Source organism: Ditibartonella apis, from assembly GCF_001952075.1.
Lineage (GTDB): Bacteria > Pseudomonadota > Alphaproteobacteria > Rhizobiales > Rhizobiaceae > Bartonella > Bartonella apis.
In genome coordinates this window covers 1-115,343 of sequence record NZ_LXYU01000004.1, presented here as the reverse complement: position 1 = coordinate 115,343, position 115,343 = coordinate 1, and the positions used below count along the sequence as shown (strand labels likewise).

Annotated in this window: 101 protein-coding genes and 3 tRNA genes (1 of these 104 running past the window's edge); 35 read left to right on the top strand and 69 right to left on the bottom strand. The window is 45.5% G+C overall.

What is annotated here, in order from left to right:
* A protein-coding gene (locus tag PEB0122_RS09670) for an apolipoprotein A-IV repeat region-like domain-containing protein (protein ID WP_075916995.1) crosses the window boundary here: on the top strand, positions 1 to 192 show its final stretch. It extends 4,848 nt beyond the left edge of the window; 192 of the gene's 5,040 nt are visible here — the last part of the coding sequence; its start codon lies beyond the left edge, outside the window; it ends in the stop codon at positions 190 to 192.
* A 627-nt stretch (positions 193 to 819) separates the two neighbouring features.
* Here the strand turns inward: PEB0122_RS09670 and PEB0122_RS09665 are convergent.
* Genes PEB0122_RS09665 through PEB0122_RS09650 form a run of 4 tightly spaced genes read right to left on the bottom strand, consistent with a single transcriptional unit; the run spans position 820 to position 4,416 of the window.
* A complete protein-coding gene (locus PEB0122_RS09665; protein WP_075870767.1) occupies positions 820 to 1,431 on the bottom strand; it encodes an ABC-type transport auxiliary lipoprotein family protein in 612 nt (203 codons plus the stop codon).
* A complete protein-coding gene (locus tag PEB0122_RS09660) occupies positions 1,428 to 2,393 on the bottom strand; it encodes an MlaD family protein (RefSeq protein ID WP_075870768.1) in 966 nt (321 codons plus the stop codon). The genes PEB0122_RS09665 and PEB0122_RS09660 overlap by 4 nt, the downstream gene beginning before the upstream one ends.
* A 1-nt stretch (position 2,394) precedes the next feature.
* On the bottom strand, positions 2,395 to 3,234 hold the full coding sequence (locus PEB0122_RS09655; protein WP_075870769.1) for an ABC transporter ATP-binding protein: 840 nt from the start codon (positions 3,232 to 3,234) through the stop codon (positions 2,395 to 2,397).
* A gap of 12 nt (positions 3,235 to 3,246) precedes the next feature.
* Positions 3,247 to 4,416: an ABC transporter permease gene (locus tag PEB0122_RS09650; RefSeq protein ID WP_075916994.1), complete on the bottom strand. Its 1,170-nt coding sequence runs from the start codon at positions 4,414 to 4,416 to the stop codon at positions 3,247 to 3,249.
* Positions 4,417 to 4,692: 276 nt separating this feature from the next.
* On the opposite strand from PEB0122_RS09650, the gene PEB0122_RS09645 reads away from it, so the two are divergent.
* The 7 genes from PEB0122_RS09645 (at position 4,693) to PEB0122_RS09615 (ending at position 12,854) form a co-directional block, all read left to right on the top strand.
* Positions 4,693 to 5,472, top strand: coding sequence for an SDR family oxidoreductase (locus tag PEB0122_RS09645; RefSeq protein ID WP_075870771.1), 780 nt, complete (start codon positions 4,693 to 4,695; stop codon positions 5,470 to 5,472).
* A 16-nt stretch (positions 5,473 to 5,488) separates the two neighbouring features.
* Positions 5,489 to 7,810: an NADP-dependent malic enzyme gene (locus PEB0122_RS09640; protein ID WP_075916992.1), complete on the top strand. Its 2,322-nt coding sequence runs from the start codon at positions 5,489 to 5,491 to the stop codon at positions 7,808 to 7,810.
* A 245-nt stretch (positions 7,811 to 8,055) separates the two neighbouring features.
* The gene (locus tag PEB0122_RS09635) at positions 8,056 to 8,343 is read left to right on the top strand and encodes an acyl carrier protein (protein ID WP_075870773.1); all 288 of its coding nucleotides are present in this window, start codon (positions 8,056 to 8,058) and stop codon (positions 8,341 to 8,343) included.
* A 9-nt stretch (positions 8,344 to 8,352) separates the two neighbouring features.
* Positions 8,353 to 9,555, top strand: a complete 1,203-nt coding sequence (locus tag PEB0122_RS09630; protein WP_075916990.1) for a beta-ketoacyl-ACP synthase — start codon at positions 8,353 to 8,355, stop codon at positions 9,553 to 9,555.
* 10 nt (positions 9,556 to 9,565) lie between these two features.
* Positions 9,566 to 10,843, top strand: a complete 1,278-nt coding sequence (locus tag PEB0122_RS09625) for a beta-ketoacyl-ACP synthase (RefSeq protein ID WP_075914378.1) — start codon at positions 9,566 to 9,568, stop codon at positions 10,841 to 10,843.
* A 50-nt stretch (positions 10,844 to 10,893) separates the two neighbouring features.
* On the top strand, positions 10,894 to 11,922 hold the full coding sequence (locus PEB0122_RS09620) for a zinc-binding dehydrogenase (RefSeq protein ID WP_075916988.1): 1,029 nt from the start codon (positions 10,894 to 10,896) through the stop codon (positions 11,920 to 11,922).
* Positions 11,922 to 12,854 carry a lipid A biosynthesis lauroyl acyltransferase gene (locus PEB0122_RS09615; RefSeq protein WP_075916986.1) on the top strand — a complete coding sequence of 311 codons (933 nt, stop codon included), beginning with the start codon at positions 11,922 to 11,924 and terminating at the stop codon, positions 12,852 to 12,854. The genes PEB0122_RS09620 and PEB0122_RS09615 overlap by 1 nt, the downstream gene beginning before the upstream one ends.
* A gap of 719 nt (positions 12,855 to 13,573) precedes the next feature.
* Here the strand turns inward: PEB0122_RS09615 and PEB0122_RS09610 are convergent.
* Both PEB0122_RS09610 and galE read right to left on the bottom strand, forming a co-directional pair.
* Positions 13,574 to 13,783: a TOBE domain-containing protein gene (locus PEB0122_RS09610; protein ID WP_075870891.1), complete on the bottom strand. Its 210-nt coding sequence runs from the start codon at positions 13,781 to 13,783 to the stop codon at positions 13,574 to 13,576.
* Between the two features lie 25 nt (positions 13,784 to 13,808).
* On the bottom strand, positions 13,809 to 14,816 hold the full coding sequence (galE, locus tag PEB0122_RS09605; RefSeq protein ID WP_075916984.1) for a UDP-glucose 4-epimerase GalE: 1,008 nt from the start codon (positions 14,814 to 14,816) through the stop codon (positions 13,809 to 13,811).
* Positions 14,817 to 14,931: 115 nt separating this feature from the next.
* Here galE and mazG point away from each other — a divergent pair, with 115 nt between their 5' ends.
* A complete protein-coding gene (mazG, locus tag PEB0122_RS09600) occupies positions 14,932 to 15,783 on the top strand; it encodes a nucleoside triphosphate pyrophosphohydrolase (protein WP_075916982.1) in 852 nt (283 codons plus the stop codon).
* A 141-nt stretch (positions 15,784 to 15,924) separates the two neighbouring features.
* Here mazG and PEB0122_RS09595 read toward each other — a convergent pair whose 3' ends face one another.
* The gene (locus tag PEB0122_RS09595; RefSeq protein WP_075916980.1) at positions 15,925 to 16,296 is read right to left on the bottom strand and encodes a HesB/IscA family protein; all 372 of its coding nucleotides are present in this window, start codon (positions 16,294 to 16,296) and stop codon (positions 15,925 to 15,927) included.
* Positions 16,297 to 16,524: 228 nt separating this feature from the next.
* On the opposite strand from PEB0122_RS09595, the gene PEB0122_RS09590 reads away from it, so the two are divergent.
* Both PEB0122_RS09590 and PEB0122_RS09585 read left to right on the top strand, forming a co-directional pair.
* Positions 16,525 to 16,872, top strand: a complete 348-nt coding sequence (locus PEB0122_RS09590; RefSeq protein ID WP_143238542.1) for a c-type cytochrome — start codon at positions 16,525 to 16,527, stop codon at positions 16,870 to 16,872.
* Between the two features lie 451 nt (positions 16,873 to 17,323).
* A tRNA-Pro gene (locus PEB0122_RS09585) sits at positions 17,324 to 17,400 on the top strand.
* Between the two features lie 254 nt (positions 17,401 to 17,654).
* Here PEB0122_RS09585 and PEB0122_RS09580 read toward each other — a convergent pair.
* The 3 genes from PEB0122_RS09580 to PEB0122_RS09570 all read right to left on the bottom strand — a co-directional run bounded on the left by PEB0122_RS09580 (position 17,655) and on the right by PEB0122_RS09570 (position 24,918).
* Positions 17,655 to 19,109: a glutamate synthase subunit beta gene (locus PEB0122_RS09580; RefSeq protein ID WP_075870782.1), complete on the bottom strand. Its 1,455-nt coding sequence runs from the start codon at positions 19,107 to 19,109 to the stop codon at positions 17,655 to 17,657.
* A 49-nt stretch (positions 19,110 to 19,158) separates the two neighbouring features.
* The gene (gene gltB / locus PEB0122_RS09575; protein ID WP_455550081.1) at positions 19,159 to 23,838 is read right to left on the bottom strand and encodes a glutamate synthase large subunit; all 4,680 of its coding nucleotides are present in this window, start codon (positions 23,836 to 23,838) and stop codon (positions 19,159 to 19,161) included.
* A 561-nt stretch (positions 23,839 to 24,399) separates the two neighbouring features.
* Positions 24,400 to 24,918 (bottom strand): Hsp20 family protein, encoded by a 519-nt coding sequence (locus PEB0122_RS09570; RefSeq protein WP_075870892.1) that lies wholly within the window; start codon positions 24,916 to 24,918, stop codon positions 24,400 to 24,402.
* A 415-nt stretch (positions 24,919 to 25,333) separates the two neighbouring features.
* Between PEB0122_RS09570 and PEB0122_RS09565 the strand changes: the two genes are divergently transcribed.
* Complete coding sequence (locus tag PEB0122_RS09565) at positions 25,334 to 26,254, top strand: alpha/beta fold hydrolase (RefSeq protein WP_143238834.1); 921 nt, start codon at positions 25,334 to 25,336, stop codon at positions 26,252 to 26,254.
* On the opposite strand, the gene PEB0122_RS09560 is transcribed toward PEB0122_RS09565, so the two are convergent.
* A complete protein-coding gene (locus tag PEB0122_RS09560; protein WP_075916974.1) occupies positions 26,244 to 27,029 on the bottom strand; it encodes an inositol monophosphatase family protein in 786 nt (261 codons plus the stop codon). The genes PEB0122_RS09565 and PEB0122_RS09560 overlap by 11 nt on opposite strands.
* A 231-nt stretch (positions 27,030 to 27,260) precedes the next feature.
* On the bottom strand, positions 27,261 to 28,139 hold the full coding sequence (locus tag PEB0122_RS09555; RefSeq protein WP_075870786.1) for an N-formylglutamate amidohydrolase: 879 nt from the start codon (positions 28,137 to 28,139) through the stop codon (positions 27,261 to 27,263).
* Positions 28,140 to 28,356: 217 nt separating this feature from the next.
* Here PEB0122_RS09555 and cpdR point away from each other — a divergent pair, with 217 nt between their 5' ends.
* Positions 28,357 to 28,719 (top strand): cell cycle two-component system response regulator CpdR, encoded by a 363-nt coding sequence (gene cpdR, locus PEB0122_RS09550; protein WP_075870787.1) that lies wholly within the window; start codon positions 28,357 to 28,359, stop codon positions 28,717 to 28,719.
* A gap of 104 nt (positions 28,720 to 28,823) precedes the next feature.
* Positions 28,824 to 28,898 (top strand) — tRNA-Val (locus PEB0122_RS09545).
* A 1,074-nt stretch (positions 28,899 to 29,972) separates the two neighbouring features.
* Here PEB0122_RS09545 and PEB0122_RS09535 read toward each other — a convergent pair.
* From PEB0122_RS09535 to PEB0122_RS09515, 5 genes are all read right to left on the bottom strand, one after another.
* On the bottom strand, positions 29,973 to 30,479 hold the full coding sequence (locus PEB0122_RS09535) for a MerR family transcriptional regulator (RefSeq protein WP_075870788.1): 507 nt from the start codon (positions 30,477 to 30,479) through the stop codon (positions 29,973 to 29,975).
* A gap of 179 nt (positions 30,480 to 30,658) precedes the next feature.
* On the bottom strand, positions 30,659 to 30,970 hold the full coding sequence (locus PEB0122_RS09530; protein WP_075870789.1) for an integration host factor subunit alpha: 312 nt from the start codon (positions 30,968 to 30,970) through the stop codon (positions 30,659 to 30,661).
* 73 nt (positions 30,971 to 31,043) lie between these two features.
* Positions 31,044 to 32,018, bottom strand: a complete 975-nt coding sequence (locus PEB0122_RS09525; RefSeq protein ID WP_075914366.1) for a beta-ketoacyl-ACP synthase III — start codon at positions 32,016 to 32,018, stop codon at positions 31,044 to 31,046.
* 59 nt (positions 32,019 to 32,077) lie between these two features.
* Positions 32,078 to 33,136 (bottom strand): phosphate acyltransferase PlsX, encoded by a 1,059-nt coding sequence (gene plsX / locus PEB0122_RS09520; protein ID WP_075914365.1) that lies wholly within the window; start codon positions 33,134 to 33,136, stop codon positions 32,078 to 32,080.
* A gap of 136 nt (positions 33,137 to 33,272) precedes the next feature.
* On the bottom strand, positions 33,273 to 33,848 hold the full coding sequence (locus PEB0122_RS09515) for a YceD family protein (protein ID WP_075914364.1): 576 nt from the start codon (positions 33,846 to 33,848) through the stop codon (positions 33,273 to 33,275).
* A 225-nt stretch (positions 33,849 to 34,073) separates the two neighbouring features.
* Between PEB0122_RS09515 and PEB0122_RS09510 the strand changes: the two genes are divergently transcribed.
* The gene (locus PEB0122_RS09510; RefSeq protein ID WP_075916970.1) at positions 34,074 to 34,586 is read left to right on the top strand and encodes an outer membrane protein assembly factor BamE; all 513 of its coding nucleotides are present in this window, start codon (positions 34,074 to 34,076) and stop codon (positions 34,584 to 34,586) included.
* Between the two features lie 151 nt (positions 34,587 to 34,737).
* On the opposite strand, the gene nusB is transcribed toward PEB0122_RS09510, so the two are convergent.
* From nusB to glyA, 6 genes are all read right to left on the bottom strand, one after another.
* Positions 34,738 to 35,214, bottom strand: a complete 477-nt coding sequence (gene nusB / locus PEB0122_RS09505; RefSeq protein ID WP_075870794.1) for a transcription antitermination factor NusB — start codon at positions 35,212 to 35,214, stop codon at positions 34,738 to 34,740.
* Positions 35,211 to 35,666 (bottom strand): 6,7-dimethyl-8-ribityllumazine synthase, encoded by a 456-nt coding sequence (locus tag PEB0122_RS09500; protein ID WP_075916968.1) that lies wholly within the window; start codon positions 35,664 to 35,666, stop codon positions 35,211 to 35,213. The genes nusB and PEB0122_RS09500 overlap by 4 nt, the downstream gene beginning before the upstream one ends.
* A 196-nt stretch (positions 35,667 to 35,862) precedes the next feature.
* Complete coding sequence (locus PEB0122_RS09495) at positions 35,863 to 36,471, bottom strand: riboflavin synthase (protein WP_075916966.1); 609 nt, start codon at positions 36,469 to 36,471, stop codon at positions 35,863 to 35,865.
* Entirely contained in the window at positions 36,456 to 37,568 is a 1,113-nt protein-coding gene (gene ribD, locus PEB0122_RS09490; RefSeq protein ID WP_075917212.1) for a bifunctional diaminohydroxyphosphoribosylaminopyrimidine deaminase/5-amino-6-(5-phosphoribosylamino)uracil reductase RibD, read from the bottom strand. Before ribD ends, PEB0122_RS09495 begins: the two co-directional genes overlap by 16 nt.
* A complete protein-coding gene (gene nrdR, locus PEB0122_RS09485) occupies positions 37,561 to 38,043 on the bottom strand; it encodes a transcriptional regulator NrdR (RefSeq protein ID WP_075870797.1) in 483 nt (160 codons plus the stop codon). Before nrdR ends, ribD begins: the two co-directional genes overlap by 8 nt.
* A 20-nt stretch (positions 38,044 to 38,063) precedes the next feature.
* Positions 38,064 to 39,371 carry a serine hydroxymethyltransferase gene (gene glyA / locus PEB0122_RS09480; RefSeq protein WP_075870798.1) on the bottom strand — a complete coding sequence of 436 codons (1,308 nt, stop codon included), beginning with the start codon at positions 39,369 to 39,371 and terminating at the stop codon, positions 38,064 to 38,066.
* A gap of 360 nt (positions 39,372 to 39,731) precedes the next feature.
* Here glyA and argC point away from each other — a divergent pair, with 360 nt between their 5' ends.
* Entirely contained in the window at positions 39,732 to 40,676 is a 945-nt protein-coding gene (argC, locus tag PEB0122_RS09475) for an N-acetyl-gamma-glutamyl-phosphate reductase (RefSeq protein WP_075916963.1), read from the top strand.
* 88 nt (positions 40,677 to 40,764) lie between these two features.
* On the opposite strand, the gene PEB0122_RS09470 is transcribed toward argC, so the two are convergent.
* The 6 genes from PEB0122_RS09470 to pcsA all read right to left on the bottom strand — a co-directional run bounded on the left by PEB0122_RS09470 (position 40,765) and on the right by pcsA (position 47,720).
* Positions 40,765 to 41,868, bottom strand: a complete 1,104-nt coding sequence (locus PEB0122_RS09470) for a COX15/CtaA family protein (protein ID WP_143238832.1) — start codon at positions 41,866 to 41,868, stop codon at positions 40,765 to 40,767.
* 124 nt (positions 41,869 to 41,992) lie between these two features.
* Positions 41,993 to 43,528, bottom strand: a complete 1,536-nt coding sequence (locus PEB0122_RS09465) for a hypothetical protein (protein WP_143238831.1) — start codon at positions 43,526 to 43,528, stop codon at positions 41,993 to 41,995.
* Positions 43,529 to 43,885: 357 nt separating this feature from the next.
* Positions 43,886 to 45,175, bottom strand: a complete 1,290-nt coding sequence (locus PEB0122_RS09460; protein WP_083639864.1) for a L,D-transpeptidase family protein — start codon at positions 45,173 to 45,175, stop codon at positions 43,886 to 43,888.
* 181 nt (positions 45,176 to 45,356) lie between these two features.
* Positions 45,357 to 45,773 (bottom strand): DUF6163 family protein, encoded by a 417-nt coding sequence (locus tag PEB0122_RS09455; RefSeq protein ID WP_075870801.1) that lies wholly within the window; start codon positions 45,771 to 45,773, stop codon positions 45,357 to 45,359.
* Positions 45,773 to 46,822: an enoyl-CoA hydratase/isomerase family protein gene (locus tag PEB0122_RS09450; protein WP_075916959.1), complete on the bottom strand. Its 1,050-nt coding sequence runs from the start codon at positions 46,820 to 46,822 to the stop codon at positions 45,773 to 45,775. The genes PEB0122_RS09455 and PEB0122_RS09450 overlap by 1 nt, the downstream gene beginning before the upstream one ends.
* Positions 46,823 to 46,946: 124 nt before the next feature.
* Positions 46,947 to 47,720 carry a phosphatidylcholine synthase gene (gene pcsA / locus PEB0122_RS09445; protein ID WP_075916957.1) on the bottom strand — a complete coding sequence of 258 codons (774 nt, stop codon included), beginning with the start codon at positions 47,718 to 47,720 and terminating at the stop codon, positions 46,947 to 46,949.
* A gap of 178 nt (positions 47,721 to 47,898) precedes the next feature.
* Between pcsA and PEB0122_RS09440 the strand changes: the two genes are divergently transcribed.
* From PEB0122_RS09440 to PEB0122_RS09430, 3 genes are all read left to right on the top strand, one after another.
* On the top strand, positions 47,899 to 49,119 hold the full coding sequence (locus PEB0122_RS09440) for a UbiH/UbiF family hydroxylase (RefSeq protein WP_075917210.1): 1,221 nt from the start codon (positions 47,899 to 47,901) through the stop codon (positions 49,117 to 49,119).
* Positions 49,120 to 49,280: 161 nt separating this feature from the next.
* A complete protein-coding gene (locus PEB0122_RS09435) occupies positions 49,281 to 49,757 on the top strand; it encodes an NUDIX hydrolase (protein ID WP_075870805.1) in 477 nt (158 codons plus the stop codon).
* 746 nt (positions 49,758 to 50,503) lie between these two features.
* Complete coding sequence (locus tag PEB0122_RS09430; protein ID WP_075916955.1) at positions 50,504 to 54,247, top strand: vitamin B12-dependent ribonucleotide reductase; 3,744 nt, start codon at positions 50,504 to 50,506, stop codon at positions 54,245 to 54,247.
* Positions 54,248 to 54,561: 314 nt separating this feature from the next.
* Here PEB0122_RS09430 and miaA read toward each other — a convergent pair whose 3' ends face one another.
* On the bottom strand, positions 54,562 to 55,428 hold the full coding sequence (gene miaA, locus PEB0122_RS09425; RefSeq protein WP_075916953.1) for a tRNA (adenosine(37)-N6)-dimethylallyltransferase MiaA: 867 nt from the start codon (positions 55,426 to 55,428) through the stop codon (positions 54,562 to 54,564).
* A gap of 14 nt (positions 55,429 to 55,442) precedes the next feature.
* Between miaA and serB the strand changes: the two genes are divergently transcribed.
* Positions 55,443 to 56,342: a phosphoserine phosphatase SerB gene (gene serB / locus PEB0122_RS09420; RefSeq protein ID WP_075916950.1), complete on the top strand. Its 900-nt coding sequence runs from the start codon at positions 55,443 to 55,445 to the stop codon at positions 56,340 to 56,342.
* A gap of 414 nt (positions 56,343 to 56,756) precedes the next feature.
* Here serB and PEB0122_RS09415 read toward each other — a convergent pair whose 3' ends face one another.
* From PEB0122_RS09415 to PEB0122_RS09380, 8 genes are all read right to left on the bottom strand, one after another.
* Positions 56,757 to 58,256, bottom strand: coding sequence for a Do family serine endopeptidase (locus tag PEB0122_RS09415; protein WP_075916948.1), 1,500 nt, complete (start codon positions 58,254 to 58,256; stop codon positions 56,757 to 56,759).
* 140 nt (positions 58,257 to 58,396) lie between these two features.
* Positions 58,397 to 58,582, bottom strand: a complete 186-nt coding sequence (locus tag PEB0122_RS09410) for a DUF2065 domain-containing protein (protein ID WP_075870810.1) — start codon at positions 58,580 to 58,582, stop codon at positions 58,397 to 58,399.
* Positions 58,582 to 59,478: a protease modulator HflC gene (hflC, locus tag PEB0122_RS09405; RefSeq protein WP_075914353.1), complete on the bottom strand. Its 897-nt coding sequence runs from the start codon at positions 59,476 to 59,478 to the stop codon at positions 58,582 to 58,584. Before hflC ends, PEB0122_RS09410 begins: the two co-directional genes overlap by 1 nt.
* Positions 59,478 to 60,665: an FtsH protease activity modulator HflK gene (hflK, locus tag PEB0122_RS09400; RefSeq protein ID WP_075916946.1), complete on the bottom strand. Its 1,188-nt coding sequence runs from the start codon at positions 60,663 to 60,665 to the stop codon at positions 59,478 to 59,480. Before hflK ends, hflC begins: the two co-directional genes overlap by 1 nt.
* 112 nt (positions 60,666 to 60,777) lie before the next feature.
* The gene (locus PEB0122_RS09395) at positions 60,778 to 61,284 is read right to left on the bottom strand and encodes a dihydrofolate reductase (RefSeq protein ID WP_075916944.1); all 507 of its coding nucleotides are present in this window, start codon (positions 61,282 to 61,284) and stop codon (positions 60,778 to 60,780) included.
* Positions 61,284 to 62,078 carry a thymidylate synthase gene (locus PEB0122_RS09390; RefSeq protein ID WP_075914350.1) on the bottom strand — a complete coding sequence of 265 codons (795 nt, stop codon included), beginning with the start codon at positions 62,076 to 62,078 and terminating at the stop codon, positions 61,284 to 61,286. The genes PEB0122_RS09395 and PEB0122_RS09390 overlap by 1 nt, the downstream gene beginning before the upstream one ends.
* Before the next feature lie 517 nt (positions 62,079 to 62,595).
* On the bottom strand, positions 62,596 to 63,762 hold the full coding sequence (locus PEB0122_RS09385; protein ID WP_075916942.1) for a M20 aminoacylase family protein: 1,167 nt from the start codon (positions 63,760 to 63,762) through the stop codon (positions 62,596 to 62,598).
* Positions 63,763 to 63,813: 51 nt separating this feature from the next.
* Complete coding sequence (locus PEB0122_RS09380) at positions 63,814 to 65,118, bottom strand: MFS transporter (protein ID WP_075916940.1); 1,305 nt, start codon at positions 65,116 to 65,118, stop codon at positions 63,814 to 63,816.
* Positions 65,119 to 65,274: 156 nt separating this feature from the next.
* Here PEB0122_RS09380 and PEB0122_RS09375 point away from each other — a divergent pair, with 156 nt between their 5' ends.
* The 6 genes from PEB0122_RS09375 (at position 65,275) to PEB0122_RS09345 (ending at position 71,108) form a co-directional block, all read left to right on the top strand.
* Complete coding sequence (locus PEB0122_RS09375; protein WP_075916936.1) at positions 65,275 to 66,198, top strand: LysR family transcriptional regulator; 924 nt, start codon at positions 65,275 to 65,277, stop codon at positions 66,196 to 66,198.
* 569 nt (positions 66,199 to 66,767) lie between these two features.
* A complete protein-coding gene (locus PEB0122_RS09365) occupies positions 66,768 to 67,520 on the top strand; it encodes a transporter substrate-binding domain-containing protein (RefSeq protein WP_075870819.1) in 753 nt (250 codons plus the stop codon).
* Positions 67,521 to 67,589: 69 nt separating this feature from the next.
* A complete protein-coding gene (locus tag PEB0122_RS09360; RefSeq protein WP_075916932.1) occupies positions 67,590 to 68,309 on the top strand; it encodes an ABC transporter permease in 720 nt (239 codons plus the stop codon).
* Positions 68,309 to 69,016, top strand: a complete 708-nt coding sequence (locus PEB0122_RS09355) for an ABC transporter permease (RefSeq protein WP_075917209.1) — start codon at positions 68,309 to 68,311, stop codon at positions 69,014 to 69,016. The genes PEB0122_RS09360 and PEB0122_RS09355 overlap by 1 nt, the downstream gene beginning before the upstream one ends.
* 39 nt (positions 69,017 to 69,055) lie before the next feature.
* Entirely contained in the window at positions 69,056 to 70,303 is a 1,248-nt protein-coding gene (locus tag PEB0122_RS09350) for an NAD(P)/FAD-dependent oxidoreductase (protein ID WP_075916930.1), read from the top strand.
* Between the two features lie 25 nt (positions 70,304 to 70,328).
* A complete protein-coding gene (locus tag PEB0122_RS09345; protein ID WP_075914344.1) occupies positions 70,329 to 71,108 on the top strand; it encodes an amino acid ABC transporter ATP-binding protein in 780 nt (259 codons plus the stop codon).
* Between the two features lie 292 nt (positions 71,109 to 71,400).
* Here PEB0122_RS09345 and lpxB read toward each other — a convergent pair whose 3' ends face one another.
* The 14 genes from lpxB to PEB0122_RS09275 all read right to left on the bottom strand — a co-directional run bounded on the left by lpxB (position 71,401) and on the right by PEB0122_RS09275 (position 85,657).
* Positions 71,401 to 72,567: a lipid-A-disaccharide synthase gene (lpxB, locus tag PEB0122_RS09340; protein ID WP_075916928.1), complete on the bottom strand. Its 1,167-nt coding sequence runs from the start codon at positions 72,565 to 72,567 to the stop codon at positions 71,401 to 71,403.
* On the bottom strand, positions 72,560 to 73,432 hold the full coding sequence (locus PEB0122_RS09335) for an LpxI family protein (protein ID WP_075916926.1): 873 nt from the start codon (positions 73,430 to 73,432) through the stop codon (positions 72,560 to 72,562). The genes lpxB and PEB0122_RS09335 overlap by 8 nt, the downstream gene beginning before the upstream one ends.
* 2 nt (positions 73,433 to 73,434) lie before the next feature.
* Complete coding sequence (gene lpxA, locus PEB0122_RS09330) at positions 73,435 to 74,262, bottom strand: acyl-ACP--UDP-N-acetylglucosamine O-acyltransferase (protein WP_075870825.1); 828 nt, start codon at positions 74,260 to 74,262, stop codon at positions 73,435 to 73,437.
* A 9-nt stretch (positions 74,263 to 74,271) separates the two neighbouring features.
* Complete coding sequence (fabZ, locus tag PEB0122_RS09325) at positions 74,272 to 74,751, bottom strand: 3-hydroxyacyl-ACP dehydratase FabZ (protein ID WP_075870826.1); 480 nt, start codon at positions 74,749 to 74,751, stop codon at positions 74,272 to 74,274.
* Positions 74,752 to 74,755: 4 nt separating this feature from the next.
* Positions 74,756 to 75,799: a UDP-3-O-(3-hydroxymyristoyl)glucosamine N-acyltransferase gene (gene lpxD, locus PEB0122_RS09320; RefSeq protein ID WP_075870827.1), complete on the bottom strand. Its 1,044-nt coding sequence runs from the start codon at positions 75,797 to 75,799 to the stop codon at positions 74,756 to 74,758.
* Positions 75,800 to 75,846: 47 nt separating this feature from the next.
* On the bottom strand, positions 75,847 to 78,261 hold the full coding sequence (bamA, locus tag PEB0122_RS09315; protein WP_075914340.1) for an outer membrane protein assembly factor BamA: 2,415 nt from the start codon (positions 78,259 to 78,261) through the stop codon (positions 75,847 to 75,849).
* 229 nt (positions 78,262 to 78,490) lie between these two features.
* Positions 78,491 to 79,639 (bottom strand): RIP metalloprotease RseP, encoded by a 1,149-nt coding sequence (gene rseP, locus PEB0122_RS09310; RefSeq protein ID WP_083650335.1) that lies wholly within the window; start codon positions 79,637 to 79,639, stop codon positions 78,491 to 78,493.
* 15 nt (positions 79,640 to 79,654) lie between these two features.
* Positions 79,655 to 80,470, bottom strand: a complete 816-nt coding sequence (locus PEB0122_RS09305) for a phosphatidate cytidylyltransferase (RefSeq protein WP_075916922.1) — start codon at positions 80,468 to 80,470, stop codon at positions 79,655 to 79,657.
* 75 nt (positions 80,471 to 80,545) lie between these two features.
* Complete coding sequence (locus PEB0122_RS09300) at positions 80,546 to 81,277, bottom strand: isoprenyl transferase (protein WP_075916920.1); 732 nt, start codon at positions 81,275 to 81,277, stop codon at positions 80,546 to 80,548.
* Positions 81,278 to 81,306: 29 nt separating this feature from the next.
* On the bottom strand, positions 81,307 to 81,867 hold the full coding sequence (frr, locus tag PEB0122_RS09295; RefSeq protein ID WP_075870832.1) for a ribosome recycling factor: 561 nt from the start codon (positions 81,865 to 81,867) through the stop codon (positions 81,307 to 81,309).
* 27 nt (positions 81,868 to 81,894) lie between these two features.
* The gene (pyrH, locus tag PEB0122_RS09290; RefSeq protein ID WP_075870833.1) at positions 81,895 to 82,614 is read right to left on the bottom strand and encodes a UMP kinase; all 720 of its coding nucleotides are present in this window, start codon (positions 82,612 to 82,614) and stop codon (positions 81,895 to 81,897) included.
* A 147-nt stretch (positions 82,615 to 82,761) separates the two neighbouring features.
* Positions 82,762 to 83,685: a translation elongation factor Ts gene (tsf, locus tag PEB0122_RS09285; protein WP_075916918.1), complete on the bottom strand. Its 924-nt coding sequence runs from the start codon at positions 83,683 to 83,685 to the stop codon at positions 82,762 to 82,764.
* A gap of 117 nt (positions 83,686 to 83,802) precedes the next feature.
* Positions 83,803 to 84,588, bottom strand: a complete 786-nt coding sequence (rpsB, locus tag PEB0122_RS09280; RefSeq protein ID WP_075870897.1) for a 30S ribosomal protein S2 — start codon at positions 84,586 to 84,588, stop codon at positions 83,803 to 83,805.
* A 244-nt stretch (positions 84,589 to 84,832) separates the two neighbouring features.
* Entirely contained in the window at positions 84,833 to 85,657 is an 825-nt protein-coding gene (locus PEB0122_RS09275; protein WP_075917208.1) for a cell envelope integrity EipB family protein, read from the bottom strand.
* 145 nt (positions 85,658 to 85,802) lie between these two features.
* On the opposite strand from PEB0122_RS09275, the gene PEB0122_RS09270 reads away from it, so the two are divergent.
* The 3 genes from PEB0122_RS09270 (at position 85,803) to PEB0122_RS09260 (ending at position 87,465) form a co-directional block, all read left to right on the top strand.
* Positions 85,803 to 86,264, top strand: a complete 462-nt coding sequence (locus PEB0122_RS09270; protein ID WP_075914337.1) for a RidA family protein — start codon at positions 85,803 to 85,805, stop codon at positions 86,262 to 86,264.
* A gap of 63 nt (positions 86,265 to 86,327) precedes the next feature.
* Positions 86,328 to 86,975: a glycerophosphodiester phosphodiesterase family protein gene (locus tag PEB0122_RS09265; RefSeq protein WP_158025432.1), complete on the top strand. Its 648-nt coding sequence runs from the start codon at positions 86,328 to 86,330 to the stop codon at positions 86,973 to 86,975.
* Positions 86,976 to 87,042: 67 nt separating this feature from the next.
* On the top strand, positions 87,043 to 87,465 hold the full coding sequence (locus PEB0122_RS09260) for an HIT family protein (RefSeq protein WP_075870837.1): 423 nt from the start codon (positions 87,043 to 87,045) through the stop codon (positions 87,463 to 87,465).
* A gap of 163 nt (positions 87,466 to 87,628) precedes the next feature.
* On the opposite strand, the gene clpA is transcribed toward PEB0122_RS09260, so the two are convergent.
* Together clpA and clpS are read right to left on the bottom strand one after the other, a co-directional pair.
* Positions 87,629 to 89,971 (bottom strand): ATP-dependent Clp protease ATP-binding subunit ClpA, encoded by a 2,343-nt coding sequence (gene clpA / locus PEB0122_RS09255; protein ID WP_075916916.1) that lies wholly within the window; start codon positions 89,969 to 89,971, stop codon positions 87,629 to 87,631.
* A gap of 6 nt (positions 89,972 to 89,977) precedes the next feature.
* Positions 89,978 to 90,316: an ATP-dependent Clp protease adapter ClpS gene (gene clpS / locus PEB0122_RS09250; RefSeq protein WP_404801510.1), complete on the bottom strand. Its 339-nt coding sequence runs from the start codon at positions 90,314 to 90,316 to the stop codon at positions 89,978 to 89,980.
* Between the two features lie 278 nt (positions 90,317 to 90,594).
* Here clpS and PEB0122_RS09245 point away from each other — a divergent pair, with 278 nt between their 5' ends.
* Positions 90,595 to 92,061, top strand: coding sequence for a D-alanyl-D-alanine carboxypeptidase (locus PEB0122_RS09245; RefSeq protein WP_075916914.1), 1,467 nt, complete (start codon positions 90,595 to 90,597; stop codon positions 92,059 to 92,061).
* Positions 92,062 to 92,096: 35 nt separating this feature from the next.
* Entirely contained in the window at positions 92,097 to 92,372 is a 276-nt protein-coding gene (locus PEB0122_RS09240) for a hypothetical protein (RefSeq protein ID WP_075916912.1), read from the top strand.
* Between the two features lie 89 nt (positions 92,373 to 92,461).
* On the opposite strand, the gene PEB0122_RS09235 is transcribed toward PEB0122_RS09240, so the two are convergent.
* From PEB0122_RS09235 to PEB0122_RS09225, 3 genes are all read right to left on the bottom strand, one after another.
* Complete coding sequence (locus PEB0122_RS09235; protein ID WP_075916910.1) at positions 92,462 to 92,893, bottom strand: DUF1489 family protein; 432 nt, start codon at positions 92,891 to 92,893, stop codon at positions 92,462 to 92,464.
* Between the two features lie 10 nt (positions 92,894 to 92,903).
* Complete coding sequence (locus PEB0122_RS09230) at positions 92,904 to 94,301, bottom strand: L-serine ammonia-lyase (protein WP_075870842.1); 1,398 nt, start codon at positions 94,299 to 94,301, stop codon at positions 92,904 to 92,906.
* A 340-nt stretch (positions 94,302 to 94,641) separates the two neighbouring features.
* On the bottom strand, positions 94,642 to 95,319 hold the full coding sequence (locus tag PEB0122_RS09225; protein WP_075870843.1) for a nitroreductase: 678 nt from the start codon (positions 95,317 to 95,319) through the stop codon (positions 94,642 to 94,644).
* A 96-nt stretch (positions 95,320 to 95,415) separates the two neighbouring features.
* Between PEB0122_RS09225 and PEB0122_RS09220 the strand changes: the two genes are divergently transcribed.
* The gene (locus PEB0122_RS09220) at positions 95,416 to 96,384 is read left to right on the top strand and encodes an acetyltransferase domain-containing protein (protein WP_075870844.1); all 969 of its coding nucleotides are present in this window, start codon (positions 95,416 to 95,418) and stop codon (positions 96,382 to 96,384) included.
* Between the two features lie 43 nt (positions 96,385 to 96,427).
* On the opposite strand, the gene PEB0122_RS09215 is transcribed toward PEB0122_RS09220, so the two are convergent.
* The gene (locus tag PEB0122_RS09215; protein WP_075870900.1) at positions 96,428 to 96,814 is read right to left on the bottom strand and encodes a MerR family transcriptional regulator; all 387 of its coding nucleotides are present in this window, start codon (positions 96,812 to 96,814) and stop codon (positions 96,428 to 96,430) included.
* Between the two features lie 421 nt (positions 96,815 to 97,235).
* Here PEB0122_RS09215 and PEB0122_RS09210 point away from each other — a divergent pair, with 421 nt between their 5' ends.
* Positions 97,236 to 97,622 carry a hypothetical protein gene (locus PEB0122_RS09210; RefSeq protein WP_075870845.1) on the top strand — a complete coding sequence of 129 codons (387 nt, stop codon included), beginning with the start codon at positions 97,236 to 97,238 and terminating at the stop codon, positions 97,620 to 97,622.
* 35 nt (positions 97,623 to 97,657) lie between these two features.
* Here the strand turns inward: PEB0122_RS09210 and PEB0122_RS09205 are convergent, their stop codons facing one another.
* Both PEB0122_RS09205 and lhgO read right to left on the bottom strand, forming a co-directional pair.
* Positions 97,658 to 98,461 carry a FadR/GntR family transcriptional regulator gene (locus PEB0122_RS09205; RefSeq protein ID WP_083639853.1) on the bottom strand — a complete coding sequence of 268 codons (804 nt, stop codon included), beginning with the start codon at positions 98,459 to 98,461 and terminating at the stop codon, positions 97,658 to 97,660.
* A 312-nt stretch (positions 98,462 to 98,773) separates the two neighbouring features.
* Complete coding sequence (gene lhgO / locus PEB0122_RS09200) at positions 98,774 to 99,973, bottom strand: L-2-hydroxyglutarate oxidase (RefSeq protein WP_075914327.1); 1,200 nt, start codon at positions 99,971 to 99,973, stop codon at positions 98,774 to 98,776.
* 183 nt (positions 99,974 to 100,156) lie between these two features.
* Here lhgO and PEB0122_RS09195 point away from each other — a divergent pair, with 183 nt between their 5' ends.
* Positions 100,157 to 101,467 carry an MFS transporter gene (locus PEB0122_RS09195; protein ID WP_075914326.1) on the top strand — a complete coding sequence of 437 codons (1,311 nt, stop codon included), beginning with the start codon at positions 100,157 to 100,159 and terminating at the stop codon, positions 101,465 to 101,467.
* A gap of 654 nt (positions 101,468 to 102,121) precedes the next feature.
* Positions 102,122 to 102,508: a VOC family protein gene (locus PEB0122_RS09190; protein ID WP_143238556.1), complete on the top strand. Its 387-nt coding sequence runs from the start codon at positions 102,122 to 102,124 to the stop codon at positions 102,506 to 102,508.
* Between the two features lie 107 nt (positions 102,509 to 102,615).
* On the opposite strand, the gene rpoC is transcribed toward PEB0122_RS09190, so the two are convergent.
* The 9 genes from rpoC to PEB0122_RS09145 all read right to left on the bottom strand — a co-directional run bounded on the left by rpoC (position 102,616) and on the right by PEB0122_RS09145 (position 115,296).
* Entirely contained in the window at positions 102,616 to 106,824 is a 4,209-nt protein-coding gene (gene rpoC, locus PEB0122_RS09185) for a DNA-directed RNA polymerase subunit beta' (RefSeq protein WP_075916908.1), read from the bottom strand.
* A gap of 149 nt (positions 106,825 to 106,973) precedes the next feature.
* Positions 106,974 to 111,113 carry a DNA-directed RNA polymerase subunit beta gene (gene rpoB, locus PEB0122_RS09180; RefSeq protein ID WP_075916906.1) on the bottom strand — a complete coding sequence of 1,380 codons (4,140 nt, stop codon included), beginning with the start codon at positions 111,111 to 111,113 and terminating at the stop codon, positions 106,974 to 106,976.
* Positions 111,114 to 111,472: 359 nt separating this feature from the next.
* Entirely contained in the window at positions 111,473 to 111,844 is a 372-nt protein-coding gene (gene rplL / locus PEB0122_RS09175) for a 50S ribosomal protein L7/L12 (protein WP_075870849.1), read from the bottom strand.
* 99 nt (positions 111,845 to 111,943) lie between these two features.
* The gene (gene rplJ / locus PEB0122_RS09170) at positions 111,944 to 112,462 is read right to left on the bottom strand and encodes a 50S ribosomal protein L10 (RefSeq protein ID WP_075916904.1); all 519 of its coding nucleotides are present in this window, start codon (positions 112,460 to 112,462) and stop codon (positions 111,944 to 111,946) included.
* Between the two features lie 313 nt (positions 112,463 to 112,775).
* Complete coding sequence (gene rplA, locus PEB0122_RS09165) at positions 112,776 to 113,477, bottom strand: 50S ribosomal protein L1 (protein ID WP_075870851.1); 702 nt, start codon at positions 113,475 to 113,477, stop codon at positions 112,776 to 112,778.
* A 4-nt stretch (positions 113,478 to 113,481) separates the two neighbouring features.
* Entirely contained in the window at positions 113,482 to 113,910 is a 429-nt protein-coding gene (rplK, locus tag PEB0122_RS09160; protein WP_075870852.1) for a 50S ribosomal protein L11, read from the bottom strand.
* A gap of 167 nt (positions 113,911 to 114,077) precedes the next feature.
* A complete protein-coding gene (gene nusG / locus PEB0122_RS09155; protein WP_075870853.1) occupies positions 114,078 to 114,608 on the bottom strand; it encodes a transcription termination/antitermination protein NusG in 531 nt (176 codons plus the stop codon).
* A gap of 19 nt (positions 114,609 to 114,627) precedes the next feature.
* Positions 114,628 to 114,840 (bottom strand): preprotein translocase subunit SecE, encoded by a 213-nt coding sequence (secE, locus tag PEB0122_RS09150; RefSeq protein WP_075870854.1) that lies wholly within the window; start codon positions 114,838 to 114,840, stop codon positions 114,628 to 114,630.
* A gap of 380 nt (positions 114,841 to 115,220) precedes the next feature.
* Positions 115,221 to 115,296 (bottom strand) — tRNA-Trp (locus PEB0122_RS09145).
* Positions 115,297 to 115,343: the final 47 nt, after the last annotated feature.

Genomic DNA, 115,343 nt, shown 5'->3' with positions numbered 1-115,343 from the left:
AAAATCCGGCAGAAATATCTTTCGGACAGTGAATTTCGCCGTTCGGTCAACCAATATATTGCCGATTTTGAAAAATTGTTGAGGGATGTCTCTCGTGAAACCGGAGACCGCGAGACAATCCGCAGATATCTGACTTCGGATACAGGTAAAGTTTATACAATGCTTGCCCACGCAAGCGGCCGTATCCAGTAAGTTAACAAAAAGGGAGCTTGAAGCTCCCTTTTTCCTTGTCTTGAGACACTTTATCAAAATAAGCTTTCATCGCTATTTGGAAAAACGGGAATAGACGCCGTCTCTTATTCAGCTGCAATCCTCAACTTTTTGTAGCTCTGGTAAATAGCGAGCTTATTTTTGTCCGGTTTTGCTACACCGTTCAACTCCGATGCATTTGGACTTTGTCTGCTATTTTGCAAGCATATGAATACACATGAAAAATGGGGTGTATTTTTAAAGGGATATTCCAGTGATATCTGGCGTTCAGATCGAATTTCTATGAAGAAGGATGTTCTTCCTTCCATTAGACAATTTGGTGTTCAGAAGTTGATGCCTTTATCGGCTAATCCACATTGTTAATGTCCCGGAGCAAATCTGAGGATAAACAGCTGCCGCGAATCCCGTTATTCGGATTGAAATGCCGGAATTTGTCCGCATCGCCTTGATAGTATTTACTATAACCGCTTAGTGAGGGAACTGTTACAACCTATCTCAATGGAATATTTTCAAGCTGCTTGTTTAAAATTATATCATGCAAACAACAACGTTCTTCAGGTTGAAAAGTTCGCAACGTTATAATTTTCAAAATCAAACAAGAATTGCAGTTTAAATAGATGAAACTGTCCAGCTGACAATATCATTAGTTATTTTTTTGAAGGCGTTATCCAATGCTGCAGCATAATGGTTGTTATCCGTGCCGGAAACAGGCGCCTCTGCTACAAAGACCTTGGATGCTGTTATGTTACCGTTCCGGTCATCCATAATTTTTACGGCTATTTCGAGCGACGCTATATTATGTCCATTGACGATAGCCACATCAAACGATCTGATGTCGGTTAAAATTCGATAATTGATTGCCAGTCCATCACCAGGCCGGCCAACGCCACCAAAATGATTGCTGTTATCAAAAGCCTGTACAAGGCGTGCCTGCACAAGATCAGGGAGACGATCACTCCACTGGGCCTTTTTAAGATAGGCGATGGATCCGCCCTGCTTGATTACAATGTCTTGTCCGTCAAGTGCCTTGACCGCATCAGGTTGTTCTACCAGAATTTGAATCTTTTGATGTTTTGGTGCTCCTGCTGCTGTAACATTTGTAATGGACAGATCATAAGTGTCACGGGCCGGAGCTCCACAAGCCGAAAGGAGAGTTGAGGCAAAAAGAAGCCCGAAAGACGCAGCTAAAATTCTGCTCACTTTGTTCTTTTCGGCTATCATCGACGAGTTCTCCCATCATATTGCGGAACAGTCCCCGACCCGCCAAAAATCAGTCGCTGAGGGTCACGTTCCAGATCTGAAATTGCTCTTTCAATGCGATCCACCGAGCGGCGACTATCGCTTACAAGAGCCTCGACATTTCTCAAGCCTTGCCCGGAAAATTTTTCAAGATTATTGGCAATCGGCCCGATATGCTCATTTATCGTATCAGCAGCCTTCTGGATAGATGCCAATGTCTGTTGCGCCTGCACAATCACACTGTTCCGGTTATCAGGAGAAAGCATATTGTCAAGCTTGGCCATTATAGAATCGGCTTTTTCGGATGCTGTATTGAGACGTGACATCATCTGTCGCGTATCATCAAGAATTTTTTGTATGTTATCGGTATTATTGTTCAAAGTATTCGAAAAATTCCGCGCGTTTTTAATTGTTTCGGTAAGCGGTTGACGGGAATCTTTCATGAATTGTTCCATCTCGCCCAAGGTCGAATTGGCACGCGCAAAAATATCCTGTGCCGTTGCAAGCAAGTTATTGAACGTTGACGGATCAGCATCAATACGAGCGACTGTATCTTCTTTCTTTGCTTCTTCAAGAAGGTTCGGCTCTTTAAGGCTGCCACCTTTCAGTTCAATAAAAGCAAGACCGGTTAGCCCCTGAAAACCAAGCGTTGCAACTGTTGAACGGGTTATCGGTGTCGTGCCGTTAATTTCCGTTTTGGCAATAACCATGTTAGGGTTTGTGTCATCAAGAACAAGCCGGCGCACTGTTCCGACGCGAATACCGTTAAAAAACACCTGACTGCTTTCGCCGAGTCCGGTAACAGAACCGGGAATACGCACATCCAATGGCTCAAGCTGGTGCGAATCTCCCATTCTGGCAATGAAATAGACGATCATAAAAGCGGCGATAAGTGTCACCACAGTAAAGATACCGACTGTCACATAATCTGCTCTGGTTTCCATCTTACTCTGCCGTCTCTTTTGTTAACGTTTTTGGATGACGATTACGCGGAACAATTTGTCTCGCGCGTTTGCCGCGAAAATACGATTGAACCCATGGATCGTCAAACTTCAACATCTCCTCGATCGTTCCCTCTACCATAACTTTCTTATGCCCGAGGACTGCTATTCTATCACAAACTGCATAAAGACTATCAAGGTCGTGTGTCACCATATATACGGTTAAACCCATTGTGTCGCGTAAATCTTCAATCAAAAGATCAAAATCGGCTGCACCAATCGGATCGAGACCGGACGTCGGTTCATCAAGAAAGACAATATGCGGGTCAAGAGCCAATGCGCGTGCAAGAGCAGCGCGTTTAATCATGCCCCCCGAAAGTTCCGACGGGTATTTTTCTGCCGTATCGGCTTCAAGGCCGACCAAAGAGATTTTTAACCGTGCCAGTTCGTCCATCAGTTTTGGCGACAAATCAAGATATTCACGCATTGGAACCTGAATATTTTCCAATACATTTAATGCAGAAAACAACGCACCGTGCTGGAACAGCACTCCCATGCGCATGTCAATTTCGACCTTTTCCTGATCGGATATTTCATCAATATCCTGCCCCAGAATTTTTATATGGCCGGAAACTTTTTTATTGAGTCCCAATATCGTGCGCATCAAAACCGATTTGCCTGCACCTGACGGCCCGATGAAACCCAAAATTTCACCACGGTGGATATCAAGATTTAGTCCATCGAGAACTTTTTTGCTGCCAAACTGCACGGTAACATCCCGAACCGAGATGATTTCGTTGGTTGTAAGGTCCAGTGTCGAGTGGTTTTGTTTGGCTCTTCTCACCTTGAAAACCTCTTAAAAATTGATTGAAGCATAAAAGATGGCGAAAAAGCCATCAATAACAATAACAACGAAAATCGATTTCACCACGGAACTCGTCACACGCTGTCCCAACGACTCGGCACTTCCACCAACTTTCATACCTTCAACCGATGCAATAATGCCGATGATCAATGCCATGAACGGAGCTTTGATAAGGCCCGCAAAATAAGTGGTTGTATAAACCGCGTCGTTCAAGCGTGTTATAAAAGCTTCATAAGAAATATTGGAATAAAGATTGGCAACAACTCCCGCTCCCACCAATGCAGCAAGATCGGAAATCACTGTCAACAATGGCAAAATAATTGCCAAAGCAACAAGACGCGGAAAAATTAAAACACCTATCGGGTTTAGGCCCATAACTTTCAATGCATCGGTTTCTTCACGCATTTTCATGGAACCGATTTCGGCCGTTATGGCACTTCCCGAGCGACCCGCGATCATAATTGCGGTTAAAAGCACACCAAGTTCACGAAAAACCAGAATACCAACCAGATCAACAACAAAGATTTCTGCTCCGAAAAGCCGCAACTGGAATGCCCCTTGTTGGGCAATAATGGCACCGACAATGAAAGACATTAAAACGATGATCGGAACCGCACCAACGCCCATCCTGTCAATCTGCGTCACAACTGCTGGTAAACTTACACCGGAACCCCGCCCCTTTTTCATCTGTGAGCCACGAATCGTTGCACCCAGAATATCCATCGCAAGCAAAAAATCGTGGTAACTATTGATTACCCGTTCACCCAAGGTAGAAAAAAAGCGGATATATGCAGGCAGCTTCGGTTCGTTAATTGTATCATCTTTGTTAGAAAAACTTTTTCCAACGGTGATCAGAAGTGAATGCCAGGATTCTTTTGTGCCTGTCAGTTCAACGTCAATGTTGCGCTCTTTCAATTTGACATAAAGTCGTTCCAAAACCCAAGCGCCAGCAGTATCAAGAGAATCAAGGCTGGAAGCGTCGAGAACTGCCTTGCTACATTGGACACTTTCGAGCTCACGTAAATCATCGTCGATTAAATAGACGGTATGAGTGTTCCACACGCCGCCACACAGAACCGACAAAATGCCATCGTGAATATCGTGTTTCACAATGGCCGGTTTTTTCTGTGCTTTTCCCTTCGACTTTATGCGATCACTCATCCAACCCGTCCGTCACCCGTTGAAACGTCGATTCATTTCATTACAATCATAAATATCATTCAGAAAGATTAATGTGTCATTAACCATAAAATATTTGCCTATAACACATTCGTGTAAGATGCATCTTCCTGTGAATCATGACACAAGCATTTCGTTGGATTATAGTCGAAATATGACGAAAGAAAGCGTGGGCATTTAAAGCAAGAAACGAAACAAATATAAAAATTTGTTTTTTCCGTTTTAATTTGACCGTTTTAATTTGTATGAAAGTTTAACATGGATCTCGGACTTAACAAACGTAAAGCAATAATATGTGCTTCCAGCAAAGGTCTTGGAAAAGCTTGCGCAATAGCTCTGGCCCGCGAGGGATGTGATGTCGTCATTAATGGTCGACACGCTGATGAACTTCATAAAACAGCATTGGAAATTGAAAAACTTACAAGTGCAAAAGTAGTTGAAGTTACCGGTGATATTTCAACGCCGGATGGACAGCAACGAATCCTCGATAAATGCCCTGATCCGGATATCCTCGTTACCAATAATCACGGGCCACAATTTCGCGATTTTCGCGAGCTTGATCGCAAAGCAATTATCGACGCTGTTACGCAGAATATGGTAACGCCGATTGAACTGATAAAAGCTGTAATCGACAAGATGGTTGATAAAAAATTCGGACGTATTGTCAATATCACTTCGACGTCTGTCTATGTTCCCATTGCAGGCCTTGATCTTTCGTCCGGAGCACGTGCCGGTTTAACATCATTTCTTGCCGGAATTGCGCGAACAGTTGTTGCTGACAATGTCACAATTAACAATCTGCTGCCCGGACCGTTTTTAACCGACCGGCTGAAACATAGTTTTGAAGCTGCTTCAAAACATAATGGTGCTTCAATAGACGATATTATGAAAGAAAGACAAAATCGGAATCCGGCAAAACGATTTGGCAATCCCGATGAGTTCGGGCAGGCTTGTGCTTTTTTATGCTCTGAAAAATCCGGCTTTATTACCGGACAAAATTTGATCATTGATGGCGGTGCTTATTTAAGCGCTTTTTAAAATTTGGGTTAGCAAAATGGTAAAGAAAATTAAATCTCCCCGTCAGGAAGAACTCGAAGAAGCTGCACTCTTTTATCACCGTTATCCAAGCCCAGGAAAACTGGAGATACACCCCACAACCCCGCTTGGAAACCAGCGTGATCTCGCACTTGCCTATTCTCCGGGGGTGGCGGCTCCTTGCGAAGCAATCCATGATGATCCAAAAACTGCGGCCGAATACACTGCGCGTTCCAATCTTGTTGCCGTAGTCTCGAACGGTACAGCGGTTCTGGGCCTCGGCAATATCGGGCCACTTGCTGCAAAACCCGTTATGGAAGGGAAAGCCGTTCTATTCAAAAAATTCGCAAATATTGATGTTTTCGATATCGAGATCAAAGCGACCGACATCCCCCATATTGTCAACACAGTGGCCGCTTTGGAGCCGACATTCGGCGGAATCAATCTGGAAGATATAAAAGCGCCTGAATGCTTCGAGGTTGAAGAACAACTCAGAGCAAAAATGAATATTCCTGTATTCCACGATGATCAGCATGGCACCGCCATTATCGTGGGAGCGGCTGTTATCAACGGCCTTGAACTTGCACATAAAAAAATTGAAGACGTAAAAATCGTCGCTTCCGGTGCAGGGGCCGCTGCCCTTGCCTGTCTTAATCTGCTTGTCCGCCTTGGCGCAAAAAAAGAAAATATCTGGGTGAGCGATCTCGAAGGAGTGGTTTATGAAGGGCGTGAAGCCTTAATGGATCGCTGGAAAAGCGTCTACGCGCAAAAAACCGATGCCCGTAAACTCGACGACATCATTGGCGGCGCGGACATATTTCTGGGTGTATCTGCCGGTAATGTTCTAAAGCCAGAAATGGTAGCAAAAATGGCTAAAACGCCACTTATTCTTGCTCTTGCCAATCCAACACCGGAAATTATGCCTGAAGACGCCCGAAAAGCGCGGTCTGATGCGATGATCTGCACGGGTCGTTCGGACTATCCTAATCAGGTCAATAATGTGTTGTGCTTTCCCTATATTTTTCGCGGAGCACTTGATGTTGGTGCCACAGCTATCAATGAAGAGATGAAGGCAGCGGCTGTTTATGCGATTGCTGCTTTGGCAAAAGAAGAACCTTCCGATGTCGCTGCCCGCGCCTATTCCGGCGAGGCTTTAAGCTTTGGCCCGAATTATCTTATCCCCTCTCCTTTTGATCCGCGTCTCATCCTACGCATTGCGCCGGCGGTTGCTAAAGCGGCGATGAAATCGGGTGTCGCGACACGGCCAATCACAGATATGAATGCTTATCTTGATAAGTTGAACCGTTTCGTTTTCCGCTCCGGACTTATTATGAAGCCGGTTTTCGCTGCTGCAAAATCTGCCGAGCATAAACGCGTTATCTATGCAGATGGTGAAGACGAGCGCGTACTTCGTGCTGCACAAATTGTTCTTGAAGACCAAACCGCAACGCCAATTCTGATTGGCCGACCTGATGTTGTCGAGGCGAGATTGAAACGTTTCGGTTTGCGTATCAGACCTAATGTCGATTTCGAACTTATCAATCCGCAAGATGACCCCCGTTATCGTGATTATGTGGATCTATTTCTTCACTATACCGGCCGGCGTGGTGTTACTCCGGAAGCGGCCAAAACAATTGTTCGCACCTCCACGACAGCAATTGCAGCCCTTGCCGTGATGCGCGACGAGGCAGACGCAATGATATGCGGGCTTGGCGGCAGATTCGGAAGGAACCTCCAGCTTGTAGAACAGGTTATCGGGCTTGAAAAAAATATTGGCCAATTTTCTGCTTTGAGCCTGTTGATCTCGCAGCGTGGAACACTGTTTCTGACTGATACTTATGTTAACACCGATCCCACCGCCGAACAGATCGTAGAAATGGCAGCTCTCGCAGCCGAAGAGGTTCGCGGGTTCGGGATTGAACCGAAAGTTGCTCTTCTCTCACATTCCAATTTTGGCTCGAAAGACACAGAGTCGGCGAAGAAAATGCGCCGAGCTTCCGAACTTCTTGCCGAACGTTATCCTGATCTTGAATCGGATGGAGAAATGCATGGTGACGCAGCCCTTTCGCAAATTTTGCGCGACCGTGTTTTCCCGGGCTCCCGCTTGAAGGGCGAAGCAAATCTTCTCGTATTCCCGAATCTTGATGCCGCCAACATCACACTCAATGTTGTAAAAAACCTGACTGATGCACTTCACGTCGGGCCGATATTGTTAGGTCCGGCGAAACCGGCACATATCCTGACCACATCGGTTACCTCTCGCGGTGTGGTCAATATGACAGCATTGGCGGTTCTTGAAGCGAATACAAAAAAGAATCAGAAACGCATTAAACAAGGATGAACCGGAAAACAGGGATAAACCGGTCGATTTTTAACCGATTTATCTGTTTTTGTTGTTATTTTGCCTCTTTTTCCAAAAACAAGCCAAAATAGAACCGGCTTAGCAGTGGAAGAGACGGAATATTGTTTCCGGGAAGCATTAAGAAATGCTAATTCTGCTTTAAGTCTTTTTTTTAACCAAGAAAGACGCTAGATAGATTCGCTGAAGGCCGATTGATGGCCGTAACTAGTAAAAGGAATTGCACATTGTCCTCTACGTTTGACAAAGTTGCCGACATCATCGCTGAAACAAGCGAGATTGATCGCAATACAATTACGCCGGAAAGCCACACCATCGACGATCTGGGTATTGATAGTCTGGACTTTCTGGATATTGTTTTTGCTATAGATAAAGCTTTCGGTATAAAAATACCGCTAGAGCAGTGGACACAGGAAGTTAACGAAGGCAAAGTCGAGACAGATGAATATTTTGTCCTTAAAAATCTTTGTGCCAAAATTGACGAACTTGTTGCCGCCAAAAATAACGCCGGATAATCCTGTATAATGCAAAAAAACCATTCTGTCGTCATCACCGGTATAGGTCTCATAAGTTCTCTGGGTGAAGGTGTTGAAAAGCACTGGGAACTGTTAAATACATCTCCCCTTGCCCCGCATATTGATGCAGAGAACTTTGCCCCTTACACTGTTCATGCTCTGGGGGAAGTTGACTGGAGTCAGCAAATCCCGAAGCGGAGCGATCAGCGACAGATGGAAACCTGGCAAAGGTTGGGAACTTATGCTGCCGGTCTTGCTCTTGAAGATGCGGGAGTCAAAGGTGATCTGGATGTAACTTCGACCATGGATATGATCGTTGGTGCAGGCGGCGGTGAGCGTGATATCAATGTTGATGTCGAAATACTCAACAAAGGTCGCACAACAAAAGATCGTGGCATCATGCTGAATGAAACTCTATCAACTGAGTTGCGTCCGACACTTTTTCTTGCTCAATTATCCAATCTTTTGGCCGGAAATATTTCGATTGTCCACAAAGTTATCGGTTCTTCCCGCAGTTTCATGGGGGAAGAAGGAAGCGGTCTTGCTGCTTTTATGGTGGCAATTGCAAGGATTCGGTCTGGTCAGAGCACACATGCTCTTGTCGGCGGTTCTTACAATGCCCAGCATTATGATATGCTTTTGGGGCAAGGATTAGGGCAACTTTTGAAGCAGGACGGCTGGTCGCCTGTCTGGCAGCGTGAGAACTGTGAGGGTGGTGGTCTTATAACCGGCTCGGGTGGCGTTTTCCTGGTGCTCGAGAGTTTGGAATATGCCAAAAAACGCGGCGCAAAAATCTACGCTATTATTTCAGATTTTGTGGCAGACCAGACGAACCGTAAAAAGATAGCTCTCGAAAAGACATTGGAAACAATGTTGGAACATGTCAATGGAACAACCGGCGAAACAGCCAATTCAGAAAGAAACAACTTGGTTGTATCGGGTGCTTCTGGCGTAAAAGGCGTAACGGGAACGGAAAAAGCCTTTTGGGATAAAAGCAAGCTTGCCTATCGTGGTGTATCAACTTTGTTTGGCCATTGGCGTGAAGCGCAATTTCCGCTCGCGTTAGCATTGGGTGCAATGGCAGTAAAGAAAAGACAAGCTTTCAAAGCATTGAGCAATGATGAGAAACCGGTCAACAATATTGATAGCGTTATCGTTTCAACTGTCGGTGCGACAAGAGCTGAAGGCATGGCAAGACTTATAGCTGGCTAAAGGATTTGTAATGGACAAATATACCGATCATCTGGGGCGGCCACTTGTCGCAATTACAGGAGCTGGTGTCATCAGCTCTCTCGGTCAGGGAAAGAAAGAAAACTGGGAAAAACTTGTTAATGGTGTGAGCGGTATTCATCGCATCACACGTTTTCCGGTTGAAGGTTTGACAACGCAAATTGCCGGTACAGTAGATTTTCTTGAAGAAAGTCACATTGGTGCTTCGGCATTATCGGAGAAACTCGCAACCATTGCTGCAAATGAAGCAATCAGCGAAGCAGGACTTGATGAAACTGCCTTTAATGGGCCATTGTTTCTGGCAGCACCGCCCGTTGAACTTGACTGGAAATCGCGTTTTGCGCTTGATGACGAAGTTGATCGCCAAAAAAGTCCGTCTTATCAAGCATTTCTGGAAGTCTGTGCAAAAAATCCTCATCAACGTTTTTTTGAAACAACACAATTCGGATATATTGCGGAACGCTTGAAAGACCGGTTCGGAACCGTTGGCCTTCCGGTTACCTTGTCAACAGCTTGTGCCTCAGGTGCAACGGCGATACAACTCGGCGTCGAAGCAATAAGACGTGGTGAAACCGATCGTGCACTGACAATCGGTACAGATGGTTCGGTTTCGGCTGAAGCACTGATACGGTTTTCGTTGTTGTCTGCCCTGTCTACACAAAACCAGATTCCGGAAAAAGCGTCAAAACCGTTTAGCAAAGGCCGTGACGGTTTTGTCATGGCAGAAGGTTCTGGAGCACTCGTCCTTGAATCGCTTGAAAGTGCCTTGAAACGCGGAGCGAAGGTTTTGGGATTTCTTGCAGGATGTGGTGAAACTGCTGACGACTTTCACCGTACACGTTCAAAACCTGATGCGTCTCCTGCTACTGCATCTATGCGCAAAGCATTGGAAGATGCGGGCATCGGTATTGATGACGTTGATTATATCAACGCTCATGGAACCTCGACGCCAGAAAATGAAAAGATGGAATATCTGGCCTTATCAAATGTGTTTGGCGACCATATTGAAAAAGTTCCTGTTTCATCAAACAAGTCGATGATCGGTCATACCTTGACCGCCGCCGGAGCAATCGAAGCTGTGTTTTCACTCCTGACTATCAGAACAGGGATTATGCCTCCGACAATCAATTATGACGAACCGGATCCGGCAATTCCACTTGATGTGGTGCCGAACAAATGCCGAAAAGCGAAGGTAACGTCCGTGCTTTCGAACTCATTCGGATTTGGTGGACAGAACGAAAGTCTTGTTGTCAGAGCGTATAACGGATAACTCGCAGTTTAGCAGTATTTTCCGGCAAATTTTTTTAAGAAGGAATAGTCATGCGCGCATTGCAATTGCTTGACGACAAACGTCTTGAATTAACCGAAATAGCTCCGCCGCCGGCTCCCGGAAACGGTGAAGTTACGGTTCAGATAAAGGCTGTGGCCCTCAATCACATCGATGTTTGGGGTTGGCGGGGCATGGCTTTTGCAAAACGCAAATTACCGCTTACAATTGGTGCAGAAGCATCCGGCATTGTGCAATCAATCGGTCCCGGCGTCGGTAATCTTCAAGTGGGACAGCTTGTATCTATATATGGAGCGAAAACCTGTGGACTGTGTAAAAACTGTCGGGAAGGACGGGACAATCTTTGCACGCATGTCAGTGGCGTTCACGGCTTTCATATTGACGGTTTTGCCTGTGAAGCTGTGAATTTACCGGCCCGATTGTTGGTACCGGCACCGCTTGATTGTGATGAGATTGACGCCGCAGTTGCTCCGATTACTTTCGGTACTGTCGAGCATATGCTTTTTGATAATGCAAAACTTCAGCCCGGTGAAACAATTCTCGTCCATGCTGGCGGATCCGGCATCGGCTCGGCTGCTATACAACTGGCAAAGCGTATGGGCTGTACAGTTTTTACAACAGTCGGCTCTGATGGAAAAATCGAAAAAGCAAAAGCTCTCGGCGCAGATGTTGTTATCAACTATCGCGACGATCGCTTTGAACATGTCGTACGTAAACTGACCAAGAAAAAGGGCGTCGACGTCGTTTTTGAACACGTCGGTGCTGACACTTGGGCCGGTTCTATGCTGTGTTTGAAACGCGGCGGTCGGCTTGTTACATGTGGTTCAACATCGGGTGTGTCAACCTCGATGAATTTGATGCAACTCTTCCAGCAGCAATTAAAAATTTTTGGTTCTTTCGGCTGTCGAATGGAAAATATGGCGAATGCCATGCAAAAAATGGCGCAAGGCATCGTTCATCCGGTTGTTGACACCATTGTCGATTTTGGAGACATTGAAAAAGCATTGAAACGGATGGAAAGTCGCGACGTGTTCGGTAAAATCATCCTGAAAATCAATTGATGCAGAAATTGCGTGTAAAGCTTATTCTTTTTCGTATCCGGACAAAATTGAAAGACTGGTGGGACTGGTCGTGGGCGCATTTTGTTGCCGGATTGATGTCGCTTATTCGCTATCTTCCTGCAAAAGCCGGCATCGGCTTTTTTGCATGGTTTGCCCGTACTGTCGGGCCATTGCTCCCACGTCATCAAATAGCACTGGATAATTTGCGAAAAGCCTATCCGGAAAAAGATCCCGAGTGGATCCGTAAAACTGCTCTTGAAATGTGGGAAAATATGGGGAGGCTGTTTGCCGAATATGTGTTTCTTGACAAAATTTTCGACTTTGATCCGAATGCGAAGAAGCCCGGACTGGTTGAAGTCGATGGAATCGATATTTTTGTCAGATTAAGGGATGAAAAAAAACCGCACATATTTTTTACAGCTCATACCGGTAATTTTGAACTGTTGCCTATTTGTGCCGCGACATTCGATCTTAACGTAACGGCACTTTTCCGTCCTCCCAATAACCCTTATATAGCGAAGCGTGTTTTGAAAGCACGGCGTACTGCTATGGGGCACCTCGTCCCGTCGAAAGCCGGTGCGGCATGGGCACTTGCAGGAAAGCTTGCCGAAGGTGAAGACGTCGGTATGTTGGTCGACCAGAAATTCCGCCGCGGCATAAAGGGAACTTTTTTTGGCAGACCTGTGAGAACCAATCCCTTATTGATCAAACTGGCCCGCCAATATGATTGTGATGTCTACCCTGCCCGCTCTATCCGCTTGTCTGGTGGGCGTTACCGTCTTGAACTTTACGAACGCATGGATTTGCCAAAAGATAAAGACGGTAATATTGATGAGGTCAAAGCAGCACAAAAGCTGAATGATACGGTTGAAGCATGGGTGCGTGAATATCCCGGACAATGGATGTGGTTTCATAAACGTTGGGACGATTGATTATTCCCGCTACCCACAAGTAAAAAATTGTGACAACTTTCCACTTTGTAGAAATTGCGGTTAATCAGCCAACAGCAATCACGAGTTAGCTGCGCCTTAAATTGTTGTGGTTTTGTGGGCGTTAAAAGGCAATGAAACGTCCAGTCAATGTGTCTATCTGCTGTTCTTTTCTTATTATTTAGCTATTCCCCGAATAGCTATCGTCCGACGGGCTTTCTATTGATTGGTATAGTCTGTTTTGGTCCGAGAATAAATTTTTCAAGACAGCTTTGAAAGAAATTTACTGACGTGAACAGCTTTTGGATTGTCGGAGTCACCGTTAAAAGGGGTGGTGTCACTATGCTGACGGCGGCGTGAACTAACATCAAAAAAATGTTTTAACGGACAGAGGATGAAATAAAATTCCGATCGCCTAGCTTAATCTTACATTCGGCCGCATCCTGCCAAATGATTAGCCGCATAAAAAAGCGTAATAGCGTTGAATTTCCGCCTCTGTTCCTCTCGGTTAACAGCTCATCGAACTGCATTTTGTATAAACCCCAATTGACCAGCAACTACGAACAAACATATGAGCTATTGCCGTAATAACCAAATGACGTTTTTACTCTACAAATTTTAAACGACACTCGATCACGTTAGAATTATCACGAAATAAAGAAGATTCCTGAGAAGATGCTAGCGCGATCAGCATGGACGAATAGTTATTTTGGTCAGCAAATCTAGTCGGCAACAGCGACCATGACGTCGGAAGATTTAATAACGGCTGCTGCTTGTTCCCCCACTTCTAACTTGAGATCATCAACGGCTTCATTCGTGATGGAGGCTGTTACCACTGCACCACCAATATCGATTTGGACATGGGCTGTTGTCGCACCTTTTTTAATAGCGACAATTTTACCTTTTAAAATATTGCGCGCACTGATCTTCATCATATGTTTCCTTTTCAGCTATGGTTTATTTATAACCATTTGGGTTCTTGACCTGAAAATTCCACATATCGGCGCACATTTTTTCCAAATCTTTTTCCGCTCGCCAATGAAGTTTTTCAAATGCCGTTGAAGGGTTGGCAAAAAATTCACCAATATCACCGGGACGCCTCGGCCCGACTTCATATTTGATTTTTTTGTTTGATATGTGTTCGAACGCCTTGATGACATCCATAACACTATAGCCGCGTCCACGCCCAAGATTGATGACGTCACAACCGGGGTGATCCAGTGTTTTCAATGCTCGCAAATGCCCTTCTGCCAAATCGCTTACATGAATATAATCACGCACCCCCGTCCCGTCTTCAGTGTCATAATCGTTCCCCCAGATCATGACTTTATCGCGTCGTCCTGATGCAACCTGTGCAATAATCGGCATAAGATTATTCGGTATGCCTTTCGGTTCTTCGCCGATCAATCCGCTTTCATCAGCCCCTACCGGATTGAAATAACGCAGAATCGAAAAAGCCCAGGTAGGGTCGCTCGCATAAAAATCACGCAACATATTTTCGACCGTCAATTTTGTTCGCCCATAGACGCTTACGGGATTAAGCGGATGCCTTTCATCATATGGAAGATATTTCGGTACACCATAAACGGTCGCAGTTGAGGAAAAAACCATCTTCTTGACGCCAGTCGATTTCATCGCCTGCAATAGTCTTAAACTACCCACAACGTTGCAATCATAGTATAGATCAGGCTGTTTTTCCGACTCGGCGACCGATTTCAGTCCGGCAAAATGGATGACAGCCTCACATTTATGATGGTCAAGGACATATTCGACAAAACTTCTGTCCCTCACATCACCAGATTCGTTAATCGGTGCTCGTCCGGTAATTTTTTCTATCCTGCGTAATACTTCCGGATGACTATTGTCGAAATTATCAAGAATAATGACACGATAACCCGCTTTTATAAGTGCGACGCAACAATGCGATCCAATGTAACCTGCACCACCCGTTACCAAAATATTCATAATGAAACCTATAAAACACGAGACGTGGAACTTTTATGAAAGAATTCTTTATCACTGACAAGACATGATTAATAATATTTTATAATGCTTTTTACTGCCTGAAAGATTTATAAAAATGGAACCATCCAAAAACATCAGCCGACTAATCCAAATCATGAAAGCTCTGCGCGATCCTAAATCTGGTTGTGCTTGGGATAAAGAACAGACGTTCAAAACCATTATCCCCTACACGATTGAAGAGGTCTACGAAGTCGTTGATGCGATCGACCGCAACGATCAATTTGACCTCTGTGAAGAGTTGGGAGACTTGCTTTTGCAAGTTGTTTATTATGCCCGGATGGCAGAAGAAGAAGGAAGCTTCGATTTTGGTGATGTTGTCTATGCAATAACGAAAAAAATGATCCGCCGCCATCCACACGTCTTCGGTTCGGAAGAACAGAAAAAAAGGGGACTAGTCAAAGGCGATTGGGATCGAATCAAAAAAGAAGAAAAAGCCGAACGGCTTCAAAAGCGCAAAGCAGCAAACCTCCCGGATGATACACCAACCGGCTTTCTCGCCGGGGTTAAAACTGCCCAACCGGTGGAAAAGGAAGCTGTCGCGTTACAAAAAAGAGCGGCGGAAGTCGGCTTTGACTGGACAGAGCCGACACCAATCTTTCACAAGATTGATGAGGAACTGTTGGAACTAAAAGAAGCACTGGAAACGGTTAACGAAGAAAATATACGTGATGAATTTGGCGACGTGTATTTTACCGTGCTCAATCTCGCAAGAAGACTTGGAATTGCGCCAGAGCAGGCATTAAAACAGGCCAATAACAAGTTCCGCTATCGGTTTAATTTTATTGAAGAGGCTTTGGCAAAACAAAACAAAAAGTTGGAAGACGCAAACCTTGACGAGATGGAAGATCTCTGGAACGAAGCCAAGCTGGAACAATATCAAAAGTCCGAAAAAAAAGGCGAACAATAGCATTGATCGAGCAATGGACCGGCAGAACTTAAATACGTTCATATTGATGACAGCTTAAAACGTTTTTCAACGGCGAAATGGAGACACACGCAATGAGCGACCGCAAGGAGCTACATGCTATTTCATTGCCCTTGGTCGCACTTATTTTTGAGCCATCTCCAGTTTGGCTTGAGCGACAGGCAGAATTTCCACTGACAGACCGCACCCGCATGCAGATGTCTGATTGGGGTTATTGAAAACGAAACCGGTATGCAATGTCGTTTCCTCGAAATCAATCTGTGTTCCCAAAAGAAACAGAGTTGCTTCACGCGACACATAGACGCGAGCACCGCCATCTTCAGCTACATCTGCATTTTCAATTGCAGATTTGGCAAGATCGACAGTGTACTCCATCCCAGCGCAACCGCCTTTTTTCACGCCTACGATGATTCCAGAAGCATCGTTATCTTGCATGATATCGCGAATACGCTTTTTGGCAGCGTCGGTCATTGTAATTACTGAAAATCCGGCCATTGAATAGATAATCCTTCAAACACTTTCGGCTAATTTGGTATTTTGAACGTTTGTCGTCAAGAGTTAGCCTCCTATATTGGAGGCGAATTGAATTCAGCCTTTGAATACCAAAACACCGAATTTGGTGCTAATAATTTTTACGTATAGATAGCTTAAAGTAGAATCTGAAAAATCCAAATGCGCCAATTCAATATTTTTAGTTTCACAATTTTTGTTCTTTTTTCCCTCATGTCTGCAACACACGCTGCTGACATAGAAAATGGAAAAATCGTCTTCAAACGTTGCGCAGCCTGCCATAATGCAGACAAACCCGATAATCGTATCGGTCCGACGCTTCAAGGTATCATTGGCCGCAAAGCAGGGTCACTTGAGGGCTATCGCTATTCGCCTGCAATGGTAAATGCCGGAAAAGATGGTCTCATCTGGACGAGAGAAACACTTATGACCTACCTTCACAATCCCCAAGGATTGGTCAAAGGAACGCGCATGGCATCAATCAGATTGAACAATGATTCGGATATTGACGACCTCATTGAATATTTAAAATCCGTGTTACCTCAGTCGGATAAAAAATAAGGAATGTGCGAGTTCATTGATGATTAAAAAAGATACAGGGCATTTTATTTTTCCTAATTTTTTTAAAGAATAAGGATTGTGGTCACACACAAGGTCGTATTGGGGTATTGATAAATGAATATCGCAATCTGCTGAATGTAACGACTTAAAAATCATCTTTCAAAAAAATCCGAAAGCACTTATCGCCCTCCGTTTTATAAGATCGCAGCGTGTCATAATGCCAATGCAATTCAGTCCAACACATTGATATTCAAAAATTTTTATATCGAATTCTATGTTGGACAGACTCGAGCGTAAAAAACAAATAAAAATCGCAAAACTAAAGTGCATAAAACCACTCTTCAACACGTCGTGGCTGATGAAAACCTAACGAATTTTCGCTGTTTTGTCCTTTTTTAAAAATTTTTCACTTGCCTTTATATCGTTAGTATTTTAGGCCTTCTTCACGGTTCGGAGCGTAGCGCAGTCCGGTAGCGCACTTGACTGGGGGTCAAGGGGTCGTGGGTTCGAATCCCGCCGCTCCGACCATTTTCCTTCTGCTAATTTTTCTGTTTAACTCGCATGAAATCTTGGGCGTTCGCGCAAAGTTGCGTTCGTCAATTGTCAGATCAGGAAACGACATCTGCTGACCTGCAATTTTGAAATTTAAAAAATCTTATAACTTTTCAGAATATTTTGGATGTATCCGGCGTTAAACCAAGCCAAGGTAAACAAAAAAAGCTCCGGAATATCCGGAGCTTTAAAACGCAGAATTTGGCAGTTACCCGCGTTGGTCATGCAATTTAACGGGGAAGCAATGTCTCACCCATCAAAAATTCGTCGATAGAGCGGGCAGCCTGGCGCCCTTCCCTGATTGCCCATACGACTAGTGATTGACCGCGTCTGACGTCACCGGCAGCAAATAGCTTATCCACACTGGTTTTATAGTTGTTGGTATCAGCCTGGACAGAGCGAGCTCCACGACGGTCGATTCGCAACTTCAGCCGATCGCCCAATTCGCTGCAAACGCCGGTCTCGAAGGGCCCTGCAAAACCGATCGCGATGAAAGCAAGATCAGCACGGATAAAAAATTCGGTTCCGGCAATCGGTTTGCGTTGTTCGTCAACATGGCAGCATTTAACATGCGTCAGCTCACCGTTTTCAGCTATGAATTCAAGGGTTGCAACCTGGAATTCACGTTCGGCCCCCTCGGCCTGACTTGTTGAAGTACGCATTTTGGTTGCCCAATAAGGCCAAACGCTAAGTTTGTCTTCTTTTGCTGGCGGCTGGGGGCGAATATCAAGTTGGGTGACTTTTACAGCACCTTGACGGAAAGCCGTGCCAATGCAGTCCGAAGCAGTATCACCGCCGCCCACAACTACAACGTGCTTTCCATCGGCTGTAATGGATGGTGAGGGCCAACCAACCGACTCGATATTTTCACGACCAACACGTTTATTCTGTTGCACAAGATAACACATAGCATCGTGTACACCGTGGAAATGAACACCCGGTATATCGATTTTGCGCGGAGTTTCCGAACCACCACAATAGAGAACAGCGTCATATTCGGCTAATAGGTCATCGACAGCTTTATCGACACCGATATTGACGCCGCAATAAAACGTTACCCCCTCGCCTTCCAATTGCTCGACGCGGCGATCAATATGATGTTTTTCCATTTTAAAGTCGGGAATACCGTAACGCAGAAGACCACCGGGGCGATTTTCACGCTCGTAAACATCAACCATATGGCCGGCACGTGCCAGTTGCTGGGCAGCAGCCAGTCCCGAAGGCCCCGACCCGATAACCGCAACTCTCTTTCCCGTCTTTGCCTCATTTGGCTGGGGCGCAAAAAAGCCGAGCGCAAATGCCTTGTCGGCGAGCGTTTGTTCAATCGTCTTGATGGTTACCGGCACGTCTTCAAGGTTCAGTGTGCAAGCTTCTTCACAAGGTGATGGACAAACCCTTCCGGTAAACTCGGGGAAATTGTTGGTCGACAAAAGATTGCTTATAGCTTCTTTCCAATTGCCCTTATAAACAAGGTCATTCCAATCGGGTATCTGGTTATTGACAGGACATCCTGTCGAACCATGACAGTAAGGAATGCCACAATCCATACAGCGTGCAGCCTGTTTTTGAACTTCTGCTTCGGACATCGGGATTGTAAATTCCCGAAAATGGCGGACGCGATCAGAGGCTGGCTGATACTTCTGAGATTGGCGATCTATTTCAAGAAAACCGGTTACTTTACCCATTTGTTATTTCCGTATCTGACTTTTGCATTTGAGATTGGGACTGCCGATTTTATTCGGCAGCCGTTTCCATGCGCATCTGTTCCATTTCTTCCAAAGCACGGCGATATTCGACCGGCATGATTTTTACGAATTTCGGACGGTATTGATCCCAATTATCAAGGATTTCTTTAGCCCGTTCGGATCCCGTATAGTGCAGATGATTTGCAATCATCTGTGCCAGACGTTCTTCATCATGATGCGTCATATTGGCCGACACATCGACACGTCCTTTATGCATAAGGTCGCCACCATGATGATGGAGCTTCTCAAGCATATCATCTTCTTCCGGAACCGGTTCAAGCTCGACCATTGCCATATTACATCTCTGGGCAAAATCTCCTGCCTCATCCAGCACATAGGCAACGCCTCCGGACATACCGGCGGCAAAATTGCGGCCTGTCTTGCCGATGACCACGACAACCCCGCCGGTCATGTATTCGCAACCATGATCGCCGACACCTTCAACGACAGCAGCAACGCCGGAATTGCGGACTGCAAAACGTTCACCCGCAACACCACGGAAATAACATTCTCCTTCGATGCCGCCATAGAGAACAGTGTTACCCACAATAATCGAGTCTTCGGCTACCACGTTACTGTCTTCCGGTGGCCGAACGATGATTCTTCCTCCCGAAAGCCCCTTGCCGACATAGTCGTTACCGTCACCGATAAGATCAAAAGTAACACCTCTGGCAAGAAAAGCACCAAACGACTGGCCTGCGGTACCTTTGAAGTGAATATTGATAGTGTTATCCGGCAGCCCCTTCTGACGATAACGCCTTGCAACTTCACCAGAAAGCATTGCGCCGACCGATCTGTCAACGTTACGTACAAGCGTTTCAAACTCTACCGACTTTTTGTTTTCCAGCGCCGGTGCAGCCTTTTCGATCAGTTTGCGATCAAGAACATCGTCAATCGGATGATGCTGGCGTTCAGTATGCCTTGTCTGTTTCTTTTCCGCATCCGGTTTATAAAATATCCGGCTGAAATCGAGGCCCTTGGCTTTCCAGTGGTCGATTGCGGGTTGCTTATCCAACAAATCAGACTGGCCGATAATGTCATCAAGCTTTTTGAACCCCATATGTGCCAGTATCGCGCGTACTTCTTCGGCTAGATAAAAGAAGAAGTTGATGACATGTTCCGGCGTTCCTTTAAAGCGCTTGCGCAATACAGGATCCTGCGTGGCAACGCCCGTCGGACATGTGTTTAAGTGACACTTGCGCATCATTACACAGCCGGCGGCTATGAGTGGTGCCGTTGCAAAACCGAATTCGTCGGCTCCGAGTAGCGCGCCAATGATAACATCGCGCCCTGTACGTAAACCGCCATCTACCTGCAATGCAACGCGAGAACGCAAGCCGTTGAGGACTAGAGTTTGCTGGGTTTCAGCAAGCCCCATTTCCCATGATGATCCAGCATTTCTGACCGAAGTCAAAGGCGAAGCGCCTGTGCCTCCATCATAACCGGAAATGGTGATATGGTCGGCACGTGCTTTGGCAACACCGGCTGCGACCGTTCCGACCCCCACTTCAGACACAAGTTTCACCGAAATATCTGCAAACTCGTTTACATTTTTCAAATCGAAGATGAGCTGTGCCAAATCTTCAATTGAATAAATATCATGGTGCGGAGGCGGCGAAATCAAGCCGACGCCTTGTGTCGAGTGACGCGTCTTTGCAATGATTGCATCGACTTTGTGTCCCGGTAATTGTCCACCTTCACCAGGCTTGGCACCTTGAGCCACTTTAATCTGGATGACATCGGCATTCACCAGATATTCGGCTGTAACGCCGAAGCGTCCGGAAGCGACTTGCTTGATGGCCGAACGTTCCGGATTTTTAGAACCATCCGGCAATGGATAGAGCCGATCGGGTTCCTCGCCACCTTCACCTGTATTGGATTTACCACCGATCTTATTCATCGCGCGAGCCAATGTTGTGTGCGCCTCGCGAGAAATCGAGCCAAACGACATAGCACCTGTCGAGAACCTCTTTACAATTTCGGCTGCCGGTTCGACATCCTCTATTGCGACCGTTTTTGCCCCGCGTTCTTCCGCACTCTTGATCTTGAAAAGACCACGAATAGTTTTGGCTCGCGCAGTTTCTCCATTAATACGTTGTGAATAAGCGGTGAAAAGCGCCGGATTGGACGTGCGCACCGAATGCTGCAAACTTGCAACTGCGTCGGGTGTCCAGATGTGGGCTTCACCACGCACACGATAGGCATATTCACCACCGACATCTAGCGAATGAAGAAGGACAGGATCATTACTGAATGCTGCCGTATGGCGTTTTACAGTTTCTGTCGCAATCTGGTCGAGATCGACACCTTCTATGGTGGTGGCTGTACCCGTGAAGAACCGGTCGACAAATGACTGTTTCAGGCCGACAGCATCAAAAATCTGGGCACCACAATAGGATTGGTAGGTCGATATCCCCATTTTGGACATGACCTTAAGCATGCCTTTACCAATCGACTTGATATAGCGGTAGATGACCTCGTGCTCTTCGACTTCCTTTGGAAATTCACCCCGTTCGAACATATCGTTCAAAGTGTCAAATGCGAGATATGGATTGATTGCTTCGGCGCCATAACCTGCAAGGCAGCAGAAATGGTGGATTTCTCGCGGCTCACCCGTTTCGACAACCAAACCGACAGACGTGCGCAAACCTTTTCTTATCAAGTGATGATGAACTGCGGCTGTCGCAAGCAACGCGGGAATCGGTATACGATCCGGCCCAATCTGCCGATCGGACAGAATGATAATGTTATAACCACCGTGGACTGCGGCTTCAGCTCGTTCACAAAGGCGTTCCAATGCACCTTCAAGCCCTTCTGCCCCTTCCTGAACTGAATAGGTGATATCGATTGTTTTTGTATCGAAATGATCTTCTGTCTGGCCGATTGCCCTGATTTTTTCGAGATCGCCGTTGGTCAGGATTGGCTGACGCACTTCCAATCGCTTGCGACGGGAGCTTCCGACCAAATCGAATATATTCGGACGTGGGCCGATGAAAGAAACCAGACTCATCACCAATTCTTCACGAATAGGATCGATGGGGGGATTGGTTACCTGAGCAAAATTCTGCTTGAAATAGGTATAAAGCAGTTTCGATTTGTCGGACATTGCAGAAATCGGCGTATCGACTCCCATTGAACCGATAGGCTCCTGCCCTGTCGTTGCCATTGGCGAAAGCAGAAATTTTTTATCTTCCTGAGTGTAGCCAAAAGCTTGTTGACGGTCGAGAAGCGAGACATCTTTACGAAGCGACCTTGGTTCAACCGGGGCAAGATCTTCCAGTATAAGCTGGGTATTATCAAGCCATTTCCGGTAAGGATGCTTCGACGCAATTTCCGACTTGATTTCTTCATCCGAAACGATGCGCCCCTCTTCCAGATTGATGAGCAACATCTTTCCCGGTTGCAGGCGCCATTTACGAATAATATGTTTTTCTTCAACAGGAATGACACCGGCTTCCGAAGCCATAATGACATAATCATTATCTGTTACAATATACCGCGCCGGACGAAGGCCATTACGATCAAGCGTCGCTCCAATCTGGCGACCGTCGGTGAAAGCAATTGCCGCGGGTCCGTCCCATGGTTCCATCAGTGCTGCATGATATTCATAGAATGAACGCCTTTCGACGTTCATCAGACTATTTCCTGCCCAGGCTTCCGGAATAAGCATCATCATTGCATGAGGGAGCGAATACCCTCCCTGACACAGAAATTCCAAAGCATTATCGAAACACGCAGTATCCGACTGGCCTTCGTAAGAAATAGGCCAGAGCTTGGAAATATCATTACCGAAAAGTTCGGAATCAACGGAAGCCTGACGAGCAGCCATCCAGTTAACGTTTCCCCTCAACGTATTGATTTCGCCATTGTGGGCGATCATCCGATATGGATGGGCAAGTTTCCAAGAAGGAAAAGTGTTTGTCGAAAAACGCTGGTGAACAAGTGCTAATGCACTTTCGAACCGTTCATCCTGCAAATCCTTATAATAGGCACCCACCTGAAAGGCCAGAAACATGCCTTTATAAATAACCGTGCGTGAAGATAGACACACAACATAAAAGCCATTATCGCGACCGCCAGTCTCATGAAAAATTCTATTTGAAATGACTTTTCTAAGCACAAAAAGACGGCGTTCAAAATCATCATCCGACTTGATTGACGGATCACGTCCAATGAACACCTGTCGATGAACCGGCTCTGTTGCAACAATTGCAGGAGCTTTCGATAGTGAGGAATTATCAACCGGCACATCACGAAAAGCGATAAAATGCTGCCCTTCAGATGCAATAACTTCTTTGACAATCTGCTCGATATGAGCCCGCATTGCCTCGTCGCGCGGCATAAATATATGACCGACAGCATACTGTCCGGCCTTTGGCAGTTCGACCCCCTGTTCGGCCATCACTTCACGAAAAAAGCGATCGGGTATCTGTACCAGTATGCCTGCACCGTCCCCCACCAGCGGATCCGCCCCGACCGCACCTCTATGGGTGAGGTTTTCAAGCATAAATAGCCCATCTTGAATAATTTTATGGGATTTCACATTTTTTAATTGGGCGATGAAGCCAACGCCACAAGCGTCATGTTCATTACGCGGACTATAAAGCCCTTGAGCAGAAGGAAGTCCATATGATGAACCAATACCTTCATTTGTCGATGATGACGTTATCGAACCGTTTTGAGTAATTTTATTACCTGAAATTACGCTATCCGACATTTAGAAAGCCCTTTTTCCAAAACCCAAACCCGAAATTTCGACAGAAAACGACAACATCTAGTCTTTTGGTCGCAAAAGAAACACTGTGAAATTTCACTTTAAATAAGCTATGTCAGAAAGGTTCTAAGTTTTCAACTATCAAAAACAAAAAATGAAATATTATTTCAATTATTTTAAATTATTTTTGTGATTATTTCGTTACTGAGTATTTTTGATTTCATTTGTTTTTATACGCTTATTAGGAGCGGTATGATATCAGTGCAATATTGAACTCAATCCCCGATGTCTTGCAATTTTTACAGTTATCTATAGTGTCTCGTAGTTTACGGTTTTATTTACCGTTCAAACCAACAACAATATTCTGAAATATTGTACAACGCACAACTTTTAAAGCGGCATGATCAGGCCAATAAAAGCCGTGGAAAAGTCTGCAAAAGCATATAAAATAATAAAAAGCGTGGGACACGCCTACACGCGCGTCCCACGCCAATAGTTATAAATTTTCGGGAATAATTATTCTGCCGCTTCGACTTCCATCTCATGTTTCGGCGTTTCATGTTTTGACATTTCGTGTTTTTGTACACGTTTATTCGTATTGGAAGCCTTCGATGTCTGCACCGCGATTTTCCGCGGCTTCATCTCTTCGGGAATTTCCCGTTTGAGTTCAATGTGAAGCAAACCGTTTTGTAGTTGTGCACCGACCACTTCAACATGATCCGCTAATTGGAAGCGACGTTCAAATGACCGGGAAGCTATTCCGCGATAGAGAAAATCACCTTCATCATTCTCTTCTTCACGAGATTTCTCGCCTTTAACAGTGAGTTGGTGACTTTGGGCTTCAATATCAATTTCATCTTCGGAAAAACCGGCAACCGCCATGGAAATCCGATAAGAATTTTCGCCCAACCGTTCGATATTGTAAGGCGGATAAGCTTGAACACTCTCCGGCTGTGTCATTGTATCAAACATATTGAACAAGCGGTCAAAACCGACAGTTGAACGATATAATGGTGAAAAATCTACTTGACGCATCATAATTGCCCTCCTTCAGAGCGACGAATGTTTGATTATTACGATCTCCTTAAAGGCAGACCCATATAACCAGCGACCCCGTATTGGCGATCGCATAGTTTATGTGGTTATTATTTTCTGATCTTTCAAGAGATAGTCCCATCCCAAAAAATCCCGTCAGTGAAAATCTTTTAAAAATGTTGAAGTAAGCCATTTTTTACCAATTGCGCTTCCCGAACCAACCGGTCAGCTTTTGACGTGTTGCGCCCCCCTTTTCACACGTGTTGCGACGTCACATAATGGTTTTTCTTCACGAACCGGACAATTTTTAGAACTATTCGTCGTACCTCAATCTTGAGGAAATGCTTTTTTAAATGTTACAATTTAAATGGATAGGCGAATTATCATGTAACAGAGAAAGCCCGAATAATTGCACTTGAACGCGTCAAAAGTCGAAAAGATACCTGATCTCCTCTTTTCGTCATTTATGGAAACGTCTGATAAAAGGCGTCTAGGCATCGTCAAGAACGTAAGAAAACATAATTTTCAAAAGGGAACTGTTGTTTTTCTACAAGGAATTACCGACAGTTCGCGGCGGTATAAAAACCTATTTTCCAAACTTGTTGATCGTGGTTTTTCCTATGCATCGTTTGAGTGGTATGGACAAGGAGCTTCCACCCCATCCGACGAAAAAGAGCGCGAAACTGCTCAACGCACATTTGATATTAACCGGCATATCGGTGATCTTAAGGAATTTCTTGACAAAATTGTCTATGCGGACTGCCCTCCGCCTTATTATTTTCTTGGTTATGATATCGGCTGTCTTATCGCGATCTCCAGCATTGATATTATCAACAACCAATGCAATCGCTTTCTCGGCATTTCACCTTTCTTCAGTCCTTTAGGTCATAAGATCGGTGGTTTTGAACACAAGATCAGCGAGATGATGAATGATTTCGGGCTCGGACATATAAAGTTGAGACAAGGGAAATCGATTTTTCAAAGTTACCACTTTAATAAAGGCTACTCCGACAACGGCGATCATAAGGAAGAGGATTTCGCCGTTCTTGACAGGAGATGGCTTGCCCATGTGTTTGACACTGCAATTTACGCAAAAGAACGCCTTGAAAAAAATGACCTTCGTTTTCCCGCTTTGTTTGTCATCGGACACAATGACAGATTGACCGATGCAAGCGAAGTCCGTCGCTTTTGTCATAATGTCAGGCTAGCCGATACAATCACACTTATTGGCGCCGGACACGACTTGTTAAATGATAAAGAAAATTACCAAAAACAGTTTTGGGCATTGTTCGACGCTTTCATTCCGGGAACCAACGCCTATGAAATCAATCATTGAGTATTGATAAGGCCGCCTCCAAAAGTTCGGGAGTTGCTGAAGCGATAATATTGCCGGCATCTTCAGCTTTTTTGCCGTTCCATTGTCTGATGATTCCACCCGCTTGTTCCACAATCGGAATGAGCGCGGTGATGTCATAAGGCTTCAAGTCTGTCTCGACCACTAAGTCGACAAAACCGGACGAGAGCATCGCAAAAGCATAACAATCCGCACTGTAACGAGTTAAACGGACTTTCTGTGAAAGTTTTTGAAACCGGCTTTGATTTTTCCCGTCGAAAAGTTCCGGAGCAGTCGTCATCATTGTCGCTTTATCAAGCAATTTACAATTGCTGACGGATAGTTTCTGGTGATCCCCGTCGTTTTCTGTGTAGAGGTAAGCGCCTTTGCCGCAACTATAATAAATTTCGCGTGTGAATGGCTGTGCCATCATACCGGCAACGGCCTTACCTTCCGTCTTCAAACCAACGAGACTACCCCACGTCGGCATACCTGTGATAAAAGAACGCGTCCCGTCAATCGGATCAATTACCCATAAATTGTTATTCAGCCCCGCGAGCGTTGGAAATTCCTCTCCCAAAATTCCATCATCAGGCCGTTCCCGATGAATATATTCTCTTAATGCAATTTCGGTTTCACGATCAGCAATTGTGACGGGGTCAAAGCCATTAAGGTCTTTGTTATCAATCGATAGTGGGTGTCGAAAAAAGGGGAGCGAAGTCTGTTCGACGATATCGGAGAGTTTTTTGAAAAATTCGAACCCCGGAAGATTGCTCATGCTTTTTCGACCACCCTAATTTCAAACAAAACTCAATGCAAATCATTTAACCCGTTTTTGTGCCAATTCTCAATGCTTAAGATAGACGGAAAATCATCGATCAGAGCGGCTTTTATAATCACGTGTGTCTTTTGCGTTATTATCCGGTGATATGTTTCCCGCAATTTTTTTAGAAAATTTACATAAATCGAAAACAAAAGCACCACTTCTCAAATTCCAACGGCTTCGGATTTATTCCGCTGCGGCTTTACAAACCATCAATTCTTGTTCAGGAAAGGCCATAAGGTCGGCAGAAAGAGCAATCAGATCACTCTGTAATATATCGAAATTAGTGTTGGCTTCGCGCGTAATCTCGTCGAGATACAGGCTTCTGTTTATTTCTATCTGCAAAGCATGGATGTTTTCGGATGGTCTACCATAATGGGTGGTAATAAAGCCACCCGAGTAAGGCCGATTAAGAGCGACCTGATAGCCTTTTCGACTCAAACATTCGGCTGCATATTCCACAAACGCATTGGCACAAGATTGTCCATTTTGATCACCCAGAATAAAATCCGGCTGCCCGCCTCCATCAAAAAACTTCAACTTTCCGGGCATCGAATGACAGTCGATAAGAACTGCAAATCCAAAACGATTTCTCATTGTACCAAGCTTGGCTGCAAGGTGGTCATGATAAGGAACATAGAGTTTTTCAATCCGCTCCATTGCATCATCAAGATGAATTCGGCCATTATATATTTGTACACCTGTCGCTACGATTTTCGGGATTGTTCCCAAACCCGCCAGAACCCGCATGGACGGCTTCGGGACAGATTCCGGTAAAGGTTCAAAAAACATATCGGGATCAAGCTCGTAACGCTCACGATTGACGTCAAGAAATGCACGGGGAAAATTTGCTGCCATAAAAGCTGCACCAAGACCGACGACCCCATTGAATAACAAGTCGACGTAGCTGTCTTCAGAAATACGGATCGTGAAATTATCAAGAACGGATTGTTCCAAAAAGCTTTTCGGATATATGCGACCGGAATGGGGGGAATTGAACAGAAACGGAACTCTGAGTTCAGCCGGCTCGCTATATTGGAACGCTGTGACACTCATTAAATCCATTTGAAAAACCTGCCAATCGTAAATCTTATTAAAACCAATCGTATATTTTATTAAAAAAGGTAAACCGACTGCCCTGTCATTCGCAACCACGAATTAACCATTATATAAAACAAACTCGTTCCGACAGCGTTTATCGCTTTTTTTACCAACCGGATTTATTGTATGAATAAGAGAGAGATAAGGTTCAAATTCTTATAAACAATTGTTGGACACTATAATGAAACGTATTTTGCTTGCCGAAGACGATAATGACATGCGTCGCTTTTTAGCAAAAGCCCTTGAACGGGCCGGTTACGAAGTTACCGATTTCGATAACGGTGCAAGCGCTTATGAACGGCTGCAAGAAGAGCCATTCTCACTTCTCCTGACCGATATCGTTATGCCGGAAATGGATGGCATTGAGCTTGCTCGCCGTGCTACTGAAATTGATCCGGATTTGCGGGTTATGTTTATTACCGGATTTGCCGCTGTTGCGCTGAATTCCGATAGCAACACCCCTCGTGACGCAAAAGTTTTGTCCAAACCGTTCCATTTGCGCGAACTTGTCTCGGAAGTCGAGAAAATGTTGATTGCAGCTTGATAGACCGGTTTTTGAAATCATCATTTTCGTCAAATTTTAGATTATTTTTTATAAAAAAGCATTGACCTCACGGTTTTGTTGTGGTGTATGCAACAGCGTCAGATGGGCGTGTAGCTCAGAGGGAGAGCACTACATTGACATTGTAGGGGTCACAGGTTCAATCCCTGTCACGCCCACCATCTGTTTTCCAAATAAAGGGTGTATTTTTAACTGACCGTCTAAATCCGGTTTTCCGGTAATTTCGGCTTATAGGTCAGAGTGTTAAAAGCCAGACCGTTTACTCATGCTTCGCATCTGTTTGAGGCAATATGAGGTCATCAGATCATCTGTTCCTCCCTTCCCCCGGTCTTGCCCCATTGAACAAAAACTGTTTGAAACTTCGCTTTTAATTCCGGATTAAACTGGGCTTCGAGAAAAATCGGAATTAGCATCCTCCCAAAAAACCGATTCTTTAAAACAAGCATCTTTCAATTACGGCGCAGTTTCCGGAACGCCGCTGTTCCGATGAAAAATGATCGAACGCTCTCCTTCAAACGCGACATGAATGTCAATCGGGAAGCGGACCGTTCCTCCATTCGTTATAAAATGAAAATCATCCGGAAAACGAACCCATTCCAGCACCCTGCATGCGACAAAATGAACCCCATGAACAAGATAACCGCTTTGCCGATAAATTTTCCTGTTCTGCGAACTTGCCTTGAAAAATCATTAAAATCGCTTCCAAGGAAATGCATCAACAAATTTCGTTTTCCGTCCATGCCGTTGGAAACTACCAATAATCTTGCCCCCATTCATTAGAGCACAACGAGTTCGGTTTAAGTTTTAAAAAAATGGCCTATGCTCATCCCTATACATCCGGTAGGATGAGCTTAAAAAATTCACTTTGAATCGGGATAACGATCCACGGGGTGGGAACCTTTGAATATCAATTTTACAAAATAAGAGAACCCCAAATTTTATTGATTCATCGAGATATTTAACATTCAAAAATTTAATTCTGTGTGCTGAAAAGATTGTCGTAAAGCCGCTCTTTCAATTTCTGTTCAATCTCCGGATTGTATCAAAAGAGAAAAATAGAAAAAATCGAGCCGATAACAAATGCCAAGGCTAGGAAAAAACAATCCCCATCTCACCGCAACAGCAAGTCACCTTGGCCGATACTTGCGACGGATTAACACAGCAATACTCGATATATCGGCTCACAATAAATTAAATATCGGCTCACAATGAACTAAATTATCTTGTTCGTTGACTTAGCGGGCTCGATCAAGAACTCTCTTACATTCTATCAATTCGAATAACGCCTCTTGAAGCAGTGTTTTATTGTCTTTGCCTTTTCCGATGCTACTTCCGCCCACTTCAGCATCAGAATCCGATTTCATAAAGCTGAATAACCCTTTTGATTGCTGTGGCTTTGCCGGCAGTGGTGTATTCTCGGCTTCTTCTTCTGCCTTTTTTTTCTGCGTAATTGCATCAATCGCCGCGATGTCACCATTGCCGAGTGCAATGACAAAGGCAATGCCATTTTCCTTCAACAAGCGCTGTGCACCCTTTATGGTGTAGCCTTGCTCATATAAAAGTTGTCGGATTCCTTTAAGCAAATCAACGTCTGCCGGTCGATAATAACGACGACCACCACCGCGTTTTAACGGCTTTATTTGTGAAAAACGTGTTTCCCAAAATCTCAAGACATGTTGTGGGAGATCCAACGCTTCAGCAACTTCACTAATTGTACGGAAAGCATCTGGACTTTTATCCATTTTTTGACCTTTGCCGACTAAAACCGACCTCTAACCCGATGTTGAACTTGACCCCTTCCAAATGAATCCTGTTAAGCTGCCAAGTGCTTCGGCGAACTCTGTGAATTCACCTATTTCTTATTACAGAACAGCCACTTATAAAAGACACTTTCACAGAACTGAAAAACAATAGTGTCGGGTCAGGACTTCTTTGAACGGTGACCATCCAAAATCTTTTTTTTCAAAACATTCGATGCTTTGAACGTCATAACGCGACGGGGTGAAATCGGTACTTCTTCACCAGTTTTCGGATTACGGCCAATGCGTTCTGTTTTATTGCGAACATGAAAAGTTGCAAATGAAGATAATTTTACAGTTTCACCCTTAACAATTGCATCACAAACTTCATCAAGGATCATTTCAACCAACGAAGCCGACTCTGTACGTGACAGGCCAACTTTCCTGCAAACGGCATCTGCCAAATCTGCACGCGTTACTGTGTTACCAGCCATAACAATCGCCTTCTTAAAATTGAAGCTAAAAAACTTATACGTAATATTCATTGCCGGTCAAGTTGCCGTAAGGTTACCAGCGGATAAGAATAGCTCCCCATGTGAATCCGCCGCCCATTGCCTCCAGCATGACCAGATCACCTTTTTTTATTCTACCATCATTAACAGCAACCGCAAGTGCCAAAGGCACTGACGCAGCCGATGTATTGCCATGTTGATCCACTGTAATGACAACTTTATGATCCGCAATACCGAGCTTTTTGGCAGATGCATCAATGATGCGTTTATTTGCCTGGTGAGGCACAAACCAGTCGAGTTCCGAAGGAGAAATACCGGTTGCGGAAAAGCACTCATCGACCACATCGGTGATCATGCCTACAGCGTGTTTGAATACTTCGCGTCCCTCCATTCGCAAATGGCCTGTCGTCTGCGTCGTCGACGGACCACCATCAACATAAAGCTTATCGACATATGCGCCATCAGAACGTTGTTTACATGCAAGGATGCCACGATCGCTGTTGGTACCGCTCTGATTTTCTACTGCTTCAAGAATAACGGCCCCTGCCCCGTCTCCGAAAAGTACGCAAGTTGAACGGTCATTCCAGTCAAGGATACGAGAAAAAGTTTCTGCACCGATTACAAGAACTCGCTTTGCCATGCCGCCTTTCAAATAAAGATCGGCAGTTGTCATTGCAAAAACGAAGCCTGAACATACAGCCTGCACATCGAAAGCAAAACCGTGCGACATTCCCAATGCATTCTGTATTTCAACAGCAGAAGCAGGAAATGTATGGTTAGGCGTTGCAGTTGCAAGAATTATACAATCAATATCGGCAACAGTAAGCCCCGCATTATCAAGCGCTGCCCGGGCGGCCGCGGCACCGAGTGAAACAGTTGTTTCATCTTTTCCGGCTATATAACGCTGGCGAATCCCTGTCCGTTGAACGATCCATGCATCGGATGTCTCGACAATGCCTTCAAGTTCGCTGTTTAACATTTTCTTTTTCGGCAGCGCACTTCCTATGCCACATATGGCAGATCGAATCATTCAGTTCTATCCTCAACCAGCGAATCAATATTCAGTCGTTCATACGTATAATTGCGTTCTCAATCATGCCCTGCATGGGTGCCACGCTCAAGAAGCTCGGGTTTTTTATCGTGAAAATGCCTCAAATCGGCTGCGATTTTCTCGAGAAGTTTATTGTTAACCATTTCATAGCCCACCCGTAAAGCAGAAGCAAACCCATCCGCATCGGTTCCGCCATGACTTTTGATAACAACCCCGTTAAGTCCGAGCAGTACACCACCATTCACACGCCCCGGATCCATTTTCTGTTTGAGCTGACGGAAAGCACTTATTGAAAAAAGGTAACCCAGTTTTGTCAACCACGAACTCGACATTGCCTCGCGTAAAATCTGTGCCATCTGGCGGGCTGTCCCTTCTGCCGCCTTCAATGCGATATTGCCCGAAAATCCTTCGGTAACAACGACATCCACAGTACCCTTTCCGATATCATTGCCTTCGACAAATCCCTTATATTCCAATCCATCCAGCCCGATTTCCCGCAACATCATGCCTGCTTGCTTGATTTCATCAAGACCTTTGACCTCTTCAACGCCTATGTTGAGCAATCCGACAGTTGGACGTTTGACATTATATAGTGCACGGAACATGCCGGCCCCCATCACAGCAAGATCAACAAGCTGATCTGACGAAGCACCGATTGTAGCGCCGATATCAAGGACAATACTTTCACCGCGTAATGTTGGCCATACGCCTGCAATACCGGGACGATCGGCCTCTTCCATCATTCTTAAACAAAAATAGGACATTGCCATCAACGCACCGGTGTTACCGGCTGACACGCACGCGTCTGCCTCACCGTTTTTTACAGCTTCAATCGCTTTCCACATAGATGATTTTCCACGGCCGTTCCGCAACGCCTGGCTGGGTTTTTCGTCCATACGGGTATAGGTTTCGGTTGCAATGAATGTCGAAGCGGAAGCAAGTTCCGGATAGCGCTTCAAGACTGGTTCTACTGCACTTGCAACACCGTAAAAAATAAAACGTATTTCAGGAAAACGTTTCTGCGCAATTGCTGCACCGGCAATTGTGATCTCCGGGCCAAAATCGCCGCCCATTGCATCCACAGAAATTCTGATCACTCTTAAATGTCCTATTAGTTTCTGATTTTATATAGAAAAGCATCGTTTCAGGACGATGCTTCGTGAAACTTTATGCCGAAAATACCGGTTTTAAGCCATTATACAACTATAAAAATCGTTTTTTTGGTGGCGTTGGTCATTTCAATTGTTTCAAAACGGCAAATGGCGATGACTGCTCCTCTTCTTTTTCCATATCTTCAATGTAATCGCCATGAACCCCTTCTTTTCGTGGATAGGGGTCTAATGAAAGTTCGAAAAACTCCTCAAGAAATGCACCTACATCTATTGTGTCGCCATGAAATACTTCCGGTGTATCCGGTCCTTCGGCATCGACAAAAACTTCTCCGGTATTTTCAAGCTCTTCATATTTTACAAGCTTTGATCCTTCGGGAACAAATACAGACTCAACTTCTTCCTCGACATGCTTGTGAAGTGGTTCAAGCGTTACGACACAGGCTTGCACGACTTCCGCCTCGAATTTGCCTTTGACGCGCACACCACGTTTTTTCCATGGACTGATGTGAACATCGGCACGAAAAGAATCTACACCTAAAAGACCATGATTTTCTTTCAGCTTTAGCCGTTCTTTTTCATCAGCTTCGATTTTTATTCGCACGCCCTTTACCGGAAGTGAACGGACATTAACCGGATAATGGATTGCAAACTTCATTATATGTTGTTCATTGTCGCTTGTGTGGTCATTATTGTGCATAATGCGCCTCGTATTGTAATTCGACTGCCTTTGTCGGGTCGGTTGTCCGTGCAATTTACCACTTTTGGCACCAAGTTCCGCACTTGAAACGCATCAAAAGCTCCGACATTTTAACATAGTCATTGTTAATAATTGCAACTTGGCAACGATGCAATCTATTGCAAACGGCTTTAAGGTGGTTTAGGCAAAAAGATTGAAAAATAATAATTCCCTGCCATGCGTTAGATGGAGATGTCATTGTTTCACACGATCCGCATTAAAACCCGAGCTAAGCATGGGTTACTTATCGGTTTAATGGCTGCAACTGCATTTACAATGAGTGGCTGTAAGTCTCATGATTTACTCAAGACAAGCCAAACCTATAACGAAGGCTATGTACTCGACGAGTCGGCACTTGCTTCCGTGCCAGTTGGCTCAAGTCGCGATCAGGTGTTACTTGCTCTTGGTTCGCCATCTATGACCGCGATGTATGACAACGAGGTTTTTTATTATATTTCGCAAACGCGTTATCGCGGTGCGCAATTCATGAAGCCTAAAATTGTTGATCGTAAGATACTTGCTATCTATTTCAACAAGAACGGACAGGTTGAACGAATTGCAAATTACGGCTTGCAGGATGGAAAGGTCTTCGACAGCATTTCGCAGACTACACCAACGGGTGGTCACGACCAATCATTCCTGTCACAGCTCATCAAAGGCTCGAAAGGCGTGCCGCAATTGCCTCAAACGGGCAGGTAAAATTTCCTACCCGGAAAGCTGTTTTTGACAAGAAAATAAGGCTTTCGTTACAATTACTGAAGACCGAAAAACATCAGATAAAAATAAAAGCTCTATCTTTCGATAGAGCTTTTTTAAAATATCGAATGCAATTTCAGCTTTTGCAACTTTATTAGTTGCGCAATTCTTTTGCCATTTTATCAAGAACAGCATTAACCATTCTCGGCTCTTCACCGTCGAAAAATGCTTTGGCAATATCCACATACTCGCTTATTGCAACTGCGATCGGTACATCTTTACGATTTTTTATTTCCCAAGCGCCCGCCCGCAATATAGCACGCAAAGTCGAGTCAATACGTGACAGTGGCCAATCCTCGGGCAAAAGCTGGCGGATCATCGGATCAAGTAGCCGTTGTTCATCCAATACACCTGCTATAATTGCGCGGAACCATTGTGGATCGGCTTCAAGATATTGCTCGCCATCGACTTCCTGTCCTAATCGATAAGTCTCGTATTCCGATGTTATTTCCAAAATTCCGGTGCCGGCAACGTCCATCTGATAAAGCGCCTGAACAGCAGCCAAACGTGCCGCGCCACGTTTATTGGCACGGCGCGACCCATTATGATTATTGGCAGAAGTATTACTCAACGATTTGCTCCGAACTTGGCTTTAAGCGCTATCATATGTAGCGCTGCCTCGGCAGCAAAACCACCTTTATTCTTTTTATCCGGCAACGCGCGAGCCCAAGCCTGTTTCTCGTTTTCAACGGTTATAATACCATTGCCGATAGCCAGCCGTTTGCGCACGCTCAGATCAGCAATACCACGGCATGATTCGTTGGACACAATCTCGAAATGATATGTTTCGCCCCTGATGACGCATCCCAATGCGACATAGCCGTCATATTTTCTTTCACTTTTTTCGGCAAAAGCAATAGCAGCCGGAATTTCCAATGCGCCCGGAACAGTTACAACATCAAAATCTGCATTTGCCGCTTTCAGTGTTTCTGTTGCACCTTTCAACAAGGCGTTGGAAATTTCATCATAAAAACGGGCTTCTACAATGAGTAAACGAGCCTTCTTCACATTTTTCTTTGTCATAATCTGATCCTATAACTCAATAATAGGGTTGACACTCTATGTCCCTCAAAGCCCATTATAAAAATAATGGTTGAGCCAATATCATTCCCTTTAGAACAGTTTTCAAAAATGCGAAAGCTGCTTTTCCTAAAATGATTTCATTGGAACGTTATTTGAAGACTTAAGATGCCGCAGTGAAAAAATATTTATTTTCAGCTTACCTGTTGAATTCGGAAAGACGCGCCGCATAACGCGCAAGCTGATCGATTTCGAGGTTGACACGATCACCCCTCTTACGTTCTCCCCAAGTTGTTACGTTGAGCGTATGACGAATAATCAGAACATCAAAGATGTTGTCTTTGACAGCATTGACCGTCAACGACGTCCCATCCAGTGCAACCGACCCTTTACGCGCTATAAAAGGAGATAATTCCCGAGGCGTCTCGAGTTTGAAACGTCTGGCGTCCCCCTCATCGGTTATGTCGGTTATTTCCGCCAAACCGTCAACATGACCGGAAACAAGATGGCCACCCATTTCGTCGCCAAGTTTCAAAGACCGTTCGAGATTGATATGCCGTCCAACTTTCCAGCTTGAAATATTGGTGAGCCTTAATGCCTCTTCCCAGGCTTCGACTGCAAACCACTGCATATTTTTTGCGTCGTCGGATTTTTCTACGACAGTCAGACATATGCCGGAACATGCGATAGAAGCTCCGATATCAATCGAGTTTATATCGTAATGGTTCGCGATCTTTAGTCGTAAACCTTCGTTAAGAGGTTCAATCCCGGCTATTTTTCCTATATCTGTCACTATTCCAGTAAACATTGAGGATGGTATCTCCATTCGTTATATATGTCTTCGCCAAATCTGGCCTTGTTGACCTTGTCAAAATGACCGAGATATTTTTCAAAATCCGGTGCGGGAATTCTATTCTTGCCCAATTCAATTGTTGAACGGAAAAGGACGATTTTGTCAACGTACTGCTTATCCAGAAAGGTACACGCAAGTCGAGTGCCCCCCTCAAGCAGAATGCTTGAAATATGATTATCAAACAAGACCGCAAGAATATCTTTCGGCGCTATCAAGCCGTTGCTGTCATCTAGCACAAAGATATTTACGCCTTTTTTCTCGAACGCTGCTATTTTTGTTTGATCAGCCTTTTTGCCGACAATCACCCAAGTTGGCAAAAACCTTGCTGTTTCAACCACTCGACAGTTGCCGTCGATTGCAAGCCTCCGATCAACAACCACGCGTACCGGCGAACGTTTTTCCAATCCCGGCAATCGGCAATCAAGTTCCGGATCATCCGTTATAACTGTGTTGCTTCCAACCATAATAGCATCGTTTTCCGCACGCATCATATGACTGACAGAATGCGATATTCCATTGCTGATCGAAACCTTCCGTTTGCCTAAAAGCCCGATACCACCATCTGCAGAGATTGCCATTTTTAGTGTTACTTCAGGGCGGGAAAGTTTCCTGTTTGCCAAATAAGCGCTTAATCCCTCAAAAGCATAGTCCGCCAACAGCCCTGTTTCGACAATAATGCCGGCATCCTCCAACATTTTGATGCCGCGTCCGGAAACTCTTTTATCAGGATCACAAAGTGAAATGACAACGCGTTTGACGCCAGCTTTTATCAGTGCATTTGCACATGGCGGAGTTTTCCCATAATGCGAACAGGGCTCAAGTGTCACATAGACTGTGCTGCCACGTGCATTCTCACCCGCCATTTGTAACGCTTGCGTTTCTGCATGTGGCCGGCCGCCAATTGCTGTCACTCCGTGACCTATGATCGTTTTGCCGTCACAGCTTACGATAAGTGCACCAACGGAAGGATTTTCGGCAGTTTCACCAATATGCCGATGAGCCAGACGGATGGCCGCGGCCATAAAGCGACGGTCGGTATTGTCGTCAGCCATTATTGGTGTTTTCTTTTTCGCCATTACGATCTGACAGCTCGTCAATTACATCGTGAAAATCACTGGCATTACGAAAATTGCGATAGACGGACGCAAAACGGATATAGGCGATGTCATCAATGCCTTTCAATGCTTCCATGACGAGGCGCCCTATCTCTTCGGATGGTATCTCGGGCTCGCCCGAACTCTCAAGCTGCCGGACAATACCGGATATTGCCCGTTCGACCCGTTCAGGGTCGACATTTCTTTTGCGCAACGCCACTTCAACCGAGCGCATCAGTTTGTCACGGTCAAAGGGGACATGGCGTCCGCTTTTCTTCGTAACCATCAACTCCCGCAACTGGACACGTTCAAAAGTAGTAAACCGCCCGCCGCATACGGGACATATGCGGCGGCGACGGATAACCGAACCATCTTCGGCCGGACGCGAGTCCTTTACCTGAGTATCTTCAGATTGACAGTAAGGACACCGCATTTTTTACTCCGTTCAAATAATCAGCCAAGATAAGGATATAGCGGGAAACGTTCAGTCAATGCTTGAACCTTTTCACGTACATGTGCCTCTACTGCAGCATTTCCCTCATCCGAATTTGCGGCCTTCAAACCATCAAGAACTTCCGAAATCAATTCACCGATTTCATCAAATTCCTTTTCGCCAAAACCGCGTGTTGTTCCTGCCGGTGTACCAAGTCTTACACCCGATGTAACAAACGGTTTTTCCGGATCAAACGGAATGCCATTTTTATTACATGTGATATGAGCCCTGCTCAAAGCACTTTCAGCGCGTTTCCCTGTCGCATTTTTAGGGCGCAAATCAACCAGCATTAAATGATTATCGGTGCCACCGGAAACAATATCAAGGCCATTCTTTATCAAACGGGCCGACAATGTTTTCGCATTGGCAACAACATTTTTTGCGTAAGTCTTGAAAGACGGGCGCAAAGCTTCGCCGAATGCGACAGCTTTCGCGGCAATAACGTGCATAAGCGGTCCGCCCTGTATACCGGGGAAGACAGCCGAATTAATCTTCTTTGCGATCTCTTCGTCATTCGTCAGAATCATGCCACCGCGTGGGCCGCGCAATGATTTATGGGTCGTCGAAGTGACAACATGCGCGTAAGGAACTGGCGAGGGATGAACACCTCCGGCCACAAGACCTGCGATGTGGGCCATATCAACCATCAGATAAGCACCAACTTCATCGGCAATCTCGCGAAACCGTTTCCAATCCCAAAAACGGGAATAGGCAGTACCGCCGGCAAGTATAAGCTTGGGTTTATTTTCGCGGGCGATACGGGCGACTTCATCCATATCTATTCGCTGGTCATCCCTTCTCACACCATAAGAAACGACATGAAACCACTTGCCGGACATATTGACAGGTGAGCCATGGGTTAAATGCCCGCCGGAATTGAGATCGAGCCCCATGAAAGTATCACCGGGTTTCAACAGCGCGAAAAATACTGCCTGATTCATTTGGCTGCCCGAATTCGGCTGCACATTCGCAAATGCAGCACCGAACAACTTCTTTGCACGCTCGATCGCCAAATTTTCAACAACATCAACATATTGGCAACCGCCATAATAGCGTTTTCCCGGATAACCTTCGGCATATTTATTGGTAAGAACCGATCCTTGTGCTTCAAGCACAGCACGTGATACGATATTTTCCGATGCAATCAATTCGATTTCATTACGCTGTCGGGAAAGCTCGCCGCGAATAGCATCAAAAACTTCAGAATCAGTTGTTTCAAGATCGTCATTAAAAAAACGCTTTTGCGTCGCATCCAGTTGGTCACTCATGGGAAAAAAGGTCCTATCAAAGAAAAAATAGCCGCTCATTGATTATCACAGCGTTGCGATATGTTAAACGCTTTCAATAGAATAGCCAACAACTCAGAAAAAATCTTCAGAAAAAAGTCGGTTTTAACCAATTTAAATTTACCAATGAAACGGACTAAGCCTGAAAAACCTGTAACTCTTCCTCCTGCGTTGTTTTATTAAGTTTTGTGACATCATAAAAAAAACTTTATTTTTTTGTGCGGTCATGCAGAATAACGCTTTCCTTTTCGGATTACATGGCTTCTCTTTCTCTGGCTTTTTCACAACGAAAAGCATTCAATTTTTTGATAAAATCTACATTCCAACGATAGGCATAAGATAATGCGGACAAAAGTCTTTATTGATGGAGAACACGGCACAACCGGTTTACAGATCAGAAAACGTCTGGCATCACGAAACGATCTTGAAGTTCTTTCGATTTCCGCGGAAGACCGCCACAATGAGACCGCCCGTCTTGAGCGGCTGAATGCTGCCGATATTGCAATTTTATGTTTGCCGGATGATGCTGCAATCGAGACGGTAAAAAGCATCGCCAACAATAAAAAACTGCGAATTATTGACAGTTCGACTGCTCACCGCATTTCTCCTCAATGGGTCTATGGATTTGCCGAATTGACGAAAGGTCAGTCGGAGAGGATAGAAGCCGCGCAATTCGTTGCTAATCCCGGTTGTTATCCGACAGGAGCTTTAAGCATTATCAGGCCGTTACGTGAAGCGGGTATCATGGCGGAAGACTTTCCTGTTTCGATCAATGCAGTGTCGGGCTACACCGGTGGCGGCAAAAAAATGATTGGACAAATGGAAGATCAATCTCGTGAAGACCGTATTACTGCAAACTATTTCATCTATGGTCTGAACCTTAGGCACAAACATGTGCCCGAAATTCGCGTCCATGGGAAACTGGCACAATCGCCAATCTTCGTACCAAGCGTCGGGCGATTTCCCCAAGGCATGATCGTGAACATTCCGTTGCACAATAAATTGCTCGAGAAAACTGTTTCGCTTACTGATCTGCGCTCTATTTTTAACGCTCATTATCACGAAAGCAAATTCGTGAAAGTTGCAAGTGAAGAAGAAAATAGCCGTTTGGCAAGGTTAGATGCCGAATTGCTCGCCAATACAGACGAATTGAAGATATTCGTGTTTGGTGACGAAAAAAATGGTCTCTTCAATATCTGTGCCGTACTCGATAATTTGGGTAAAGGTGCCTCTGGAGCGGCCGTTCAAAATCTTGACCTGATGATCGGCAAGAACCGTAAAGATTGAAAAAGCTGGTAATAACCTGACGAAAGACCGGTTAGATTACTGGCCGGTTCGGTTTTCAACGTGACAGGTCGGTTATACCGACCGGTTATCAATTCTCGTCTAAAAGCTTTTTTGATGCTTTTTCAACAGGATAGGCACCTTTTGTAGCACGCCAATGTGCAACTGCGAAAACCAACACCAAAAGCGCTACACCCTGATGTATCAATCCCCAGCTTATCGGTGCTTCAAGCAATAGTGTGATAATGCCGAAGATTGCCTGTACTACAATTGCCAAGAGTAAAAGCATTGCACGCCTTGCATGAGTTGTTCCGGAAGCGAGCTTTTCAACTTTGAGAGCGTGGACAAGTGCTGCCAGCAATAAAAGATAGGCAAAACAACGGTGAACAAATTGCACAGTGAGACGGTTTTCGAAAAAGTTACGCCATGTGGGCTGATCGGCAAGCAAACCTTCCGGAACCAGTTGTCCATCCATCAGCGGCCAAGTGTTATAAACTTTGCCAGCATGTAAACCTGCAACGAGAGCACCAAGATAAATCTGCACCAACACCATCACAACAAGCCAACCGGCAAACTTCTGGATGCTTCGATTGGCAGGTTTGTCGCTATAATCGGCAAGTCCTCTTGAAACATAGGTAACAAAAATCACAACGATACATGCAGTAACAAGGTGAATTGCCAAGCGATACTGGCTCACACTTGTCAAATCACTGGCTCCCAGACCAGAGGCAACCATCCACCAACCGATCGCCCCCTGAATAGCAATAATGACGGGGACGGCAATAAGCTGGGGAAGGAATGTTTTTTCTATCCGCTTTGTTGCCCAGAACCAGATAAGACCGAATAATGCGATGACACCGACGAGACGCGCCAATAGACGATGCGCCCATTCCCACCAGAATATTCCTTTGAATTGAGAAAGGGTCATTCCCTGATTGACCACTTTATATTGGGCAATCTGTTGGTATTTTTCGAATTCATCCTGCCATTCGGCTTCTCCGATTGGCGGAATGACACCATGCACGGGTTTCCATTCAGTAATTGACAGACCCGAGCCGGTTAAACGTGTGGCACCTCCGACAATGACAATCGCCAAACACAGAATGAGAACAGCATATAGCCAAATCTGTATCATCTTGCGATTGCGCGCCTGTCTGGCATTAGGCACGGTTTCATCAATTGCAGTCATTGTCATAACGAGACGCTTTCACTTTACAATATGCGCCGGTATTTTCCGGTTCTTTTTTCTATTGGTGCAGCAATGTTTCCAAGAAAACAAGGGTGTTGACCGCGACAAGCCGTCGCGTCTTCCGTCTTTATCAACTATCGACAAGCGTGAAAACCGGCAGAACGGAATATTCGGAAAATAAATTGCGCCAGTTTTCTTGATCTTTTATTTCATCCGAAGAAATAACAAGGCAGTCGCTCTGCCGGAATAGCTCTTCCACACCGAATTCCGGAACTTTCGACATCGCGATCAGAATGAAAGAATACTTCTCCTTCAAGCCTTTCAACATAGCGGGAATATCTCTTGAAAAGTCCCTGGCCCGAAGCAGACTTGCAATGCCCTGAGGCAGAATATCAACGCCTGTGTCATAATCATTGTAGATCACGTCCGAAATATCCGCGTCACCCGTTAACACATCGGTAAAACCACGGTGTGGACCAATCAGGTTCCCGATTTCATTGGTTGAAACATCGACAAGCAGAATGGCTGCTGCGTTTTTCTTTAACCCCATTGATAGGCGTGCAGATGATTGTGCCGCATCATTACCGACGATAGAAACAATTTGCGCATTGATCTCGAGTAAACGTTCCACCAATTCTTGTGGTTCAAAATGGTTATATTCAGTTGACGGATCCTGTTCGGCCGGAATCGGCCGATTTCCTTCCTGCACTACCGGCTTTTCATCAATTTTTCTATCATGGATAGCGATCTTTAAGCGTTTTCTAACCAACAGCGTGATGACCGACAGAAACAAAAAGACCAGAATTGTGAACACAGATATCGGTGTCCCGAAACGGCTAAAAAATGCTTGTTTTTCGATTCTGATCGGGTGGCTATTAACCACAATAGCCTGCCCGTTCATGAGCCCCGAAGCTTCTATTGTTTTGTCGTAATCATTCCAAATCGACTTCAGCTGTTTTTCAAACCTCTCAAAAATGTGATGACCGGGTTTAAGACCCGCTTCGCCTGCCGACTTCAATTCATCGCGCAAATTGTTTTCAATTCTGGTTGCAAGTTTTGCTTCGGTGTAAAGCCGTTTGACCGCCAAATTTATGTTATTTTCAAGTTCATCCTTCAGTTCGTTTTGTTCGGCCTTCATTGCTTTGATCTGAGGATGAACGCTACCCAAACGGTTTTCCATATGGGCTATGTCTGTGTTCAATTTGTCCAATTCGCCGGTCGTTCGTAAAACGGCAGGATCATTTGCGATAAATTCAAGCCCAAGTGGTGATTGGTCGTGTATTTTCAAGTCATTCAAGACTTCGATTGATGCATCTAAGCCGATGCGATTATTTATTGCATTTAAAAGCGAAGCGTAAAGTTCGGAATTGGTTTCCTGTCGGTTTGAACTTTTGAATGATTGATCAAAATCAGCAAAAGCCGACTGAAGAAGGTTGTTCCTCTTCTCGCGAATTGCAGCAATTTTACTTTGTGTTTTATCCGGAAAAGCTTTTGACAAATCATTCCGAAAGTCATCAAAATGTCTTTGTAAAAATGATTGCGCATAAGTCGGATTTTTATCAGCAAAGCTTAGCTCGATATAATCGCGGTATTCTTTTACAGAAAATGAACGACTGAATAGTTCGAAATTTTTTCCATTATGTTTTATGTCCGACAAACTTTCCATTGGCCGGGTAGCCGAACTGGATAGCAATAAGGATGTGATTTTATTTCGGGTGTTGTCGTCTAAAGAGGTTCCGTCTGTTTTTTGGACAGAAAATTCCAATGTCGCGACGTAAACCTCCGATTTCAAGAGACAATAGGCGACGGCCAGAACAAAACAAAATGCGGTAGCCAGCAAAATCAAAATAATATTTTGCTGATTCAAACACTTGAATTTTTCGTCCGTTCCGGCTTCTCTTGTCATTCCCGTTCAACTGGTAAAAGAGCGATGATTATCCAGATAGAACAGAAGGAGTAACTATCCCCTTAAAGAATCAAAATAAAACCGCCAAAAAGGCGGTTTTTTATCAAAACAATTCTGTCAACCGGCTGTATCAAGTGCCAATTGGGATGACCCGTCCATGTGATAAATGTCATCACGAAATTGGACGACCCCTTCTCCCGTTGACCAGGCAGAAATGTATACAAAATGAAGAGGAATCGGATCGGGAATGTTGATTGGCGTATTTTGCCGCGAAGCAATGACGGCTTCCATACGCTGTCTATCCCAACCCGGCGTATTTTTCAAAATCCAGACATTCAGATCCCGAATATTCTGAATGCGAATACAACCTGATGAATCAAAACGCATCAAACTGTTAAAAAGCGTCTGGATTGGCGTATCGTGCATATAAACCGAATAAGGATTGGCAAAATTGATTTTTGTAGAGGACATCGCGTTGATCTTGCCCGGATCCTGACGGAACATCATGCCTACAGCTTCGTCACTATGCCAATCAATGCTTTCCGGTGAGACTTCCTCACCACGGCTGTTGAATATGTGGATACTATTATCCGAAAGATAAGACGGGTTTTTCTGCATCAACGGAATAATATCTTTGCGAATAATCGACTTCGGCACAGTCCAAAACGGATTGAGAATGATCTGGCTGATTTTTGAATCCAATAGAGGCGTTTGCCGGTCTATTTTGCCGACAACAGCAGTATGACGTTGCACAACAACACCATTTTCAACGGCTTCAATCTGGGCAGCCGGAATATTGACCATGACAAAACGTTGTTCTTTCGATGTCATGTCTACTTTCGGTTTCAAACGGTCAACATTGATATGCAACTGGTTAAGGCGGGTCTGCGCATCGACATTCAACGATTTATACGTTGAATCACCGGTAACACCATCTGCCGGCAAACCATGACGGGCCTGAAAGCGTTTAACAGCGGCATCGACATAAGTATCGAAAGATTGAGACATGCCGACGCCGCTTTGAAGATCACCCGAGGCTGCAAGTCTCTGACGAAGTGCTATAACCGCAGGATGCGTTACACCAATTCGCAATTTCCCCTGTTCGGTCGGCACCCTTTGCCAACCACCGCGGCTCACGATATCTTCATACTGGGCAATTGCCCGTTGCGTATCTTCCACAGTTGCAAAACTCAAAACCGGCTGGTTTGACGCAACTTTTCCACCACCAGATGGACCAGCATCAAATTGATCGTCCCAGCGAGCTCTCCCTGACTGGGCAAACATCATATTATTTGCTTTGGCAACCAGAGGTGCACAGGATAAAGCTGCTACAGTCGCCAATGATTGCAAAAAGAACCTTCGGCCGATGAACGAGTTTTTGGCAGATGTCATATTTTTATGTGTCATTCTCAATTTTTCCAGGCATGCCTTTGCCGATAGCAAATCGACAGTCATGCTAAAAAATATTCAATGGAAGTATGATTGTGTTTTTCCAGACTGATACAATTTTGTGTCTTTATCATGTCTAAAGAAACAACGACCTTCAACATCTGGTATATATAGGGAGCTTCTCGTTAAAAATATGTAACTATAGTATTTTTTTGTTTTTCTTGAGAACAAGCATAACTTGAAACATGACAAAAAGAATTGCGACAAGAAAATGGAATATCGCGAGCCACGGAAACAGGATGAAATAGGAGCTATAGAGGGTAAAAGCGAGAGATTCGGTGATTGCCGCGAAAAACCACAAAATGATTCCCCAGAGCGACCCCATCCATAAACCAAGAGCCGCGATCGGATAAGTAACAGCAAGAACAACTGTTAAAACTTGCCAAAGCCATGGCATCCGGTCAATACGCCATAACTCGCCGGGAAATACGCCAACAAGCCGTATCCAATAAAAAATTGCAAACAGCAGAGCCACAATCGAAAGACAATGAAGAAAAATTGAATAAGCCGATGCTACCAGATCAGGTTTAACCACTTGGCGTAACTGGTTATCCATCAAATCTCCAATTCTTTCTCAACCGGCTGAAAATATGAATCGACAATTTCATCGGTTACACCGGCCAAGCTGTCGGGCTTCCAGTGCGGATCATTGTCTTTGTCAATCAGAACAGCCCGCACGCCCTCGTAAAAATCATGATTGTCCATCATGTGATGGGCAACCCTGTTTTCCACTTTCAAACAATCATCAAGGCCCAGTGGCTTACATTGCATCATTGAACGCCAGATGACCGCCAGACTTGTCGGAGAACGCTTCAATAAAGTGTCCAGCGTTTCCTTGGCAAATTCATTACCCTCATCTGCTTTTTGTTTTAATTGATTAAGAGAGGCTTCAAGCGAATCCGTTCCGAAACACTCGGCTATCAACGATCGCAAATCGGCAGAAGTTTCGTAGTTGACTTCAACTGCATATTTTTCGAGCGCCGGACGGGGATTGCCTTGTTCAATAATACTTGCGCGCAGATCTTCCAGATTTTCCTGAGAAACTGCGTGGGTTGCCAAACCGGTTTGCAAGCAATCTCCCCATTTACACCTTGCTCCGGTCAAAGCCATATACATGCCGAAATGGCCATTCAAACGCGACAGAAAGTCACCCGCACCAACGTCGGGGAAGAAACCGATTGCGCTTTCCGGCATAGCAAAAAGCGTATTTTCGGTCACTATGCGATGGGAACCGTGGACTGAAATACCAGCTCCTCCACCCATACATATACCATCGAGGATCGCAATATATGGCTTCGGAAAACGGCCGATATAACTGTCGAGCTTATATTCGGCTGAAAAATAATCATAAGCCGGACGACCCGCCTTGCCTTCCTTATAAGCGTAAACGACATCACCGCCCGAACAGAAGGATCGACCTTCGCCTTCTACGATTACACACAGAACATCGTCATCAGTTTCCCAACTTCGCAAAGCTTTTTCAATTGCCACAACCATGTTGAGGCTCAGCGCGTTCAAGGCATCGGGGCGTGTCAGCCGTACAATTCCTGCGCGACCTTCTTTCAAGAACGTGACCTCGCTCCCGCCACCAAAATCAAGTTGCATCGCCCAAAACTCCTTAGGAACACTGATAGGTTGCCGTTATTTAAATCATTATTGACTGTAAAATCAATCAACCTTGCCAAATAGGAGTCGATGGCGCCCTTAAAAATTAATATTTGGTAAATTTCTAGGCGTGATCGTCATGACTGCCGAGACGAGGAAATAGCTGCATAACCGCCCCTATGAGATAAATATATAAACCAGAAATTGTCATACCGATTTTTACCCAATCGGGTGCATCAAGCCTGTAACAGATGCCTATAATTCCCAATGCGCACCATATAAGAAAAATCGTGAGATTTAACGGACGCAATCTTGCTACCCGTACGGGATGTAGAAAATATATCGGCAGGAACGAGATAACAGCCGAAATCACAACAATGGTAAAGGCAGTCCATTCGCCGGGTTTTACGATAAACAACGTAAAAATCAACATATTCCAGACAACAGGAAAACCTTTAAAAAAGTTTTCTTTGGTTTTCATACCTGTATCGGCATAGTAAATTGCAGAAGATACCACAATGATAGCTCCCGACAGGAACGAAAGTCCCTCCCCCATGAAGCCGCTTTGATAAAGTGCGAATGCAGGTATGAGAACATAGGTCACATAATCGATAATATTGTCCAGAAGTTCGCCCGACCATGTGGGAAGAACATATTTGACTTGAAGTTTACGTGCAATCGGACCGTCAATGCCGTCGACCAACAATGCAAGTCCGAGCCAGCCAAACATTGCTGTCCATTGTTTTTCAGAAGCTGCGACCAACGACAAAAAGGCCAGAAATGATCCCGACGCGGTGAGCAGATGAACAGAAAATGCCCTTGCTTGCGGCATTGTTACTTTTTTATGCCGTAACTTTTCCGCACCACTCTTAATTTTGCCGGCAAGATTGTTTTTCAAAGTTAAATAGTCCCTCTTGTCAAATCTCGTTATCACATCTGTGTGTAAATTTTTAGGCTCGTTCTATCACTGATAACAAAAATTGAAACAATTGTTTGTAAATGCTGGATTGATCCACATATTGTGCTAACTTTAACGTCGGGTGGTTGAATATGTAATCTATCAGAAAGGTCTTGCTATGGTAGTAGCGCCGGTAAAAGAAAATGATACAAAAATAGCAATCATCGGTGCAGGGCCGGCAGGCATGATTTCTGCTCTTGCAGCTGCACAAAAAGGGTATCGGTCATTTCTCATCGGGCCTGATACCAATAAGAATGACCTTCGCACCACCGCGCTAATGATGCCCGCCATTAAAATTCTTGATTCGCTCGGCGTTTGGAAAGATTTGCAGGATAAAGCTGCTGCGCTTTCAACCATGCGAATCGTTGATGGCACAAAAAGACTTATTCGTAGTCCGGTCGTAAGTTTCCACTCTTCCGAAATCGGTGAAATAGCATTCGGCTATAATATGCCTAATGTCGAGCTTAACAACGCAATTAATAATGCAGTATCAAGCTCAAAACTGATCAAGCGACTGGATCAATCGGCAAAATCCATTGTCAATTCCGATGATCATGTAACGATCAATCTTGATGACGGTTCATCACTTGTCGTCAATGTTGTTGTTGCAGCCGATGGGAGAAACTCGAAGGCACGCATTGCTGCGGGAATTGATTGCCGTCAATGGAACTATCCACAAACAGCCGTCATACTGAGTTTTGCTCATGAGTTTCCTCACAATAATATTTCAACAGAATTTCACACTGAGGATGGTCCGTTCACACAAGTCCCGTTGCCTGGAAACAATTCAAGTCTGGTTTGGGTCCTCAATCCCGAGCGGGCAAACAGAATTCTTGGATTGGGTAAAGAAGCTCTTGGGCGAGCGATTGAAGAACGCATGCAAGCGATGCTTGGTAAAGTCACAGTCATTACGCCAGCGCAGGCATGGCCATTATCGGGTATCGTACCGAAGTCGTTTGCAACAAAACGGACAATTCTTGTCGGTGAAGCTGCCCATGTGTTTCCCCCGATTGGTGCACAAGGATTAAATCTCGGTGTTCGCGATGCGATCAATATGGTCAAAGCAATCGATAGTGACGGCCATGACGTCGGCAGCGATAAAGTCATGGAGAATTATAACAAATATCGCAAAACCGATATCTGGGTTCGTACCGGTTCCGTCCATGCACTCAATAGAGCTCTTCTTTCCGATATGTTACCTGCCCAATTTATTCGCAGTGCGGGTCTCGAACTACTACGAAACTTCGCACCTCTTAGAAATATTTTTATGCGTGAAGGCATGTATCCTGGAAACGGGTTTCGGGCGATTGCCAAAAGTTTTTGCCCTTCGCTCAAATAATTGCCGGTAAAATAAGACCGGATAGCTTTCTTTATCCGATGCAACTTTGATGGTATTTTCCAGCGGAAACTTGATTATGTTTATATGCATAAACGGGCTTTAAAGCCCCGTGAACAGCCAAATTGATAATTCACGACACTTCAATTCAAAGAAGGAGACATATGACTCAATCAACTGAAATCGATGGTACTCTCGTTGCCGCAGAAAGAAAAATAGTCGTTGATGGCAACCATTTTTTGCAAGTTGGTGCTTTGGTTTATCGTTTGCAAAAAAAAGCTGTCGAATTTCTGGTTATTACGAGCAGAGGTACCGGACGCTGGATTATACCGAAAGGTTGGCCAATGCCGGGACGCACGTTGTCACAGGCGGCACTTCAGGAAGCATATGAAGAAGCGGGCGTGCGAGGTATTGCCGAAACGGCTTCGATCGGATCCTATCAATATACAAAAACCGACATGCCGGGCGGAGAGAATGGAGATTTTACGGTCGACGTATTTGCGGTTCTCTATTCACATCAAGAAAAAAAGTGGCCGGAACGCGGTCAACGAATCTTTGAGTGGGTAAGCCCCGAAGAAGCGGCTCACCGAGTCGGCGAACCGCAATTGAAAAAACTTTTATTGGATTATCGCCCTCATTAAGACCATCTTTTTACGAGTGCATCATGCTAATGGAGCAGAATATCCGGCTAACGAAATCGTGGCTAAAAAATTACGCCGGTTAAATGATTCGCTCTTTCAATTTCCCTATCCTATCGTTCTATCAACGTTTTTTAAATTCGGCGTTTTATCCCGTTTATAATTCGCTCCAAATACAGTCACGTATTTTGCGGAAAAATAAAGCGCTGAATTTTATAGTCCCCGCTATTCACACATTGTCCACCGGAACGACTACTACATCTAGTTGTTTCAAGATTTGAACAAACGACGCCTTGACGTCAAATCTGTTTTGTTCTTTTATGCTGAAATGATGATGCATTGAAAAATGCACCACGTTCCAGATTTGTAATCATGCGTAATTTTGTGTGCAGTCAACAGGTATAATTGCGAGCATTTATGGCTCGCATTTTTGTTGTTTTGTGCACATAAAAACGTTCACAAAACGTTGTGTAAAACTTATGTGTTTATAGAAAATTTACTATATGTAGTCTTAAATGGGGACTAGATACACATGATATAGTTCGTGCGTCTTTTTTAAGAAAAAGATGCATTTTTTTGCACCGGAAGCCGGCAGATTGTTTTATCGATTTGTCACCGATTGGTGTCGTTGAAAAAATCAGGGGTTAAATCCTTTCCATACATTCTGTTTGGTGAAAAGGATTTAGAGAGGTTTGTACGCTGCCGCTATGGAGGCGAGGCAAACACAACATATTGAATAAGGACAGGCTATGAAGATCGCACGCCATTTCACAAAGGAGGGGCAATCGCCCTACACAGGAATTGAATTCCATAAGGCTACAAGTGAAATAAAAAATCCTAATGGTTCGATCGTTTTCCGGCTCGAAAATATCGATGTTCCGAGCCAATTCAGTCAGGTTGCAGCCGATATTCTGGCACAGAAATATTTTCGTAAAGCAGGCGTTCCTGCTGCATTGAAAAAGGTTGAGGAAAATGGTGTCCCTTCGTGGCTCTGGCGATCGGTCGCCGATGAAAAAGAACTGGCAAAAATTGCCGAAGACCGCCGCTATGGTTCTGAAATGGATGCGCGTCAGGTGTTTGACCGGCTTGCCGGAACGTGGACCTATTGGGGCTGGAAAGGCAAATATTTTGATACCGAGAGTGATGCTTTAGCATTCCATGACGAGCTTGCTTATATGCTCGCCACCCAACGCGTAGCACCAAATAGTCCGCAATGGTTCAACACGGGCCTCTTCTGGGCTTACGGCATTGATGGTCCAAGTCAGGGGCATTTTTATGTAGATTGGAAAACTGGCGAATTAACGAGATCGAAATCGTCATACGAACATCCACAACCTCATGCCTGTTTTATTCAGTCGGTTGCCGATGACCTCGTGAACGAGGGCGGCATTATGGATTTATGGGTGCGTGAAGCCCGTCTTTTCAAATACGGTTCCGGCACAGGTTCGAATTTTTCGCAATTGCGCGGCCAGGGCGAAAAGCTTTCCGGCGGTGGTAAGTCTTCCGGTTTGATGAGCTTTCTCAAAATTGGTGACAGAGCAGCCGGAGCGATCAAATCGGGTGGTACAACACGTCGTGCAGCCAAGATGGTTGTCGTTGATATCGATCATCCGGATATCGAAGCCTATATTGACTGGAAGGTGCACGAAGAACAAAAAGTAGCTGCTCTGGTTACCGGTTCCAAGATTGTCAAAAAACACCTCACAGCCATTATGAAAGCTTGCGTTAATTGCGAAGCTGATAATGGAGATTGTTTTGATCCCAATAAAAATCCTGCCTTGAAACGGGAAATCCGCGCTGCAAAAAAGGATCAGGTTCCGGAAAATTATATCCAACGTGTTATCCAGTTTGCGCGCCAAGGTTTCCGCGAAATGGAATTCGATACCTATGACACAGATTGGGATTCGGAAGCCTATCTTACTGTGTCAGGGCAAAATTCGAACAATTCTGTTTCTTTGAAAGACGAGTTTTTACGGGCTGTCGAAAAGGACGGCGACTGGAACCTTATTCGTCGTACAGATGGTAAAGTGCATAAAACAGTGCGTGCCCGCGATTTGTGGGATCGGATTTCTTATGCTGCATGGGCTTCGGCTGATCCGGGAGTCCATTTCAACACCACTATGAATGATTGGCATACGTCACCTGCCGAAGGGCCAATTCGCGCCTCGAATCCTTGTTCGGAATATATGTTCCTCGACGATACCGCCTGTAACCTTGCTTCGATCAATTTGTTGTCATACCGCAACCACGATGGTTCATATGATCTTGAAGCCTATGAACATAGCGTCCGTCTATGGACAATCGTTCTCGAAATATCGGTTATGATGGCGCAATTTCCATCAAAAGAAATTGCCAAAAGGTCTTATGAATACCGAACCCTCGGCCTTGGCTATGCCAATATCGGTGGTCTGTTGATGACATCGGGCATTCCTTATGATTCCGATAAAGGTCGTGCCATTTGTGGTGCATTGACCGCAATCATGACCGGCGTTGCCTATGCAACGTCAGCAGAAATGGCAAAGGAACTTGGAGCTTTCAAAGGTTACAAACCTAATAAAGACAATATGTTGCGTGTTATTCGCAACCACCGTCGTGCGGCCTATGGTGAAACTTCAGGCTATGAAGGACTGTCAGTCAATCCTGTCGCTTTAATTGCCAAAGACTGTCCCGACCAGAAAATGATTGAACGGGCTCGTAAAGCTTGGGACAAAGCTCTGGAACTCGGGAAACTTTATGGCTATCGCAATGCGCAAGCCACTGTTGTTGCTCCAACCGGAACAATCGGCCTTGTTATGGATTGCGATACAACCGGCATCGAGCCCGATTTTGCGTTGGTAAAATTCAAGAAGCTTGCCGGCGGCGGATATTTCAAAATTATCAATCGTGCAGTTCCTGAAGCTTTGCGGACACTCGGCTATTCGGAAAGCCAGATTGCGGAAATTGAGGCTTATGCAGTCGGCCACGGAAATATCAATCAGGCTCCGGCAATCAATCCGACGACATTAAAAGCCAAAGGCTTCACAGATGAGAAGATCGAAGTTCTGAACGAGGCGATGAAAAGTGCCTTCGATATCAAGTTCGTTTTCAACAAATGGACGTTGGGCGAGGATTTCTGCAAAAATGTTTTGAACTTCACCGAAGAACAACTTGATGACGTTTCATTTGAAATGTTGCCTGCTCTCGGTTTTTCGAAAAAAGATATCGAGGCTGCCAACCTTCATGTTTGCGGTGCAATGACTCTGGAAGGAGCCCCTCACCTCAAGCAGGAACATTATCCGGTGTTCGATTGTGCCAATGCTTGCGGTAAAATTGGCAAGCGTTACCTGTCTGTCGAAAGTCACATCCGCATGATGGCAGCGGCCCAGCCGTTTATTTCCGGCGCTATTTCAAAGACAATCAACATGCCTAACGATGCGACTGTTCAAGATTGTGCCAATGCCTACATGTTGTCATGGAAACTTGCACTAAAGGCCAATGCTCTTTATCGCGACGGCTCCAAATTATCCCAGCCGTTGAACTCTTCTCTCATTGCTGACGATGATGATGAAGATGCTGTCGATAATCTTATCGAGCAACCGGCGGCTGCGCGTACAGCAAAAGTCACTGAAAAGATCGTCGAAAAAGTTGTCGAAAAATATGTCCATGCACGCGAGAAATTGCCTAATCGCCGGCAGGGTTACACGCAAAAGGCAATAGTTGGCGGACATAAAGTCTACTTGAGAACCGGTGAATTCGGTGATGGCCGCTTGGGCGAGATCTTCATTGATATGCACAAGGAAGGCGCCGCTTTCCGCGCTATGATGAATAATTTTGCTATCGCTATTTCACTTGGCCTGCAATACGGCGTGCCGTTGGAAGAATATGTCGATGCATTTACTTTCACCAAATTTGAACCGGCAGGCATGGTTCAGGGAAATGATGCAATCAAAAACGCGACATCAATTCTTGACTATGTATTTCGTGAACTCGCGGTTTCGTATCTCGGGCGCTATGATCTTGCCCATGTCGATATATCGGACTTTTCCAACACAGCTTTGGGTAAAGGTGTGAAAGAAGGAAAAACCAATCTGATTTCGACTGGTTGGACACGCGGTTACAAACCGAAATTTGCTGACCCGAAAGCACCGGTTGCAAAAATTGCAACTGCTGCTCCAAAGTCTAATGTCACCACGTTAAAACCGGCTACTGCGGTTCAATCGAAAGCCGCTCCGTCATTGGAAACACAAGGTGCCACAGCTTTAAGACATGATCTCAACGAGGAAGAAAACAAAATAGATAATTTATTCGACGCCGATACGTCTGCTGAAGCAAAAGCAGCAGAAATGGCCAATGAAGTTGCCGAAGCCAAAAAGCTTAACTCCGACCGTAGAAAACAAGCAATGATGCAAGGCTATACTGGCGATATGTGTTCGGAATGCCAGAACTTCACAATGGTACGTAACGGCACTTGCCTGAAATGCGATACCTGTGGAGCAACAAGCGGGTGCAGCTGATTGCTTTTCACATCTGATAATTTTTAAAAGCGGCTCTTTTTCAAGAGCCGTTTTTTTAACTGCTATGGCCGTTAGTAGCTTGGCTATTCATATTAAAAAATTCAAAATAGAAAATTTACAGTAACAAAGTGGAAACGAAACCGGCAAGTTTGACGGTGACTGTCCTCTTGCCAGGATGAAACATCGGCTTTCATGATGTTTCATACAAAAGCTTTCAAAAGGGTCTGAACATCTTCCCTTCTAAAGTTGCGAAAAAATTGAAGACAAGCGTACTCTTTCAGGAAATGATTTTCTCTGTTTTTACAGCGGCATTCTCATATCTTTTCCCAATCCCTTCCTAACTGATGCCTGAACCACGTCATTTGGCGTTTTGCGTAACGGCGTGTATTCGTTTTCGCTTCGACAATCGCCTCTCCGATTGTCTTTTTGCCTTTCAGAACATCTATAAATTCCGGTATGCCGATGGCTTTCATTGCAGGCATTGAAGGATTTAACCCCAGTTCATCCAAAGCACGAGCTTCCTCCAATGCTCCGTTTTCAACCATTTTATCAAAACGCCGTTCAATGTGACGATAAACGACGTCTCGTTCCGGCAATAAAAGCAATTTTTTCAAATCGCCCGTTTCAAGCAAAGGTTTTGTTTTCCAGTTTTGCCAATAGCTTAAAGTTTTACCGGTTGCATCATGAACTTCCAATGCCCGAACAATCCTCTGTCCATCCTTTTCGCTTAAACGGCGGGAAAGTTCGTAATCAATCCCCTGAAGCACCTTATAAAGCTCTGAAGCCCCCTCTCCTTCCAGTCTTGTGCGCCATTTTTTTCTTGTTTCTTCGGGAATATCGGGAATTATGGCCAACCCTTCAGTTAACGCCTTGAAATAAAGGCCTGTGCCGCCGACAAAAATGAGAGGTCTTTCAACCGTTTTGAGGACTTCTGCAACATCCTTAAGCCATTTGCCTGTAGAATATTGCTTTTCAGGAGAAACATAACCGTAAAGATAATGCTGGACACGTGCCATATCTTCTACGCTCGGCCGTGCTGTAATAACGTTTAAAACGTCATAGATCTGCATTGAATCTGCATTCACAATTACGGCATCATTATCTTCCGCCAGTTTTAACGCAAAATCCGACTTGCCGCTTGCCGTCGGTCCCGCTATCAAAGTAATTGTTCTTTTTTTCATGAGCGGAGTTTTCCATGCCCCAAAGTGAATTGCTTGTGGCCACGTTGATTGCCAATCCTGAAAGACCAGTTTTAACACCACAGCTCGTTGATAAAGCCTCTCATAGTATCAATGCAAGCACTGTCTATTGGCTTTGTGACGACGTTGCTTGTGACATTCCGCTCAATGACAGAATCAGTCCGGATGAAGCACAAAAAGCTTTGCGTATCGCCCTTCAGGGAGAACCTGTTGATGTTGCCGTCCAAATTCAGGACAAGCGGCGGAAGAAACTTCTTGTTGCTGACATGGACTCAACCATGATCGGTCAGGAATGTATTGACGAACTCGCTGATGCTGCGGGGTTGCGAGACTATATTTCAGAAATCACAAGACGTGCAATGAATGGTGAAATTGCCTTCGAACCGGCACTGCGCGAACGTGTCGCTTTATTAAAAGGACTGCCATTGTCGATTATTGATGATGTCATTGAAAAACGCATTACTCTCTCGAATGGTGGAAAAGAACTCGTCGCAACGATGCGTAAAAATGGAGCTTACACGGCACTTGTTTCTGGCGGTTTCACATTATTTACTTCAAAAATTGCCCGTGCCATAGGCTTTGACGAACACAATGCCAATGAACTTCTCGTCGAAGGGGATCATCTTTCCGGCCTCGTTAACGAGCCGATTTTGGGAAAACAAGCAAAAGTTGAAAAACTGGTAGCACTTTGTAACAAGCTCAATATCTCGCCGGATGACGCCATGGCGGTCGGAGATGGTGCCAATGACCTCGCAATGCTAAAACGAGCGGGTTCTGGTGTAGCCCTGCACGCCAAACCGGTCGTAGCGGAAGCTGCCTCCATTCGCATTGATTACGGCGATTTAACGGCTCTTCTTTATTTGCAAGGATATCGCAAGTCCGACTTCGTCAGTTGAGCCTTTTTAAAGTCATAATCAGCCGGAAACTGAAGCAATTTTCGTTTGAGGTTTTTGAACCATTGTAGCCGGCATTCTGTGAAAGGGTTCGGAAACCGAACAAGCTTCAGCTTTCACAATATTATTCCACTTTTTAGATAAAAACCGGAATAGTTGCAAATGTCGCAATTTTTCCCCGAACATCCTAAAACATTGTCGTTTTCAAGGATCGTTTCAGTTTTTTTAATTTTCCAACTCTGAATTATTTTTTTAAAAACGAACGATGGGCATTTGCTTTCAAAACAATGTTCATTCTGTAGTTTCTCATGATTTTCTAAATTTATACAATTTAAATATCACAATTTAAAAAGACGGCTGGACTCAAGGAAAGGCTAACGACGAAAGCAGTTATCCTACCAGAATGATGTCGATTTATCAGTCGAGGCGTAGCGTAACAAAACGCAATTCACCATCTTCACCGGCAACCATCAACAAAGCGTTTTTACGGCCATTGGCTCGCAAATGATCCAGTTGCTTCGAAACGTCTTCAGGTGTTTTGACAAGTTGCTGGTTGATATCGACAATAACTTCACCCGTACGGATACGCTTTTCATCGGCCGCACTATTGGGCGTAACAGAAGTAACAACAACACCGTCAATTCCTGCTTTGATATGGAAATGCTTTCGCAATTTGTCAGACATGGTAGACAATGTCATGCCCATGGCATGGATGGAATTGTCCTGTTCGGTTTTCTGGTCCTCTTCTCCCTCGTGCTCGCCCTCGTCGGTTTCCGCGTTTGCAACTTCCTTTTCTTTCAGACGTCCGAGTTTGACTTTCACCGTTTTTTCTTCACCATTGCGCAGAATGGTGACGTCGACAATTTTACCAACGGGACTTTCAGCAACGATTCTCGGCAATTCACGCGCGTCTTTAATGGCATGAGTACCAAAGCGCGTGATAACGTCCCCGTCTTTTAACTGCGTATTATCGACCGTTTTGTCGTCAATCTTTCCGGCAACAAGCGCACCTTCCGGTTTTAGTAATTTCAAGCTATCAGCAACTTCCTGCGTTACCGGCTGGATCCTAATTGCGAGAGAACCACGGCGGGTCTCGCCAAATTCCATCAACTGGTCAAGAACGCCTGTTGCCATATCGGAGGGGATAGCAAAACCGATACCGATCGAACCACCGGATGGTGATATAATTGCCGTATTAATGCCGATAACCTTACCATTCATATCGAATAGCGGACCGCCTGAATTACCGCGATTGATCGCGGCATCGGTCTGAATGAAATCATCATAAGGACCAGCGCTGATATCGCGATTTCGTGCCGAGATAATGCCTACAGTTACCGTTCCGCCGAGGCCGAATGGATTGCCTATTGCCATAACCCAATCACCGATGCGCGCACTTTCTGAATCACCGAATGAAACGGCCGTGAGCTTTTTTGCCTTCGAGTCGACTTGTAAAAGAGCAAGATCGGTTTTGGCATCCTTACCTAATAATTTTGCTTTCAGCTTGGAACCGTCGGTGAAATTGACTTCGATATCATCGGCATCGGCGATAACGTGATTATTGGTAACGATAAGGCCCTTTTCAGCATCAATAACAAAACCAGAACCAAGGGATTGAACCTTTCTTGACTGGTTCAATTCACCTTTATCATTTTTCGGAGAAAAAAAATCGTTGAAATATTCCTGAAACGGTGCGCCCTCTTCCACTTTGGGAAGCGCGGTCTTATCACCTTGCTCTGTTCCCTTCACAGTCTGTGAAGTTGAAATATTAACAACTGCATCAAGCAGACCGGAAGCCAAATTTGCAACCGACTCGGGAGCTTTATGTTCAAGCGCCACTTCTGCGAAGCTTTCGGAATGGAAAAAACCGAATGCCGAGCAAAGAAAGACAGCAAACATCATGCGCCTGAACAACATATTATCATCCCATCCGAGAGCAACCAAAAATAACCAAGTTATCAAACGGTTTAGAACATTTCATTGCAAAGGGAAACGGCAGAATTCGAAGCTGGCCAAACTTTACCCCTTTTCACAATGTCGAAGTTTTACCCTATCATTTACGAATGCGAAAGCCACACAATGATCAAACCGATAACCATTGCGCAAAAACCGCTCGCCCGTAAAACATGTTCAGGCGTCACATGTATTTGTGACGCCATCTTTTTTACCAATGCCGGAAAGCCTGCATAAACAAGTCCCTCAATAAAAAGGACAAGACCGATCGCGGTAAAAAACAGGCTCATCAATTATTCGCCGGTGAAACTGCTTTACCGGTAGCTAGCGGATTGTGGAAATAATAGAAGAAATCCTCATTAGGCGAGATGACCATCGGCGTCGATTTCAACTTCTTATAATTTTCCATTGCCAACCAGAAATCATAAAATGACGGATTGGTTTTTCTGGCTTCCAGCAAGAGCCGAATGCTTTCGGCCTGTCCTTCCCCGCGGGTAATCTCGGCATCACGCTTGGCTGCTGCAACGATTTCTTCGTATTCGCGATTGGCTTCGGCAACAATGCGATCCCGTTCCTGCTGGCCACGAGCGCGAATATTTTCTGCTGCTGCCTCACGTTCGGCTGCCATCTGACGATAGACGTCTTCCGACACAGCATCTGTCAAATCGGTTTTCCGGATTCTGACATCAACAATGGTAATGCCAAGTGAACCGGCGTCAGCCGAAAACTGCTGCTGAACCTCTTCCATCATGGCTCCGCGTTCATCCGACAGGGCAGCTTTGAATTCGCGCTTTCCATAAACGGCCCGCAAAGCATCAATGAAGCGTGGCGCAAGGTTTTCTTCTGCGGCAACTTGCGGACGACCCGAGCTGATGCGCTGCAAAAACAATTTCGGATCGGTTATCCGATAGATGAAAAATGCATCGACCTCATAATAGGCCCCACCGCGAACTTGCACTGATTGTGTGGGAACGTCATAGCGCAACAGACGATTATCGATAATCACAGTCTGGTCGATAAAAGGTGTTTTGAAATAGAGCCCCGGCTCCTGTTCGACTCTGACAATTTGCCCGAAACGTTTAACTGCAATCTGCTGACGAGGATAAACGATAAATACCGACATCCAGATCGCTAGCAGCACAACAATAATGACACCAAGGACAATGAAAAAACGGTTCTGCTGCATTATTGCTGCCCTCCTGTGGTATCAGAGCCAGATTGGGTTGGCTTTGCCGCCGTGGAAGTTGTTGAAGACCGATTTTGAACCGACATCAATTCGCTCAAAGGCAAATAGGAAACGGGTCCACCGTTCTTCTGGTCAAGCACCAGTTTATCCGGTGTATTGAGAATGTTTCCTATTGTTTCCATATAGAGACGGTACCGGCTGGCCTCGGGGGCTACAGCTGCCTCGTGCGAGATCGCTTCAAAACGTTCTGCACGCCCCTTTGCCTCTTCAATCATCTGGGCTTTTTCGCCCTTGGCGACTTCGCGTGCCTTCGAGGCCTCACCATTGGCCTGCCCCAATTTCTTGAAACGTACGCGATTACCCTCTTCGATCATACGTCCACGTTCCTGTTCAGCCTGCTGGACTGAATTGAAGGCTGCAGCAACTTTCGTCGGCGGAGCGGCCTCACTTATAGAAACACGATTGATCTGTACGCCAACTTGATATTTATCGGCTGTCGACTGGATAATCTTTTTCACGTTATCGGCGACTTCCTCTTTCTTGTCACGCAGAACATCATCAACCGGGCGGCGTCCGATAACTTCGCGCATGGCACTTTCTGCAACCTGGCGCACAGTGCCTTCCTGTTCATTGACATTGAAGAGATATTTGCTCGGATCGGAAATGCGATAATATACAGAAAAATTGACATAGACGATATTCTGGTCGCTTGATAACATCAAACCATCGCTCTGTTGTGTCTGCCCGGGCTTACCGCCAATGGCAATCGATTTTTCCGTGAGTGGTACTTTCAAATAATTTTCAATCGGCCAAAAATGGAAATGAAGACCGTCATTGATAATACCGGGCTTCGGTACGCCGAACCTCAGTTCAACGGCTTGTTCATTTTGCTGGACGATATAGAAACACTGGAACAGCCAAAATATGATTGCGACGATAATCACAACAAGTACGATAGCGCCACCGCCGAACTGCTTGAGCGTATCCTGACCTTTACGCAAGATATCGTCTATATCCGGACCGTTACCACCATTATTGCCGCCGCCATTGCCGCCCGAACCGAGCGGTTTTTTGCCCCACGGATTTTTATTATTCCCGTTGTCGTTTCCGCCACTACTCCAGGGGCTTCCACCATTATTTCCGCCGCCTCCCCATGGGCCGCCGCCATTCTGATTGCTCCAGGGCATAATCACCTCTTGCTCTACGCAACACTTGCGCAATATTTTTAATTTCTCTTTTATAGGGATGTCGACAGCGCGTTTCAACGCAATGATCGACCTTTTGTCTTTTTTTTAAAGCTTATTGGCGTTCATAAACGACAAATCTTGTAGGAAATGTGTCTTTTAGCCCTTCCGGCACCATTTCGCTGGATAATGCCCGCCAGTTTTCCGGATTGAAAGGCGGAAAAAATGTATCCCCCTCCACTGACGACAATATTTCCGTAACATACATACGATCGGCGAAAGGCAATGCATCTTTGAAAATTGCCCCACCGCCAATAACAAATATCTCATCCGTTTCGGCTTTCACTGCTTCTTCTTCAGCCAATTTTCGAGCTTCGGAAAAAGAGTGGGCAACAATCGCGCCCTCGCGCGAAAAAGACTTGTCACGGGTGATGATAATATTTGCCCGTTCCGGCAGCGGTTTTTTTAAAGAATCCCATGTTTTTCGCCCCATAATAACTGGATGACCGACGGTAATCGATTTGAATCTCTTCAAATCGGTCGACAATCTCCATGGCATCGTTCCATCACGACCGATAACACCATTTTCGGCAACAGCAACAATGAGACTGATCGTTGTCATTATACAGCCACCGGTGCTTTTATGTGCGGAGCTGCTACATAGTTTTCAAGTGTAAAATCCTCATATTCGAATTTGAACAGATCCTTGACATCCGGATTGAGTTTCATCGTCGGCAACGGTAATGGTTTACGTGTAAGCTGCAACTTTGCCTGTTCAAAATGGTTAGAATAAAGGTGGGCATCGCCAAAAGTGTGGACAAAATCTCCGGCCTTCAGTCCTGTAACTTGGGCAATCATCATGGTGAGCAAAGCATATGAGGCAATATTGAAAGGCACACCCAGAAATATATCTGCTGACCGCTGATAAAGCTGACACGACAATTTTCCATCGGCAACATAAAACTGGAACATGCAATGGCACGGTGGCAAGGCCATTTCATCAACCAATGCGGGATTCCACGCTGAAACAATAAGTCGACGGGAATAAGGTGTTTTGGCGATCATCTCGACGACCTTGGCAATCTGGTCGATATGACGTCCGTCAGGAGCCGGCCAAGACCGCCATTGATACCCGTAAACAGGCCCGAGATCACCATTTTTATCAGCCCACTCGTTCCAGATAGAAACGCCGTGATCGTTCAACCATTTGATATTGGTGTCACCACGTAAAAACCATAACAGCTCATAGATGATCGAGCGAACATGAAGCTTCTTCGTGGTCAAAAGCGGAAAGCCTTTGGATAGATCAAACCGCATCTGGTAGCCAAATATCGAACGCGTGCCCGTTCCGGTACGATCGGACCGGTCAACGCCATGTTCCAGAACATAAGATAAAAGGTCGAGATAATTTTTCATGGCTTTTCATTAGCAGATTCTTTGCAATCAAGGAAATAGCCGTCGCCGCCCCGAACTTACCTCTTTCAACAATAAATCACGTTAGAGAAGCGTATTTTTCCGTTTTGGAACGCCTAAACTTCTGCGCCGCTGTTTGGAGAGAATTTTAACGATTAATCTGTCACGCGATTCCAAAACATTTTCAAGTGTTGAATCATGTAGGTTCCATAACACCTTCATTCGAAACGCTTTTTCAGAACTATCATCCGGAAGCTAACAACTTTAAAAAAATTCGCAGATAAAACAGACTTTCTTAGAATTCCGGCTTTAGAGCTTCCACTGCCGCTATAACCACGTTCGACAGCGATCGGGCGGAATGTTCGAACACGTCATTATTTTCGATTCCGGTAGCTATAAAAAACTGTCGGAATCGAAATTTTGAAAGGTTTTTGGTTCTCTAATTATTTCCAAGAATAAGGTGTGGCAAACTTGACCGGTCTCATTGAATAAACGCGCCTACCAACCTAATCTTTTCGCTCTAGCAGAGATAACTTTCAACCAGACGCACCCAAAAGGTACTTGCCCGCAACAACAGGTCGTCATTAAAATTATAATGGTCGCTGTGAAGGTTTGCAGTATTGCCATTACCGATAAAGAGATAACAGCCCTGCTTTTTCTGCAGCATATAAGAAAAATCTTCACTGAACGTGAAAGGTTGTGAGCGGTCTTCTATGGCAGATTTACCGAATGCCTCCTCGGCCACACTACGGGCAAAAGCAGTCAGTTCTCTATTGTTTTGGCAGGCAGGGTTAAGGTGGAAATAATCTATTTCACATTTTGCCCCGAAGACATCTGCCTGATATTCCGCAATTTCCCTTACACGTTTTTCAAGAAGATTGCGCGTTGTTTCGTCATAGCTTCTGATAGTGAGTTTCAATTCTGCCGTTGCAGGAATGATATTGTAAGCTTCACCCGCATGGAAACTTGCAACGGTCACAACAGCTGGCTTCAACGCTGTAACATTACGCGAAACAATAGTTTGCAATGAACTGACAATTGCAGCACCGACAACAATCGGGTCGATTGCTGTTTCAGGCTGGGCACCATGGCCGCTTTTTCCTTTGACGACAATCCGTGCGCGATCCGAAGCCGCAGTTGCAGCACCCGGAATGAAGCAGAAATTTCCGGCCGGTACACCCGGAACATTGTGGTATCCGAAGATAGCATCACATGGAAATTTTTCAAAAATTCCCTCTTCAACCATACGCCGGGCTCCGCCTAAGCCCTCTTCAGCCGGTTGAAAAATAAGATTGACTGTACCGGAAAATTGTTTCGTGCGTGCCAGATAACGGGCAGCCGTCAACAGGCTTGACGTGTGCCCGTCATGACCGCAGGCATGCATCTTTCCGGAGTTTTTACTGGCATAGGACAAGCCGGTCTGTTCATTGACCGGCAAAGCATCCATATCGGCACGTAACCCCAATGTTTTTATACCGTTCCCCGCTTTTAAAGTTGCCACAATGCCGGTTCCGGCAAGGTGCGAAACATCATATCCCCATTCCTGCAACAATTTGCTGACGATGGCAGATGTTGCCTTTTCTTCAAATCCGGTTTCAGGATTGGAGTGAATTTGATGCCTCAGTTCCATCATCTCGGGTAAATAAGCGTTGATGGCACTAGCAACTTCACGACTATCTTCTATCATTTTCAATTTCAGCCGGTGTGCCTTTCTTGCGAGGCACACCGGATTTTTCTCCTATTTCAATTTCGATATTTTACCAGAATATAAAAGTGCAATGATACTCGCAAAAGCAGCGAACATGATATAATAGGCAATAGCACGATTGTCTCCCGTCATGCCTATAAGAGCGGTGGATATTGCTGCAGAAAAACCACCGAATATTGTGACCGCGATATTGTAGGAAAGTGCAATTCCCGAAGACCGGAAAGCCGTCGGGAAGAGTTCCGACAAGGCCGCTGAAGCGGGAGCGGTATAAAGCACCATCAGAACTGCATAAAAAAATTGTTGACCGATAAGCACCCATACGTTCGGATAGGCAGATAATATCCAGAATGACGGATAGGCAAAAATCAGAATGGCGATGGCCGCTCCAATCATAATCGGACGCCGTCCTATCTTATCCGACCATGCCCCAACCAGTGGACAGAACAATAAAACAACGCCCACCACGATCATACCGAGATAAGGAGACGTTAAAGCCATATGCAAATTGTTGATGGCATAAGTTGCCATAAAGGAGCTTGCAGTCTTGCTCGTCACCGTCCAGATCATAACAATGCCGATACCTATCAATAACGGTTTCCAGCTATTTTTGAGCAAAATGGCAAAAGGTACATGTTCTTTGATGCTTTTGCCCTGCTCGGCCAAAAATTCCGGTGATTCGTCAATTTGTCGACGAACATAAAATCCCACAGGAGCAACCAGCATGCCAAAGGCAAATGCCACGCGCCAGCCCCAGAGTGCAACATCTTCGCGCGGCAGAAACGCCGTAATTACCCAGCCTATGATACCAGCCACAAGAAATGCACCCGTCTGACTGACCTGTTGCCATGCAGCATATTGGCCCCGTTTGTTTGCCGGTGCTGTTTCAACGAGGATCGATAATGCCGAACCGATTTCCCCTCCCGCCGAGATGCCTTGTATCAATCTGGCAATGACAATAATGACCGGCGCGAATATGCCGATCTCAGCATAGGTCGGGCATATTGCAATAATTCCCATGCCGATAGCCATTAGAATCATCGTCAGCGAAAGTGCCGATTTCCGTCCAATTCTGTCAGAATAGATACCAAGAACTATAGCTCCGAGCGGACGCGTCAAAAAGCCAATGGCAAAAGTGATAAAGGTGAGTAGCATCGATACCGTTGCATTGCCCGTCGGAAAAAACTGGTCGGAAATGACATAGGCAAAAAGTGCATAGGCACCGAAATCATACCATTCGAGCATGCCACCCATAACGGCAGCAATAATGACTTTCCTCGAAACGATTTTAGTCTCTTTTCCTGTCGAATGTTCGTCCTGAACTTGGGCGTTTTGCATGGATTCTCCTTGAAACTAGATACTTGTGGTAGAGTAACGAAAAGACAAACAATCCTCGATTGTTATTTTATGATAAGAACCATAACAAATAGGTATGGACTTTTAATTTTCGCGAAGCTAATCGGGTAAGTATTTCATAAAAAAGGATAGTCAATATTGGATATCAAACAGATCCGATACTTTCAGGCGATTGCCCAATATGGCAGCATCTCCGAGGCAGCAAGACACCTCTTTATCGTTCAACCGGCGCTGAGCCGCCAGATCAAAGAACTGGAAAGACATCTGGGAGCAAGGCTTTTCATCAGACGTCAAAAAGGCATCGAACTCACCAAAGCCGGTGAACAACTTTTGCAAGATAGTTCAACTATTTTACAAGCGCTCAATCTTGCGATTACAAATGTCAAAAGAGCAAGCGGCATCAAGGAAACGCTTCATATCGGCATTGCTCCTACCTATACGTGGAATCCGATCGTCGTTGGAATTATCAGAGATTTTTGCAAGTGCTATCCCGACATAAACCTTTCTCTGGAACCAACGCTTGCTGTTGGTCAATCCGAAAGATTGACCAACGGAACACTTGATGCCGGTTTCATGGCATGGCGCCTCAAGGCAGATACGACAAAAGAAGGTATTTTTCTTGACAAATGCCGGCTTTTGATTGCCTGCAATTTTGAAAATAATATTTTTAAAAACAAAAAAGACCTGCAATCACTCGAACAGCAAAAATGTTTATTTTTCCCGCGAGAAATGTCACCTGAATTCTACGATTTTCTATTTGCCGAATGTCGTAAGGCCAATTTCCGGCCTCGCATTGTTACATGTGCAACCGATTTCAATGCATGTCTGGGAATGGTTTTAAGCGGACTTGGCTATACGTTCATTTCCAGTATTTCGCGCTATAATTGCCCAGTCGGAATTCGGCTCGACGAACATCCATCACTTTCCGGGCAATACGATTTCGAGTTTGTCTATCGCAAAACCATTAGAAAAGAAGCGTTGCAACTTTTGGTCGATTTTGTAAAAAAACGGCAAAATTCCCGTAACCTCTCCGACATTCAAAAACATAATAAAACGCTATAATCGGTAAACTTGATCACGGCAGATCTAATAGCTGCTTTCAGAGAAATACTTTAGCGTATTTTCTTGAATTTCTACTCGTGACATATCTTTTTCATTACACCATTCTCTCTTAAAAAATATCGGCCTTTTTCACAATGAGACGAGATATCACGTAACAGGCAAAAGTCACGCCTGACAGAACGTCACCCTAATTAGTGTTCCTACAACGACAATGCGCTAAGGCGTCAGCATTGCTTTTTAAAACTACGCTCTAACCACAATAACGACTCTTTGATTGCATTTATCGCCAATTACCGCCTGACTTAGGCTGCGAGTATTTTTGGGCGTTCCGATTTGTCGGTGCAAAAGGAATGTTCTGCCAGCTCATTTATCATCTCTACTTGATGACAATGTTAGGAGAATTAGGAGAAACAAAAAACTTTAGAAATAGCCATTTCACGAAAGAAAAAGATGATGGTTTTGAAGGATATATCAGTGGATTTATGTTTTTAAATTGCCCTTTTTCACAACTTAGCGTTAAGACTATCAAGGTGGAACCATTCAAACAGAAAATAAAATAGGAGTACAACATGAAAATCCTTGCAGCTGGACTCGTTTTGGGAAGCCTTATGATGAGCTTTTCCGCACATGCTGAAAACTTGCGTATCGCAACCGAAGGAGCCTATCCGCCGTTCAGTTACGTTGACTCCAATAACAATCTTCATGGTTTCGATGTCGATATTGCCTATGCACTTTGCGATAAAATGAAAGTCGAGTGCACGGTTACAGCGCAAGACTGGGAAGGAATCATCCCCGGACTTCTGGCAAAAAAATATGACGCCATTATTGCTTCAATGGTTCCTACAGAAGAACGCAAACAAAAAGTCGATTTCACAAACCGCTATTATACGACAACACTTGCTGTTGCTGTCCCGAAGGATTCCGATATCAAGGACCTAAGTCCACAATCTCTCAACGGTAAAAATCTTGGTGCGCAGGCTGGTACAACACAGGCGATCTATGCTGAAGATAATTATGCTCCTGAGGGAACCAATCTGAAGCTTTATCCTACGCCTGAGGAAGCCAATAGTGATTTAATCAATCACCGTCTCGACGCGATCATCCATGATAAATTCCCGCTTCTCACCTGGCTTGAAAAAGACGGCAAGGATTGCTGCAAACTTCTTGGTGAAGTTGAAGGCACAAGAGAGCCTATTTCCATTGCTATTCGCAAAAACTCGGATGATTTGAAAAATCGTCTGAATAAGGCAATTGATGATATTCGTGCCGATGGTACCTATGACAAAATTGCCAAAAAATATTTTCAATCCGATATTTATTAATTAACCGGTTGAATCGTTTTGAAATTTTTTCTATCGGCTATTGATAACGAATAACCGGAGCGTTCATTGATGATTGAATATTTGTCATTGCTGTCATTTGGCAGTGGCGGTTGGGGCATGGTCATGCTTATCGGAGCGGGAGTGACGTTGTCACTCGCGCTTTGTTGTCTACCTTTGGGACTTCCCCTCGGTCTCATCTGCTCGCTTATGATTCAGTCGGATGTGAAGTTTTTCCGGATCGTTGCAACAATATTTTCAGCAATATTCCGCGGATTGCCCGAATTATTGACATTGTTTCTTGTCTATTACGGATTACAGACCCTCGTACAATCTTTGATGGCTCATCTGGACATCGAGGCAAACTTTTCTGTCAATGCTTTTTTTGCCGGTGTGTTGGCACTAGGAATGGTTTTTGCCGCTTTCTCTTGCGAGGTTTGGCTTGGAGCTTTCAAAGTATTGGATAGTGGCCAATATGAAGCTGCTAAAGCTTTAAGTCTTTCGCCGGCGACAACATTTTTCCGCGTGGTTTTACCGCAACTCGCACGCAATGCCCTGCCCGGCCTTTCCAATAATTGGCTGACACTTCTCAAAGATACGTCCTTGGTATCCACAATTGCACTCGTTGATGTGATGCGCCAGACGAATCTTGCAGTTGCAGCAACAAAACAACCGATGTTTTTCTATTCGACTGCCTGCGTCATCTACCTTATCTTTTCGGCCGTTTCTTCTTCCATCATTCGTCATATGGAAAAACGTGCCAATGCCTGTTATGAAAAGGCATCCGCATGATGATCCCAGATTTCCTGCATTTTATCATCAATCCGGATATTTTGAGCCGCTACGGCATGAAATTTATTGACGGTTTTTTCGTCACTATAAAGCTCGTGGCACTTTCCTATACTGTCGGCTTTTTCTTGAGCATCATGATAACATTTGCGTGGCGCTCGAAACATTCGTGGCTAAGTTTACCGGCTCGTATTTACATCTATTTCTTTCGTGGTTCGCCGCTCCTTGCACAACTATTTCTATTCTATTACGGCATCGGCTCGTTCAGTGTTTTTTGGAAAAGCGTCGGTTTGTGGTGGTTTTTCCAAAGCTCGTGGTGGTGCTGCCTCTTCATTTTCTCGCTGAATACTTCTGCTTATCAGGCAGAAATTTTCCGCGGCAGCATGCAATCGGTACCCGCCGGTCAATATGAAGCCGCCAAAGCATTGGGGCTTAGCCGGAAAACCACTTTCATCCGCGTTATATTACCGCAATCCATGATCATGGCGTTACGTCCTTTGGGAAACGAGTTTATCCTTATGATCAAAGCCAGTGCTGTTGCATCTCTCGTAACGGTCTATGATCTGATGGGCGTTGCCAAACTTGCCTATTCACGGACGTTCGATTTTCAGGTCTATATCTGGGCGGCTGTACTTTATCTGATTATCGTTGAAATTGTTCGACGCTTGATCGGCATGACAGAACGTAGACTGACGCGTCATCTGCGTTAATACAAGCCGGATAAAAGAGGATTGCGGGATTAAGTTCAAATGAAAAAATTTGATGTTGTCGTGCTCGGAGCCGGAATCGTCGGCGTGTGCACATGTTTACATCTACAATTGAGAGGTTATCACGTTTGCCTTGTCGATAAAAAAGACCCCGGACAAGGGACAAGTTACGGCAATGCGGGACTGATCGAGAGATCAAGCGTCATTCCTTACCATTTTCCCCGAGAATTTTCGCGTCTCATCGCCTATGCGTTCAATCATCAAACCGATGTCCGGTTTGACTGGAGTTACCTGCCGCAAATAGCACCGTGGCTCTTCAAGTTCTGGCACCAATCATCACCGAAGAATCTGGAAGAATCGACATTGGCTCTGTTACCTCTCATTGAAAACAGCGTCAAAGAACACGATTTTTTAGCCGAATTGGCTGGTGCCACCTCTTTTATCGAGCCGAAGGGCTGGCTTGAGATATTCCGCAGCGATAAAGACTTTGATAAAGCGAAAAACCATCTTCTTACGCTTGAGCGTTGTCACCTCAATTACGATGTTCTTGACCGGAACGCGCTAATTCAGCGTGTTCCACATATCAATCCACAGCTTGTCGGCGGCATTCATTGGCTTGACCCGAAAACTGTCAACGACCCCGGCGGATTGACCGCCGCTTATGCGCGTTATTTTATCAAACAAGGTGGGAGTTTTGTGAAACTCGATGCTTTAAAAACCGAATATAATAACGGAATCTGGCAAATAAATGATAACGGCATATCAATTGGAGCACCCGACATCGTCGTTGCTCTTGGTCCTCAATCCATTCAGTTTTTGAACAAATTCGGCTATCGTCATATTCCTTTTGCCATAAAGCGTGGCTATCATATTCACTACCAGCAAGTCGACGAGAAGACAGTTCTTGAACATTCTATCTGTGATCCCGTCGCCGGATTTGTACTGGCGCCAATGCGTCAAGGAATTCGGCTCACAACGGGAATCGAATTTGCAAGTCCGAAAGCCCCGCCTTATTGGACACAACTAAAGCGGGCTGAAAAAATTGCCAAAAACATTTTTCCGCTTGGTGAATATGTCGAGACCGAACCTTGGCTCGGTGAACGCCCCTGCCTTTCAGACATGCGCCCGATTATCGGAAAAGCCCCCTCTCACAAGGGTCTTTGGCTCAATTTTGGCCATGCGCACCATGGATTGACGCTCGGAGCGGTTAGTGGAAAATTACTTGCCGAGATAATGGCGGGTGAACAACCATTGACATCTCCTGATGCTTTCAGTCTAACACGGTTTTGAGAACCAGAAACGGAGAACAACAGCAATGGCGGCAGTTCAGCACAAGAACAACGATAAAGCCAAATCGGATGAACATGTCATTGTCATTGAAGAATTGAACAAGTGGTATGGAGAATTTCAGGCTCTTCATAATATCTCCCTTGACGTTAAAGCGGGAGAACGCATTGTTTTATGTGGACCGTCCGGTTCCGGTAAATCGACCCTTATCCGCTGCATAAACCAGCTCGAAGTACCAGAACAAGGAAGCATCCGAATTTATGGTGTCGATATAATGAGTGCAGCACCGCAAGAGCAGAAAAAGGTGCTCCGCGAAGTTGGCATGGTGTTTCAGCATTTTAATCTCTTCCCCCATATGACTGTCATGCAAAATTGCATTCTTGCACCCATGACCGTCCAAGGACTGACAAAGGATGAGGCGAAAGAGCGCGCGATAAAATATTTAAGTAAAGTCGGTATTGAAGCTCATAGTGAAAAATATCCGTCCCAGTTATCCGGTGGGCAGCAGCAACGCGTGGCTATTGCTCGTGCTCTTTGTATGGAACCCAAGGTCATGTTATTTGATGAACCAACGTCGGCTCTTGATCCGGAAATGGTCGGAGAAGTGCTGGATGTCATTGTAAAGCTTGCCGAAACCGGAATGACCATGCTTTGCGTTACACACGAAATGGGATTTGCGCGCGAAGTTTCGGAACGTGTTCTTTTTCTCGAGAACGGAAGGATTATCGAGGACACAACACCCGATAAATTCTTTTCAAATCCTGATAACCAGAGAGCTAAAGATTTCCTCGCGAAAATAAAACATTAAATAGTTAATTATTGAACCAGCTCATGAATGGCGTTTTTCAACGAATTTACGCCATATGACGACTGACGGACACGGTTTCATCCGCCTGTTTTCGACAATTTTTAACGTGCAGCACAAAGCATTTTAGCCTCTCAAGCAATTCCGGAATAAGTAAGTAGATAATTGCGAATTTTCGGCAGAAATATACGCGAAAGCCGCGTTTATTTTTTAAAAAACTGAACTCGATCCGGTGTTGTTTTCTATCTCGCCATGCTTCGATGAAGCTCCAGTGCCTTGATAAGCTGCAAACTATTCAATGAAGCTTCAAATATTTCAACAAGGCTTGCGACGCAATTTCACCGGATGGTGCGGATGTTTTCATGGTCGTTTTTATCAATGAAAATCCATCAAGTTGCGCTTGACGAACCGGCCCCGCAACAACCAATTGTTCAACCTGACGGGCGAGCATACCGGGACGCAAAAACTCGTTAAAATATTCCGGAACAACCGGTCGGTCGGCGATGATATTGGGCAATGCAGCGCTCCACACTTTTACCCGCGGCAATATGAAAGTTTTTGAAAAAAGATCAGCTTTATAACCAAGAACCATCGGAATATTGGCGAGTGCAAGTTCCAGAGAAACCGTACCGGACGCAGCGAGTGCAGCATCGGCTTTTGCAAAAGCAGCCCATTTTTCATCTTCACCAACGACAATATCAACTTTTACCGGCCATTCACTCATAAGTTTACGCACACTGTCGGCAAGTCTTGGCAGAGTAGGCAAAACAAAATTGATCGCTGGCTGCCGTTTTTTCAAGATTTCCAAAGCCGCCCCGAAAATAGGCATCAAGCCACGAATTTCAAAATGTCTTGAGCCTGGTAAAACGACCACTGTCGGGTCTGACCTTTTCTCTTCCAAATGGCGCAATCGCATTTTTTCCATTATCAGCAATGGCGGATAGGTCAACAATCTATGACCGACATAAGTTGCAGGCGGGCCTTGCAAATCATGCATAACCTTTTTTTCGAAGGGTAGCACGACGAGAACGTGGTCAATATAGGAACACATTGCCTTGGCTCGTTCGGGGCGCCATGCCCAGACCGAAGGAGCGATATATTTTATAATAGGAATTCGAGGTGCGAATTTCCGTACTTTTTTTGCAACACGATGAGTAAAATCCGGACTATCGATAATGATAAGACAATCGGGCTTTTCATCGGCAATATAACGCGCCAGACGATGTATATGCAGGATAAGTTTCGGCAGTTTTTTCAAAACTGCTCCGAGCCCCATCAGTGCGATGTCATCAACATTGAAGACACTTTTAAGCCCCAACGCTTCAAGATGTGCACCGCCAACTCCTATCAATTTGATATTGCGTCCAGTTTTTCGCGCCAGTGCCGATATCAAATCGGCTCCAAGCAAATCTCCCGATTCCTCGCCGGCAACGATAGCAATTTTGATAGGACCGTCAGACATGTTCGTTCTTTCCGAAGGTCTCGATGAAAATCGAACATTTATCCGCCTGTTCAACCGTCTCTTTCAAAGAAACGATAAAAGTTCTTTCTGCTTCGATTGCAACACCATCCAAATGACATTGTTTGGCATGAATAATTGTTTCAGGCCCGATGGTGGGCAAGTCTGCTCTTTCATCCTGCTGTTCTTTGGCTCGCTTGACCAACACGCCACCTTTTAGAGGAATGCGTTTTTCATTACGCATTTCGGTAATACGGCGTAACATGTTATCGGTACCTTCCGCACCTTCAACTGCCACAACGCGCCCTTTTACAGCAACCGCTCCCTGACCAATATCAAGTTTTCCCAAAATTGCTGCCGCTTCTGCTGCAAGCATGATATCCCGCCAATTTTTCTCATCAGCGCGTTTCTTTGTCAGATTGAATCCTTTGGGTGCCAATAACTGCGGAACGACTTCATGGGCACCCACAACGTGAAAACCATATTTTTCGACAACGCTAATGAAGGCTTTCAAAAGTGTGTCGTCTCCCTGCCCTAAAGCACGGAACAATTTAGGCAATGCCGATAAAGTCGTCCAGTCAGGGCGCAAATCAGCGAGATTGGGCCGACTTTTGACGCCACCAGCCAATATAACATTTGTGATATTCGCTTTTTTCAAAGCTTTTATCAGTTTTGCTAACTGTACTACCGAGATTTCACAATGATCATAGGCGTAAAGCCTCGGATCGGCTTCGCCTTTCAGCGGAACAAGAAAAGGCTTTTCCCCTGTTTCTTCAATTGCTTTGGCAACTGCTAATGGTAAAATACCACTACCCGCAATAATTGCGGTACGACCGGAAAGGCTACGTTTTATGTCGCCCTTCCCCATATTCAAAATCCAATATCGTCGCTGCTATTTGTTTTATCCAGCTTTGGCGTACAAAATGCCCGTTTGTGATCAGCTTCAACAAAATCGATAATGTCGCATACCGCCTTTGAAGCACGATAGGCATTACGCACATCAATAGCCCTTTCGGCAATCGGCTTGGTTCTGTCAAAGAGCATCGGCACAGCATGACGCACAGCATGAATTTCACTGTGAGGCAATCCTGATCTTTTCATGCCGATAATATTGAGGCCACCAAGCCATGCATGTACGCCGATTGCAGACCCATAAGGAATAAGATCACCAACCAGAGCCGCCAAACCGCCAACAAAAGCGTGATGCCCGACACGAACAAATTGATGAACCGCACCGCCGCCGCCAATAATCACATAATCACCGATAACAACGTGGCCACCAATCATCACATTGTTGGAAAATGTAACATGATTTCCCAAAGCACAATCGTGAGCCACATGAGCGTACGCCAAAAATTCACAATCATCGCCAACAGTCGTCGTTCCACGACTTGTATCCGATCCACGATGCATAGTGACACCCTCACGGATAATGCAATTCTTCCCGATAACTAAAGTGGTACGCCCACCTTTGTGTTTATTATTTTGAGGATCGCCACCCAAAACCGCATTCGGATAGACGAGAGCGTTTGCACCCAATGTCGTTGGACCCATTATGACGACATGACTCAACAAACGTGAATCGTCGCCAATGACAGCGTCGGCGCTTACTGTGCAAAAGGGCCCGATTTTTACATTAGCACCAAGTTCTGCACCTTTTTCTACAATTGCAGTTGGATGAATTTCAACACCGGACATTCTGGAACCCTATTCTTCTTTATTATCGGCAACCGCAATCATGGCCGCGACTTCCGCTTCTGCCACACGGTTACCGTCAACTTCTGCAAGGCAAGAAAACCTTCTAATTCCGCCATGTTGTTTCAATTTCTTGACATGAAGCTTTAACTGATCACCAGGTACAACCGGCTTACGGAATTTCGCCTTGTCAACTGTCATGAGATAAACGACACCCGGTTTTTCATCACCTTGTACGAGCAAAGAAATAGCTCCTGCGGTCTGAGCCATAGCTTCAATGATAAGCACCCCCGGCATAATCGGATTTTCCGGAAAGTGGCCAGTAAAATGTGGCTCATTCACTGTCACATTTTTAATACCGGTAGCCGATTGATCGCCATCAATATCAACAATACGATCGATAAGAAGGAATGGATAGCGGTGAGGCAATATTGACAAGAGCTTGCGTATATCAACTGCTTCCAGACTGTTTTTCTCAACAGCAGCATTCATCTCGTCATTTCTCCTTATTGAACTTTGTCATATTTCTGAGTGCAGCAACTTCACGGAACCACTGCTTTATCGGTCTTGCAGGGCTACCACCCCATTTTTCTCCGTCCGGAATATCATTCATCACGCCGCTAGCCGCAGCAATTTGAACATGAGCTCCGACTTTGACGTGATCTGCCAAACCGACGCTACCACCCAATTGGGTCATATCACCAATCGTTGAACTGCCGGCAATTCCGCAGTGTGCAGCGATAAGGCAATAGCGCCCGATTTGAACGTTATGAGCAATCTGGACAAGATTATCAATCTTGGTCCCCTCACCGATCACAGTATCTTTTAGCGCACCACGGTCAATAGTGGTGTTGGCGCCAATTTCCACATCATCCTGAATAATAACGCGGCCAAGTTGCGGGATTTTTTCAATTCCGCTCGGGCCGCCGACATATCCAAATCCGTCTTGCCCGACTCTGACACCGGGATAAAGATGAACACGATTACCAATGAAGCTGTATTGGATTGAAACCGACGGTGCAATGTAACATTCCCGCCCGACGCGGCAATTTTCACCAATCACGGCTGTCGAAGAAACAAGTGTACCGCTCCCCACTTCCGCACCACGCCCGATAACCGCACCGGCTTCAACGGTAACCCCCTCTTCCAGCTTTGCTTCCGGATGAACAAAGGCTTGAGGAGATATACCATATTCGCCAAACCATGGAGCCGGTTTTGCAGCTGTTGGAAACAAAATCCGACCAATCATCGCAAAATCGCGATGGGGCGACGGCGTAACCAACGTAGCAATATTATCAGGAACCTTGGAAGCGACGTCTTCCGAACAGAAAACTGCAAGAGCACGGCTCTCCCGAAGTGCTTTTGCAAATTTTCTACTTTCGACAAAAACCAGAGAACCCGGCTCTGCATTATCAAGCGAGGAAAGATGCTCTATAACCGAGCCACTCAATTCAGGATTGCGTAAAGCGGCACCTGTTAAAGCTGCCGCCTCGCCAACAGTCAACTGTCGGGACGGCGTAAAAAATAATGAATCCGCCATCAGAACACTTTCTCTCCCGACCCATCAAGATCGGGAGAAAGGAAAAATTAGAACTTGGTTGAGACACCAAAGTTGAAGTTCTGTGTCCGATCACCACTCTCTTTTACGACAGGCCATGCATAGTCAAAACGCAACGGACCGAACGGAGATGCCCACATCAAGCTGACACCAGCTGATGCACGCCATGCACTGTCATCACCCGTAACCGGATTTTCATTGGGATAACTAGGATCATACTTGTTGCCGTAAAGTGTTGCAGTATCAGCAAAGAATGCTCCACGCATACCCAAACTATCCGGAACAACCGGCATCGGGAACTGGATTTCCGCCGTGGCATTCATATAGGTTGTGCCACCAAGGAAATACTTATCTCCGTCTGAAGAACGTTGACGCGGGCCAATGCCGTTATATTTAAAACCGCGAATGATATCCGAATTGCTTTTGAACATATCGAAGATACGGACACCATCATCACCGATCTCGTGAATATAACCACCACCGACAGACAGCAATCCGACAAGATCGTATGTTTCGGAAATCGTCTTGTACATCATGGCCTTGCCAGTTGTCTTCAAGAAGTTGGCATCACCACCGACACCGGCATATTCCTGAATACCACGAATAAAGAGACCATCATGCGGATTTTTCATGTCGTCGATCGTGTTATAGGTCAAACCGTAACTGACCGAAGACCGGATCCAAGGACTATTTTCGGAAGCCTGAATAATGGCACCCGAATAATCCTTCATTTCCTCTTCTTCTTTAGTCGTACCGTTCTCTTTTGCACGATCTTTATAGCGATGCTTATGGTCAAGATCATATTCTTCCTGAACATAGTTATAGGCGATGCTACCGGTCAACTGTTCAGTAATCGGAACACCGAAACGAACTGTACCACCAGTTTGTTTGACATCATAATCGTCATTCATACGATATGTGCGACGGAAGATATCAAAACCGGCCGATAAGCGATAGCCGAGGAAATAAGGCTCGGTAAACGACAGGTTATAATTACGTGCGTCATCTTCGCCGGCACCGGCACCAATACGAACATATTGGCCACGTCCCAAGAAGTTACGCTCTGTAATAGAAGCTTCAACAGAAGCACCCGGCGAATCGCCACCGGTTGTATAACCACCACCGATAGAGAACTCACCAGTCGATTTTTCGGTTACATCAACAACAAGGATAACCTGATCAGGTTGTGATCCCGGAGCCGTCGATACATTGACTGTCTGGAAGAAACCAAGTCCTTCAAGACGGCGCTTGGCGCGCTGAACCATTGTCTGGTTGTAGGCATCACCTTCGTTCAAATCAAGTTCACGACGGATAACATAATCACGTGTCTTATCGTTACCGCGAATCTCGATACGTTCGACATAAGCGCGAGGCCCCTGATCGATATTGTAGACGATGGAAATCGTGTGATTGTTAAAATCACGATCACCACGCGGCTCGACCTTGGCAAAAGCATAACCTGAATCAGCAACTTTATCATTAATTGCCAATACCGAGTCTTCAATACGTTTTGCCGAATAGACATCACCCTCATGGGTTTTCAGCACTTTCTGCATTGATTGGGTATCAACACCTTCGATCGTGCTATCAACCTGAACGTCGCCTAACTTGTAGCGGGCGCCTTCATCAACAACGAACTTGATTTTGTACGAATTGCTTGCTTCGTCAAAGGTTGCGTCGGCCGAAACAATCTGGAAATCGGCATAGCCGTGATTGAAATAAAAACGACGGAGTGCTTCCTGATCTGCCTGAAGACGATCGTCACTGTAAACATCACCGCGCGTCAACCATGAAAGGAAGTTCGACCGTTTTGTAGCAATCACATCACGCAGACGACGGTTACCAAAGGCTTTATTTCCTTCAAAGGTAATGTCATCAATTTTGGTCTTTTTACCTTCCGTGATTTTGAAGATAACATTGACACGTCCCTGTCCGAGGTCGACTGTCTGCGCGGAAACTGCAGCGTCATTGCGACCTACATAACGATAGGCATCACGAATAGCCTGCTCATCCGATGCAAGCTTGGCAGGATCGAAAGCTTCACGGGGTTTGAGCGAGATGACGCGCTGCAAATCCGGATCTTTGACCTTTTTATTGCCTTGGAAGAGCACCTGATTGACGACTTCGTATTCCTTGACGGTAACAACAAGCGTACTTCCGACTTGTTTCATCTTCACGTCGGAAAACAGACCCATTGCAAAAAGCCGCTTCAACCCTTCGTCAATATCGGTATTGGAAAAGTTTTTACCAACTTTGATGCCCGTATTATCACGAATCGTCTGTGCGTCAACGCGCTGGTTACCATGAACCTCGATGGAGTGAACGACAGCCGCCTGTGCAACTCCCATTCCCAGAACCGAGACAGTTACAGTCGCCGGAACGGCCATTGCTACTGTAAGTGCCAGTGCAGATGCTGCGCTAAGAAATTTCGAATTCGCCGTCATTGGCTTCTTTACCCTTGTTTATTTGTTTTCCGGACACATTGTATCCAAAAATGCTTATATACCCCTAATAGCGGGTTTTTTGATACAAGCAAGGCCTTCCGTTAAATTCTGCCCACTTCTTTACCCACCGTGGCATGTATGCCACGGCATTTCATAAATATGGTAAACAGTTTACACCATTTTTAATAAGAAACATCGCTCAACTTGATAAACTGTTAACACACCTAAATCAACCGAACCAGCATAAATAATCGTTGGATATTGCAAATAACATAAAAGCCATCACAGCGATGAAGCCGATTGTGAATATCGATTCTTGAATTCTTTTTGGAACTGGCCGGCCGACAATTCCTTCAATGACGTAGAACACCAGATGTCCGCCATCAAGAGGAGGCAATGGAAAAAGGTTGATCAAACCGATTCCGATCGACAACAGTGCTGTAAAGTTAAGGAGTGACATAAAACCGGTTTCGCTTACCCGCCATGCAATCGTTGCGGTTTTTGATGGCCCGCTCAATTGGCAGCGATCTTCTCTTCCTTCAATCAATCGTCCTAAATAGCGGACAGTTTGAACGACGATGAAAGCAGACTTGTCTATTGCCTCACCAATTGCCGGAAATAATCCATAACTGATATGTCCTTCATAAGCCGGATCAAGCCTTCCCGGATTATTCGGATCAACAGGAGCGCCTGCACCAATCATACCGACGCGCACCTTATTGCCAAAACCGTCGTCTCTTTCAGTCGGTCTTGGTGTTATTGTAACCGTAAACGGTGCACCGGCTCTCTCCATGGAAAAATTGATCGGATCGTCACCATGAAGAGAAACATAGGAGATAAGATCATCGAAACTCTCGACCTTCTGCCCGTCCATCTCTATAAAGCGGTCACCCGGCTTCAATCCGGCAGTCATTGCCGGTGCGCCATCAACCAAAGAACCGATAACCGGCTCAATTGTTATTCTTCCGTAAGAAAAGAAGAAGAATGACAAAACGACAACTGTAAAAATCGCGTTGGTAAATGGCCCTGCAAACACAGTGGCCGCGCGTGCCCATGCATTGGCCGCAGCAAACGAGCCCGGAAGGGCTGCCGCATCCGATTTCGACGTCATACCGGCAGCATCTTCATCCCCGATGAATTTTACATAACCGCCAAGAGGTATCAGTGCAATGCGCCAACGTGTGCCGCGTTTATCCGTTACGGCACAAATTTCCGGACCAAACCCCAATGAAAAAGTGCTTGCTCCGATGCCGCACCAGCGCCCCACAAGATAGTGCCCCATCTCATGGACAAAAATAATGACCATAATGACGCATATCACACCGAATATGCGCAATATCGGTGTACCAATGTCAGTTATCAGACTCGTTGTTTCCAAGAAAGACTCCGTCATTCAGATCAGATTAAACATATTGGAAGGGACAGCCATATCTGCAGCAACTGCACCGACAAGATAGAGTAACATGGCAGCAAATACCAAACCGTCGACACGATCCATAAAACCGCCATGCCCGGGTAAAAAATGGCCTGAATCTTTCACCCCGAACTTACGCTTTACCCATGATTCAGAAATATCACCAATTTGCGATATTATGGACAATGCAAGCGAGAGGACGGGAATAAAAAAATTAGCCGGTGAAGTATCAAGCGCAAAAAATGCAACAAGACACCCTCCCGCTGTTCCGGCAAGAGCGCCACCTATTGCACCACTCCAAGTCTTGTTGGGGGAAAATTTCGGCGCCAGTTTCGGGCCACCGAGCGAACGACCATTGAAATAGGCTGCAATGTCCGTCCCCCACACAATAGCAAAGAGAAATATGATTGCTCCGAAACCGAATGGCTCTTCACCTCGTATAAAGGTGAGTGAAGCAACCGGTAAAGTTGCATAGATAAAGCCACCTGCGACCCATCCTGCATTTTTAAGAGACATGATTGAGAGGATGACCGCACACAAAAGAATTACACTAAAAACAAGTGGCGCCGAAAAATCAAAAACGAGGAGAACACCAAAAACTACATATGCCAGACTTGCAACAATTTCATCAACAACACCCCAACAGCTCCTGGTAATCCCCCTCCACTCAAAAAGCACGAAGCCGCCAACACACCATGCAAACAAAGCAAATAGAAAACCGCCTTCCCATGTTAAAAAAAGTGCCAGAGCCGCAAAAATGACAGCAGTCAGAACTCTCATGAGAAGATTAGACATCGATTTTCCACTCCCAAAGTGACGTTGTCAGGCGAAAGTTTCCTAACCTTTCAGGATTGAAGACATCAAGCAAGGTCAAGACCGACCTCCGTTTTGTTTGTCAGTTTCATGAACACGCCCGAAACGACGTTCACGTAACCAGTAATCGGAGACCGCGATATCAAGCTGCTCTTCGTTAAAGTCAGGCCAATAACAAGCGGCAAAATAAAGTTCGCTATATGCTGATTGCCAAAGCAAAAAATTCGACAGCCTTTGTTCGCCACTGGTGCGAATAATCAAATCAGGATCCGGCATATCATATGTATCAAGACATTTTGAAAATGCCGTCTCGTCGATTTCATCCGGTTTGATATCGCCTCTACGTACCGCCTCTATCAATTTTTTTGCCGACCGGACAATTTCGGCGCGTCCACCATAGTTGAAAGCCACAACAAGATTGAGGCCATTATTCTGTTTCGTCGTAACCTCGGCCTCGTCAAGCAGTTTAGCGATTTCGGACGGGACACCAGCGCGCTCGCCAATCACCCGAATACGCACATTTCTTTCCCGAAGTTCTGCGAGGTCACGTTTGATAAACAGCTTCAACAACCCCATGAGGTGATTGACCTCTTCATCAGGCCGTGACCAGTTTTCAGATGAAAAAGCAAATACCGTCAACCATTCAAGACCATTGCTACTTGCATGGCGAACAATCCGATGAAGGGCTTCCATGCCAATTTTATGGCCTGCAATACGAGGCAATCCACGAACACGTGCCCAACGGCCGTTTCCGTCCATTATAATGGCGATATGACGTGGATATAACATATTCTCGACCTGTATAACGCAATAAACTTTTAGACTTGCATGATTTCTGCTTGTTTGGCTGCAAGAATTTTATCGATTTCGCCAATCGTTCCGTCAGTCAATTTCTGGATTTTATCCGAAGCGATCCGGCTTTCGTCCTGACTGATCTCGCTGTCTTTTTCTGCTTTTTTCAAACCTTCCATACCGTCACGACGAACGTGGCGTACAGCAACGCGAGCTTGCTCGGCGTATTGGTGGGCAATCTTAACGAGTTCTTTGCGGCGTTCTTCATTGAGTTCCGGAAGAGGAATGCGCAAAGTCGTGCCGTCAGTTATAGGATTTAATCCCAGGGAAGACTCCCGGATAGCCTTATCAACAGCATTCACCATGGACTTATCCCAAACCGAAACCGACAACATACGTGGTTCCGGCACCGCAATATTGGCAACCTGATTGAGAGGAACTGTCGAACCATAGGCCTCAACCGTAATCGGCTCAAGCAGGCTTGCCGATGCACGACCGGTTCTCAGCCCCATCAACTCATGTTTGAATGATGAAATGGCGCCTTCCATACGGCGCTTGAGATCGTCGATATTTGTAGCGTCACTCATGCTAATTCTCCTTCAACTTAACTGATATTATTCGGAAACAACTGTATATCTTCCAGTGCCATTCAGCACATTTGCCAGTCCACCTTTTTCACTAATGGAATAGACAATAATCGGAATATGGTTTTCGCGTGCCAAAGTAATGGCTGTCGTGTCCATCACAGCCAAACCTTTTCTTATAACTTCCTCATGTGTGAGACGGTCGTAGCGCGTCGCATTTGGATCTTTTTTCGGATCGGCCGAATAAATTCCATCCACCTGAGTTGCTTTCAATAAAACGTCCGCACCAATTTCGGCGGCCCTTAAAGCCGCTGCCGAATCGGTGGTAAAGAATGGGTTTCCGGTTCCGCCAGCAAAGATAACAACTTTACCCTGACTTATATATCCGACCGCTTTGCGTTGTGAGAAACTCTCGCAAATCTGCGGCATTGCTATGGCCGAGAGGACCACCACTTCGACGCCCAATTTGGTCAACGATGTGCGCAAAGCAAGTGAATTGATTGCCGTTGCCAACATCCCCATATGGTCGCCGGTAACACGGTCACCGCCCCTCGACGCGACAGCGACGCCGCGAAAAATATTTCCGCCGCCTATGACAACGCCAACTTCGACCCCCATATCATGGGCATCTGCTATATCTTTGGCAATACGATCAACAACAGATACGTCAATACCGAAACTCTGCCCTCCCATAAGAGCTTCACCGGAAGCTTTTAACAAAATCCGTTTGTAGAGGGGCTTATTGGTCATTAGTAGTCTCCGAATATAGATTCATTGTGCCTTCGATACACGAAGGGCACCGCATTGTCACGCGATGCCCTCTCTACAACGTTTTTTCCGCTTCTCACAACGCTAAAAGCACAGCTTTGAAGCAAATAAACCGAATTTTGTCCAAAATTAGCCCTTAACAGCGGCTGCAACTTCAGCTGCGAAATCGCTTTCAGCCTTTTCAATACCCTCACCCAATGCAAAACGCACAAAGCCTTTGATTTTGGCCGGAGCGCCAATTTCTTTTTCGGCTTCTTTCAAAGCCTGACTTACTGTTACGTCGGGATTGATAACGAAAGCCTGCGACAACAAAACGACTTCCTCGTAAAACTTGCGCATACGTCCTTCAACCATCTTTTCGACGATGTTAGCCGGTTTACCAGACTGATGAGCTTGTTCCGAATAGATAGCTTTTTCGCGCTCGACTGCAGCCGGATCCACTTCCTCTGCTGTCAAGGCCATAGGATTCGTAGCTGCAACATGCATAGCAACTTGACGTCCGAAACGTTCGGCTGCTTCTTTGTCACCATTTGTCTCTATCGCTACGAGCACGCCGATCTTGCCCAGACCGTCACCGATGCCGTTATGGATATATGTTGCAATAACACCATTATCGACAGAAAGCTCAGCCGAACGGCGAAATGTCATATTCTCGCCGATTTTTCCGATTGCATCTTTAAGAGTTTCTGCAACTGTTTTATCCGAGCCTGGGTAAACAGAAACCGAAATTTTTTCCAGCGTTCCATCGGTTTTGAGAGCGGCCTTCGCAATATTGCGAACGATATCCTGAAATGCATCATTGCGCGCAACGAAATCTGTTTCCGAATTGACTTCAACGAGAACGGCCTTTTTGCCATCAGAGGCGACACCGACAAGACCTTCAGCGGCAGTACGTCCTGCTTTTTTGTCAGCCTTGGCAATGCCTTTTTTGCGCAACCAGTCAACAGCTGCTTCCATGTCGCCATTTGTTTCAGCCAGAGCTGTCTTGCAATCCATCATACCGGCGCCCGACAATTCGCGAAGTTCTTTCACCTGTGCTGCGGTAATGCTCATATTTGCCTCTTAATCTTAATAACAGCGAAAGCGTGCAAGGATTATTCCTCAGCACGCCCGCGACCTAATATTTTTGATTTTAGGTGCCCTATTTAAAAAAGGGCACCGTTTTATTCATTATTCTGCGGCAGGAGTTGCTTCTTTAGTTTCGGTTTCCAAAGCAGGTTCAGCCGGTGCTTCCGCCTGAGCGCCAAGATCAACACCCATAGCACCTTGCTGACGGGCAATACCATCCAGTGCAGCCTTGGAAATAAGATCGCAATAGAGTGCGATAGCGCGTGATGCGTCGTCGTTACCGGGAATCGGATAATCGATATTATCCGGATCACAATTGGTATCGATAATTGCTACCACCGGAATTCCGAGGCGCTTCGCTTCATCAATTGCGATTTTCTCTTTATTTGTGTCGATGATAAAAAGAAGATCCGGAACCGACCCCATATCCTTGATACCACCGAGTGCGCGATTAAGTTTATCGCGATCATGCTCAATATTGAGGCGTTCTTTTTTGGTGAACCCCTGTGCTTCATTGGCAAGAATTCCGTCAAGCTTGCGCAAACGCTGAATAGAATTCGAAATCGTTTTCCAGTTGGTCAACATGCCGCCGAGCCAGCGTGCATTGACATAGTATTGAGCCGAACGGGTTGCTGCTTCGGCAATAATGTCGGATGCCTGACGCTTGGTGCCTACGAAAAGCACGCGACCACCACGAGCAACAGTATCCGAAACCACCTTCAAAGCGTTGTGAAGCAACGGAACCGTCTGTGCAAGATCGATAATGTGAATGTTATTGCGCTGCCCATAAATATAGGGAGCCATTTTCGGATTCCAGCGATGTGTCTGGTGACCGAAGTGAACACCTGCTTCCAAAAGCTGGCGCATAGTAAAATCTGGCAATGCCATTTCTTTATCCTTTCCGGTTGAACCTCCACGGAATGAGGCAGTAAAACCTGCCACCGGCGGAAAATTACGGATTTCTCCCGCAATTACCCTATTTCCGTGTGTGGAATACTTGGCTAGTTAGGTGATATCGGAACAAGTTTCAAGTCTTTTCAGAAAAATCTCGTAATAATCTCTGTCAAAAGAGACAAAAATTCAAACAACGTCGTTTGATTTAAACAGCTTCAGTTAGGCAATTGAAATTCGTTCAATCTTTGCAACCGTCTTTTTGGGTCGGTATGTCGAACAATTTGAATGTCTGTAATTTACCTCGCACTGAAAAATTTCCGTAATCCATTACAAGGTCACGCGTCACGCCGTTTTCATAAAGGAAAAAGCTCGTCCGGTAGACTGGCAGTCCATCCTGGTTTTCATCATCATTGAAATAAGAAATAGTTACAGGCCAATAAGGTTCTTTGCCAAGTTTTCCCATCATTTTCGTTTCATTATCGGGCTTGCCCTCAACTTTATCCCCCACAACAACAGTGGCTTCCGTCAATCGGTCGGCATCATCGGAACCGTCAAATAGCACTGTACGGTAGAAATGGCGCCCGGCTTTTGCCTGACGGATTACCTCTTCGGTCTGGATTGTCGGAAATGCCGCCGATTTCAATTTGACTTCTGTTTCTTTCGGCTTCTTTAAACTGACGGTCATATTGCCGTTTGCAATTTTTGCAACACCATCCGTTTCGCTTGTTACGTCCTGATCGATAATCGTTTTGCTTACAAAACGGAACTCTTTGCCATTTGCCGCTTCAAAACTAGTCATCTGTTGGTCGGTCAAGCGGGCGGGTGAATCGGCCATATTGATGCGCGTCACAAACCTGAAACGGGTTGTATAGCCCTCGCAAGAAGAGCCATTGAATTCATAGGCCATACGACCGATAAGGCCGGTAATCCCCGATTTATCCGACGCATTTTCGAGCTGCAAATCATAGATAGCAAGATGCGGCACCATAAAAATTTTATCTTCGGCCTGCGCAATGCCAAGCCCCATAAAAGATAAAATAATAGCTAAAAGAAATTTCGGCATCCGCATATTCCTGTTTTTACTTAAGCTCGGGGTTATCATATATGCTAGTTTGAAAGCGAGTAAATTTCTTTTTTCAAGATCGCATTTCCATGTTTGAAGAAATGCGTTATTGAGCAAAATATAAATAACGGGAAAAGAGGTAAAAATGTCTGATACGATTGAAAGCCGTTTACAAAAACTTGGCATCACAATTCCCGCTGCTGTACAACCTGTAGCCAACTATGTGACAGCCAGAAAATCCGGCAACCAACTTTATATTTCCGGACAACTTCCGCTGAGCAACGGCAAGCCCGTTGCAATTGGTAAAGTCGGCAGAACTGTGAGTGCGGAACAAGCAAAAAAATCTGCAGAAGCTTGTGCAATCAACATTCTCGCGCAAGCAAAAGCCGCGCTTGGTGATTTGAGCAAAGTCAAACAAGTCGTAAAGGTTACCGCTTTTGTAGCGACCGATCCGAATTTTACCGACATTCCACAAGTTGCCAATGGCGCCTCGGATCTTTTTGTCAATGTCTTGGGGGAAAAAGGAAAACATGCCCGTTCAGCTGTCGGAGTTGCTTCACTTCCCATGGACGTTCCAGTGGAAGTCGAAGCAATTCTGGAAATCTGAGCGATGCGGCTTGACTGGTTAACAAAAAGGCCCTTTGCAAATTGTGGACTTCATGGAACCGACATGTCGGTTCTGGAAAATACGCTGCCCGCTTTCGAGCTGGCAGCGCTTCAGGATTATAGCATTTGTTGTGATGTCCAATTGTCTCATGACGGAGTCCCCATGGTCTTCAATGAAACTTCGCTTGAACAATTGTTTGGTCAAAAAAAGCGCATCATTGATTTGCGGTCATCCGAAATTGCAAAAATTTGTGCGGATAAGCACTTGCAACACATTCTCACGCTTGAAGAACTTCTTCAAAATATATCGGGGAAAGTACCTGTTCTTATAAATCTTGAAGGCAATGATGGAGAAGATGCCGGTCTTATCTCTCGGGTGACGGAGCTTTTGACCTCATATCCGAATAATTCGGCGATGATGTCTCAAGATGTCCATATTTTGCGCCGCATGCGTTTTGCCGATCACGCAATTCCTCACGGAATAAAAGCCGAAGGAAACCGGCGATCCGAAATCGAAGAACACTTTGCAATGTTTGCTCATGATATGGAGTTCGTTGCCTACAATTTTCGTCAGTTGGCAAATCCGTTTGTTAGATTTGCACGTGAAAAACTTTCAATGCCTGTGCTTGCATGGACCATTCATAATCCGGCAGAATGGGAGCGGGCTAAAGTCAACGCCGACCAGATGATATTCGAAAGTTTCAAACCTTGAAACAATAAATTCGTGTTTAAAATGAAATAGTTGTAAATTTTTATTAACTTATCAAGCGAGGAGAAAAATGCAGCAAGTTTACGATGAAAATAATATTTTTGCGAAATTGATCCGAGGAGAGATTCCGTCCATTCGCGTTTATGAAGATGATGATGTCATTGCTTTTATGGATGTTATGCCTCAGGGAAAAGGACATACTTTGATCGTCCCGCGTAAAGGCTCGAGAAATCTGTTGGATGCAGATCCTGAAACACTTACGAAAATTATCAAAGTGGTTCAGAAAATTGCCAAAGCTGTGAAAAAAGCTTTCAATGCAGATGGCGTGACAGTTATGCAGTTCAATGAACCGGCAAGCGGCCAGACCGTTTTTCATCTTCATTTTCACGTTATTCCGCGCTTTAACGATGTACCGCTAAAACCGCATAGCGGCGAACCGGTTGACACAAAAACACTGGAAGAATCAGCAGCGAAAATTCGTGCCGCTCTTTAAATACATTTCAAAGAGCGCGGAGTTTTCTATCTGACAAACAGATCCACTCGTCAATAAAAACAGGAAAAGCCTGTCTTAAGGACTTTAAGACAGGCTTTTTAATAGACAATTTTGAATCGGAGAACTTTAATCCCGATATGAATAACGAGTTATAATCAACAGCTCAATCTGCCGGTGTCGGTTTTTTCACACGTGCCTTGGCTGTTTTGGTAGCTCTTACCGGTTTTCTATTTGCATCCGGTTCGTTACTGATAATTTCCAGAGCAAGCTTATTCTTATCGGATTTATCAGTCATGACTTTTACCGTTCCACCATGGCGGAGCTTTCCGAACAATATTTCTTCAGCCAGCGGTTTCTTGATATATTCCTGAATGACCCGCGATAAAGGACGTGCTCCCATACGTGAGTCATAGCCTTTGTTAGCAAGCCATTTGGTTGCACCTTCACTCAACTCGAAAGTTATTTCGCGATCGGCAAGTTGCGCTTCAAGCTGCAAAATGAACTTTTGTACAACTTGATGGATAGTCGGCTCGGACAAAGGTGCAAACGGAATGATAGCGTCAAGACGATTGCGGAATTCTGGAGGAAACAGCTGATTAATCGCCTCTACATCATCACCTTCACGTTGGGTTTTCCCAAAACCGATTGCCGATTTTGCCATATCCACTGCGCCAGCATTCGTTGTCATGATAAGAATGATGTTGCGAAAATCGATCTGTTTTCCGTTGTGGTCAGTGAGTTTACCGTGATCCATCACCTGCAACAGGATATTATAAAGATCCGGATGCGCTTTTTCGATCTCGTCAAGCAAAAGCACTGCATGCGGATTTTGGTCGACAGCATCGGTCAATAAACCACCCTGATCGAATCCGACATATCCGGGCGGTGCACCGATCAACCGCGAAACAGTATGCCGCTCCATATATTCCGACATATCGAATCGCAATAATTCAATTCCCAATGAAGCCGCCAGCTGTTTGGCAACCTCGGTTTTACCGACACCCGTCGGACCGGAAAACAGATAGCTTCCGATTGGCTTGTCCGGCTCTCTGAGTCCTGCACGAGCAAGTTTGATAGATGACGTCAGTGCGGCGATCGCTTTATCTTGACCGTAAACAACGCTTTTCAGTTCTTTTTCGAGATTTGCCAAAGTTTTGCGATCATCCCTTGAAATCGTTTTTTGAGGAATACGTGCCATTGTTGCAACTGTTTCCTCGATTTCTTTAACGCCAATGGTTTTTTTCCGTTTGTTTTTGGGCAAAAGCATTTGCGCTGCGCCAGTCTCATCGACGACATCAATCGCCTTATCAGGAAGCCGCCTGTCGGACATATAACGCGACGACAGTTCGACTGACGCTTTCATCGCATCATCGGTATATTTTATCTGATGGAAGTTTTCGAAATAAGGCTTCAAACCCTTCAATATTTCGATTGCATCATCAATAGAAGGTTCATTCACGTCGATTTTCTGGAAACGCCGTGCCAAGGCACGGTCTTTTTCAAATATCTGGCGATATTCCTTATAGGTTGTAGACCCTATGCAACGGATTAGCCCTGAAGAGAGTGCCGGCTTCAATAAATTGGCTGCATCCATACTGCCGCCCGACGTTGCCCCTGCTCCGATGAGCGTATGGATTTCGTCAATGAAGAGAATGGCGCCGTCATAATTTTCAAGTTCTTTGACAACCTGTTTCAAACGTTCTTCAAAATCACCCCGATAACGGGTTCCTGCGACAAGCATTCCCATATCGAGTGAAAAAATCGTTGCATTGCTTAAAACTTCTGGTACTTCACCATCAACTATGCGCTTGGCCAACCCCTCGGCAATCGCAGTCTTGCCGACACCGGGATCTCCCACGAGAAGCGGATTGTTCTTTGAACGGCGACATAATATCTGGATGGTCCGCGCAATTTCTTTATTGCGACCGATCAACGTATCAATTTTGCCTTGACGCGCACGATCGTTGAGATTGACACAATAAGCCGAGAGCGCGCTGTTTTCTTTCGATGCCGATTGTGCATTGGATACTTCTTCATCAGCATCATCAAGCGGAAAACCGGCAGCTCCGTTCTCCGACGCGATGCCATGGGAAATGAAGTTCACGGCATCGTAGCGCGTCATTCCGAGTTCCTGCAGGAAATAGGCAGCAAAACTTTCCCGTTCGGCAAAAATTGCTACAAGCACATTGGCGCCTGTCACAATATCGCGCCCTGCTGATTGAACATGAATAACAGCGCGCTGGATGACGCGTTGGAACGAGTTCGTCGGTTTCGTATCCTCGTCATCGCCGATTTGCGAATCGAGTTCAGACTGTACATACTGCGTTAAACGCGAGCGCAATTGTTCAATGTCGACGTTGCAAGCCTCGATCACTGCTTTTGCATCAACGTCGTCGAGTAAAGCCAATAACAGATGTTCGAGCGTCGCATATTCCTGATGCGCGTCGCTCGCTATCATAAGCGCTCTATGGAGAGTCTTCTCAAGACTGGTTGTAAAAGACGGCATGGGCGTTCACTTTCTTTCCATAACGCATTGTAGAGGATGCTGGTTTTCACGGGCGCAATCCATGACCTGCGCGACTTTTGTCTCGGCCACCTCATAAGAATAGACACCGCATTCACCGACACCTGTGTGGTGGACATTGAGCATGATCCGTGTTGCATCTTCGCGATTTTTGCGAAAAAACTTTTGCAATACAAATACAACAAAATCCATAGGCGTGTAATCATCGTTCAAGAGAAGAACGCGATAAAAGTCCGGCCTTTTTACTTTCGGAAGCGTTTTGGTCGCAACTCCGGCTTCGAAGCTCTCATGATCCACGCCTTCCTTCCCGTTATGATCGCCATTCAATTTTTCCAAATTACCTTTTGCCACCGTTACGTTTCTTTCCAAGAGATGCACTTTATGTAATAGGTTTTTTATAAATTATAAGTCCTCGACCAGCGAGTTCGATAACTCTTTACACCATTTTTCACCAATAACCGCAGCCCCTGATCGACAAATTTTCGTTAAAAAATATTCCCTTATAAATAAATTGGTAACGCTGTCAGACTAGTGTTCGGCAAAACGAAGCGACAGGGGATAACTCTGACGCAAATTCTGTTTGGCGAATTCAAGGGTTATTAAAAGTGCAAAGAGCCTACCAAAAAGTAGCTAATTTTATAAAAAAAGCCGCCATTGCAACATTCGTATTCTCTTTTTCGGTCACTGTAGCACACGCTGCTCCGCAAAGTGCCTACGCCGATAAATATGCAGCCATCGTAATTGATGCCAATACCGGACGAACACTGTTTGAAGTGAACGGTAACGCCCGGCGCTATCCGGCATCACTTACAAAAATGATGACACTTTATTTGCTTTTCGAAGCGATGCAATCCGGCCGCGTTACGCCAAACACGCCGATTCCGGTTTCTGCTTACGCGGCCTCGCGTCCTCCCACAAAAATCGGTTTCAGACCCGGTCAAACAATTCCCGCCGAACTTGCGGCGAAAGCACTGATAACAAAATCGGCAAACGATGTCGCAACAGCAATTGGTGAATATCTTGGCGGTTCCGAGCCCCGTTTTGCCCAGATTATGACAGCAAAAGCACGCCGACTTGGTATGATGAATACCAATTTTGCCAACGCTTCCGGTCTGCCGGACGAAAACAACTATTCGACTGCTCGCGATCTGGCCATTTTGTCACTTGCTTTACGCGAACATTTTCCGAAACAGTATGACTGGTTCAAGACGACAAGTTTTCAATTTCGTGGACAGACCATCAACGGACACAATCGCCTTGTTCGCGACATGAAGGGCGTCGATGGTATTAAAACCGGTTACACACGCATGTCGGGATCAAATCTGGCAACATCCATGCGTCTTGACGGGCGTTCGATCGTCGCAGTTGTCATGGGCGGACGTTCGTCAGCTTTACGTGACGTGCATATGGCCGAACTTTTGCGCCGCTATTTACCGGAAGCCAGTCGCGGAAAAACGCGCGCTCCTCTCATAGCTGCAACGCAATATGATCTGCCGGAAGCACATAAAGCTCCGATTCCTGCTGCTAAAGCCGACGCGCCCGTTATTGTTGCCAGTGCAAAGGCTGTAGCAACCCCTGCAAAATCCGACACCACTGCCGTCAAGACAGATGAAATCGCAACGCTTAAAAATTCGTCGGATGTCAAAAGTACGGCAAAAAGCGCCGATGTTTTGACCGCACTCGCAAATACCTCTGCAAAGGCAGCTCCGGCTGTCGAACAAGTCAATCAGGCGGTTGTTTCGAAACCTCAAGAAAAATCAACAGCGCCAAACGCTATTGATCCGGTCATTACCGCATCGGCTCCGGCGAACGGAGGTTCCGGGCAGAATGGCTGGGCAATCCAGATCGGTTCGTTACCGAACCAGCAACAGGCAACCGATATGCTTTCCAGCGCAGCAGATGCCGCACGCACCGCCCTTTCGAATGCCAAACCTTATACCCAAATCTTCGACAAAGACGGGCAACGTTACTATCGCGCCCGTTTTGTCGGTTTTAATACAAAAAAATCGGCTTGGGACGCATGCGCTGTTTTAAAGAAAGCAAATTTTAACTGCTATGCGATAACACAATAACAATGTCTGAGTTTTGCGTAAAAGGTAATCGAGCTATGGCAAATGCAACTGATATGGCCTCAAACTTCCGTTCTCTCGGCCTTGAAAGCCCTCTTCTCACATTACGGTCGCTACAACAGGCGGCATTAAAATTGCACGGCCTTAAAGCTGCCCCGAACGGTCTGAACACCCGTTCTCTTTTGGGGCTTTTGATCTGCCAGACCCAGCGAAACCGTCGCATGGCATTACCACCGGTTCGAATCCACCTTCGTTTGGCAAGTCCTCGCGGATCATTCGGAGTAAAACTTCGCCTCGGATCTACTAATATTTAAACCTGCTCTGCCTATATTTAAAAAATCAGCACAGTTTGAATGCCAGCACTGTTCGAATGAAAGATACGACGAAGACAATAGCGTCGCGGCTATAACAGCCCCAAATCGGCAAGTTCCTGTTTCAAGTCGGGAGGCAACCGATTTTTGCTATTGTCGAGATCATCCTTCGGGGCTTCATCGGCTTTTAGATAACGCCAGCCTTGAAACGCTCTCCGTGGCTGCCATTCCGTCGGAACAATTTCCGGTTCAAGCACAAGTTTGCAACGACGAACACCTTCATCATCAGTAAATGGCCGTATATCCAGAAATTTTTGTCGGCATTGAATATTGCCTTTCATAACCCAATAGAGTGAACCACCATCAAGAAGTTCGTCAATCTTTTTGGGTACCATACGCGTGATATGATATTGTTCCTCCCTTTCGCCCGACGCACGTAACTTTCCGAAGCGGAAATCGATCCAGGCTTTAAGCTCCTCTATCGAAGAACAACCAACGCATAATTTTACCATGTGAAGCGTCATGTTGTATGATTTAACAATCCGTAACGTTCACCGCAAGACCGCCTTTGCTCGTTTCTTTATATCTGTCGCTCATATCATGACCGGTTTCCCGCATGGTTTTGATACAAGCATCCAATGTAACAAAGTGGCTTCCATCACCGTGAAGCGCTAGCGAAGCAGCGGTAACCGCCTTGACCGCTCCCATCGCGTTCCTCTCGATACACGGTACTTGAACGAGACCTGCGACAGGATCGCACGTCATTCCCAAATGATGTTCGAGCGCGATTTCAGCAGCATTTTCGATCTGCTTCGGTGTACCTCCCAAGGCTGCTGTCAAGCCGGCTGCCGCCATCGACGAGGCAGATCCGACCTCCCCCTGACAGCCAACTTCTGCTCCAGAAATCGAGGCGTTATATTTAATAATTCCGCCTATCGCGGCGGCCGTTAAAAGAAAATCGCGTATGCCGCTCTTTCCCGCCCCTGCACAAAAACGCAAATAATAGCTGAGCACAGCAGGTATGACGCCCGCAGAGCCATTTGTCGGTGCTGTTACGACACGCCCTCCTGCGGCATTTTCTTCATTCACCGCAATGGCATATGTTGATAGCCAGTCATTTGCAGCCAAAGGGCTTAACTGGTTATTTTTACTATCATGAACAAGCTTTTCGTAAAGCTTTTTCGCCCTCCTTTTTATGTGGAGGCCGCCCGGCAATTCTCCGTCATGGCTGAGCCCGCGTTCAACACATGATTTCATCGCAAAAAATATATTGTCTAATCCCTCATCAAGCTTTTCACGAGATACAAGCGTTTCTTCATTGGCGCGTTTCATTTCGGCAATTGTCAAACCCGACTTTGCAGCCATTTCCAACATAACGCGTGCGCTCGCGAAAGGGTAAGGCACTGCTCGGTTGTCACTTGTATTGGTAATTTCAACGCGGTTGATCTCGTCTTCGGTCAAGACAAAACCGCCACCGATCGAATAATAAACGCGACGCAAAAGAACATTTTGCAACTCGTCAAGGCCTTCGAAAACGAGGCCATTTGTATGCCCCGGCAGAGGTGTTTTTCGATCGAACACCAAGTCTGTAGAAGGATCGAACCTGTAAGCGGGATGGCCTTCGGGGTGGACTTCCTTTTTTTCGCGAACCGACCGGACAAGGCCATCCATTGCATCGGGATTGACGGTCGATGGCGTTTCGCCGAGTAAACCGAGTATAACCGCACGATCGGTAGCGTGACCTATTCCGGTAAAAGCGAGTGACCCATGGAGCGACGCTCGCAAATGCACAATTGAAGAATGGGTCGGTTTCGGCCAATTATTCGAGAGAATTTCTTCAAGGAACATATTGGCTGCCGTCATTGGTCCCATTGTATGCGAGCTCGACGGGCCTATTCCGATTTTAAAAAGTTCAAAGACTGAAAGAAACATAGGATTAAACGAACACATCAATATTCAAAGTGATGTGACCTCGAACAAAAGAGATGACTTTAAAAACCGACAGTCAGATAAACAATCAGGATAATCGCAACGAGAGCTATCGTTGCTTTAATAGCGATGCTCCAACAAGATTTTTCAATGATTTCATCCATAAAGCACCTTCAAAGCCGGTGAAATAACCAACATATGTTGTGAATGGTGCATGCTATAACTGTGAAATGCGAAATACACAATGATAAAAAATTATTAATAAAATTTTCTTTTCCACAAAATTTTATTAGCGGTCAACCAAGCTTTCGGACTTAAGAATAAGGTATCCTCGCCACATAATTCACTCGATAAAGCGAACGAAATCCTTCAAAGGCGCGCGTTCTGTAGGAAAGTTGTTTTCCGGTGCACTCTCATCCCTATATCCTAAAGCAAGTCCGCAAATAATTTGCCTTTCCGGGGAAATATCAAGCTCTTCCGATATTGTTTTGTGATATTCTGAAAACGCTGCCTGAATACAGCTATCAAGGCCAAAGCTACGGGCAACAAGCGCGATTGTTTGGATAAAACCTCCAAGGTCAAGCCAACTTCCAAGCTCCATATCGCGATCCATCGTAAAAATAAGACCTACGGGTGCTCCGAAAAACATAAAATTTCTGGCTTGTTGGCGTTCGATTTTGCTCCGTTCGCCACGTGCTATACCGAGTGAACGGTAAAGATCCCAGCCAACTTTGCGCCGCCTTGCCAGATAAGGCTCGCGCCATGATCTGGGATAGAATTGATATTCAGGCTCTTCTTTTATTCCTGCGACCGACATATCAAAAAGTTTCCGACCAAGCTTTATTAATGCTCCATTATGGAGCACGATGACTTGCCAAGCCTGAATATTGGCTCCGGAAGGTGCGCGCGAAGACAACTCCAGTATCTCTTCTACCAATTTCCGGTCGACATCTTTTTCAAGGTAAGCGCGAATTGATTTGCGGCTTTTCACAACATCATAAAAGTTTTCGATCTTTGCCATTTTAAACGTTTCACCCACAGGAAATTGCGTAAACCACTCTATTTCAGACAAGCAAAGCTTGAACTTTATGATAAATAGATAGCAAAGGATGCCAATATGAACCAGCCTGAAACGATTAAAAAGCGATTACAAAAGGTTGATCTCTTCCGTGGACTTGCTCTCCTCGGCATGGTCATTTACCATTTCAGTTGGGATTTGAGCTATTTTTCCTATATAGCGCCGCAAATTCCGGCCGAAGGCAGTCTGCGTCTGCTCGCACGCGTTGTGGCCTTTTGCTTTCTGTTTATTTCGGGATTCAGTCTGTTCCTCGCCCAAGGTAAAAAACTCCATCCTAAGGCATTTTCCCGTCGTCTGCTTATTATCATTCTTGCTGCATTTCTTGTGTCACTTGCTACCTATTTTATAATGCCGCAAGGCTTTATCTATTTCGGCATATTGCACGAGATCGCTTTCGCAAGCGTTATCGGGCTGTTTTTTCTCTACACTCCGATCTGGTTGAATTTTATAGCACTTGCGATATTTGTAATTTTGCCATTGATGTTCAAATCCGATCTATTCAATGCCCCTTATTTTTTGTGGCTGGGACTTTCGACTTATCCCCGCCCTTCATTCGACTATGTTCCTGTTTTTCCGTGGTTTGCTGCGGCACTTCTTGGACTGACAGCCGCACGCATTTGCTATTGTTTTGACCTGCTTTCCTGTTTGCAAAACGGCATTGCTCCACATTGGCTCAACACATTTCTTCAGCTAATCGGCCGCCACAGTCTGATATTCTATCTCGTTCACCAGCCAATCTTGCTTGCTGTTTTATATTGCATTTCTCTTATCTTCCCTCCTTCACCCGATGCATTGCGAGCACCAATGGAAAATGCCTGTGTCAACGAATGTCATCAAAGCCAGCCCGATAACCGCTTATGTACCAATTTTTGTGGCTGCGTATTTGACAAAATGGAGGAACAGAACCTTATTCCGGCTTTCTCGAAAGGTGAAATAACCGAGGACGATGACCGGCTACAAAAGCCTGTCAATGAATGCTGGGGGAAAATTATAGGTAAAATGGAATAACATTGGTAAAATTTATGACCAAGCACGGTGAAATAACGTTCACTTAGCGATTGACATCACGTTCCGCCAAGCGCTCGAAACAGATTTCTTCAATCCGCTCGAGCTCGTGAAGTGAATCATCAATATCACGGCGCATCTGTCGCAAATCCTCACGTTTTTCTTTAATCTCTTGAAGGACATTTTCCACTTTGATGGCGTCATCAAGCGGCGCATTCGTAACAGTGAGCAGCGAGGCAATTTCAGCCAAGGAAAAATTAAGTCGTTTGGCCCTGAATATCTGTTGAAGACGATGACGATCAAGCTCGGTGTAAAGCCGGGTACGACCACGACGCATCGGAACGATTAATCCTTGATCTTCATAATAACGCAATGTCCGCGTTGTTACCCCAAACTCCCGTGTGAGTTCACCTATCGAGTAATATTCATGCATATGCTTACCAGACAAGGCATTGTCGTAAATTCGTCGAGCCTCAAAATGTTTCCCTTTTTCTTCTACAATAGCTTCCAAAAGCAATGATGCAATAGAGCGCCGATAAAAAACCGCGTCAAAGTTGAATTATATGTTTAAAACTGCCGGCCAAAAAACAGCAGTCATAATTTTACGACTAGTGCCAGTCGGGCAATAAATGCCCGATCATACTTTCGGCTTTCCAATATATAGTTCGAGTGAGACCACTGTTCCAATCAGTAAAAAGGGGTGAATTTCGATCGCTTTTTGACAAGCAATAGGAGTATGGGCACATCGTTTTTAACCGAAGTGATGCAATTATGCTCTACAACAAGTTTAGAATTCCGTTTAATGTATGAAAATTACGAAGTTTGATCATTCACTCCTTCTGAGGTGTGCCATCATGCATAAAAAAAAATGGATCGTTGGCATCGTCGTAGTCATTATCATTGCCGCTATTCCTTTATCGTTCGATAGCCTTGTCAACCAACTTGGCCGCTCGGAACTTTATGCATTTGCGCAAGATAAGAATTACTGTCGTACAAAGAGCTGCGACGAAGGCATTGCTTATGTGACAGAGCTTCTTCACAAACAATCAGGCATCGACGAAAAAGATGTGCCATGGTGTATGGCCACAAACCGGATTTACTATACAGACCTTTATTCTCTCAACGGTTTGAAAGTGAAATTTACCAACTGGATGTATGAAACTTGCGAACGTCACGAGCTCACGCTTGACGACGCAAATATAGAGATCGGCGACCACGATCACGACGAGAACGATCATTGATCTGACTAGAAATGCGATTTTAAAAATCAGCTAGATTAATTAAAAATGGAAAGCCTGATAGCCGACCGTTCCAAATGTTTTAGCATAGCGTTACCCGCTTTATCTTTATCGCCGTTCAATATTGCCTCGGCAATTGCCCGATGTTCCTTTTCCGCGGCTTGAAACGCTCCAGCCACTTTGCTTGTGTTCCCATGAGCAAGCTTCAAAAAATCCGTCATTGTTTCGTGCAATTTTTCTAAAACCAATACAAAAAGCGGATTTCCACTTGCTACGGCAATAGCTTGGTGGAACCTCATATCTGCTTCCACACGCTGGTCAAGATCGTTACCTGCATTTTCCAGAATTGCTATCTCGCGATCAAGACGGGCAATATCGTCATCCGTACGTCTTTGTGCAGCAAATCTGGCCGCGGCAACTTCGATGACACGCCTTAGCTCCATCACATGAGAGGGTTCTATACCCGAATGAAAATCGAGTTTTAAAAATTCTGCCGGGTTATTCGGCTTGATCACAAAAGCTCCGCGGCCCTGCTGTGTTCTGATCAGTCCTGTTTGTTTCAAACGTGCAATAGCCTCCCGCACCACTGCCCGGCTGACCTGAAAACCATCAGAAAGTTGTTGTTCGGTCGGCAGTTGATCCCCAACGGCCAAGTTTCCGGACGTAATTCGGGAACGCAACACATCAACGATCTGATCTGCCAATGTCGCTCTTCTTCTTACTGGTGGATAATTCGTCGTATCGTTTGAGTTACCGTTTGTCGTAGCGGCTTTTAAATTATTTTTGTCCATCACCCGAAACTCTTCTTTTGGTTCACCCGCCAGAACTTGCAACATAGCCATTGCAACTCCAATTTACGTAATTTTTTCAACAAAACAAGAATTTACCGTCTGACGACTCTGAAAATTGACCTCACTCTAGCCATTTTTCTAATGAGCATCTCAACACCAATGAATTTTTACTTCCAATAATTTTTTCCAAATAAACTTCATAAAAATATTTCGACACCCAATATTGTCCTTCAATTTCAAGCGATGGAAATGATTTGTTGGAAATTCAAAAATAATATTTGTCATATTTCAAATATAAAATTTTATACAAAATACTTTCGTTTATTTTGAGCTTTAACTTTCAATGAAGATAATTTTATCGTTTTAAACATCCATTTTCTCAACGAGAGAAACGATGTGCCGACCGATCGGTAATGATGCAGTAGCTGCTGGTGAAGGTGCATTGCAAATATGTATCATACGTGCCGTCTGTCTTATCAAGAAGTCATGGACCATTTCTCCATTGGACAAAACTGCTTGAGCCCTTATACCTGAAGGATAAGGCTGCAAATCTTCAATTTTCAGTTCGGGACAGTATTTCTGACACAACTTGAGATATTGTTTCGGCATAAAACTGCTTTCCAGCTCGGAAAAAGCCGACTTTCTATTGTTCCACAATACGTGCCAGAGACCGGCAAAAGACACCATTGATAGGGCATCTTTAAAATTGAAAGCAAATCGGGAATATTTCTCGCGTGCCAGTGCCAAACATGCGTTGGGCCCGACAGTAGTAGCACCATTAATCATTCTTGTTAGATGAACTCCCAAAAACGGAAGGTCGGGATCAGGTACCGGATAAATAAGATGTTTGGGCAAATTTTTTAAGCGCGATGACAAACGAAAATAGTCTCCACGAAAAGGGATAATCTGGAAATCTATCTTCAAACCTGCCATTTTGGCGAGGCGATCCGCCTGTAATCCACCACAGACAATGAGATATCGAGCTTCTATAGTTCCGGAAGAACTGCCTACAACGACACAATCCGTTTTTTCTGCTATAGCCAAACATGCCGTATTGTAGCGAATTTCTCCCCCCAAACGAATAATTTCATTCGCCATTGCTTTACACATACCGGGATAATCGACAATACCGGTATCCTTAACAAGCAACCCGCTTACACCCGAAATAGATGGTTCGTTTTCCCTTATCCATCCCTTGTCCACTCTTTCGAGATTTAAACCGTTTTTAGTTGCTCGTTGTTCGAGTGCATCAAGCCGTTCGAGTTCTATCGGGTTGGTAGCAACAATCAGTTTACCGCATTGTTCAAAACGGACATCATGCGACTTGCAAAAAGCGATAGTCGCTGCCAATCCCTCTTTACAAAATTGCGCTTTTAAACTGCCAGGAGCGTAATACACGCCTGCATGAATGACCCCGCTATTATGCCCGGTTTGATGGAACGCCGGCCCCTCCTCCTTCTCAATGAGGACGAGTTTCTTTTGCGGATATTTTTGCAATAGCTGCATAGCGGTCGACAAACCGACAATTCCGGCACCGACAACACAAAAATCATAAACTGCCACTTGTTTCCTCCCGAAAAATTGACCGGATTTTCCATTTTGATAATTATCAAATTGACTTGTCAAGTTATCATACAACATGATAACTGGCAATATTAATCGCGATAAAGTTGAGTGGTCGTTTTACATTAGCGCATACCATTCACACGCTAGAGGACAACGTTCGCGGTATGGGAGGAGCTTGAGATGAGTGTAATAATCGGTGAAACAGAAGTTGAAGCAAAAAAGCGCAATAGAAAAGTTGCGACAGCCACAATCGTCGGGTCGATGTTGGAATGGTATGATTTCTATCTGTATGCAACTATGGCATCAATCGTATTCGGCCGTGTATTTTTCGACAGTTCCGACACACAATCAGCCACATTGAAAGCGTTTGCCACTTTTGCGATCGGTTTTCTTGCTCGGCCAATCGGCGGTATGTTCTTTGGATATTTCGGAGATCGTTACGGTCGTAAACAAATGTTATTTGTGACATTTTGTATGATGGGAACATGTACCGCCCTGATTGGTCTCATCCCGTCTTATGAAAAGTTGGGCATCTGGAGTGCGGTTCTACTTGTCGCAATAAGAATTATTCAAGGGCTTGGAGCCGGTGCAGAATTGGCAGGAGCGGCTGTAACCTCATATGAACACGCCTCGAAGACCAGACGTGGAAGGCAAGGTGCCTGGCCCGCTTTAGGATTAAATCTCGGGCTTCTTCTATCTTCGGGAATTATCTTTATACTCACTATTCATGGTGATGATTTTCTACTTTCCGGTGGGTGGCGAATACCCTTTCTGTTGTCGATTGTACTCGTTTTTGTCGGCTTATGGGTTCGCAGTCAATTACCTGAAACACCCGAATTCGTTGATATGAAAAAGGAACACACCCAACACAACACGCCTTTGAAAGACGTATTCAAATATAGTTACAAAGGTCTGCTAGTCGTCTTTTTCGTTGCTATCGGATACAATGCATTAAGTTATATTTTTAAAACTTTTTCACTCGCTTACCTTGTCGAATATCAGCATGTAAGTGCGAAAACCACATCACTTTCGATAACAATTGCAAGCTTCATAGCCATTTTTTCCGTTCCTGCATTCGGCTGGTTATGCGATCGTTGGAGTAGCAAAGCTGTTTTGGCTACTGGTGGTATTCTCTCTATCGCCTTTGCTTATCCCTTCATGATGTTGCTTGAAAGCGGCAATCACCTTCTGATCTACCTTGCACTTGCTATCGCTACAGGTATCCTGGCGCCGATGATGTTTGCGCCGCAAGGATCATTTTTAAGCCGTCAATTTCCTGTCGAAACCAGATCCACAGGTGTCGGAACGGGTCGTGAACTCGGAACAGCAATTGCAGGCGGTTTGGCACCAATGAGCGCCTTGGGGCTCGTCGCAGCTTCACCGAACAATTCTACATCCGCAGTGTCTTTAATTTTAATGTGCTCGGCAATCATTGTCGTCGTCGCCGTTCTTTGCGATCAAGGGAAACGATACACCAAGTTCAAGAACTAGCGTTTTCCGGCAAAAAGTTTCATCAGATATCCGTTTTTGGAAGTTCTGTCCCCGTAATAGCATTAATTGCAGCTATACCGACGGGGACAAAACTTAACCAATCGCAACCCGTGCGACGATTTTCAACCTCGCGACGACAGATCACTATTTCGCTTTGAACTTCCGAAATGATTGAACTTTTAACAATATATAGTGGTGGTCATCCGCGAGAATAACGCCAATTACTGTTCAAACGCCCCTAAGCCACGCAAATTTTAGCAAGATATGCGTTTACTGTTTTACTGGTGACATTCGTGAAACCGGCACCCGCAAGCTTATCTATTAAACAACGACCGTTTTCGGGTAGCAAAAGTATAGGAAAACCGAAGGGAAAATTGTTGCAATTGGTTCCAGTCAAAATTTCCATTAATTCAGGTTCTTTTTTTAACGATTTATTTCGGTTACTCAATCATTCTTTTGAAGGTGAAAGATACAATTTTCCATATAAATATTTAATTTTCCAATTCATTACATCGTTTCGAGCGCTAAATTTTCCACTCGTAAAAGATTTTAAACACCGAATTTATGTTTCTTGAAACAATAGATTTTAATATTTTTAAAACGTCTGAAACAATTTTATTCATTGTTATCTATTTTCAAATTTACCGGAGGCCCATTATGTTCATAGATCACATTGATCATATCGTGATGACTTGTTTCGATCTCGAAGCAACCAAGCGTTTTTACACGGAAATTCTGGAGCTTAAGCTCGAAGTTTTCGGAGAAAATCGTTTTGCACTCCGCTTCGGCAATCAGAAGATCAATCTGCATCAATATGGCAAAGAGTATGACCCCAAGGCTCACCTGCCCGTTCCGGGTAGTTTGGACCTCTGTTTCATATCAAAACTTCCTATCGATGAAGTCATTACTCACCTGAAAAAGAACAACTGCCCTATTGTTGAAGGTCCAGTCGAGCGAACCGGCGCAAAAGGAAAAATACGTTCGGTTTATGTGCGTGATCCGGACCTGAATTTGATCGAGATTTCAGAATATCTACAATAAATATCTACATTAAAATCTGAAAAGCGGTGCAATCGCTTATTTGTTTCAAATGCCAAAATAAAAAAGCCCGGCAAAAAACCGGGCTTTTTATTTATTTTAATATGAGCTTATTCAGCGGCCGGGCGTGTCATGTCGGACAACATGGCATTTGCTTTTTCACCACCACTTGCCTTGCGATGTTCGTCAACGATGAGATCGTCACGAGCTGTGGCAATACGACGGATTTGGGCAATTGTGCCACCGGTACCGGCCGGGATAAGGCGACCGACGATAACGTTCTCCTTCAAGCCCTGCAACGTATCGATCTTTCCGGCAACAGCGGCTTCGGTAAGCACGCGTGTTGTTTCCTGGAAAGATGCAGCCGAAATAAATGACGGAGTCTGCAACGAAGCTTTGGTAATACCCAACAGAACGGGGTTACCGCTTGCCGGTTTCTTACCTTCTTCAATAAGCCGGTCATTGACCTCCTGAAGCTCTATCCGGTCAACATTGTCACCCGGAATATAACTTGAATCACCTGAATCGGTAATTTCGACCTTCTGCAGCATTTGACGAACGATAACTTCGATATGCTTATCGTTAATCACGACGCCCTGGAGACGATAAACTGACTGAATCTCGTTGACGAGATAAGAAGCCAAGGCTTCGACGCCATTGATTGCCAGAATATCATGAGGTGCCGGATTACCGTCAAGGATATAATCACCCTTTTCAATCTGGTCACCATCCTGCAGATGGAACGGTTTACCCTTCGGAATGAGGTATTCCACCGGTTCAACCGTGTCGTCATTCGGTTCGATTGTGATACGCCGTTTGTTCTTATAGTCGCGCCCGAAGCGGATGGTGCCATCAATTTCTGCAATAATGGCATGATCCTTCGGACGACGGGCTTCAAAGAGCTCGGCAACACGCGGAAGACCACCGGTAATATCCTTTGTCTTGGCGCTTTCCATCGGCAAACGACCAATGACGTCACCAGCCTTCACATGAGCGCCCGGTTCAACCGAAAGAACGGTCTCCACAGACATCATGTAGCGGGCATCGCCTCCCTTGGAAAGCTTGGCGATCTTGCTGCCTTTCTTATCAGAATAGATAACAATGGCCGGCTTCAGATCTGCACCGCGCGGGTTAGCACGCCAGTCGATAACCTGACGTTTGGTAATACCGGTCGATTCATCGGTCGTTTCTGTAACAGATAGACCGTCAACCATATCTTCGAACCCGATATAACCTTCAACTTCGGTCATGATCGGACGGGTATACGGATCCCACTCGGCAATACGTTGCCCGCGTTTAACGATGTCACCATCGTCAACAAAGATGCGAGCACCATAGGTAATGCGGTGTGAAGCGCGTTCCTTGCCGTTTTCATCCTTGATAAGAATGGCCATATTACGACCCATAACGACCAGATGGCCTTCCGAATTGCGAACAACCTTACGATTGCGTAACTCGACCTTACCTTCATAGGATGCTTCCAGATAAGAGGTATCAACAACCTGTGCGGTCCCGCCCAAGTGGAATGTACGCATTGTCAGCTGTGTACCAGGTTCACCAATCGACTGAGCCGCAATGACGCCAACCGCTTCACCCTGATTGACCGGTGTACCACGTGCCAAATCACGACCATAGCACTTGGCGCAAACGCCAACACGGGTTTCGCAAGTCAGAGCCGAACGGATCTGGACAGACTGGATGCCGGCAGCTTCAATCTTGGCAACATCGGCTTCCTCGATCATGCGGCCACCTTCAACAATAACTTCACCCGTGGTCGGATGAATAATATCATGAAGCGCGGTACGACCAAGGATACGTTGACCGAGAGAGGCGACAACCTGACCAGCATCGACGATGGCCTGCATTGTCAAGCCTTTATCTGTTCCGCAATCGACCTCGGAGATAATGGCGTCTTGTGCAACGTCGACAAGACGACGGGTCAAATAACCGGAGTTCGCAGTCTTCAAAGCTGTATCGGCAAGTCCCTTACGGGCACCGTGTGTCGAGTTAAAGTACTCGTTCACGGTCAAACCTTCCTTGAAGTTGGAGATGATCGGCGTTTCGATGATTTCGCCCGAAGGCTTTGCCATCAATCCGCGCATACCACCCAACTGCTTCATCTGGTTCGGCGAGCCACGAGCACCGGAGTGGGACATCATATAAATCGAATTCATCGGTTTTTGACGTCCTGTTACAGGATCGAATTCAACCGCCTGAATACGTTTCATCATCTCGTCAGCGACGCGATCGGTGCATTTACCCCATGCATCGACAACTTTGTTATACTTCTCGCCCTGCGTAATGAGACCATCATTATATTGCTGTTCATATTCCTTGGCCAAAGCCTCGGTTTCCTGAACCAGTTTTGCTTTGCTTTCCGGAATAACCATATCGTCCTTGCCGAACGAAATACCGGCACGGCAAGCATTGGCAAAACCGAGAGACATGATGCGATCGCAGAACATGACAGTCTCTTTTTGCCCGCAGTGGCGATAAACATGGTCAATCATCTTGGAAATGTTCTTTTTAGTCATTTCCTGATTGACAATGTCGAATTTGATATTCGGATTCTTCGGCAAAGTTTCGCCAATGATAAGGCGACCCGGTGTTGTATCGTATATTTTGGACACAACATTACCATCCGCATCGAGGCTCTTGACACGGCCTTTGATCTTTGTGTGAAGCGTCACAACTTTGCTATCCAAAGCGTGCTGCAATTCACCCATGTCACCGAAAGCCATCCCCTCGCCCGGTTCATGTTCGCAGACAATCGACAGGTAATAGAGACCGAGAACCATGTCTTGTGAAGGAACAATAATCGGCGCGCCGTTAGCCGGATGCAGAATATTGTTTGTCGACATCATCAAAACGCGCGCTTCAAGCTGGGCTTCAAGCGACAGTGGAACGTGAACGGCCATTTGGTCGCCGTCGAAATCTGCGTTAAATGCCGTACAAACCAGCGGATGAAGCTGGATTGCTTTACCTTCGATGAGGGTTGGTTCAAAAGCTTGAATGCCCAAGCGGTGCAAGGTCGGAGCGCGATTCAAAAGAATTGGATGCTCACGAATAACTTCTTCGAGAATATCCCAGACTTCTGGACGTTCTTTTTCAACGAGCTTCTTAGCCTGTTTGACAGTTGAGGAATAACCTTTTGCGTCAAGGCGTGCGTAGATAAACGGCTTGAACAGTTCCAAAGCCATTTTCTTCGGCAGGCCACACTGATGCAATTTCAGTTCAGGTCCGGTAACAATAACCGAACGGCCTGAATAGTCGACACGCTTGCCGAGCAAGTTCTGGCGGAAGCGCCCTTGCTTTCCTTTCAGCATATCCGACAGAGATTTCAGCGGACGTTTGTTGGCACCCGTAATCACACGACCGCGACGACCGTTATCAAACAGAGCATCAACAGCTTCCTGCAACATACGCTTTTCATTGCGTACGATGATGCCGGGAGCGCGAAGCTCGATCAGACGTTTCAAACGGTTGTTACGGTTGATCACACGGCGATAAAGGTCATTCAGGTCGGAAGTCGCAAAACGGCCACCATCCAACGGAACCAACGGACGTAAATCCGGCGGAATAACCGGAATAACTTTCATAATCATCCATTCCGGACGATTTCCCGATTCAATGAAGTTCTCAACGATTTTCAAACGCTTCATCAATTTCTTGATTTTCAGGTCTGATGTCGTCTCTGCCAGTTCGGCACGCAAATCCGCAGCAATTTTCTGCAAATCCATCGCGGCGAGCAACTCATAAATAGCTTCGGCACCGATCAAAGCAGTAAACTGATCGGGACCGAACTCGTCGACAGCCATCATATATTCTTCTTCGGAAAGAAGCTGATGCATCTTGAGCGAGGTCAAACCCGGTTCGGTAACAATATAGTTTTCAAAATAAAGAACGCGCTCGATATCCTTGAGGGTCATATCAAGAAGCGTACCGATGCGGCTAGGCAGCGATTTCAAAAACCATATATGTGCGACAGGAGCAGCGAGTTCGATATGCCCCATACGTTCACGACGAACACGTGAAAGGGTAACTTCAACTCCGCATTTTTCGCAAATAATGCCTTTATACTTCATGCGCTTGTACTTGCCGCACAGACATTCATAGTCTTTGATCGGCCCGAAAATACGCGCGCAGAAAAGCCCGTCACGTTCTGGCTTGAACGTACGGTAGTTAATGGTCTCCGGCTTTTTGATTTCGCCATAAGACCAGGACAGAATCTTCTCAGGGCTGGCGATTGATATCCTGATGGAATCAAACGTCTGTGTAGGCGCCTGAGGATTGAAAAGATTCATGACCTCTTGGTTCATGCCGTTCTCCTTCAGGGGTTTTACTAAAAACCCGTTGCGATAGTCGATTTTGCCAATTGATGAACAAAAACCTATCTCAATAGAAATCTATTTGGTTAGGCTTAACAAAAGCCAATAGAGGTGCGCCCCTTTCGGGCGCACCCTCTCGATTACTCGGCTGCATCCGGCAAGTTTTGCTGCTGAGCCAATAATTCACGAGTATCATCGAGCTCGACATTGAGCCCAAGAGACCGCATTTCCTTAACCAGAACGTTGAAGCTTTCCGGTATGCCGGCTTCAAACGTATCATCTCCACGAACAATCGCTTCGTAAACTTTGGTACGTCCAGCCACATCATCCGACTTCACTGTCAGCATTTCCTGCAAGGTGTAAGCGGCACCGTAAGCTTCCAGTGCCCAGACTTCCATTTCACCGAAACGTTGACCACCGAACTGTGCTTTACCACCCAACGGCTGCTGGGTAACAAGCGAGTACGGACCAATCGAACGGGCGTGAATCTTGTCGTCGACCAGATGGTGCAGTTTAAGCATATAAATATAGCCCACTGTCACCTGACGATCGAAAGGTTCACCGGTACGGCCGTCAAACAACTGAACCTGTCCTGAAGTTGCAAGCCCTGCTTCCTTCAACATATCGTTGATATCGGCATCATGTGCACCATCGAAGACCGGAGTCGAAATCGACACACCATGGCTCATCTGGTCAGCAAGACGAACAATGCTCGGGTCGTCGTAATCACGGATCGGCTCGTTACGGTCATTATCGGGGATAATATCCTCGATACGTTTACGCAACGGCTTGATATCTCCGCCTTTACGATAAGCATCCAGCAATTCACCAATCTGCTTACCAATACCGGCACAAGCCCAACCAAGGTGGGTTTCAAGAATTTGCCCGACATTCATGCGGCTCGGAACACCCAGAGGGTTCAACACGATATCAGCGTGTGTACCATCAGCAAGGAACGGCATGTCTTCAATCGGCAAAATGCGCGAAACAACACCCTTGTTTCCATGGCGGCCTGCCATCTTGTCACCTGGTTGGATTTTGCGCTTAACCGCGACAAAAACCTTGACCATTTTCATGACCCCGGGAGGCATCTCGTCACCACGCTGGACCTTTTCGACCTTGTCCATGAAGCGACGTTGAAGAGCATCCTTGGATTCGTCGTATTGCTTGCGCAATGCTTCGATCTCGCCCTGGAGCTTTTCATCCTCAACGGCAAATTGCCACCATTGGGAACGCGGAAATTCATTCATGACAGCTTCATTAAGGCTGGTGCCTTTCTTGAAGCCCTTAGGCCCTTCAATAGCTGTTTTTCCATTCAGCATATCGATAAGGCGTGCATAAACGCTGCGGTCCAGAATGGACTGTTCGTCATCACGGTCCTTGGCCAAACGCTCGATTTCCTCACGTTCAATGGCCATAGCACGCTCATCTTTTTCAACGCCGTGGCGATTGAAAACACGAACTTCGACGACTGTACCGAAAGCCCCCGGAGGCATACGCATTGACGTATCACGAACATCGGAAGCCTTTTCACCGAAGATGGCTCGCAAGAGTTTTTCTTCAGGTGTCATCGGGCTTTCACCCTTCGGCGTAATTTTACCTACAAGAATATCACCAGGTTGAACCTCGGCACCGATATAAACAATGCCGGCTTCATCAAGATTCTTCAGTGCTTCTTCCGAAACATTCGGAATATCACGTGTAATCTCTTCCGGCCCTAGTTTTGTATCACGTGCAGAGACTTCATATTCCTCAATATGGATCGAGGTAAATACGTCTTCTGCAACCATCCGTTCGGACAATAGAACAGCATCTTCATAGTTATAGCCGTTCCATGGCATGAAAGCGACGAGAACGTTACGTCCAAGAGCCAAATCACCAAGATCGGTCGAAGGACCGTCAGCAATGATATCGCCCTTCTCGATGTGGTCGCCAACACGGACCAAAGGCCGTTGGTTGATACAAGTCGACTGGTTGGAACGTTGGAATTTATGCAAACGATAAATATCAACGCCCGACTTTGTCGGATCAAGATCCTGCGTTGCACGAATAACAATACGCGTTGCATCAACCTGATCAACAATACCGCCACGTTTGGCTGCAATTGCTGCACCGGAGTCACGAGCAACAATCGGTTCCATACCGGTTCCGACAAACGGTGCTTCGGCGCGAACCAGAGGCACAGCCTGACGTTGCATGTTAGAGCCCATCAAAGCACGGTTCGCATCGTCATTTTCAAGGAACGGAATAAGCGCTGCTGCAACAGAAACCAGCTGCTTAGGCGAAACGTCCATGAGATCGATGTTTTCACGCGGAGCCATCAACACTTCATTTGCATGACGACAAACGACGAATTCATCAACGAATTTACCATCATCGGTCAGGCTTGAGTTTGCCTGTGCAACATAGTGCTTCGACTCTTCCATTGCCGATAGATAGACAACTTCGCGGGTAACTTTGCCATCAATGATTTTGCGATATGGACTTTCGATAAATCCATATTTGTTGACACGGGCAAATGTTGCAAGCGAGTTGATAAGACCGATATTCGGACCTTCCGGTGTTTCGATCGGGCAGATACGACCGTAATGGGTCGGGTGCACGTCGCGGACTTCAAAACCGGCACGCTCACGTGTCAGACCACCAGGCCCCAATGCCGACAGACGCCGCTTATGGGTGATTTCCGAAAGCGGGTTGGTCTGATCCATAAACTGCGACAACTGGGATGAACCGAAGAATTCACGTACAGCCGCTGCAGCAGGTTTGGCATTGATCAGATCCTGAGGCATAACCGTGTCGATCTCGATAGAAGACATACGCTCCTTAATGGCACGTTCCATCCTCAACAGACCGATGCGATACTGGTTTTCCATCAATTCGCCGACAGCACGGACACGCCGGTTACCGAGGTTATCGATATCGTCGATTTCACCACGACCATCACGCAATTCAACAAGTGTCTTGACAACTGCCAGAATATCTTCTTTCCGCAAAATACGGATCGTATCCGGGCAATCAAGATCAAGACGCATATTCATCTTTACGCGACCAACGGCCGAAAGATCATAGCGTTCCGGATCGAAAAACAGCGAATTGAACATCGCTTCGGCTGTTTCAAGTGTGGGCGGTTCGCCAGGGCGCATAACACGATAAATATCAAACAGAGCATCCTGCCTACTCTGATTTTTATCGGCAGCAAGCGTGTTGCGGATGTAAGCACCGATATTGACGTGATCAATATCAAGAACATTGATTTCGTCAACGTTCTGGTCAAGCAAAACCTGAAGCGTTTTTTCGTCAATTTCATCGCCGGCTTCGAGATAGATTTCACCGGTTTGATAGTTGACAATATCTTCTGCCAGATAAGAACCGTAAAGATCGTCTTCGGTAGCCTTAATCTCTTTCAGGCCTTTCTCGGCAAGCATTTTTGCTGCACGAGCCGTAAGTTTCTTGCCCGCCTGGGCAACAACTTCTCCGGTATCGGCATCAACAAGATCGGCAAGCAACTTCATTCCCTTGTAACGTTCTACCGAATAAGGAATGCGCCAGCCATCTTTTACACGCTTGAAAGTGACCGTGTTGTAGAATGTTGACAGGATTTCCTGTCCATCCATACCAAGTGCCATCAAAATACTGGTAACCGGTATTTTGCGGCGCCGATCAATACGGGCATAAACGATATCCTTGGCATCGAATTCGATATCGAGCCAGGAACCACGATACGGAATAATACGTGCGGCAAACAACAGTTTACCGGAAGAATGGGATTTTCCTTTATCGTGGTCAAAAAATACACCCGGTGAACGGTGCATCTGCGAGACAATAACACGTTCCGTGCCATTGACAATAAAGGTACCGTTATCTGTCATAAGAGGCATATCGCCCATATAGACATCCTGTTCTTTGATATCTTTGATATCCTTGGAACCGGTATCTTCATCAATATCAAACACGATCAAACGTAACGTCACCTTAAGAGGTGCCGCATAAGTCAGATCGCGCTGCCGACATTCTTCAACGTCGAACTTCGGTGGATCGAATTCGTAACGGACAAATTCGAGCATGGATGCACCCGAAAAATCCGTTATCGGAAACACCGACTTAAATACAGCTTGCAAGCCTTCGTCTTTTCTTCCGCCTTCTGGTTCATCAACCATCAGGAACTGGTCATATGATGCTTTCTGAACCTCTATAAGGTTCGGCATCTTGGCCACTTCGGGAATCTTTCCGAATACCTTGCGTACGCGCCTGCGACCATTAAATGAAAGGGTCTGAGCCATCGTCGCTCCTCGATTTGCGCCTTTCAGGAGCTTTCACTCCTTACGAGCAATACATCATCAATCTGCATAAAGCAGACCAGTTCAAGTAGATCAAAAATGACCTACATCTTACTTGTTTTAAATCTACCACCCGAAAAGCCGGATGGAGATTGGCAACCCCCATGCAACCGGAGCGCCTTGTTTTCTCAAAGACCGACGATTAACCATCCAATCGTTAATTCTACTGTCATGTCCCTGAACGGTTTAAACCCGTTTCCTGACAGCCACCGAACTGTCAGGAAAAGGGTTCAATTCACTCGTTTTATTTCCACTCTTTTAAAGGGTGGAACCGGTGGGAAAACCCCACCGGTTTATCGAACTTATTTAAGTTCAACTTTGGCACCAGCTTTTTCAAGCTGTTCTTTAAGCTTCTGGGCTTCGTCTTTCGAAACACCCTCTTTAACGGGCTTCGGAGCACCTTCAACCAAATCCTTGGCTTCTTTAAGGCCAAGACCGGTGATGCCGCGAACTTCCTTGATGACGTTGATCTTCTGGGCACCGCCAGCAACAAGAATAACGTCAAATTCGGTCTTTTCTTCAGCAGCAGGAGCAGCAGCACCGGCAGCAGCAGCAACTGCTACAGGAGCAGCAGCAGAAACGCCCCATTTTTCTTCGAGCATCTTGGAAAGCTCTGCAGCTTCCAAAACGGTGAGGTTGGAAAGGTCTTCTACGATCTTTGCGAGATCAGCCATTTTTATATTCCTTCAAATAAAAGGTTTAACCAATTGTTTAACAGCGAACCGACTGAAAACGATTTTTATCCTTTTCGAATATCGGTTTGCGAAACAGCCTTAAGCCGCTTCGCTCTTGCGGGCATATGCGCCAATGACTCGTGCAACCTGACCAGCAGGTGCTTTGACAACTTGAGCAATGCGAGTAGCCGGCGTGGAAATCATTCCAACCAGTTTTGCACGCAACTCGTCGAGCGAAGGCAATGAAGCCAAAGACTTCACAGCATCCGCGTTCAAGTTGGTGGTACCCATTGCACCGCCAAGAATGACAAGTTTGTCATTAGCTTTAGAAAATTCGACAGCAATTTTCGGTGCTGTCACCGGATCCGAAGAATACGCAATCAACGTCTGTCCGGTGAACAGACCTGAAATTGATTCCGAATCCGTGCCTTTAAGAGCGATCTTGGCAAGACGGTTTTTTGCGACTTTTACGGAACCGCCAGCTTCACTCATTCTGGAACGGAGTTCGTTCATTTGTGAAACTGTCAGACCGGAATAGTGAGCCACAACGACAGAACCGGACTCTTTTAAAGCCCCATTGAGCCATGTGACGAATTCGCGTTTTTCCGCTCTATCCACTGTCTCTCTCCATTTAACAGGTTTATTTAAAAACCCGTCGGGTTGCCTTCGACAATAGGAACCATTCCTATCATCAGTGAGGATCCTGTCCCCTTTTTCATGCTTTCAAAGCACTCAAAGGCAACGCTGGTTCAAACCTTTTAGTCTCAAAAACATCCAGGTCATTACCCCAGTCTCATGCAGGCTCGAATTCTATTAAGACACTCAATGTGTCGCCCACAATCTCGGACAGGACATTCCGGGTTTCCCCGGTATGACCCGGGCTTCTTTTCAAAGCCCGGATTGGTACGCCGGCATAAAGCCGGTTAAATTCTTATTGCTCGGGACGAACCGAAGCCAAATCGATCTTGACACCAATACCCATTGTTGATGAAAGACCGACACGTTTCAGATAATCACCCTTTGCACCTGACGGCTTTGCTTTCAAAACCGCATCAGCAAAAGCTTTTACGTTTTGAGCAATCTGTTCGTTACTGAAAGAAGCCTTGCCGACACCGGCATGAACAATACCAGCTTTTTCAACACGGAACTCTACAGCACCGCCTTTGGAAGCCTTCACTGCAGCAGCAACATCAGGTGTGACAGTTCCTACTTTAGGGTTTGGCATCAAGCTGCGTGGCCCGAGAATCTTACCCAAGCGACCAACCAACGGCATCATGTCCGGAGTAGCGATACAACGATCAAAATCAATTGTACCACCATTTACTGTTTCGAACAAATCTTCAGCACCGACAATATCGGCTCCGGCCGCCTTAGCTTCTTCAGCTTTATCACCGCGTGCAAAAACCGCAACGCGTACCTTGCGTCCGGTACCATTCGGAAGATTAACAACGCCACGAACCATCTGATCAGCATAACGCGGGTCAACACCTAAGCTCATTGTGATCTCAATTGTCTCGTCGAACTTGGCTATCGCGCGATCCTTGACCATCTTAACAGCTTCATCAAGAGCGTAATACTTATTGAAGTCAACGCCCTCACGGATTTTCTTAAGTCTCTTTGCAATTTTTGTCATGATCTCAGCCCACCACCTGTAGACCCATTGAACGGGCGGAACCTTCAATCATACGCATAGCAGCTTCGACGTCATTCGCATTAAGATCTTTCATCTTGGCTTGCGCAATTTTACGAACCTTATCACGAGAAATCGTGCCAGCAACAGTCTTGCCCGGTTCTTTGGATCCGGATTTCAAATTTGCTTCCTTTTTCAAGAAATAGGAAACTGGTGGTGTCTTCATCGAAAATGTGAAAGACTTGTCCTGATAATAGGTTATAACAACCGGAATAGGAGAATTCTTTTCCATTTCCTGTGAAGCCGCGTTGAAAGCCTTACAGAATTCCATAATATTGATGCCACGCTGACCAAGAGCCGGTCCGATAGGAGGAGCCGGATTGGCTGCGCCTGCTGGAACCTGCAGCTTAAGCTGGCCTGCAATTTTTTTAGCCATAATAATCTGCCTTTTGTTATGCCGGAAATCCGGCGGTTTAATTGACCGGAGAACCGGCCTTGCAGTTTCGTGGTCTGGCTTTTTACAACCGGCTAAAGTTATAATCGCCTTCCACTATAAATTCCAAAAAACTCCCGCTTTTAAAGTCGTTCTATTGGAAAATATTTTTAGAGCTTTTCCACCTGCCCGAAATCAAGATCAACCGGTGTTGCTCTACCAAAAATTGAAACCTCGACTTTAAGTCGCGACCTTTCGTCTTCAACTTCCTGTACAATCCCGTTAAAGGAAGCAAACGGACCATCAGCAACGCGAACTTGCTCACCAACTTCAAATGAAACAGAAGACTTAGGCCGTTCAATCCCCTGCTTCACCTGATTAAGAATCTGTTCGGCTTCCCGATCGGTAATCGGCACTGGTTTAGAATCAGAGCCCAAAAAGCCTGTTACTTTCGGCGTGTTTTTGATGAGGTGATATACATCATCTGTCAAATCAGCACGGACAAGTACATAGCCCGGAAAAAACTTGCGTTCCGAATCGACTTTACGTCCACGACGAACTTCGACAACCTTTTCCGTTGGAACAAGAATCTCTTCAAACAGATGATCCAAGCCTTTCAGCTTCGCCTCTTTTTCAATAGCCTCTGCAACTTTTTTCTCAAAATTGGAATAGGCCTGAACAATGTACCAATGAGCAGCCACGGTTACTTTCCTTGAACTATTAGCTGAAAAGACGTTTCAAGAGATCAATGCTCTCCCAAACGCCAAAATTCATAATCTGGTCTGCGATAAAAAAGAATGCAGCTGCAAACGCTGCCATCAAAACAACCATTATAGTCGAAATTGTAGTTTCGCGACGTGTCGGCCAAGTAACCTTTGCGGTTTCGGCCCGAACCTGCTTGATAAAGGTAATGGGATTTGTCTTGGCAGCCATCACTTTTCCTACATTATTTTTCAAAAACTATCGCGAATCACAACGCCAACTTTAAACATGACAAAACCGCGAAAAGCCTTTTCATAAAGCCTCACGCGATTTCCTTGTTAACACTAAATAAAGCGTTATTCATAAAAACACAAGCCAAAACTTCAGTTAAAGCTCCACAGAGTTAAAAACATCGCGCCTTAAAATGTCCGATACCGGGTAAAACCTGCAAATAAGTACAGACAGCATCACCCGAAACATACCTAATCTATCTGCTTCGACCGCACACTTTATCTATCCTGCTTTGTCTGTCCCCTATTTTTAAGAATCGCACAAAACAGAAAACGCACCCCAGTGGATTCAAAAATAGACTACCGTTTTTACGAGGCAAATGGCAGGGGCAGTAGGGTTCGAACCCACGACCTGCGGTTTTGGAGACCGCCGCTCTACCAACTGAGCTATACCCCTTCACGAAAAGACAGACGCATTACAAAGTGATACGTCTGTCTTGTATC

Bases quoted from the DNA above. Each gene is read 5' to 3' on its own strand.
- PEB0122_RS09215 (WP_075870900.1), bottom strand. From the start codon at position 96,814: ATGCATGAATATTACTCGATAGGTGAACTCACACGGGAGTTTGGGGTA.
- PEB0122_RS09465 (WP_143238831.1), bottom strand. From the start codon at position 43,528: ATGGAAAGTTTGTCGGACATAAAACATAATGGAAAAAATTTCGAACTA.
- PEB0122_RS09495 (WP_075916966.1), bottom strand. From the start codon at position 36,471: ATGTTTACTGGAATAGTGACAGATATAGGAAAAATAGCCGGGATTGAA.
- PEB0122_RS09515 (WP_075914364.1), bottom strand. From the start codon at position 33,848: ATGCACAATAATGACCACACAAGCGACAATGAACAACATATAATGAAG.
- rpoC (WP_075916908.1), bottom strand. From the start codon at position 106,824: ATGAACCAAGAGGTCATGAATCTTTTCAATCCTCAGGCGCCTACACAG.
- PEB0122_RS09360 (WP_075916932.1), top strand. From the start codon at position 67,590: ATGATTGAATATTTGTCATTGCTGTCATTTGGCAGTGGCGGTTGGGGC.
- ribD (WP_075917212.1), bottom strand. From the start codon at position 37,568: ATGGCTGACGACAATACCGACCGTCGCTTTATGGCCGCGGCCATCCGT.
- rplK (WP_075870852.1), bottom strand. From the start codon at position 113,910: ATGGCTAAAAAAATTGCAGGCCAGCTTAAGCTGCAGGTTCCAGCAGGC.
- PEB0122_RS09660 (WP_075870768.1), bottom strand. From the start codon at position 2,393: ATGGAAACCAGAGCAGATTATGTGACAGTCGGTATCTTTACTGTGGTG.
- PEB0122_RS09560 (WP_075916974.1), bottom strand. From the start codon at position 27,029: ATGAGCAATCTTCCGGGGTTCGAATTTTTCAAAAAACTCTCCGATATC.
- PEB0122_RS09395 (WP_075916944.1), bottom strand. From the start codon at position 61,284: ATGACAACGATCAGTCTCATTGTTGCTGTTGCCGAAAATGGTGTTATC.
- fabZ (WP_075870826.1), bottom strand. From the start codon at position 74,751: ATGAATGCTGCTGTTGAGAAAAACAGTCTGGAAGCAGTTGATATACGC.
- rpsB (WP_075870897.1), bottom strand. From the start codon at position 84,588: ATGGCATTGCCAGATTTTACTATGCGCCAGCTTTTGGAAGCAGGTGTT.
- PEB0122_RS09430 (WP_075916955.1), top strand. From the start codon at position 50,504: ATGAAGATCGCACGCCATTTCACAAAGGAGGGGCAATCGCCCTACACA.
- PEB0122_RS09440 (WP_075917210.1), top strand. From the start codon at position 47,899: ATGGTAGTAGCGCCGGTAAAAGAAAATGATACAAAAATAGCAATCATC.
- PEB0122_RS09385 (WP_075916942.1), bottom strand. From the start codon at position 63,762: ATGATAGAAGATAGTCGTGAAGTTGCTAGTGCCATCAACGCTTATTTA.
- PEB0122_RS09345 (WP_075914344.1), top strand. From the start codon at position 70,329: ATGGCGGCAGTTCAGCACAAGAACAACGATAAAGCCAAATCGGATGAA.
- argC (WP_075916963.1), top strand. From the start codon at position 39,732: ATGCGGACAAAAGTCTTTATTGATGGAGAACACGGCACAACCGGTTTA.
- PEB0122_RS09305 (WP_075916922.1), bottom strand. From the start codon at position 80,470: ATGTCTAATCTTCTCATGAGAGTTCTGACTGCTGTCATTTTTGCGGCT.
- PEB0122_RS09300 (WP_075916920.1), bottom strand. From the start codon at position 81,277: ATGTTATATCCACGTCATATCGCCATTATAATGGACGGAAACGGCCGT.
- tsf (WP_075916918.1), bottom strand. From the start codon at position 83,685: ATGAGCATTACCGCAGCACAGGTGAAAGAACTTCGCGAATTGTCGGGC.
- frr (WP_075870832.1), bottom strand. From the start codon at position 81,867: ATGAGTGACGCTACAAATATCGACGATCTCAAGCGCCGTATGGAAGGC.
- pyrH (WP_075870833.1), bottom strand. From the start codon at position 82,614: ATGACCAATAAGCCCCTCTACAAACGGATTTTGTTAAAAGCTTCCGGT.
- rplL (WP_075870849.1), bottom strand. From the start codon at position 111,844: ATGGCTGATCTCGCAAAGATCGTAGAAGACCTTTCCAACCTCACCGTT.
- PEB0122_RS09595 (WP_075916980.1), bottom strand. From the start codon at position 16,296: ATGGCCGGATTTTCAGTAATTACAATGACCGACGCTGCCAAAAAGCGT.
- clpA (WP_075916916.1), bottom strand. From the start codon at position 89,971: ATGCCGTCTTTTACAACCAGTCTTGAGAAGACTCTCCATAGAGCGCTT.
- PEB0122_RS09195 (WP_075914326.1), top strand. From the start codon at position 100,157: ATGAGTGTAATAATCGGTGAAACAGAAGTTGAAGCAAAAAAGCGCAAT.
- cpdR (WP_075870787.1), top strand. From the start codon at position 28,357: ATGAAACGTATTTTGCTTGCCGAAGACGATAATGACATGCGTCGCTTT.
- PEB0122_RS09580 (WP_075870782.1), bottom strand. From the start codon at position 19,109: ATGGGTAAAGTAACCGGTTTTCTTGAAATAGATCGCCAATCTCAGAAG.
- PEB0122_RS09410 (WP_075870810.1), bottom strand. From the start codon at position 58,582: ATGAGCCTGTTTTTTACCGCGATCGGTCTTGTCCTTTTTATTGAGGGA.
- PEB0122_RS09380 (WP_075916940.1), bottom strand. From the start codon at position 65,118: ATGCAAAACGCCCAAGTTCAGGACGAACATTCGACAGGAAAAGAGACT.
- bamA (WP_075914340.1), bottom strand. From the start codon at position 78,261: ATGACGGCGAATTCGAAATTTCTTAGCGCAGCATCTGCACTGGCACTT.
- PEB0122_RS09265 (WP_158025432.1), top strand. From the start codon at position 86,328: ATGTCGGTTCTGGAAAATACGCTGCCCGCTTTCGAGCTGGCAGCGCTT.
- PEB0122_RS09225 (WP_075870843.1), bottom strand. From the start codon at position 95,319: ATGGCAAAGATCGAAAACTTTTATGATGTTGTGAAAAGCCGCAAATCA.
- PEB0122_RS09275 (WP_075917208.1), bottom strand. From the start codon at position 85,657: ATGCCGAAATTTCTTTTAGCTATTATTTTATCTTTTATGGGGCTTGGC.
- PEB0122_RS09220 (WP_075870844.1), top strand. From the start codon at position 95,416: ATGAACCAGCCTGAAACGATTAAAAAGCGATTACAAAAGGTTGATCTC.
- PEB0122_RS09335 (WP_075916926.1), bottom strand. From the start codon at position 73,432: ATGGGGAAGGGCGACATAAAACGTAGCCTTTCCGGTCGTACCGCAATT.
- PEB0122_RS09350 (WP_075916930.1), top strand. From the start codon at position 69,056: ATGAAAAAATTTGATGTTGTCGTGCTCGGAGCCGGAATCGTCGGCGTG.
- nrdR (WP_075870797.1), bottom strand. From the start codon at position 38,043: ATGCGGTGTCCTTACTGTCAATCTGAAGATACTCAGGTAAAGGACTCG.
- lpxD (WP_075870827.1), bottom strand. From the start codon at position 75,799: ATGGCGGATTCATTATTTTTTACGCCGTCCCGACAGTTGACTGTTGGC.
- PEB0122_RS09640 (WP_075916992.1), top strand. From the start codon at position 5,489: ATGGTAAAGAAAATTAAATCTCCCCGTCAGGAAGAACTCGAAGAAGCT.
- PEB0122_RS09390 (WP_075914350.1), bottom strand. From the start codon at position 62,078: ATGAAAAATTATCTCGACCTTTTATCTTATGTTCTGGAACATGGCGTT.
- PEB0122_RS09590 (WP_143238542.1), top strand. From the start codon at position 16,525: ATGTCTGCAACACACGCTGCTGACATAGAAAATGGAAAAATCGTCTTC.
- mazG (WP_075916982.1), top strand. From the start codon at position 14,932: ATGGAACCATCCAAAAACATCAGCCGACTAATCCAAATCATGAAAGCT.
- PEB0122_RS09455 (WP_075870801.1), bottom strand. From the start codon at position 45,773: ATGGATAACCAGTTACGCCAAGTGGTTAAACCTGATCTGGTAGCATCG.
- PEB0122_RS09630 (WP_075916990.1), top strand. From the start codon at position 8,353: ATGCAAAAAAACCATTCTGTCGTCATCACCGGTATAGGTCTCATAAGT.
- PEB0122_RS09470 (WP_143238832.1), bottom strand. From the start codon at position 41,868: ATGACAATGACTGCAATTGATGAAACCGTGCCTAATGCCAGACAGGCG.
- PEB0122_RS09620 (WP_075916988.1), top strand. From the start codon at position 10,894: ATGCGCGCATTGCAATTGCTTGACGACAAACGTCTTGAATTAACCGAA.
- PEB0122_RS09415 (WP_075916948.1), bottom strand. From the start codon at position 58,256: ATGTTGTTCAGGCGCATGATGTTTGCTGTCTTTCTTTGCTCGGCATTC.
- PEB0122_RS09610 (WP_075870891.1), bottom strand. From the start codon at position 13,783: ATGAAGATCAGTGCGCGCAATATTTTAAAAGGTAAAATTGTCGCTATT.
- PEB0122_RS09530 (WP_075870789.1), bottom strand. From the start codon at position 30,970: ATGGCTGGTAACACAGTAACGCGTGCAGATTTGGCAGATGCCGTTTGC.
- rplA (WP_075870851.1), bottom strand. From the start codon at position 113,477: ATGACAAAAATTGCAAAGAGACTTAAGAAAATCCGTGAGGGCGTTGAC.
- PEB0122_RS09260 (WP_075870837.1), top strand. From the start codon at position 87,043: ATGCAGCAAGTTTACGATGAAAATAATATTTTTGCGAAATTGATCCGA.
- miaA (WP_075916953.1), bottom strand. From the start codon at position 55,428: ATGAAAAAAAGAACAATTACTTTGATAGCGGGACCGACGGCAAGCGGC.
- PEB0122_RS09615 (WP_075916986.1), top strand. From the start codon at position 11,922: ATGCAGAAATTGCGTGTAAAGCTTATTCTTTTTCGTATCCGGACAAAA.
- PEB0122_RS09365 (WP_075870819.1), top strand. From the start codon at position 66,768: ATGAAAATCCTTGCAGCTGGACTCGTTTTGGGAAGCCTTATGATGAGC.
- PEB0122_RS09650 (WP_075916994.1), bottom strand. From the start codon at position 4,416: ATGAGTGATCGCATAAAGTCGAAGGGAAAAGCACAGAAAAAACCGGCC.
- PEB0122_RS09435 (WP_075870805.1), top strand. From the start codon at position 49,281: ATGACTCAATCAACTGAAATCGATGGTACTCTCGTTGCCGCAGAAAGA.
- lpxB (WP_075916928.1), bottom strand. From the start codon at position 72,567: ATGTCTGACGGTCCTATCAAAATTGCTATCGTTGCCGGCGAGGAATCG.
- galE (WP_075916984.1), bottom strand. From the start codon at position 14,816: ATGAATATTTTGGTAACGGGTGGTGCAGGTTACATTGGATCGCATTGT.
- hflK (WP_075916946.1), bottom strand. From the start codon at position 60,665: ATGCCCTGGAGCAATCAGAATGGCGGCGGCCCATGGGGAGGCGGCGGA.
- PEB0122_RS09205 (WP_083639853.1), bottom strand. From the start codon at position 98,461: ATGGCTATGTTGCAAGTTCTGGCGGGTGAACCAAAAGAAGAGTTTCGG.
- PEB0122_RS09535 (WP_075870788.1), bottom strand. From the start codon at position 30,479: ATGGATAAAAGTCCAGATGCTTTCCGTACAATTAGTGAAGTTGCTGAA.
- PEB0122_RS09570 (WP_075870892.1), bottom strand. From the start codon at position 24,918: ATGCGTCAAGTAGATTTTTCACCATTATATCGTTCAACTGTCGGTTTT.
- PEB0122_RS09525 (WP_075914366.1), bottom strand. From the start codon at position 32,018: ATGATTCGATCTGCCATATGTGGCATAGGAAGTGCGCTGCCGAAAAAG.
- PEB0122_RS09460 (WP_083639864.1), bottom strand. From the start codon at position 45,175: ATGACACATAAAAATATGACATCTGCCAAAAACTCGTTCATCGGCCGA.
- PEB0122_RS09270 (WP_075914337.1), top strand. From the start codon at position 85,803: ATGTCTGATACGATTGAAAGCCGTTTACAAAAACTTGGCATCACAATT.
- hflC (WP_075914353.1), bottom strand. From the start codon at position 59,478: ATGCAGCAGAACCGTTTTTTCATTGTCCTTGGTGTCATTATTGTTGTG.
- rpoB (WP_075916906.1), bottom strand. From the start codon at position 111,113: ATGGCTCAGACCCTTTCATTTAATGGTCGCAGGCGCGTACGCAAGGTA.
- PEB0122_RS09665 (WP_075870767.1), bottom strand. From the start codon at position 1,431: ATGATAGCCGAAAAGAACAAAGTGAGCAGAATTTTAGCTGCGTCTTTC.
- secE (WP_075870854.1), bottom strand. From the start codon at position 114,840: ATGGCTGCCAAGACAAATCCCATTACCTTTATCAAGCAGGTTCGGGCC.
- lpxA (WP_075870825.1), bottom strand. From the start codon at position 74,262: ATGTCCGGTGTTGAAATTCATCCAACTGCAATTGTAGAAAAAGGTGCA.
- PEB0122_RS09510 (WP_075916970.1), top strand. From the start codon at position 34,074: ATGGAGATGTCATTGTTTCACACGATCCGCATTAAAACCCGAGCTAAG.
- PEB0122_RS09625 (WP_075914378.1), top strand. From the start codon at position 9,566: ATGGACAAATATACCGATCATCTGGGGCGGCCACTTGTCGCAATTACA.
- PEB0122_RS09555 (WP_075870786.1), bottom strand. From the start codon at position 28,139: ATGGATTTAATGAGTGTCACAGCGTTCCAATATAGCGAGCCGGCTGAA.
- PEB0122_RS09500 (WP_075916968.1), bottom strand. From the start codon at position 35,666: ATGACAAAGAAAAATGTGAAGAAGGCTCGTTTACTCATTGTAGAAGCC.
- PEB0122_RS09230 (WP_075870842.1), bottom strand. From the start codon at position 94,301: ATGTTTCTTTCAGTCTTTGAACTTTTTAAAATCGGAATAGGCCCGTCG.
- PEB0122_RS09450 (WP_075916959.1), bottom strand. From the start codon at position 46,822: ATGCAACTTGATTTTGGTGGCGGGAGCGAGGTCACGTTCTTGAAAGAA.
- PEB0122_RS09235 (WP_075916910.1), bottom strand. From the start codon at position 92,893: ATGACGCTTCACATGGTAAAATTATGCGTTGGTTGTTCTTCGATAGAG.
- PEB0122_RS09210 (WP_075870845.1), top strand. From the start codon at position 97,236: ATGCATAAAAAAAAATGGATCGTTGGCATCGTCGTAGTCATTATCATT.
- PEB0122_RS09645 (WP_075870771.1), top strand. From the start codon at position 4,693: ATGGATCTCGGACTTAACAAACGTAAAGCAATAATATGTGCTTCCAGC.
- serB (WP_075916950.1), top strand. From the start codon at position 55,443: ATGCCCCAAAGTGAATTGCTTGTGGCCACGTTGATTGCCAATCCTGAA.
- glyA (WP_075870798.1), bottom strand. From the start codon at position 39,371: ATGAGTGACCAACTGGATGCGACGCAAAAGCGTTTTTTTAATGACGAT.
- PEB0122_RS09355 (WP_075917209.1), top strand. From the start codon at position 68,309: ATGATCCCAGATTTCCTGCATTTTATCATCAATCCGGATATTTTGAGC.
- PEB0122_RS09240 (WP_075916912.1), top strand. From the start codon at position 92,097: ATGGCAAATGCAACTGATATGGCCTCAAACTTCCGTTCTCTCGGCCTT.